This window comes from Bacillus sp. EB106-02-03-XG38, assembly GCF_058792175.1.
Window position 1 is genome coordinate 199,978 of record NZ_JBYTED010000004.1, and the last position, 115,343, is coordinate 315,320.

Sequence of the window (115,343 nt, forward strand, 5' to 3'; positions counted from 1 at the left end):
TTGTAGACGTTAAGTTTGATGGCGGAAAGCTACCAGAAATCTACAACGCCCTTACGGTAAAACAAAGCAACGAAAACGGAGCAAGCATTAACTTAACATTTGAAGTTGCACTTCATTTAGGTGATGATACAGTTCGTACAGTTGCGATGTCTTCCACAGATGGACTTGTTCGTGGCACAGAAGTAGAAGATACTGGTAAACCAATCTCTGTACCAGTTGGTGATGCAACACTTGGTCGCGTATTTAACGTATTAGGTGATGCAATTGACTTAGATGGTGAGGTTCCTGCAGATGTACATCGTGATCCAATTCACCGTCAAGCACCTGCATTCGAAGAATTATCTACTAAAGTAGAAATTCTTGAAACTGGTATTAAAGTAGTAGACTTACTTGCTCCTTATATTAAGGGTGGTAAGATCGGTCTATTCGGTGGTGCCGGTGTAGGTAAAACGGTATTAATTCAGGAATTAATTAATAACATCGCACAAGAACACGGTGGTATCTCTGTATTCGCTGGTGTAGGTGAGCGTACTCGTGAGGGTAATGACTTATACCACGAAATGAGCGATTCTGGCGTAATTAAGAAAACTGCGATGGTATTCGGACAAATGAACGAGCCACCTGGAGCACGTCAACGTGTTGCGTTAACAGGTTTAACAATGGCTGAGCATTTCCGTGATGAGCAAGGACAAGACGTACTTCTGTTCATCGATAACATCTTCCGTTTCACGCAAGCAGGTTCTGAAGTATCTGCCCTTCTTGGTCGTATGCCATCTGCGGTAGGTTACCAACCAACACTTGCAACAGAAATGGGTCAATTACAAGAGCGTATCACATCTACAAATAAAGGATCTATCACGTCTATCCAAGCGGTATATGTACCAGCCGATGACTATACGGATCCAGCACCAGCTACAACGTTCGCTCACTTAGATGCAACAACAAACTTAGAGCGTCGTTTAACACAAATGGGTATTTACCCAGCCGTAGATCCATTAGCATCTACATCTCGTGCACTTTCTCCAGAAATCGTAGGAGAAGAGCATTATGAAGTAGCTCGTCAAGTACAGCAAACTTTACAACGTTATAAAGAGCTTCAAGATATCATCGCTATCTTAGGTATGGATGAGTTATCTGAAGAAGATAAGTTAGTTGTACATCGTGCTCGTCGTATTCAATTCTTCTTATCTCAAAACTTCCACGTAGCTGAGCAGTTTACAGGTCAAAAGGGTTCTTATGTACCTGTAAAGAATACAGTTAGCGGATTTAAAGAAATTCTAGAAGGAAAATATGATGACCTTCCAGAAGATGCATTCCGCTTAGTAGGTGGCATTGAAGAAGTTATTGAAAACGCGAAGAAAATGATGGCGTAAGGCCTTAGGAGGGACGAAGTATGAAGACATTTCCAGTCAGTATTGTAACTCCTGATGGACCGGTTTACGAAAAAGAAGTAGAAATGGTAAGTGTAAAAGCAGAGAGTGGGGAAATGGGGATCTTACCAGGTCACATTCCAACTGTTGCACCATTAAAAATTAGTGCAGTTCGTCTGAAAAATGGTGGACACACTGATTATGTAGCAGTAAGTGGTGGCTTTATCGAAGTTCGTCCAGATAAAGTAACTGTATTATCATCATCTGCTGAAGAAGCAAACCATATCGATATCCATCGTGCAAATGAAGCGAAGCGTCGCGCTGAGCAACGTATGCAAGATAAACAAGCACATGTTGACTTTAGACGTGCAGAAATGGCACTACAACGTGCTGTGAACCGTTTAAACGTTTCCGATATGAAATAAAAAATCCGTAAGGGCTCTTGCCTTTACGGATTTTTTTTATGTAGTTTATGGATAATTTTACAAAACTGGTATAATTATATTGATGCTTGTATAAGTAGAGAATGTACAACAATTTATAAAGGGGATGAATAAATGATCGGTGAAATGAAACGAGAAGCGTTGCACTCTTTAAAAGGAAAATGGGGACTAGGTGTTGGATCAACGATTTTATATCATATTATAAGTTACGTTGTTTCAATGGCTGTAATGCTTATACTATTAATCCCAGGGGTTATAATAGTTCTTTTATTGTCTATTTCAACTGTTTCAATTGAAGAAGACGCGATGGCAGTTGGAGCTGCTATTACGTTTGGGATTTTTTACTGCCTTATGATAGTTTTGAGTTATGCGGCTTATGGCATTACCACATATGGTCATACGAATCTGTTTCTACAAATAAGCAAACGAGAAGATGCTAGAGTGGATTATTTATTTGAAGGATTTCGTGGCTTTAAAAGAATGATGAAAACAATGTGGGCTATGCTTGCAATTTTGTTATATACAGGTACATGGGTTCCGATGTTAGGAACGATTGTATTTGGGCTATTAGGTTTTCTTGATGAGAATGCAAATCCATCATTTATAATTGTTTTCTTTATTTTATTAGCTATTTCGCTTATTGTAATGGCTATTCTGTATTTTTCATATTCGATGACATATTATGTGATGGTTGAAAAACCAGAATACAGTGTTTCGCAAGCAATGAAAGAAAGTAAGAATCTTATGAAGGGGCACAAATTAGATCTATTTCTTTTATGGCTCAGTTTTATAGGATGGGCCATTTTAGCAATTTTTACACTAGGAATAGGGTTTCTTTGGCTTAGCCCGTATATGAGTACAACGACAGCGCATTTTTATCGCTATCTTTCAAAAGATGAATTGTAGTAGGAACATGCTATACTAATAGAGTTATTACGTATAGGAGGCAAAGTATGATTAGTGATTTAAAAGGAGAAGCGTTAGATTCATTAGAAGGAAAATGGGGCTTAGCTGTTGGGGCAACATTACTGATTTCTATTCTTATTTCAGCTTTTAGTTTTAGTATTGATTTCATTTTCTCCCAGGTATGGGATTGGAAAGAAGTAAATAGCTCACTTTCAGTGGACGTTATTTCAATATTGATGATAGGTCCATTAACGTTAGGTGGTTATTGTTTAGCGCTGCATATCATTCGTGAAAAAGAAGCGGGTATCGGGCATATATTCAGATGGTTTACAGAAGGAAGTAAGTTTATAAAGTCATTTTTATTATATATAGTAGTGAACATTTATATTTTCTTATGGTTTTTACTACTTATTATTCCAGGCATCATTAAATCATTTTCTTATGCGATGACGTATTTTATAATAAATGACCATCCTGAGTATTCTATAAATCAAGCTATTACAGAAAGCCGTCGTATGATGGATGGACATAAGATGGAGTATTTCATTTTATGTTTAAGCTTTATAGGTTGGTTTATATTAAGTTGTATTACACTCGGGATTGGATTCCTATGGCTAATTCCATATTTTTATACGACGTCAGCAGCTTTTTATGAAGAGATTGCAGAGGAATATTACGAGAAACAAACTCCGACATTTTAAAGTAAATGGCACAATAAAAACACCCAGTATGAGCTATTGGTTCATACTGGGTGTTTTTTGTAGGAACTTTATAAATTGATGACTCGTAAGTGGTTTACTGAAATAGTAACCTTGCATATACTTACAGTTGTTTTTTTGTAGAAATTTAAGTTGTTTTTCTGTTTCAATTCCTTCAGCAACGACAGAAAGGTTTAACGTATTTGCAAGGGAAAGGATAGTGGAGACGATAGCTCTTTCCTCAGGACGGTGATCGGCTAGTTGCGTGAATTCTCTCGGTACTTTTAATGTATCGATAGGGAAAATTGATAAATAAGCGAGAGAAGAATAGCCGGTACCGAAGTCATCAATGGACGTTTGAATACCGTATTCTTTCAATTGTTTTAGTCTAGATAATGTTTCTTTTTCATCAATCATTGCAATTCGTTCTGTTAACTCAAGTGTTACATACCTTGGATCGACTTTAACGTCTGTTATTATTTGTGAAATGTTCTCAATTAAATTATCTTGCTGGAACTCTCTTGCTGATAAGTTCACGCTTATTTTTAAATCTTTGTAGCCAAAAGTATGCCATATTTTTAACTGGCGACAAGATTCTTTTAATACCCAATGACCGAGTGGAACGACTTGTGGCGTTTCTTCTACAATTGGAATGAACTCACAGGGCGGAATGTCACCTAGGAGTGGGTGTTTCCAGCGTATTAATGCTTCAGCACCAATAATCTTTTTTGTCGTAATATCAATTTGAGGTTGATAGACGAGATAAAATTCTTCACTTACTAAAGCGAGTGGTAAATCTTTTTCAATTCGAGCTTTTCGTTCCATTTTTTTATACAATTCTTTCGTGTACAGAGAACTACCATTTTTCCCCCTATTTTTTGCCTCGTACATGGCCATATCAGCATGCTGTAAAATTGACAATGGATCTTCACCTGCTTCAGGATATATTGCAATCCCAATGCTTGGTGAGATTTGTAGATGTTGATTTTCAATTTCGAATGGTTCGTTCATAGCCGCTACAATCGTATCGGCTATTTTTTTTACATCTGGCCTTTTTTTATAATTTTCGATAAGGATTGTGAACTCATCCCCGGCTAGCCGGGCAAGCTTCATATTTGGTGTCGCCATTTCTTCGAGTCTTTTGGCTACTGCAATTAATAGAAGGTCTCCTACCCTATGACCGAGGGTATCATTAATAACTTTAAAGCGGTCTAGGTCGAGAAACATAACAGCAAAAGGCCTTTTGGATATTTCAGATCGAGCAATTGCTTGTTCTACGTATTGATGAAATGCGCGGCGATTAGCAAGCTCTGTTAAAGTATCATGATAGGCTAGAAAGTTAATTTGCGCTTGTTGTTGTTTACTTTCCGTAATATCTTTAATCATTAAATAAACACCAGAAATATGATTCTTTAAAAAGATAGGAACAGCTGTAACATGCAAGTAGTAAATATCTCTATTTTTATGATATGCCCGTATTTCTAAAGAAATAGATTTCCCCTTTTTTACGCGATGAAAGGCACTAATGATTTCTTCCAAATCTTCTTCATACATAAGGGAATAGTAAGGCTGATTTAATAATTCATTCGTTTGATAACCGAGTAAAGTAGTACCAGCGTTATTCACTTTAAGAAAGTTACCGTATAAATCTAATGTGAAGATTGGATCTGGATGATGTTCATATAAAGATTTAAACATTTGTTGGTTATGATATAGTTCATTTTTTTGTTCTACTAAATCTTCTGTACGTAGTTCAATCTGTTTTTCGAGTTCTGAGTTGAATTGCATTTGGGCTAGTAATAATATTTTATTTTGTCTTCGGACTAAACTGTGGCGTATGAGAACGAAGGAGAAAGTTATCATAAGTCCGATTACTACAATAGGTGCAAAAACGTATTCAACTAATATAAAAACAATAAGCATGACTACAGAAATATAAGGTAATGATAATCTGATCGATTCCCCAAGCTTAGGGGTTAATAGTACTTGCTCTTGTCTTTCGGGTTCTTTTGTATGCAGAATACAGGCGATTGCTACTAGTACTAAAGTTACTTGATAGAGAGGAGTAACTGTAAACATAGAATACTCGGGTGTGAAGTATTTGATATAAGCATAAATCGCATCTGTAGTAGCATATAAAATTAAAGCACTGCCAAGAAGCGCACCAATTTTTTTTGATAATAAGGATAATGGTCTGAATAATAGATTGATTCCTATGAGAAAAAAGAGTAAATCGGCCATTGGATAGGTAAGTTGAACAAATATGTCGATATAGGATGTTGAAGAAACATGAATGGTGCGTTCAATAAGTAAGTAGTAACTTAAAGTGAATTGTGCTGTAACAATAATGCAAATATCGCATATCATAAAAAGCTTTTCTAATACATCGCGGTTATAGATGATTTCATATAGAAAGGCAAATGCAAAGCTAATTAAAAAAAGCAGATAAAAAAAATCGGACGAATCAACGAATGTATAGTAGTCCTTTAAAATTAAACGTTGATAGGCAACGACGATATCGCCAATGAAATAAGAGAGGGCTCCAACACATAAAATGGTCCAAAATAAACGGGGTAACCCTTCTTTCATGTTTGAAAAATAAAGGATATAACTACAAGCGATAATATCAACGAATAAAGTACTCATTCCAATTAAGATTTGAAAAGGAAATGAGTATTCATATAGAAAAGGCATTGTCACGTAATGAATCACTATAGACAACAATGTAATGCTTATAAGAATACTTACATGTGTTTGTTTTTTCATTTATCTCACCCACGGTATATACATATAAATTCCTCTTTTATTTTTTATAGTTTCTTGAAAAATATATATAATTTTTATATTTATTTTGCACAGGTATGGCGCGAGTTATAAAAACGGATTTTAATAATTCTCGTTTCTGTCCTCAACATATCGACATAGGAATTTGAATTTTGCTATAATGATTAAAATAGTTGCATTATTTAGAAAAATTTAAAAATAATAATTGCTGCAACTAGGACATATTGTTTACTAAGTGAACTTGTTCTTAATTTAGGGGGGAGGGTTTCACAATGGCAAGTGTATATGAAAATAGTTATATGATCGTTTTGATATTCTTGCTATTAGGCATATTGCTGCCGGTAGTGGCTCTTACATTAGGAAGGATGCTGCGCCCAAACAAACCAAGTGCAGCGAAAGCGACGACGTATGAGAGTGGGATTGAGCCTTTTCATGATGCAAATATTCGGTTTCATGCTCGTTATTATATTTTTGCTTTATTGTTTGTCATTTTTGATGTAGAAACATTATTTTTATATCCATGGGCTGTTGCATATGACAAGCTCGGTTTATTTGCACTGATTGAAATGCTCATCTTTGTTGTAATGTTGCTAGTTGGATTAGCGTATGCTTGGAAAAAGAAGGTGTTACAATGGTTATAAATTTTGAGGAGTTACATCCAAATGAGCGAGCGGAATTAGAACGAAATATCTTTTTTTCTACATTGGAGCAGTTGAAAGGATGGGCACGGAGCAATTCTTTATGGCCGATGACATTCGGACTAGCATGCTGTGCAATTGAAATGATGGGAGTAGGTTCATCACATTACGATTTAGATCGATTTGGGTCATTTTTTCGGACATCACCAAGGCAATCGGACGTTATGATTGTGTCGGGAACGGTAACGAAGAAGATGGCTCCTATTGTTCGGCGTTTATATGATCAAATGCCTGAACCGAAATGGGTTATTGCAATGGGATCTTGTGCGACAGCAGGTGGTCCATATGTAAATTCATATGCTGTTGTGAAAGGTGTAGATCAAATTGTGCCAGTTGATGTGTATATTCCTGGTTGCCCGCCAAATCCTGCTGCTTTAATTTATGGAATTAATAAATTGAAAGAAAAAATTCGTTACGAGGCAAAGACAGGAAAGCAGGTGACGAATAAATGAGTGATCTAAATAAAGACCTAGAGGATTTGAAAAGAGAAGCGGCTAGGCGTGCGAAAGAAGAGGCGAGAAAGCGGCTTGTTGCGAAACATGGTGCAGAAATAAGTAAACTTGAGGAAGAAAATCAGGAAAAAGAGAAAGCGCTACCAAAAAATAATGGTATGACTGTAGAAGAAGCAAAACGACGCGCAGCTGCGGTCGCAAAAGCAAAAGCGGCAGCATTAGCAAAGCAAAAAAGAGAAGGAACCGAGGAAGTAACAGAAGAGGAAAAGGCCAAAGCGAAAGCAGCGGCATTAGCGAAGCAAAAAAGAGAAGGAACCGAAGAGGTAACGGAAGAGGAAAAGGCCAAAGCGAAGGCAGCAGCTGCAGCGAAAGCAAAAGCGGCAGCATTAGCAAAGCAAAAAAGAGAAGGAACCGAAGAGGTAACGGAAGAGGAAAAGGCCAAAGCGAAGGCAGCCGCGGCGGCGAAAGCAAAAGCAGCGGCATTAGCAAAGCAAAAAAGAGAAGGAACCGAAGAGGTAACGGAAGAGGAAAAGGCCAAAGCGAAGGCAGCAGCTGCAGCGAAAGCAAAAGCAGCGGCATTAGCGAAGCAAAAAAGAGAAGGAACCGAGGGGGTAACGGAAGAGGAAAAGGCCAAAGCGAAGGCAGCAGCTGCAGCGAAAGCAAAAGCGGCAGCATTAGCAAAGCAAAAAAGAGAAGGAACCGAAGAGGTAACGGAAGAGGAAAAAGTCAAAGCGAAGGCAGCAGCTGCAGCGAAAGTAAAAGCAGCGGCATTAGCGAAGCAAAAAAGAGAAGGAACCGAGGAGGTAACGGAAGAGGAAAAGGCAAAAGCGAAAGCCGTGGCGGCAGCAAAAGCAAAAGCAGCGGCGCTAGCGAAGCAAAAGGCCTCGCAAGGTGATGGGGATTCGGGAGATGAAAAGGCGAAGGCAATTGCAGCAGCGAAGGCAAAGGCGGCGGCAGCTGCAAGAGCGAAGACAAAGGGTGCTGAAGGTAAGAAGGAAGAGGAATCGAAGCCGGAAGAGCCATCCGTGAATCAACCGTATTTAAATCAGTATGTTGAAGTTATTAAGGGAAAAGTAGGAGAGGATACATTAGTAGATTCCTACATTAATAAACTTTCAAAAGATGTGCCAACGCTTGTGGTCGAGCTATCCAAATATTATGAAGTAATGGAGTTACTGCGATCCCATGAGGAACTTGCTTTTGATTATATGTCAGAGCTACACGCGACGGATTTTGTAACACATATGGAAGTGTATGTTCATTTATTTTCATATGGAAAGAAACAGTCAGTAGCGGTGAAGGTGAAGCTGGATAGGGAAGAGCCGCAAGTAGAATCGGTGACAGCGCTTTGGAAAGGGGCGGACTGGCCAGAGCGGGAAGCGTATGATTTGCTTGGCATTGTATTTAAGGGGCATCCGAATTTATCGCGTATTTTAATGCCTGATGATTGGATAGGACATCCGCTTAGAAAAGATTATGAACCGTATGATGTGGAGGTGTAGCTAAATGATCCGTACGGAAGAAATGCTTTTGAATGTAGGTCCTCAACATCCGAGTACGCACGGTGTGTTCAGGCTTGTTATTAAGATTGACGGGGAAATTATTAAAGAAGCTACACCGGTTATTGGATATTTGCATCGCGGGACCGAAAAGATTGCGGAGAGCTTACAGTATACGCAAATTATCCCTTATACAGATCGAATGGACTATTTATCGGCTATGACGAATAATTACGTCATTTGCCATGCTGTAGAGACGATGATGGGGCTTGAAATCCCAGAGCGAGCCGAATACTTGCGAGTGCTTGCAATGGAGCTTGGAAGGATTGCGAGCCACCTTGTTTGGTGGGGGACAAATCTTCTTGATATAGGAGCGGTCAGCCCGTTTTTGTACGCATTTCGTGAACGAGAGATGATTATTAATTTATTAAATGAGTTATGCGGCGCCCGGCTTACTTTTAACTATATGAGAGTCGGCGGTGTAAAGTGGGATGCGCCGGACGGTTGGATTGAAAAAGTGGAAGAGTTTGTTCCGTATATGAGAGAGCAATTGGCAGGTTACCATGATCTTGTTAGTGGTAATGAGATCTTCGTAAATCGCGTAAAAGGCGTTGGTATATATAGCGAGGAAGATGCGATTTCGTATTCTTTAAGTGGAGCGAATTTACGATGCACCGGAGTAAACTGGGATCTTCGCAAAGATGAGCCGTATTCGATTTATGACCGTTTTGATTTCGATATTCCTGTTGGAAGCGTGGGGGATGCTTGGGATCGCTACGTTTGCCGCATGCAAGAGATTGAGGAGTCATTAAAAATTGTTGAGCAAGCTGTCCAGCAGTTCCCGAAAGAGGGAGCAGTACTTGCGAAAGTGCCGAAAATTATTAAGGCGCCTAAAGGGGAAGCCTTCGTTCGTATAGAGTCGCCGCGCGGAGAGATTGGTTGCTATATTGCTAGTGACGGAAAGAAAGAGCCGTACCGCTTGAAGTTTCGCAGGCCGTCTTTTTACAATTTGCAAATTTTACCGAAGTTATTGAAAGGTGAAAACATCGCCAATTTAATTACGATTTTAGGTGGAGTTGATATTGTACTTGGGGAGGTTGATGGCTGATGATTGAAACGCTCTTACAATCACCTTCAAGCTGGACGAATTTCTTCATTTTTTTCGGGTTAGCGGTGCTTCTACTATTTGCGGTCCTTGGCTTCGTTACATATGGTATTTTGGCAGAGCGGAAAGTGATGGGTTTTATGCAAGGGCGGATTGGGCCAAACCAAGTCGGGGGCCGGTTCGGTTTACTGCAAACGGTAGCTGATGTTTTAAAACTACTACTGAAAGAAGATAGTATTCCGAAAGCGGCAGATAAACCGTTGTTCATATTGGCGCCTGTCATTGCATTCGCACCGGCATTTATGGTGCTTGCAGTCATCCCGTTTACTGATAAATTTCAGTTTGCAGACATTGGCGTAGGCTTACTGTATTACATTGCTGTTTCTGGCATTACGACGATTGGTGTCGTGACCGGAGGATGGGCATCGAATAATAAATATTCCCTTTTAGGAGGGATGCGTGCGGCGGCGCAAATGATTTCTTATGAAATTCCGCTCGTAATGAGTGTAATTGGCGTCGTTTTGTTAGCTGGTAGCCTAAATTTAAATGAAATTGTAGCAGCGCAGGAGAATGTTTGGTACATTTTCGTGCAGCCAATCGGATTCGTCGTTTTCTTAATCGCAGCGGTAGCAGAGTTAAATAGGACGCCGTTTGATTTACCAGAAGCCGAGTCGGAGCTTGTTTCTGGATATCATACGGAATACTCAGGGTTTCGCTGGGCGTTTTTCATGCTTTCAGAGTACGTATATTTCTTCGGAATGGCATCTTTAATTACAGTGCTCTTTTTAGGCGGATGGAATCCAGTCATGTTCCTTGGATTTATCCCCGGAGCTGTATGGTTTGCTTTGAAATTTAGCAGTGTAGTCTTTCTATTAATTTGGTTCCGCGTTACGTTCCCGCGTATAAGAGGTGATCAGTTAATGGAGTTTGGCTGGAAAGTATTATTGCCAATTGCACTTGCGAATATTTTCTTAACGGCATTGATTAAGGAGTTATTCTTCTAATCTATGAGGGGGGTGCCAGTAAGAGATGAAAGGACTATTTAAAGGATTAAAATATACATTAAGCAATTTGAGTAAGAAGAAGGTGACGTACGATTATCCAAATCAACCGTTGCCGTTGCCAGATCGCTTTCGAGGTATTCAAAAGTTTTATCCCGAAAAGTGTATTGTTTGTAATCAGTGCTCTAACATTTGTCCGACAGACTGTATTCAGTTAACGGGGAAAAAACATCCGGATCCTACGAAAAAAGGAAAAATTATCGATACGTATGATATAAATTTTGAAATTTGTATTCTTTGTGATTTATGTACAGAAGTTTGTCCGACAGAGGCGATTGTTATGACAAATAACTTTGAACTCGCGGAATATTCACGTGATGATTTATTTAAAAATTTGCAGTGGCTTGACGAAAACGACGAAAACGTCAGGAAGGAGAATAAAGCATGAATGGCGAGTTTGTAGCATTCTTCATACTATCCTTGTCTGCAATTATCGGCGGCGTTCTTATGTTGAACTTAACGAAAGTTATGCATATGATGCTAGCTCTCGTTCTGACCTTTCTCAGCATTGCAGGTTTGTACTTTCTTTTATCAGCCGAATTTATCGGAGTTGCACAAATTTTACTTTACTCTGGTGCGATCACAATTATTATGATTTTTGGCATTATGTTAACGAAACATAATGCGGAAAATGAATCGCGTCTTACTCTTCGAAAATGGATTATCTTCTTTGCGGTTGTAGCATTTGGGGCAGTTATGTATTTCGCTGTTAACAATATTGATTTTGCAAATGAAAGCACACAAGGAAGTTTACCTCTCCATGAAAAAAACACACTTCAAATCGGTACGCTTCTCTATTCAGAATATATTATTCCATTTGAGTTAACATCAGTTATTTTACTTGTAGCACTTGTTGGCGCGATTATTCTTGCGAAGAAGGATGAGAAAGAGGAGGATTCCAATGAGTAGCGTTCCTGCTTCTGCATATTTAACACTTGCGATTATTTTATTTTGCATCGGTTTGTTTGGAGCTTTAACGAAGCGAAATACAGTGATTGTATTAGTTTGTATAGAATTAATGCTGAACGCAGCTAATTTAAATTTAGTAGCGTTTAGTAAATTAGGTTTGTTCCCAAATTTAACAGGGCAAATTTTCTCTCTGTTTACGATGGCTGTAGCGGCAGCGGAGGCGGCGGTAGGACTCGCCATTTTAATTGCTTTGTATCGTAATCGTACGACGGTTCATGTAGATGAAATGGATACGCTCAAAGGATAACATTGTGACCGAAAAGGGGGAAGGAAACAATGATCGATTATGCATGGCTCATACCGCTTTTCCCGCTTGTTTCGTTTTTTTTATTACTTATATTCGGGAAGAAAATTAGAGAAGGAAGCAGTGTACTTAGTATTTTCCTCGTCTTTCTCTCCTTTATAGTTGCGGTACTTGTATTAATAGAACGGTTTTCGAAAGTAGGATTAAAGCATAAGTGGGTATGGCTTAGAACGGGAGATATTGATATATCATTTGGCTTTGAAGTGACAGCATTAGGGGCTTTAATGCTGTTTATCGTTACACTTGTGAGTTTACTTGTACATGTGTATTCGAAAGGTTATATGAAAGGTGACGAAAGATTACCAACCTTTTATGCCTATTTAGGACTCTTTACATTTGCGATGCTCGGGCTCGTTATATCACCGAATTTATTACAGCTTTATATATTTTGGGAGTTAGTGGGCCTTGGTTCATTTTTACTCATCGGTTTTTATTTCTTTAAAGAAGAAGCGAAGGCTGCTGCGAAAAAGGCTTTTATTATGACTCGTATTGGAGATGTCGGTTTATTTATAGGGATGATTTTACTTTTTTGGCACGCGGGTAGTTTTGAATATGACGCAATATTTAGGGCGATTCATACGGGTGATCTTACTCCTACGATGATTACAATAACGGCGATCTTAATTTTTATCGGGGCGATGGGGAAATCAGGTCAGTTCCCACTTCATACGTGGTTACCAGATGCAATGGAAGGGCCGACGCCTGTTTCGGCACTTATTCATGCGGCGACAATGGTCGCAGCTGGTGTATATTTAGTGGCGACGATGTTCCCACTATTTTCAGCAAGTGCGGTGGCAATGCAGACGGTGGCAATCATTGGAGCCTTCACTGCAATATTTGCGGCTTCCATCGGTCTTGTACAAACGGATATAAAGAGAGTGCTCGCTTATTCTACAGTTAGCCAGCTTGGGTATATGATGCTCGCGCTAGGATCTGCTGGTTATGTAGCTGGAGTTTTCCATTTAACGACACACGCCTTTTTTAAAGCACTACTATTTTTGGCGGCAGGAAGTGTCATTCATGCAGTGCATACGCAAAACATTAATAAAATGGGCGGCTTGCAGAAGAAGATGAAAGTAACGGGTGTACTATTTTTAATCGGTACGCTTGCAATTAGTGGTGTACCACTCCTTTCGGGTTTCTTTAGTAAAGATGAAATTTTAGCGGCGACTTGGATGAACGGCAATTACGTTTTATTCATCTTAGCAGTAATTGCAGCATTCCTAACAGCATTCTACATGTTCCGGTTATACTTCCTTGTCTTCACGGGGGAAGTGAAGACGAAGGAAGAGGTGCATGAATCACCCCGCGTTATGACGTATCCGATGATTGTCCTTGGCGTTCTTGCGGTAGTGGCTGGTTATATAAATACACCGTGGTTTGGGACATTTCTCGGGGATTGGCTTACGAAAGATGTGGCATTTAAAGCGAGAGAAGTACACGGACCAGTTTGGATTATGATTGTTGCGACGCTCGTTTCATTTGCAGGGATTGCTCTCGCATACTTCATTTATGGTAAGAAATCTATTTCTAGAGATTGGGCTGGGAGTGAGGAAGCGCCTCACTATAACCTTTTGAAAGAAAAATATTATGTGGATGAACTATACAATATGACGGTGCTTCCTATTACGAAAGGAATCGCTCATATGCTTCGCTTATTTGAGGTGTATGTAGTCGAAGGAATTGCCGTTTTAATAGGGAGTGTAGTTAAAGGGATAAGCGGACTTGGGTCTAGACTTCAAAACGGAAATGTACAAGTGTACGGGACTGTAACAGCTGTTTCACTTGCAGTACTCGTCATTATTTTGCTCTATACGGGAGGGGATTTACGATGAATGATTTGTTATTAACGTTCTTCATTTTTTCCCCGCTTTTAGGAATTCTCTTACTTGCATTAACGCCGAAAAAAGAATCGCGTACAGTGCGAGCGCTCGGTTTATTTGGAACGGCGCTTCCATTTGGAATCGCTATTGTCCTCGCTTGTACATATGCTTCTGGAAAAAGCTTGTCGCTATTTGATGAAAAAGTAAAATGGATTAAATTTGGGGATTTTGCAGCGGTGGATAAAAGATGGTTCTCCATTTACTACGAGCTTGGTATTGATGGTTTATCGCTCGTTATGATGGTGTTGACGGCCCTTCTAGCGATGCTTGCAGCAATTGCCGCATTTACGATTAAAAGGAATTTGAAAGCATTTTATATGCTGTTACTCATGTTAGAAATAGGGATGCTCGGCGTCTTCGCTGCTCAAAATTTAATGTTGTTCTTTATCTTCTTTGAAATTACATTACCACCAATGTTTTTATTAATTGGGAAGTGGGGCAAATTGTCGAGTGAAAAGGCTGCTTATAGTTATTTAATATATAACGGTATTGGCTCCGCTATTTTGCTCATTGTTTTCTCGGTTTTATTTGCGAAAACAGGTACAACGAATATGACAGAGCTGAAAGAAATATTAACGAGTGTAGGTGCTGGGGGAGGAACGGCTGTCTCAAGTAGCTTACAGTTCGGTTTGTTTCTTAGCATAATGATCGCTTTTGCGATTAAATTACCTGTTTTCCCGTTACATCGCTGGATGGTCAATGTACATATTGAAGCACATCCGGCTGTAGTTATGCTTCATGCAGGTGTTTTACTGAAGATTGGAGCATACGGTATGATTCGCTTCGGACAGGGGTTATTCCCGGAATACTTTCGAGAGTTTGCAACGCTCATTGCGATTTTAGGAGTCATTAATTTATTGTACGGAGCCTTCTTAGCGCTCATCCAAACGGACTTCAGGAAGGTACTTGCTTACTCTAGTATTTCGCATATGGGCATTGTATTAATGGGGCTTGCGGCGTTAAATGCACCGGGTACACAAGGGGCACTATTCCAAGTTGTGTCGCACGGTTTAATTGCAGCCTTACTCTTCTTCTTACTCGGCGTTATAGAACAGCGTTTTGGAACGTCGGATATTACAGCGCTTGGCGGACTCGCAAAAAGTGTACCAATACTTAGCGGATTCTTCTTAGCAGGAGGAATGGCATCGCTTGGATTGCCGGGTATGTCTGGATTTGTAAGTGAGTTTCTTGCTTTTCTCGGTTTATTCCAAGGGGAGCCGGTCATTGCTGCAGTCGGTGTACTTGGCATCATTTTAACCGCTGTATACGTATTAAGAGCAACACTGCAAGTAACATTCGGTAAGAAAGAGTGGGAAGCGAAAGCTGATATACATGGATGGGAGTACGTCCCTATATTGCTGCTTATTTTCTGCATTATTGCAATTGGAGTAATGCCAGAAATATTAGGGGATCCGCTTCAAAATACATTAAAAACATTGGGGGTGAAGTAGGATGGATATGAATACGTTACTTAGCCTATCGTGGCATCTCATGGTGCCAGAATTCATTATTCTCGGAGCTGCCATCCTTCTTTCCATATGTGATTTGTTTTTTAAGCTGAACCATAAATATGTAGCGCTTAGCGCAATTGCAGCAATCGTATTAGCAATCGTCTCATTAATTACGCTATACAGTGAACCAGCGGGAGATATTTTAAACGGATCGTTTGTGTTAGACGGGTTTTCAAAAGGGTTTAAAACGTTGTTATTAGGCGGAGCTGCTCTCATTTTATGCACTGCAATGAGCGATGATAAGAAGAATCCAATTGAAGATAAGGGAGAGTATTATTACTTATTTTTAATGGCACTTCTTGGAGCTATGTTTATGGCTTCTAGCGTTGATTTCATTACACTTTTCGTCGGCTTAGAATTGCTTTCACTTTCTTCGTATATTTTAGTAGGAATACGAAAAAAGAACCGTGCATCAAATGAGGCGGCCATGAAATATGTCATTAATGGAGGAATCGGAACGGCCATTACACTCTTTGGAATGAGTTATTTGTACGGTATTACAGGGTCAACCAACATCGTGGATATGCAAAAAGTATTCGCAGGAGAGCTTGCTGATGGTATTCAATTATTGTTAGCTCTCGCATTTCTACTATTACTCGTTGGACTTTCGTTTAAAATTGCGACAGTACCGTTTCATATGTGGGCACCAGATGTGTATGAGGGAGCGGCTACACCTGTTACTGCATTTCTAGGGACGATTTCTAAAATGGCAGGTTTCCTACTCATTATTCGTCTGTTCCTCATGGTTTTCGCAACTGTATCGGTGCAAGGAGACATGCAATCTTTATACGGACGTATGAGCATATACGTTGCAGTACTAGCGAGTATTACGATGATTATCGGAAATGTAGTCGCATTAAAGCAATATAACGTAAAACGCCTATTTGCCTATTCGGGAATTGCGCATGCGGGCTATTTACTCGTTCCGCTTGTAGCATTATCACCATTTACGATGGATAGCATGTGGTTTTACATGCTTGCGTATATGCTGATGAATATCGGCACGTTTGCAATTATTCACGGCTTAATCTTACAAAGCGACAAAGAAAACATCACCATTTTCACTGGATTATATAAAAGGTCGCCATTCACAGCGATTGTGATGACGATTTTTATTTTATCGTTAGCCGGGATACCAGGAACAGCTGGCTTTATCGGGAAAATTAACATCTTTTTAGGAGCGCTTCATGTAGAGCCAGCTCATTACGTACTAGCTTCTATTATGATGGGAACGACAGTCATTTCATTCGTATATTATTTCCGTATTTTACAGCAAATGTTTTTCAGGACGGGAGAAGTAGAAGAGAAGATTCGTTTGCCATTCAATATAAAGGTTGTAATGAGCCTTTGCGCAATTTCGATTGTAATACTAGGGATTATGCCGATGATTGGATACAATTTCTTTTATGAATATTTTCCATTAATGAAAGATTTCTTCTTTCTAGGGAACATGGTACAATAGTGAAAATAAAAGGTGTGGAGTCGTTACTCTGCGCTTTTTATTTTGTGTGAACTACAGCTGAAAATGCATATAGGTATATGTTTTTTTAGAGAAAATTATGATGTGAAATGTAAGATGCTTATTTGTATTTGAAAAAGTGTGGCTCCTACTTATTATGGTATCGTTTTTATAGTATTTCATAAGTAGTAGCTAGGTAAAAAGGGGTCGATTTTTTGGCACATCTTTTAGGGCAACAAGCACTGATTGCCATCGTTTCGCATTTATTGTTTATTACTATTACATGGTGGGCCTTACAAGGTATTCACATTGAGCGTTTAATGAAGCCTGGAAAGGTAATGCAGACACGAGTATTACTCATCTTAATTACAATTGCAATTGGGACATCTGTAAGTAACTTTTTTCTTGATTATTTAGGCTATTCAAAGAGTTTAACGTATTTAGTAAAGTAAGTGTATAGAACCTCATATCTCCGTTAACAATGGGGATAGGAGGGGATGAAATTGAAGCTTAAAGCCATTCTTATTGTTGCACTTAGTGTTGTTTTATTTTTGGTTGGATATAGAGAGATGAAACCAGTCAGCGATGAACAGAAAATGGAGAGCATGATCGCATCCTTAGAGAAAAATGATGCTAAAGTAGAGAAATGGTCATGGTTAGCGCGAGAAACAAAAACAATTTCTAATATACATACGTTTCAAAAGTTGTTAAACGATGTGAAGGACAAGGCGAATATTCAAAAGTGGGAATTAGAGCAATCTCCAGATGGATATAAAGCTACATCCTATAAAAAATTTTCTTCTTATGAAGAACGAGTAGTAGTAACTTGGAGTAAGGAAAATACTAAAGAAAACACTTTCATTATTTTTGAAGTGAGCGGGGCGAAATGGGACCCGAAGTACATTCAGAAAACAAATAAAATTTTTAGTGAAAAACCTATAATTTACACTTGTGTTCAAGGTGTACTGAATGATAAGATTGAAGGTGTTTTGCAAAATAAAACCAATCAGGTTTTGAAAGATCTTTCAGCAAGAGCGATCGAACAGATAGAAGAAAGAGCATTTGTGTCAGTCTCCGCATACAATAAAAAGTGGGATGACGCTCTTTCAACAAATAGAGAGAAAATAAATGTGCAAATAGCAATACGTTCTACAAACAACAAAGATACAATTGTGGTTGGCACACCGATCATAACTTCTGAGTATTGAGTGAATAGATACTGAAAAAAGGACACGGAGGGGAATAATTTGGAAAAGATCATCGTCCGTGGCGGAAAGCGGTTAAACGGCACAGTGCGTGTTGAGGGCGCAAAAAATGCTGTATTACCTATAATCGCTGCAGCCCTATTAGCGAGTGATGGAAAGAATGTACTATCTGAAGTACCAGTTTTGTCTGATGTATACACAATTAATGAGGTATTACGTCATTTAAATGCTGAAGTCGTATTTGAAAATAATCAAGTAACAATTGATTCTTCTAATGAACTAAACATTGAAGCACCATTTGAATATGTACGTAAAATGCGTGCATCTGTTCAAGTAATGGGACCATTATTAGCACGTAACGGTCGTGCTCGTATTGCACTTCCTGGTGGATGTGCAATTGGTTCACGTCCAATTGACCAACATTTAAAAGGCTTCGAAGCAATGGGAGCAAAAGTACAGGTTGGTAATGGCTTTGTTGAGGCATACGTTGAGGGAGAACTAAAAGGAGCTAAAATTTATTTAGACTTCCCAAGCGTGGGCGCGACAGAAAACATTATGTCTGCAGCTACATTAGCAAAAGGGACAACAATCCTTGAAAACGCAGCGAAAGAACCAGAAATCGTTGACTTAGCTAACTTCTTAAATGCGATGGGAGCGAAAGTACGCGGAGCTGGAACTGGAACGATTCGTATCGAAGGCGTTGATAAATTATATGGTGCAAACCACTCTATTATTCCTGACCGTATTGAAGCGGGAACATTCATGGTTGCAGCGGCAATTACTGGTGGAGACATCTTAATTGAAAATGCTGTGCCTGAACATTTACGCTCAATTACAGCGAAAATGGAAGAAATGGGTGTTAAAATTATTGAGGAAAACGAAGGTGTACGTGTTATCGGCCCAGATAAGTTAAAAGCGGTTGATATTAAAACTATGCCTCATCCAGGTTTCCCAACAGACATGCAATCACAAATGATGGCATTATTACTACAAGCTGATGGAACAAGTATGATTACAGAAACGGTATTCGAAAACCGCTTTATGCACGTTGAAGAATTCCGTCGTATGAATGCTGATATTAAAATCGAAGGTCGTTCTGTTATTATGAACGGTCCAAACAGCTTACAAGGTGCTGAAGTAGGCGCAACTGACTTACGTGCTGCTGCTGCGTTAATCTTAGCTGGTTTAGTATCAGAAGGTTACACTCGTGTAACTGAATTAAAGCATCTTGACCGTGGTTATGTAGATTTCCATAAGAAATTAGCTGCATTAGGTGCAACTATTGAACGTGTAAACGAAAAAGTAGAAGAAGTGAAAGAACAAGAAGTTTCTGATCTTCACGCTTAATTGAAATAGTCTCTACGTCTTTTGACGTAGGGGCTATTTTTTTGGGTTATTACTGTTATAGTCAAGAAATTCTATACTTATGCACGTACCATTAAAAATATTTAGAAAATTTTCGTTTTATCCAGGTCCCCTTAAGTATGTTCTAAAAGAACGAGTTGTTCCATAAGAATGAATGGAGTAAAGCTTTTTCATATTGGGGGAAATAAGATGAAATTTTCAAAGCCACTTTGTATTACAGTAGCGCTTCTCATAGCGCTCGTTATCATTGTACCTGCTGCTCTTGTTATTCCATTTGCGAAAGCAAAAGTAGGGGAAGAGGCAGCTTCTAAAACTCCTCCAGCGATAGAAAGTATACCAGCTCCAGGAAAAGTGGATACAGCGGTTCAAGTTGCTGTATATCGTGAGAAACAAAAAAAGGTAGAGTCATTACCTATGGAGGAGTATGTAACCGGTGTAGTAGCTTCAGAGATGAATGCCAGCTTTGAAATAGAGGCGCTAAAGGCGCAGGCATTAGCAGCGAGAACATTTGTGGTACAGCGTATGCTAAGCGGAGGAAAGAAAAACAATGCGGACGTGACAGATACGGTGAAAGATCAAGTGTACAAAAGTAAAGAAGAATTGAAGAAACAATGGGGCAATAACTACGAAAATAATTTGAAGAAAATCGAAGAAGCTGTTTCGAAAACCGCAGGACAAGTTTTAACGTATGATGGAAAACCAATCTCAGCATCCTTCTTCTCAACGAGTAATGGCCGGACAGAAAATGCGGCTGATTATTGGGGAAATGATTATCCGTACTTAAAGAGCGTAGATAGTCCGTGGGATCAAGCTTCTCCGAAATTTACGAGCGAGCAAACCTTTACAGTAGCTGACTTTCAAAAACGTCTCGGTGTGAAAGTGCTAGCAGACGGCAAGGTTGGAAATATTAAAAATCTTACGGAAGGAAAGCGTGTAAAGGATGTAGCATTTCAAGGGAAAACATTAACAGGAAAAGAAGTTCGTGAAAAGTTAGACTTACGCTCTTCTGACTTCACTTGGAAACAAGAGGGAGATAAAATCGTCGTTACAACGAAAGGCTTCGGCCACGGCGTCGGCATGAGTCAATACGGAGCGAACGGCATGGCAGCGGAAGGTAAGAAATATACAGATATCGTCGCTCATTACTACAAAGGCGTTGAAATAAAGACGATGAATGATTATGAAGGAAAGTTAATGGTGAAGAAGTAAGGTGCAGGATAGGCCGTCCCAAGAGGTATATTGGGACGGTTTTTCTTTTGTTGATAGATAGGTTATTTTTGTCGAATCGTAGATATTTTTAAAGTATGATAAGTATATTTGAAAAAACCTCAATGTTTAGCGATGAGAAGATAGTAATTGACGCCTCTTTTTGTCATTATTTGTAGAAATAAATGGAAGGTATGCTGCATGTTGCGTGTTATAATACAGTTATGTGAATATATAAAACATAATAACAGGGGGTAATGGAAAATGATGATGGATGTACCACTGCTCATTCCGTCAATGATGGAACGAGCAGAGAAATATTTTTCGAAAAAGGAAGTTGTTTCACGGACTGCATCACGTATTCATACATTAACATACGGAGAAATTGCAAAGCGGACACGCAGACTTGCTAGCGTGTTAACGAAAATGGGAATTGAACAAGGGGATAAAGTAGGTACAATTGCATGGAATCACCATAGACATTTGGAAGCATACTTTGCGATTCCGGGAATCGGAGCGGTGTTACATACAATTAACTTAAGACTTTCCGCTGATCATATTTCATATATTATTAACCATGCAGAAGATAAGATTATTCTTGTAGATGAAGATATGGTACCTATATTAGAAAGTATTCAACACGAAATCCCACATATAAAAGCCTTTATCATTATGACAGACAATCATAAACTACCTCAAACAACACTATCACCAGCATACCATTACGACCAACTAATCGAAGAAGGCGATGAGACATTTCCATTTATAAAAGATTTAGATGAAAAAGAACCAGCCGGAATGTGCTATACATCGGCTACGACAGGAAAACCAAAGGGTGTAGTTTACACACACCGTAGTATTGCACTCCACAGCTATACACTGGGACTTGCAGATGGCGGGAATATATCGGAAGTAGACACTTGTATGCCTGTCGTTCCAATGTTCCATGTGAATGCATGGGGATTACCGTTTGCGAGTACGTGGTTTGGGACAAAACTCGTATTGCCAGGACCACATTTCACACCGAAGATTTTAGCAGAACTAATTGATAGGGAAAAAGTAACCATTACGGCTGGCGTGCCAACGATTTGGATTGGCTTACTGCAAGAACTAGAAAAACACCCATATGATATTAGCAGTATAAAAACGATATGGTCAGGAGGATCGGCTGCTCCATTAAGCATGATTCGTACGTATGAAGAACGATATGAAATTGCATTTAGACAAATATATGGAATGACAGAAACGAGTCCCGCTGTTGTCATTAACTGCCCGAAATCATATCAACGAGAGTTACCGAAAGAAGAGTATTATAATTTACGTTCGCGCCAAGGTTATTTATTCCCTGGACTAGAAATGAAAGTGATTGGGCAAGACGGTGAAATTAAGTGGGATGGAGAAGAGATGGGAGAACTTTGTTTAAGGGGGCCATGGATCGCTGGTAGCTATTATAAGGATGAGCGTACAGAAGAATCAATGAAAGATGGTTGGCTCCATACAGGAGATATTGTCACGGTTGATTCGGAAGGATTTATTAAAATTGCTGATCGGACGAAAGATTTAATTAAGAGCGGAGGCGAATGGATTTCCTCTGTAGATTTAGAAAATGCTTTAATGTCTCACGATAAAGTGTTAGAAGCATCTGTTGTGGCGGTGCCGCATGAAAAATGGCAGGAACGCCCTATTGCTTGCGTCGTATTAAAAGGAGGGCAAGCAGTAGAAAGGGAAGAACTGTATGCTTTACTAGAAGCTGAATTTCCGAAATGGTGGATGCCAGATGATATTTTATTTGTAAATGAAATTCCGAAAACATCTGTAGGGAAGTTTCTAAAACGAGCACTGCGTGATCAGCTCAAGACGTATATGGTAGAGCAAAACTAGAGAAGAAGGCTATCCTTTCGTTTGGGTAGCCTTCTTTTTATGGTGGTTACATAATATATCTAAATTTTCCATTAATTGTTTGGTATAATAAGATAAAAACATTTGGGGGAGACAGAATGGCGTTACTTGAGTTGAGACAATTAGGGAAAACCAACCAGTTACCAGCAGTTGAGCTAGAGGTTGAGCAAGGACAATGTGTTGTTTTGCAATGTAATAACCATACAGCTAAAGTGTTGCATCGCATTATTATTGGTGAGGAAGAAGCTTCAACTGGCAGTGTGTTATTTGAGGGAGAATCGATTGGAAAGAGAAATTATTCTCGCATCGGCTTTTGTTTTTTGAAAGATGAGGCATATGACCGTTTGAAGGTGAAGGAATACTTCAAGTTCTTAATAGGTCTTTATGAATCGAATATGAGTACGGAAGAAGTCGTACAATATGTAGGCCTCTTAGATAAGTTAAACGTTAAAATAGAAAAACTATCATTTTCAGAGAAACGTCGCCTTCATATTGGGCGTGTTATGATTCATAATCCAGACTTAGTTATTTTGGAAGAGCCGGAGCAAAATGTAGATACAGAGAGCACGATTATTATTCGGAAATCAATTATGAAAATGAAAGAACAAGGAAAAGCGATTTTTATTACGTCATCGTTTCTATCGGACGCCCTTTCGTTAACAGAAGATGTATACATACTAAACAATGATGGTGTGAAAAAAATAGAAATCGAACAAGAGGAAGTTGAAGAGGTGGATGAAGAAAAGGTTGTTCAATTGATTCCGCAAATGAAACTTGAAAGAATTCCAGCGAAAGTGAACGATAAAATCATTTTACTTGATCCGATGGAAATTCATTTCATTGAAACGCAAAATGGAGTGACACATATTCATGTGCGCGAAGGTGATTTCGTATGTGCATTAACGTTAAGCGAACTAGAAGTGAGATTAACAGGATTTGGTTTCTTTAGATGTCACCGCTCGTACCTTGTGAATTTACAAAGAGTACGAGAAGTAATTACGTGGACTCGTAATAGTTTTAGTTTAATTTTGGATGACGAAAGAAAAAGTTCAATCCCGCTTTCAAAAGGACGAATGGATGAATTAAAAGGTGTGATTGGGCTATAAAAATTGCTCCAATAAGTTCAAAATACGATTCATTCACCGGTAAAAATACTCCTTTTACCGGTATTTTACTGCGTAACCTCTTTGTTTTTCATATGATTGAGTCAAGAAAAGCGAAACAAACAAACGAAAAGCGCTAAAGCGACTTTCATCTATAAAAGAAAAAACAAAGGGGATGACGAGATGACATTGGCAATTGAAATGAAAGATGTAATGAAAAGTTTCAACGAAAAAACAGCACTTCGAAATGTAAATATTGAAGTGAAGCAAGGAGAAATTTTTGGATTCCTCGGACCGAGTGGATCTGGAAAAACGACAACAGTAAAGATTTTAACTTCTCAATTACTTCATAGCGTTGGAACGGTAAGGGTACTAGGAAAAGATATTACAGGACCAAGTAGCATTGATTACAAACGAATTGGTATTTTAACAGACAATAGTGGTTTATATGAGAGACTTAGCATTTATGATAACTTACTATTATTTTGTGACTTATACGATTGCAAAAAAGAGCGAATCGATGAAGTGTTAGCACAAGTGAACTTAATAGATGATAAGAAAACATTAGTAAAGAAACTATCAAAAGGAATGAGGCAGCGTGTCACACTAGCAAGAGCAATCCTTCATAAACCAGATATCCTCTTCTTAGACGAACCAACATCTGCACTAGATCCAGTTAACGTACAAAACATTCATAAAGTCTTAAAAGATTTAAATAAAGAAGGAACGACGATTTTCTTAACGACTCACAATATGGAAGAAGCGGAGACGCTTTGTAACCGCATTGCCTTTCTATGCGGTGGAGAAATTGTAGCGCTTGATACACCAGAAAACCTTCGCTTACAATACGCGAAAGATCAAATACAAGTCGTATTAAAAGATAAGCAAAAAGAAATCGTACAAAAAGATGAATTAGGTGCAAAACGTATTTCAGAATGGATGAAAAAAGGTGAATTACTATCGATTCATTCACATGAACCAACGCTAGGCGATATCTTTATTGAAGTTACTGGGAGGGGATTATAATGATATTTTCAATGAGACGATTTTCAGCTATTTTTCGGAAAGAGGTACAGGATATTAAAGCAAATGCATCTGTGCTCGTAATGGCGGCAATGCCACTTGTATTTTCTTTTGTTTATCAACAGATGGATGGACCGAAAGAACAAATAGCTAATATGGTAACTTTAATGGCTTTAACAATGGTAGGAAGTTTTGTTCAAGCAGCTTTAATTGCGGAAGAAAAAGAAAAGCACACGCTACGTGTAATGATGCTATCACCAGCATCATCGTTAGAAGTGTTACTAGGAAAAAGTACATTAACAGCTCTTATCACATTTGTAATTTGTATTAGTAACTTTGCTATTTTAGGTGTAATAAAGGGCAATATGGTTTTAATCGCTCTATTTTTACTTGTCAGTATATTTTTCTTCCTTATGTTAGGTACGGCGATTGGATTAATAGCTAAAACAACGGCGTCAACATCAGTAGTAGGTATGCCGATTCTATTTGTTTTTCTTCTAGCTCCAATGTTAGGCGGATTTATTAAAAGTGAGTTTGTAAAAAAGGCAATCGATTTTCTTCCAACAAAGCATCTTGCGGATGCCATGCCGAAATTGCTGGCTGGAAAAGGATTTTCAACTGTTAGTGGTGATTTAATCAATATTATAATTTGGTGTGTGCTTTCAATTATTCTTTGTATTGTAGTTTACAAAAAGAAACAAATGGACTAAAAACTGAGCTGAAACGCTCAGTTTTTTCTTTTTTCAATCATTTCCTCGGAAATTTTACAATTCCTATACATATTTTTACAGATTTTGTCGAAAATTAATTAGTTATACGTTGTATAGGATACGTGAATATTGTTCAAAATGATTGCTGAGGTGATGATGGAATGAGAGGAAGAAATAATAAAAAATCGCAAAAGGTAGTACATTTATTTCAAAAAAGATGGGTATTTCCGGCACTATACATTGCTTGTGCAGCGGTAATTTTAATGGTTGCGCTATGGTTCCAAGGAGCTAATCCGAAGAAGACTCCGAACCAAGATCAAGCAACACCGTATACACAATCGGAAGATCCAGCAGTACCAGTAACGAAATCTTCAGAAGTAGTGAAAATGCCAGCTCCTGCTAATGCGGAAGTAGTCGTACAGAAGAAGTTCTATGAAGATGCAGCAACTGAGGCGGAACAAGAAAAAGCACTTGTCTTTTATAACAACACATATTCCCCAAACAAAGGAATTGACATTGCTGCGAAGAATGGAAAAGAATTCAATGTTACAGCTGCTTTAAGTGGTACAGTAACGAAAGCTGAAAAAGATTCACTTCTTGGTTATGTTGTAACAGTTGATAGCGGAAATGGTGTAGCAGCTTCTTATCAAAGCTTAGGCAGTGTAAAAGTAGAAAAAGGTGCACGAGTTGTACAAGGTGAAGTATTAGGAAAATCCGGTCTAAGTGCAATGAATAAAGAAGCAGGTTCTCACGTTCACTTTGAAGTACGTAAAGACAATGTGGCTGTGAACCCTGAACGCTACTTAAATAAATCAGTAGCAGAAATTAAAGCTGATGCAGGTGCTGCAAAAGCAACGAATGCTTCTGGTAAAAAAGCTGATGACAAATCTCAAAAAGAAGAAAAGTCAACGAGCACGAAACCAGAAAGTAAAACAGAAGATAAGTCTCAAAAAGAAGAGAAATCAACAAGTGGTTCGACTAGTGACAAAAAAGAAGAACCGAAGAAAGAAGAAAAATCAACAAATGGTTCTACAGAATCATCTAACAGTTCTTCTTCACAAGAATAAGAAAGTGCAAAAATCAGCTCCCACTAGGGGAGCTGATTTTTTTATTTTCACCCCGCATTAACGGGCAGTAAGACCCCTACTTCAAAATTCAGTGAAAGCTAAGAAGTTAGGCCTGGGGTCAACTGCCCGTAAAAGCCCGATTGGTTCAACTAATAATCAGTGGGAAATGGCGCCCACTGATTAAAGTTTCACTTTATATAAAAATACTCAATTTCGAGAAAAAAGTTGCAATAACAAGGAAAAATGACGAGATTCTCGAATATATATTACAAAAGGGAGGGGATACTGTGTCATTTTTGTTTGTTCTGTCGACCGCTATTATTTTATTGTTTGTTTTATTTACCTTATATTATTATATTTCCAGTAAGAAAGAGGTTCCCCACCATCAATTGTTAGAAGAAGAATTGGAACGAGAAGAATGACACTCTAAGAAAGAGTGTCTTTTTCTTCTTGTACACCTATTGGAATTTTTAGAGCTAGCCCGTATAATACTAATTGTGATTTTTTTACATAGGAAAACGATATTTAAATACAGTAGGACTTTAAATACTGTGTTTTTTTGTTGTGGTTGAGGGGGAAGTTTTAAATTGAAAGCTAGAGGAAGCAAAAGTTCGAAAAAATTATTTATTTTAATAGCGGTTGTAGTAGCACTAATTGCTGGGATTGGATTTTTTATTTTTAATAAAATGAGCGCTGCAGGTAAGCAGGAGAAAGTGCCAGTTTTATTATATCATCATTTACTAAAGGAAACTGAAAAAGGAAATAGTGAAGCTTTTAAAAATAAAGGAACAGTTTTAGCGGTGGAGCAATTTGAGAAACAAATAAAATATTTAGCGGATAATAATTATAGAGCAATTACTGCAAAAGAATTAGAGGAATTTATAAAAAATAAAAAGAATCTTCCAGAAAAAAGTGTTTTAATTACTTTTGATGATGCATCAAAGTCAAATTATATTTATGCATATCCTATCTTAAAAAAATATAAAATGCATGCGATTTCCTTTGTTGTTACATCAAGAATTAACAATCAAGAAGAGAAATTTGATCCTAAGAAAATCCAAGCTCTAAGTAAATCTGAAATGGATAAAATGCGAGATGTTTTTGAATTTGGTAGCCATACTGATTCTCTGCATAAATTAGAAAAAGGAGAAGCTGTGGTATTTAATAAGAATAATGCGGAAATTAAAAATGACATTTTAAAGAGTAAAGATGCTTTAAAGACAGATTACCTTTCTTATCCGTTTGGAAAATACAATGATAAAATTGTTAAAGAATTAAAGGATTCTAAATTCCAGATGGCATTTGTAAACACATCTGATTATGCTACTAAAGAAAGTGATATATTAAAAGTTAATCGTTTTGTTATTAAGGCGGATTTAGATATAAAAGCATTCGCTGAAATAGTAAAAGGGAATTATGATAAACAAGATAAATAATCGAGATAAAGAGTATGTGGTATTTGATTTCAATTGAATACCACATACTCTTATTTTTTTATCTTAAGGTGTTTTGTGCTGATATTGGGTTATGTATAGATAAAATACTAAATTTGTAGCATCTTCTCTGTAAAAATATTGAACATGTAGCATATATCAGTAGCACAGGCAATACAATGGTATAAACCAAAGCAAAGAGAGTGTTTGAGGTGAGAAATCGTGAATCATTTCATTATAAATCCAAGAATGTTTAACGCTTACAAACAGCACTCACACTTACTTCTTAGTCATATGCAGCGAGGCTCATTTCACCCTTCTCACATCCAATTTAGGGAGGCGAGTGGTGTGCACGATTACATCAAAGAGAGAACTATCAAGATTGGTAAGTATATCGTGGAGACAAGAAAGACAGTGCGTGTCATTGCAAAAGAATTTGGGGTATCAAAGAGTACAGTCCATAAAGATTTAACAGAACGTCTACCAGAAATTAATCCAGAGCTCGCAAATGAAGTGAAAGAAATTCTTGATTATCATAAGTCTATTCGTCATTTAAGAGGCGGAGAAGCAACGAAACAAAAGTATAGAAAAGAAGATGTAGAAAAGCCGGTACGTCAATAAAGGTACAATCGTGAACATTCCGTTTCAATTCGGTAATATTTTTCAGAAGAATTCTTTTTGCGAATATTACGTTTCTGTTAAATTTATGATAAAATCAGAAATTAGGTGTAAAAGAATTCGGGTGTAACCTGATTTTGAATATCGAGGAGGAAAAAACGGGAATGTTTGCGCGAGATATCGGAATTGACCTAGGTACGGCTAACGTATTAATCCATGTTAAAGGTAAGGGTATTGTATTAAATGAGCCATCTGTTGTTGCTATTGATCGTAACACAGGTAAAGTATTAGCAGTAGGTGAAGAAGCAAGAAGTATGGTGGGACGTACGCCTGGTAATATTGTAGCAATTCGTCCACTAAAAGATGGTGTAATCGCAGATTTCGAAATTACAGAAGCAATGTTAAAGTATTTCATTAACAAATTGGACGTAAAGAGCTTCTTTTCAAAACCTCGCATTTTAATTTGTTGTCCAACAAATATCACATCAGTAGAACAAAAAGCAATTCGTGAGGCTGCTGAACGTTCAGGTGGTAAAACAGTATTTTTAGAAGAAGAACCAAAAGTAGCCGCAGTTGGTGCTGGTATGGAAATCTTCCAACCAAGCGGTAACATGGTTGTTGATATTGGTGGAGGTACAACAGATATCGCTGTACTATCTATGGGTGATATTGTTACCTCTTCCTCTATCAAAATGGCTGGCGATAAGTTTGATATGGAGATCTTAAACTACATTAAACGTAAGTATAAGCTATTAATCGGAGAACGTACTTCAGAAGATATTAAAATTAAAGTTGGTACAGTATTCCCAGGTGCACGTAGTGAAGAACTTGAAATTCGCGGACGTGACATGGTAACAGGTTTACCACGTACAATTACAGTATGCTCTGAAGAAATTACAGAAGCGTTAAAAGAAAATGCCGCTGTTATTGTACAAGCTGCAAAAGGCGTACTAGAGCGCACACCACCAGAATTATCGGCGGACATTATCGACCGCGGTGTTATTCTAACAGGCGGTGGAGCTTTACTACACGGTATCGACATGCTTCTAGCAGAAGAACTAAAAGTACCAGTATTAATTGCTGAAAACCCAATGCACTGTGTTGCGGTTGGTACAGGTATTATGTTAGAGAATATCGATAAATTACCACGTCGTGCTTTACGATAAATATTGAATTAATATTATTTGAAATACTGTAAACCTTGAACAGTTGACTTTATTATCTACTGTTTAAGGTTTATTTGTATTGGATCACTTTATAGTAAATGTTGAGATTTAAATACTATTTATTTGTATATATATCTTTATTCATGTTAGGTATAAAAAGCTAAATTATTAGTTAGAAAGGTTCAATTTTGTCAGATTTAGTGATATCCTTGTATTTGTAAATTTAAAGCGAACTTTGTAAATTTAAAGCGAACTTTGTTAAAAAATAGTAAAAATAGTAAGTGATTAGGTGAAATAGAATGGGGTATTATTTGATATGGGAGGAAGAAGGGACATAGATAAATGAAAAAGGTGTTAGTAATAGCACAAAATTTTTATCCGGAAATTGGAAGTGCGGCAAATAGAATAAAGAATATTTATTTGGAATTAAGTGAAAGAGGATACGATGTTACAATCTTGACTACTGATCCAAGGTATCCAAATGAGAATTTATATAAGAAGAAGGAATTTTGGGATGAAGAATCGATAAATAGTGAAGATGTTATAAGAGTAAAACCAAGAGTGAAAAAATACACAAATAATATGCTAAGGAGATTATTTTTGTATTTAGAAATCACAATGCTTTTTATTATGGCTATATTCCGTATGGATAAAAAATATGATTATGTATTCGTTTCAACTCCGCCTATTTTTATTGGTATAGCTGGCCTTTTTGCTAAAAAAAAGTTGAAAGCTGAATTATTATTAGATGTACGAGATTTATGGCCGGAATCATTGTTAGGAGTTGGAGTTTTTGCAAATCGGTTTGTATTATCGATAGCATATGCCTTAGAAAAGATGTTATATCGTGTAGCTGATCAAATTATTGTAAATAGCGCAGGATTTATTCCATACCTGGAGTTAAAAGGGGTTAGACGTGAAAAAGTATCATTTATGCCCAACTCTTTAACAGAAGAAGAATTACATATGATAGAAACTAAAAAAGCTATAACTGATTCGAGTGCTAAAATAGTTGAAGTAATTTATACAGGAAATATCGGGTTGGCCCAAGATGTACTAAAGTTGATTGAGGTGGCTGAATATCTACGAGAAAAGGAAAATATTAAATTTAAAATAATTGGCTATGGGTTTAAAAGTTATCAAGTGGCTGAAGTTATTAAAGAAAAAAAACTTTCTAATATAGAAATTATTAAAGCGAAAAGTCGTAATAAAACCCTAAAAGAAGTTGCAAAGGCACATATTGCATATGTTAGTTTAGTAGATGAAAAAGTATTTCAAACTGTTTTGCCAGGAAAAATTATTGATTATATGTGTATGAAAAAGCCTATTATTGGAGATGTGTCTGGATATGCCGAAAAAGTTATTAATGAAGCTCAATGTGGTTTGATTTCAAATGATCGAACAGCTAAAGAATTAGGAGAACACATTATCAAACTAGCTGAAAATGAGATATTACGTAGAAAAATGGGAAACAATGGGCATGAATTTGCTTTCCAATATTTGAGGTGGAAAAATAATATTAAAGTATTAACAAGTTTAATGGAGGAAAATGATGCCACAGAAGAAAGTATGTATGTTCGTATGGAACCACTTCACAAATGATGCTCGTGTATTAAGGGAATGCACGGCTTTAGCTGAAGAGGATTATGAAGTAGACCTGATATGTATTCATGATTGGAAACAAAATGATTTACCTAAGTGGGAGATGCGAAAAGAAGGATTTACAGTAACACGTGTAAATAATCGACTATCTCTTTTACAAAAAGGATTGGGCGCAGCAAAAAGAGTAAAGCAGTTGATAACGAAAAATATAGTTACAATGTTTTTATTTGGAGTAATTGCAGCACTTTGTTTATGGAAATTCCCAATGATAACATGTTTGATATTGTTATTTGGTGCATTATTTTCTATGGGAAAGCTACGGACATTAATTGTACGCTCTTATATACTGATTCAAATGGTTAAGGTTGGTTTGAAGAAGGAATATGATTTCTATCATTCTAATGATTTAAATACACTACCACAAGGATGGCTTTGTGCAAAAGTATTTAGAAAAAAGAAATTAATCTATGATTCACATGAGGTACAGACCAGCCGTACCGGATACAATAGTAAAATTTATGGAATTATGGAGAAATTCTTTCTGAAATATACAGATGTCATGATTATGGAAAATCATACTCGTGCAAAATATGCGGAAGATTTATATGGCTTCTACCCTAAGGTCATTCATAACTATCCCTTTGTAACACAACCAGAAGACAGTAATTCAATTAATTTGCATGAAGTGTTAGAGATTCCGCAGGAAGAGCCTATCTTATTGTATCAAGGCGGAATTCAAGTGGGTAGAGGTCTAGAAAAGCTAGTACAAGCAGTTCCAATGTTTAAAAAGGGCATACTTGTATTTATTGGCGATGGACGTATTAAACCTGAGTTACAGAAGATGGTATTGGATTTAGGTTTGGAAAATAAAGTGAAATTCATTCCGAAAGTACCTGTGAATGAATTATTACACTATACGAAGAACGCTTATTTAGGTTTTCAAGTTTTAAATAACGTTTGTTTTAATCATTATTCAGCTTCATCTAATAAACTATTTGAGTATATGATGAGCGGAGTTCCAGTTGTTGCTTGTAGTTTTCCAGAGATACAACGTGTGGTGGAAAATGAATATGTTGGGGTTTGTATAGATTCTCACAATCCTGCTTCCATTGCTGAAGGAGTAAACTACATACTAGAACATCCAGAAGAAAGAGAAAAAATGAGAGAAAATAGCTTCATTGCCCGTAATAATTATAATTGGGAAAATGAAAAAGAACTCTTTATAAATATATATAAGGATTTGGAATGATATAGGAGAAAAGATTTTTGATTTCTACGTTACCATAGGAACTAAAAGATGGGAATGAGGGTTTCTTGAAGAAAGTAAAGCTAAGTGTAGTAATTACAAATTATAATAAAGAACAATATTTAGCTCAGTGTTTACAATCTGTTGTTGAACAGACATTAAAGGGAATTGAAATTATTGTTGTTGATGATGGCTCAACAGATAATAGTATGACAGTATTGGGGCAGTATGAAAAACAACATAATAATTTGAAAGTTTATAGACAACAGAATTCGGGTGTAAGTGCTGCTCGTAATGCCGGATTACAAAAAGCAAACGGGGAATATGTTACATTTTTAGATGCGGATGATTATGTACATTTAGCTGGATATGAGAAAATGTATGAGGTTGCGAGCGGAAATAATGCAGATATGGTTATTGCCAATATTATTTGTTTTAATGAATATAAAAATTGGCCACTTTCATATATGAAAAAATTATTTAATAAGAAATTCCCACTAATTAGAAACGTTGCGGAAAACTTAGAATTACATTTCACTCCATCCACGAGCAATAAGATATTTAAAAGAGAAATGTGCGTCCTTAATGGTATTCATTTTGATGAAGATCTTTGGGTAGGAGAAGACTTGCTATTTACCCAACAATGTTTGTTGGTTTCAGAAAGTGTAATCGTACGCGAGATACCCTTGCTCTATTATAGAATAGTAGATAACGGTAATAATAACCTATCTAAAAATACAACGATTACATTTTTTAATCAGTTAGTTATATTACAAATGAAATTAACGGCCATGTATAGAGAGAGAAAAAGGCTTGCATTAATCCATACAATAGAGGCAAGACAGTGGAAATTCTTTGTGGATTCCATTGTTTTAAAGGGAAAAGATTTTTCAAATGAAAAGCTTTTAGAAGTCATTCACCTAGGAAATGAGTTTCTATCAAGCTTAATTAGCTTTAAGCATGTAGAAGGTTTTAATGTGCGGGACCAATTAATAACTGAAATGATAAAAGAAAATGATTATAAAGGTTTAGAGAAATTATTAAATATCTTTCAGAATGAATTAATTACAAAAGAACATGTATATGATAATGGAAAATATTATTATTTTTATTATCGATTTTTCCCTCGATATAAAGAATTATTACAAGTTAATAATTTAACTGTAGTTCATAAAATTGAAGGAATAAAACTTCGTAAAGAGATTCTTACAATTAGTGGATATGCATTTGTTGAAAATGTATCAACTAAAAAAATAAAAAAAGAATTAGTATTTTATAAAGATGGAGCCACTAAAACAATTCAACTAAAAAACTCCTTACGTACTGATATATCATATTTATTTTCTAATAATACCATTGACTATAATGATGCGGGATTTAAAACAATAGAAGTCAATGTAAGAGATTTGTTAGAAGAGGGAGAATGGAAAATATCAATACGCCTCAGCATAGGGAAAACTGTTATTGAAGAACCGCTAAGGGTTCTGTTAGCGCAGTTACGCAATAATACAAAGTATCAAAATGAAAATTCATTGGATATTAAGATACTATATAAAAATAGTGAAGCTACAATTCAAATCCACAAGTCTAACTATATGAAGAGAATGATGAATACATATAGTGAAGTTAAGCGATCACTTCGCTATGATTTAGGATTATTTAAAAGAAAAAATTATAAAGCATTACTTGCAATTATATTCTATAAATTATTTGGATCATATTTTCGTAGAAAGAATATATGGTTAATTGGTGAAAGAGAAGATACAGCACAAGATAATTCCTATCACTTATTTAAGTATATTCGGAAGAAACACCCTGATATTCCAGTTTTTTATATTATTAATAAGGAAAGTAATGATTATAAAAATATCGAGGGATTAGGAAATATAATTCAATACGGAAGTTTTAAACATACATTCTATTTATTAATTTGTAATAAAACAATTAATAGTTATTCAGAAACAGCCAATATGTATACGGACGATTATAAGCACATTTTAAAGTACTATCCCGAATGGCAGCAAAATAAGAAGTTTTTTATTCAACATGGGGTTATAGGTGTAAGTCGTGTAAATCATGTGTTAAATAAAAATCGAATGGGCTATTCTCTATTTGTTGTGTCCTCACAGTTTGAGAAGGAGCATATCGTCAAAGAATTTGGATATGAGGAAAATGAAGTAATCGTAACAGGGCTTGCACGTTGGGATGCCCTAAAGGATGAAAGTAAAGGAAATGAGATTTTACTCATGCCAACTTGGAGAAGTTGGATTAAAACGAAAGACCAATTAATGAAATCTAAGTACTGGCAGACATATATGTCATTTTTAAAAAGTAAAGAGCTCCATAAGATGTTAGAAGAGAAAGACATGACATTGACTTTCTTTCCTCATTATCAGACTCAAAAATTAGGTGCTGAAACGCCTGTATTTCATGAACGAATCAAGATCATGAAACAAGGTGAAGAAACAGTGCAAAGTCTATTAAAGCGACATCGTTTACTAATTACAGATTATTCTACAGTTTCATTTGATTTTGCTTATATGAATAAGCCTGTGATTTTTTTTCAGTTTGATTATGATGAATTTTATTCTAAACACTATAACGAAGGTCCGATTAATCATAGGACCGAGTTGTTTGGAAAAAGAGTAGAAAGTGAAAAAGATATATATATTTTATTAAATGATTTTGAAAGTTCATTGCAAAGTCTTAATTTGGAGCAAGTAAATAAGTACGTTATTAAGCCAAAAGAGTTACATTGTCAAATGTTATTCGAAAATATAAAGGGAGTGTAGAGATTTGAAAAAGCCACTAATTTCGGTGATTTTGCCTATATACAATGTAGAGATGTATATAGAGGAGTGTTTAAGTTCTTTAGTGCATCAAACAATTGGTGTAGAAAATTTAGAAGTTATTATGGTGAATGATTGTTCTACAGATAATACGGGAAAAGTTTTAGATCAATATGCTGAGAACTATAATAATTTTAAAGCTATACACTTGGAAAAAAATTGTGGCGCACCTGGTAAACCAAGAAATATTGGTATTGATATTGCGAAAGGAAAATATCTAATATTTATGGATCCAGATGATTATATACCAGCGGATGCATATGAAACTTTATTCAATATCGCCGAGGAGTATAAATCAGACTTTGTTATGGGGAAAATGGAAAGTTTTAATGATAGTGATGGATCAACATTCCAACATTCAACTTTTAAACACTATCTTTTACAAAAACCATATATGAATACTAACATAGAGGTATCACCATTCTTTTTACAGGTGAAAACAGCTATTACTTTAAAGTTAGTAAGGACAGCATTTGTTAGACAACATAAAATTTCTTTCATCGAGGGAATGAGAAATGGGGAAGATAAATTTTATGATGTTCAGTTATTTACAAAAGCTAAAAAGTTTAGTTATATTCCTCAAAATGTTTATAAATATAGGGCACGTGATGATGATCGTAATCTATCGTTGACGCAGCAAGATATTCTTTCTTCTGTTGAGAATGATGTACAGTCTGTAAATGCAATTAAACCAAAATTAAATGATAAAGAATATAGTTATTTTCAGGTAAATGCGTTAAGGTCAATTCTTTGGAAAATTTGTGATCCGGATTTTAATAAACTATCAATCGAAGAGAAGAAGAGATTAATTAATTTAGTGAAAAGAGTAGTAGATGGTTATGATATTGAAATAGTGAAGAAATATTTAGTTTGGGAAGAACCCTTCTTAAGTCTAATTGAAAAAAATTATATAAATGAAGCATTGGCATATAATAGCATGTTAATTTCAAGAAGATGGTGGTTAAAACAAGGAACCGAATTACAACAAAGATATAGGAAACAAACAGCTATCCGTAATAGCTTTTCTTGGAGGATTACTAAATTTCTTAGAAACAGGAATTTTAAATTAAAAGATATTATCAAAGGGAGATTTTTGAATGAAACTAAGCGTAGTAACACAATTACGGGCTCATGATGAAGGTTTAATTAAACAGGCCTTTGAATTGTTACAAAAACAGACTATCGATGCTAATGAGTTTGAATTGCTTATTTTTTATAATTATAAAAATATTTCTTTAGAAATGGTTAGATTTGTAGAAAAATTAAAAGAAAGCTGTAAGCTGAATATAGTATTAAAAGAAGGAAAGATTGATGTAGAAGGATTAAGAGGAGAGTATATTACTTTCTTTGATTTTTATACAAAGTTTAGACCAAATGTATACGAACGTTTATATAATGCTGCACAAAAGAATGATTTAGATTTTATATCTGCTTGTTTAGAGGGAAAAAATGAGAAAAAAATTATAAATAAAAAAAATATAATGCAGAGTAATTTTGCTACAATTACAGCATTAAAAATAATAAAGAAAGAAGTTCTGTTAACGAAGGAATTTAATTTTATCTCTCAATTAAATGAATCAAACATTAAATATTTGGATATTAAGTTATATTTGTCAGGCCTTAATTATGATTTTGCAACTGATATAAAATATAAAAACAAAACACCATTTAATGAAGAGTATATAATAAATTCAATAAAAGATATTCAGTATATTTTTGATTCTTTGATAAGTGATTATGGAGAAGGGTTTAATCAAGATTTAAAAATTATACTTTTTAAACAAATATTAAATTTAGTGGATAAAAATACCTTTTTAAATGAAGTAGAAAAAGGTTATCAAGAGACATTATTGAATGTGTTGAAGGATCTCTTATCTATCTCAGATGAACGTATTTATAAGGGGAATGAAGGGTATAAGGGATTTTTAAATCTTATAATTTTAGGTTTATATGATGAAGCAATGAAATACATGGTGATATTTAGGAGTAAGAGGTACTGGTATAATCAATCACAAAAGTATGAAACATATTTTGAAAAAAATCCATATCTCTTAGAAGAATCTTTATCTTGGAAAATTACAAAACCAATCCGAGGAATTCAAAGGATATTTGGATATATTAAAAATTCATTGTATAAAGTACTTATTCTTTTATTGAGTTTATTTGTAAAGATGCGCTTTGCAGGAAAAGAAATTTGGTTAGTTGGGGAGCGTGAGGATCAGGCTGAAGATAATGGGTTCTTCTTCTTCAAGTATTGTCGCGAAAAATATCCATCAGAAAGAATATATTATGTAATTAATGAAGATTCACCTCATTTAGATAAAGTTGAGCAATATGGTAATGTTATATATCATTCTTCTTTTAAGCATAAGGTTTATATGCTGGCAGCAAGTACATATATAAGTGCTTGGGTATTTGAAGAATGTTCATATCCTAGGCCGAAACAACAATTTATTAAATGGTTTGGAAATATAGTTTCTAAAAAAAATCATATTTGTTTGCAACATGGTGTAATCATTCATAATATTGCTCCGTATCTAAGTAAGGAGAGATATAAACAAGATTTAATTATTTCAAGTTCAGAGTATGAAAAGCAGATTATTATGAAGACATTAGGGTATCCTGACAAGGATGTGGCTGTAACTGGATTAGCTAGGTTTGATAATCTTCACGAGAGAAAAACGAAAAAACAAATTCTCATTATGCCCACATGGCGTAGACACTTATTAAATGTAAATAAAGCACAATTTTTACAGTCCGATTATTATAAAGTGTATAAAAGTTTAATTGAGAACAAAGACTTTCTAAATTTAATAGAAAAGAAAAACATAGAAGTTAAATTTTATATACATAGTCAAATGCAAAAATTTATGGATGAATTTGTAGTAAAGCATCCTAAAATAGAATTTCTTGTAAAAAGTAATGCGACTGTATCGGAATTATTAAAAGAAAGTGCACTATTAATCACTGATTATTCATCAGTGTCATCAGACTTCTTATACATGGAAAAACCAGTTATAATGTATCAGTTTGATCCGCATAATAATCATCATGCTCCTTGCGAAGAAATTAGATATAGTGACTTAGGTTATATTGTGTCTAAAGAGCAAGCGTTAATTAAGCAAATAAATAAAGTTATGGATGATAATTTAAAAATTAGTAAGAGATATTTAGCGAATTCTAAAAGGATTTTTAAATATAAAGATATTAAGAATGCTGAGAGAATATATAAAGTAATTAAAGAAAAGACTTCTCGCATATAGAAATGCAAATGAATGTAATTGTAAAAGATATTTATCAGATAATTAAAGAAAGAGTTTTTTGAGGTAAATTATGTATAAGCTAAATAATATGAGGGTTGATAATACAATCTTCTCTATTGAAGTAATTCAGGATGGAATGATTAATAGAGCGAACAATATTGAAGTAGGGGTATTTGTTCATAATGTGAATAATATATCAGATATACATGAATACAATCAAAAGATGGTTATAAAAGAGAAAAGACTACATTGTAACATAGACCTTAAAGCTATGTTACAATGTAACTTTTTATTTCAACATGGGTGTATAATAGATTTTTATATCAAATCAAATGGAAGATATTACCCTATTCAAATGGATGTATCAGAATTTGAAAAAAAGAAAGATAGAATACCCATTATGGATATTTTGTATTTAGAGGTAAGAAGAAATAATACCCTTTCTTTTATAGGTCATCAATTACAAAAGAGTATTAAATTATCAAAGTTAAAAATAGAAGATTCTGGAGTGGAAATTTTATTTCCTATGTTTCATAATAACTCAATCATAGATAAGGAATATTGGTTAGTATTCAAAAAAAGAAATGATCAGGGATACGATGAAGTATTAAAGTATAAGATTTATGCCAAAGAAGGCCTATGCAGTTTCACTGGTAGTGTTAAAGAAATTTTCACTCAATTTACTTTAATAAATGAAACCATTATAGATATTTTTGTTGGAATTGAACAATATAATTCGTATGCAGAAGTTCATATAGATTTTCCTTTTGCTAAGTATAATTATACTCAAGTTAATAATATTAATTTCGTTAAGCCATATGCAAATAATAAAGGGTATTTGAGTATTTATACGAGAGCAAGTGATGAGAAGCCGCTGACTATGAATAGTGTATTTTCAAAGAAAGAAGAATCAAAATTAATTAAAGTAGCAGTCTTAGGTTCATGTGTGACGAGAGATAATTTTAATAGTAAATTCAATTATGATTATAAACGCTACTATGAATGTGTTTTGCTACAAAATCAAACTTCTATTATTAGCTTAATGGGAAAACCAGTGCAACTTCCATTAAATAAGATTACTGAGTTAAATCAATGGGACGCTAATGATGTAAGATCAGATTTTGAAAAATCATTTTTGATTCAATTAAAAGAAAAGCAACCAGACTATCTTATAATGGACCTTTTTGGGGATGTGTTTTTTGGATGTATAAGGTTGGCAGATACTTATGTTACAAATAATTATTGGAAATTAGGTAAAACAGAATTCTTTAAAGAAATAAAGCAACCAACGTATCTCAATATTATGACGCAACCGGAAGAGTATTTATTATTATGGAAAAATGCTATAAATGATTTATTTGAAATCTTAAGAGAAGAATTACCTCATTGTAAGATAATCTTACATAAAGCTAGATTTACAGATATTTATTACGATAAAAATAATCAATTGAATAAGATGAATCCTAGTATAGATGTAAAAGAATTAAATAAATATTGGGATACATTAGATAGATATGTATTAGAAAATTTTAATGTACAATTTATTGATTTAAATGAAAAGAAATATTTTTCGTATGAACAACACCCTTGGGGAGTATTTGGTGTTCATTATGAAATGAATTATTATGTTGATTTTTTGAAGAGTTTACACAATCTAGTGTTAGTGAACTATCTTTCTACGGGTAAGGAAGTTTATAGAAAAATTTTTAACGTAATAAAATAATATAGTGTATTTTGAGGTAATGAAAAGTTTAGAGAGGACACAATTTATGAAGATTTGCGTAGTAGGTTTAGGCTATATTGGGCTTCCTACCTCCGCCATGTTTGCAAAGAATGGCGTTGAAGTGGTTGGGGTAGATGTAAGAACAGAAGTGATAGATAAGATAAACCGAGGAAAAGTGCACATTGAAGAGCCAGGATTAGGAGAAGTTGTAAAAGAGGTAGTGAATGAAGGGTTATTTCGGGCATCACTTGAGCCTGAAGCTGCAGATGCTTTTATTATTTCTGTTCCAACGCCAAATAATGAAGATCAATATAAATCCTGTGATTTATCTTATGTTTTAGAAGCGATAGAGCAGGTACTTCCACATGTAAAAAAAGGTAATGTAATTATCGTTGAATCTACAATTGCTCCGCGTAGTATGAATGATTTTGTGAAACCATTAATAGAAAGTAAAAGTTTCATAGTTGGAGAAGATGTGTATGTGGTTCATTGTCCAGAGCGTGTTCTTCCAGGGAGCATTTTGAGAGAACTGGTTCATAATAATCGAATTATAGGTGGAGTTACACCACAGTGCGCCGAAATAGGGGCACAAATATATAATACATTTGTACAAGGGGAAATTATTAAAACGGATGCAAAAACAGCTGAAATGTCTAAGTTAATGGAAAATACATTTCGAGATGTAAACATCGCCCTTTCAAATGAATTAACAAAGATTTGTAATTCGTTAGAAATTAATGTATTGGATGTAATTAAAATGGCCAATAAGCATCCACGTGTAAACTTACACCAACCAGGTCCTGGTGTAGGAGGGCATTGCTTAGCGGTCGATCCGTATTTTATTGTAGCAAAAACGCCGGAAATAGCGAATATTATTCAGATGTCTCGTGATGTGAATGTTTCTATGCCATTGTACGTTTACGAGAATATTGAACAATTGCTTAGAGGAATTGATTCTCCTAAAATTGCTGTATTTGGGATTACTTATAAAGGAAATACAGATGATATAAGAGAAAGTCCAGCTTTAGAGATCATTAATCAGTTATATCAAAAAGGATATAATGTGACAATTCATGATCCTTATGTTAAGAGTGAGTTATTTAATTTGAAGACGGCAGAAGAAGCTGTAGAAGGTGCAGATTTAATATTAGTATTGGCTGATCATAACGAGTTTCAAACTATAGATTACAGCCAATTTGTTTCTAAAATGCGCCAACCAATTTTATTCGATGCTCGAAATTGTATACCTTTAAATAAACAGGGTAAAATGAAAGTCGTTAATTTTGGGAATATTCATGAAATGTTGAAATCAGATGAGGTTTGTGTATGAAAGCTATAAAAAGTGTTATTAAGGAACAATTAGATAACTTATATTTAATGGGAAGGCTTTCTATATATGAAATTAAACAACAATACGCTGCTAGTACATTAGGGATTATATGGGTGTTTTTAAACCCTTTAATTCAAATTTTTGTATATTGGCTAGTATTTGGTTTAGGAATTCGAGGTGGGGCCCCTGTAGAAGGGGTTCCGTTCTTCGTTTGGATGATCTGTGGTATTATTCCATGGTTTTTTATAAATGGATCAATTATTCAAGGATCAAATTCCATTTATGCTAAACTAAATACAGTTTCTAAAATGAATTTCCCGTTGAGTGTAATACCTACTTATATTATTTTATCGCAATTATATACACATTTAGTGTTACTGACAGTTTTAATACTTATTGTTATATGTATTAAAGGCATAAGTATTCTTAGTATAGTTGGATTGATTTATTGTATATTTTCGACATTTAGTTTTTTAATTGCTTTAGCCTTTATTACCTCTACTATCTCTACAATTTCAAGAGATGTACATTTATTTATTCAATCGATTACAAGAATGTTATTTTATTTGACACCAGTTTTGTGGAAACCGAGTGAGCATATGAATAGTATATTTGCATTTTTAATGAAGATAAATCCTTTTTACTATGTAGTTGAGGGATATAGATCTTCATTATTACACGGAAGTATTAGTTTTATAGGTTCATTGTATACATTATATTTTTGGGGAGTAACAATTATTTTGTTTGTGATTGGGGCAATGTTCCACATTAGATTCCGCAAACAGTTTGTTGATTACTTATAAAAGGTGAATAATCCAATGAGTTATAAAGTGAAGTTTGAACATGTTACAAAAAAGTATAAAATGTATAGTAAATCTTCAGATAAACTAAAGGATTTATTTATTAGAAATGATAATGGTGATTATCATTATGCTTTAAATAATGTTAGTTTTGAAGTGCCAGAAGGAGAAATAGTTGGAATTGTTGGCTTAAATGGTTCAGGGAAGAGTACATTATCAAATTTAATTGCAGGTGTTACTATTCCAAATAAGGGGAAAGTTACAATTAATGGTTCTGCATCTTTGATTGCAATTTCTTCTGGGCTAAATAACCAATTAACCGGAATTGAAAACATTGAGTTAAAAGCCTTAATGATGGGGCTTACGAAAGAACAAATTAAAGAGATTACACCAAAAGTTATTGAGTTTGCTGATATAGGAAAATTTATGTATCAACCAGTGAAGACTTATTCAAGTGGAATGAAGTCTAGAATTGGATTTGCGATTTCAGTTCATATTAATCCCGATATTTTGGTAATTGATGAAGCTTTATCTGTTGGAGATCAAACGTTTACTAAAAAATGTTTAGATAAAATGAATGAGTTTAAGGAACAAGGGAAAACTATCTTTTTTATTAGTCATTCACTTTCTCAAGTGAAAAACTTCTGTACAAAAGCTCTTTGGCTACATTATGGTCAATTTAAAGAGTATGGGGATGTACATGAAGTAGTTGGGCATTATGAAGGATTTTTAAAGAGATATAATCAAATGACAGTAGAAGAACGAGAAAAACAAAAAGAAGAAGAGTTATCGAATTGTCAACATGGATTATTACAAGCAACTTCTACAAGTATTAAAAGAAAGCCTTACCGCAAAGTCAAAGTAAAGAGAAAAAAATTTGTTATACCTGCTATTGTTTTAACAATGATAGTAGCAGGAATTACTGCAGGAATTTATTATAAGGATATGTTGTTAGCTTCTAATAAGGCAGAAACTAATGCAGAAAAAATTGTTTCAAGTAAGACTGTATCTGAAAATAAGATAAGCGAAAAAGAAAAGATACAGAAGTACGTTGTAATGAGTAATGGGATTAGTATCCGTAAAGAAGCGAAGATAAATAGTGATAAAATAGGTATAGCAAATTTTGGTGAGATTTTTAGTGTAGATAATAAGGATAAGAGCGTAGAAAAAAATGAAGAATGGCTAGAAGTTAAGCTATTAAATGGTGAAAGTGGATGGATCAATACAAAGTATATGAAACCATTTAAATTAGGAACTGAAATAGCTGAAGATATAAAATTAACAAATTTAACCGATTTATTGAAGCGTGTATACGGTGCGAATGTTGCAACCGCTTCAGGATATTTAGGGAAAGCAATTGATGAACTAAAAGTAGAATACCCTAGCCCTTTGATTACATTGCCGAATCAAGTTGGGAAAAAAGTTGTTAAAGATGGAAATATTCAATTTATTATTTCGCAAGATAAGGTTGTTGAAGTTGTGTTTCAAGATATTTCAATGTCATTTGCAAAATTACATGAAGTATTAGGTACCGAAATGATGAACAATGATAATGAAAAAAATTATTTCTATGAAACTAAAAGTTATTATATTTCCGCACGTTCCGATGAAACGCATAAAGAAGTACAATCAATATCGATAGTGAAAAAGTAATAATAGTAGGCTTTGTTGGAGGTTTATCTTTTTTACAAAGATAAACCTTATTTTAAACAATTAAGCAGTTGATAAAAATTATGAAACTTAAAACTGAATATATATTGAGACTTTTAAATGTGAATAGGTAAAAGGTAGTTTGTAACTTGCAAAAATTTGATTAAAACTAAAAGTAATTAAGTAAGGATGGAGTAGGAATGAAAACAGTAAAAAAAGCTATTATACCAGCAGCTGGATTAGGAACTCGTTTTCTACCAGCAACTAAAGCAATGCCAAAGGAAATGTTACCAATTGTTGATAAACCAACAATTCAATACATTGTAGAAGAAGCGATTCAATCTGGAATTGAGGATATTATTATTGTAACTGGAAAAGGAAAGCGTGCTATCGAAGATCACTTTGATCATTCTTTTGAGCTGGAACAGAACTTACTAGAAAAGGGTAAGCATGAAATCCTTAAGAAGGTACAAGAGTCTTCTAAAATTAATATCCACTATATTCGTCAAAAAGAACCGAAAGGCTTAGGTCATGCTGTATGGTGTGCTCGTAAGTTTATTGGTAATGAGCCATTCGCTGTTTTACTTGGTGATGATATTGTACAAGCTGAGACGCCATGTTTACGCCAATTAATGGATCAATATGAGGCAACACAATCATCGGTAATTGGTGTTCAAACTGTTCCGGAAACGGAGACACATCGCTATGGTATTATTGATCCACTATTACAAAAAGGTCGTAGTTATCAGGTTAGTAAGTTTGTAGAGAAACCAGATCAAGGAACAGCACCATCTAACTTAGCAATTATGGGGCGCTATGTATTAACACCTGAGATTTTTACGTTCTTAGAGAATCAGCAAACAGGAGCAGGTGGCGAGATTCAATTGACGGATGCTATTCAGCGCTTAAATGAGATACAAAGAGTATTTGCTTATGATTTCGAAGGAAAGCGATACGACGTTGGAGAGAAGCTTGGATTCATTCAAACAACAATTGAAATGGCATTACAGCATGATGAGTTAAAGAATGAATTATTAAGCTATATGGAGAAATTATTAAAAAAAGAAATGGTTAATAATTAGCTTTCATAAAAAAACCATCCCGGAAATTTATTGTAAAATAAATTTCTGAGATGGTTTTTTATAACTGTTTCATTAATTTATCTGCCACTTTTTTAGAAAGTTGCTTTGTCATTTTAGGGACAAATGGTTTTATTGCGCTGTTAAAAACAAAGGCTCCCTTACCAGTTGTTCGCAATTCTAACTGACTTGTTACTTTTGTAGTAGAAGGAGAGGTTGATTCAGCAAGAAAAAAGCCGCTACCAACTAATTTTTTTGTTGGAGAATTCATCGTAAAGCTAATTTTATCAGGCGTTTGCCATTCAATAATTTCAACATTGAGATTAACGTCGCGTTTAATAAATCCTAAATCACCGTGCAAACGCCAAGTTGAATGTTTGTCATCAATAATTTTATGTTTAACATAGCCTGCGACTAGTGGAGCCCAATTGTTTATATCGCTAATAAATTTCCAAATTTGATTTGGTGAAGCATTTAACTCGATAGTATGTATACCTTTTGCCATTTTGGGATTCCCTTCTAAAAATAAAGATATTTGAACGATCAGGTTAAAATTCTATATTCATTTTATTATAATATAAGTATGTAAATTCTATTACAAGCGTTTTTTTCTATTATTTTAATGATTTTTTATTAAAATTCATATTTCTAAATATCACATTTAAGAGAATGTAAGGAAAATAGAGAAATCCTGAGTAATATTAGGAAATTAATACGAAAAAGGTCGAAAATTAGGTTTTAATTTCTTATTTTTGTCATATATAATGAATCTTGAATACGACATTAAGGCTTAATATATTTAATATAATTTGCCTTTCCCTAACTTGGGTATACACTCTTTTCAACCTCCGTGTCAGAGATAATATATATTGAAAAGAGTGTATACATTTTTTTATTTTAGAAGTGAAATTCTAAAATCTTTTTTATAATGACAAATGAGAGTTAAAATGGGATAATGATAGTATAACTTCTGGTGGTATGACCAATCTTGTTTAAGGAGAGAAGTGTATGCTAGATATTCAACAAATTAAAGAAATAATTCCTCATCGCTATCCATTTCTACTAGTGGATAAAGTTTTAGAAGTAGAAGAAGGAAAGCGTGCTATTGGAATAAAGAATGTTACAGCTAATGAAGAATTTTTTAATGGACATTTTCCAGATTATCCTGTAATGCCAGGTGTTTTAATTGTAGAGGCTTTAGCACAAGTTGGTGCTGTTGCTATGTTGAAGAAAGAAGAGAATCGTGGTCGCTTAGCATTCTTCGCAGGCATCGATAATTGCCGCTTTAAACGACAAGTCCTTCCAGGTGATCAGCTGCGTTTAGAAGTTGAAATGACGCGTGTACGTGGGTCAATTGGAAAAGGAAAAGCCGTTGCTACTGTAGATGGTGAAATTGCTTGTGAGACAGAAATAACGTTCGCTCTTGGAGAGAAAAAAGAATAGTAAACGTAAAATCTTTTTTTATACAGATAGGTGGATACTGGGCTGAGTTTGCAGCCTTGTGTCCACCTATTTTATTTGTGTAGTAATATGTGATTTGTTTAGCAAAGAAATTTAGTAGTAGTAACACTTTAGAATATTAGTAAGAGTTTTTATTAAAGAAGTTAGGGGGGAATTGGAATAATAAGAAGGGAATTTATATAAATTTGCAGGTATTTATAGCATGATGAAAGAATAAAGCTAAGGTAGAAATTTATAAATTAAATTGTTAAGTGTATAAGGGTAGGATTTTTAAAAAATTACAAAAGTTCGCAGCGATTTCATAAGAAAAACACAACTTTTTAGTAAAAGGAATATAAAATGATTTTATCACAATAGAGAAAAAGAGATGATGAATGTGAAGCTATACGAGGTTTTACATGATTATGAGAATGGAAAGTTTAAAGATGGCGATATGTTTTTATATCAAAATAACCCAAGGATGATTGCAATTTTTAAATCAGGTAATTTTGTTTGGAGCGATGACTATGTAGCTGTTAGTTGCAAAGATATTTCAAAAGATATTTGGTATATCAGAGAAAAATAGTGAAAAAGGTACGATGTATAGGGATTATTATCTGAATGTTAAATCATTTTTAATTGGTATGCATGGAACAAGGGATTTCTATAATTATAGAAGAAATCTATATTAATGCGAGAGTATGGCCGAACTGCAAAATAATTAGAAGTAAGAAGATTGAATCTTATTATTTTATAAAGAAGTTACATTCATATGAATATAGAAGCTAATAAAAACTTCATCATTTAATTGATGGAGTTTTTCTTGTTTTGAAGGCAAATACTAACTGCTCTTTTTAATTTATCTTTTATTTTTAATCGAGAATAATGTAATATAGTGGGGAGTATAAAAATGGATATATTATTTTAAAATTTTGATAAAGAGGGTAAAGGTATGAAAAAGAAAATTTTATTTTGGGTACTCGGTATTCTTGGGGTACTAATCATAGGCGGGGGAGTTTATGCTTATAATGTATATTCTTCTGTATCTAATACATTAAAGGAAGTTCATCAACCTTTAAAACGTGATCAAAACAACAATAAAGTTGGAGAAAAAGTTAGTAAGAGTGAACCAGTGTCAATTTTATTACTAGGAGCAGATGAGCGTGGTGAGGATAAAGGGCGTTCAGACTCTTTAATGGTGATTACATTAAATCCTAAAAATAACTCTATGAAAACAGTAAGTATTCCTCGTGATACTTATACAGAAATTGTTGGAAAAGGTAAAAGCGATAAAATCAATCATGCTTATGCATTCGGTGGAGTAGATATGTCTGTAGCGACCGTAGAAAACTTCTTGAATGTTCCTATTAATTATTATATTGAAGTGAACATGGAAGGCTTTAAAGATATCGTTGATGCAGTTGGTGGAGTAGATGTAACTAATGATTTAGAATTTACGCAGGATGGACATCATTTTGCGAAAGGAAATATTCATTTAACAGGTGATCAGGCTCTAGCATTCACACGTATGCGTAAACAAGATCCACGTGGTGACTTTGGGCGTCAGATGCGCCAACGTCAAGTGATGCAAGGTGTTATCAAAAAAGGTGCAAGCTTCTCTTCTTTAACAGGTTATGGGGATGTATTAACAGCAATTCAAAAGAATGTGAAGACAAACTTAACGCAAGATCAAATGTTTGATATGCAAAAGAACTATAAAGATTGCTTGAAAAATAGTGAGGATATCCAAATCCCAGGTGACGGTCACAAGGCTGCTGATGGCATTTGGTACTACTATGTTCCAGATGCAGCAAAACAAGATTTAACAAATAAATTAAGAGCGCATCTTGAAGTAACTAAGTAATAAGTAATGATTCAAATTCTTTAGACGGAATTCGGTTTCCCAAGTGCTAAAGGGCATGAAATTTGGGCACAATATATAACGGATTATTTCGTTGCTAAGTAATAAAGGTACACAAAAGGTATACGAGCAATCGTATACCTTTTATAATAAGAGAGTGAATAAAAATCCTAATATATGTAGGAGGAAGACAATGAATTCAATTCTAATCTGCGGCGGAGCTGGTTATATCGGTTCTCACGCTGTGAAAAAATTAGTAGACGAAGGTTTATCTGTTGTAGTAGTAGATAACTTACAAACGGGTCATGAGGATGCAATTACGGAAGGCGCGAAGTTTTATAATGGAGACCTTCGTGATAAAGCATTTTTAAGAGATGTTTTTACACAAGAAAATATTGAGGCTGTTATGCATTTTGCAGCTGATTCTTTAGTTGGAGTTAGTATGGAGAAGCCTCTTCAATATTATAATAACAATGTGTATGGTGCACTTTGTTTATTAGAGGTAATGGATGAGTTTAAGGTAGATAAGTTTATTTTCTCTTCTACTGCGGCAACGTATGGTGAGGTAGATGTAGATCTTATTACTGAGGAAACGATGACAAATCCAACGAATACATATGGAGAAACGAAGTTAGCAATCGAGAAGATGCTTCATTGGTATAGCCAAGCTTCTAATTTACGTTATAAGATTTTCAGATACTTTAACGTGGCTGGTGCAACGCCAAATGGTATTATTGGAGAAGATCACCGTCCAGAGACGCATTTAATTCCTCTTGTGTTGCAAGTGGCTTTAGGTCAACGTGAGAAGATTATGATGTTTGGTGATGACTATAATACACCAGATGGTACTTGTATCCGTGATTATATTCATGTTGAAGATTTAGTAGCAGCTCACTTCTTAGGGCTTAAAGACCTACAGAACGGCGGAGAGAGTGATTTCTATAACTTAGGAAATGGTAATGGTTTCAGCGTTAAAGAAATCGTTGATGCAGTTCGCGAAGTTACAAATCATGAAATTCCTGCTGAGGTAGCACCGCGCCGTGCGGGAGATCCAGCACGTTTAGTTGCTTCTTCTCAGAAAGCGAAAGAGAAGCTAGGATGGGATCCTCAGTATGTAAATGTGAAGACAATCATTGAGCATGCTTGGAATTGGCATCAGAAGAAACCTAATGGGTATGATAAATAAAATATAATAAGTGAAAGAGGGGTATTGTCGTTCAACATATGTTCGACAATACCCTCTCTTTTTTTATAAGATTTTTGCTATACTAAACTGTACTATAATCTCGGATGGAAGGAGGAGAATCATGAAAATACTTGTAGTTGATGATGAATCGAGTATTCGTAATTTGATTCGGATGCAGCTTGAGATGGAAGGGTATGAAGTGCTCACGGCGGCTGATGGAAGAGAAGCTTTAGAGAGATGGAATGAAGAGCCAGATGTATTAATTTTGGATGTTATGCTTCCAGATACAGATGGGTATGAGTTGCTTCGTTTGTTCCGCGAGAAGAATAGAGATATTCCAGTACTCATGTTAACTGCAAAGAGTCAGATGAATGATAAATTGCTTGGCTTGCAACTTGGCGCAGATGATTATGTGACGAAGCCGTTTAATTATGCGGAGCTTATTCTTCGGGTTAAGAATATGACGCGGCGTGTGAAGAAGACAGAGGTAACGATAAGTCATGAAGTGATTAGGGCGGGGGAGATAACGATCTGTCCTAAGGAAAGAAAAGTGCATGTTAGTGGAGAAGAAATTCAGTTAACGTACCGAGAGTTTAATTTATGTCAGTTGTTTGTTTCAAATCCGCAGCGTGTATTTATGAGAGATGAGTTACTTGAGAAAGTATGGGGGTTTGAGTATATCGGAAATACGAGAGCGGTTGATATTATGGTGCAAAGACTGCGGAAGAAGTTAGGGAATAGCGGGGAATATATTAAGACGATTTATGGCGTTGGCTATAAATTGGATTGTTAAGTGGTGATGGTATGTCTTTAAAAAGAAATATGGTGTTTGGAATAGTTGGACTGTTAATCCCAATTTTTGTTCTGTTGTACGCAGTTGTTTATATTACGTTAGAAAAGAATATGTATTATAATGCGGCAAATTCTTTAGAGAAGTTAAGTGTAGAAGCACAGATTTATACGATGAATTATTTAGAGAAGGAAGCAGAGGTTGAGACGCTCGGTCCAAATTCACTTTTAATTGCTTCGTATTTAGCGAAGCGCATGGATGTCCGTGTACAGATGATCGGGAAGAATGGAGATGTTGTTGCGGATACGCAAAAGGGAGCGCTTCTTCACCGGAATATTGATATTGAGAGTTCCTTGAAGGGGAAGAAATCTTATGTTTTTGAAGAGGGAGACCCAGCCCCAATTCTTTTGTTTTCAAGCCCAGTTTATTATGGAAACGATGTCATTGGTAGTGTTCGCTTTATAAATGAGTTAACGGGTGAGAAGGAAGTTTTAACAAATGTTGGTTGGACGTTCTTAATGACGTCTCTTTGCTTAGTAGCTGCGGGTATTTTCTTTGCAATTCGTTTGGCAAAGTCTCTTCATAAGCCGATTGATCAGTTAAGGCAAATGGCGCAAAGGCTTGCGAATGGTGATTATAAAAGTAAGATTGAGCTAAATGAATATGTAGAAATTGCTCAGCTTTCAGCATCTTTTAATGCGATGGCCGATGGAATTGAGCTGCATATTAAGCAATTGAAAGAGGAGAAAGAGAAGCAGAAAGATTTCTTAGACCGTATTACGCATGAGCTAAAAACACCGCTAACAGCGATTATTGGTTATGTGGATTTAATTCCGAAGTTAAAGGCGAAGGAAGATGTACAGGAGAGCCTACGTTATGTAGCTGTAGAGAGTGAGCGTTTATTGTCACTTGTAGAAGAATTACTTAAGTCTTCAAAGTACGGGACGAGTACGTTTGAAGTGTCACCTACAGTTGTGAATATAAAGGAATTAGCTGAAGAAGCAGTTTCAATTGTGAAACCTCGCCTGCAAAAATTTGAGATTGAAGTGATCAATGAGTTAACAGATGTACACGTTGTTGCGGATTTTGATAAGACGAAGCAGATTTTCTTAAACGTTCTCGATAATGCGATAAAATATAGCGATGCTACTCAAATTCGTATGAATGTAATTGTAAATGAACGTGAGGCGAAGGTTTTTGTTCATGATGATGGCATTGGTATAGATGAAGGTGTGCTTGCAGAGTGGAATGAATCGCCAGAAGGGAAGGTACTTCCTTCTAGTTACGGCAATGGTTACGGTTTGTATATTTGTCAGGAGATTATGAATAAGCAGGGCGGAAGTATGCGAATTGAGAGTAGTGAAGAGATTGGTACTACAATATTTATTACATTTTTGCTTCCGAGACGGATGGAAGACATAAAAAACTTGAAAGCGGTTAAATGATACATTTATGAAACAATTATGCGGTATTTTCGAAACAACGTTTTTTTATCTTGGAGGTAGGCAGAAATGAAAAGGCTATCATTTCAAATTCTTATGTTTGTCCTTTGTATAATCTTTTCTCTTATTTTGTTTTATGTGATGGAGAAGCAAATATACAACCGAATCACAATAGTGGATGACAAACAAACTGTTTTACAAAGAGTGAATGAATCCCTGCCTACTGAAATGAAGGTTAGGCATGAAAAGTGGGGAGAAATTGTTATAACGGATGAAGTTCGTTTGCATACGATTGTTTCATTCTTTGACCGAATTCAAATAGAACCGAGAGAAGCTAAGAATCAAGAACAAGTATTTACTGGAGAAGTAACGTACTTGAATGGACATAAACGTACTTTTGCAGTAGGTGACTTGTTCCAGTACGGGGCTGATATGTACGGAAAGAATGGTACGGATCCAATGATTTCAGCATTCCAAACGTATTTGTTAAGCCTGTATTACACACCAGAACGTATTAGTGACTTTTTTGCATCAGCACAGGATGTTATAGTACGCCAAGGTGATGTAGAACGTGCGATGAATGTTACGCACATACTCGATTCGATTCGGTATGCAAAGCAAATTACAGATTACGGAGAGATACAGAAATTATTACAATCACAGAATGAACCAATTGCTTATATTACCGCTTATAAAACAGGAAAGCGTATAAAGAATGAGCGAGAAGACATTCTTACTATTGCTGTGTATCCGTCGTACTTTGTTGTGCAGTATCTCGGTGATAACAATGGGAATGTCATGTATATGAAAAGCTCCCTCGCAAATTTATTTGTAAAGGAGAATGTGTCATGAGAAAGATAGCCTTTTTCTTCTTTTTGCTAGTAATTGGAGGAGCGATGTCTAGTTGCTCTCGAGATACAACCTCTATTAAATATAATAAAAGTGGTCTCCCTATTTTGGATGATCGTCATCTTGTTGCGTATGTAGCAGCTCGTGAGGAAGTTGGTGAAGCTTTGCTCTCATCATTTTGTAAACCACGCGGCTGTACGTATGAATTTATTCGTCTTTCGACAGAGGAGCTTCTTCGGAGAGTAGAAGAGGAAGCTGGAAATCCGAAAGCGGATATTATTATTGGTGGTACGGTAGACGCGCATCAAATGATGAAACAAAAAAACCTATCTATTCCTGTTACGAGTCAGCACGCGAACCGTATTCCAAAAACTGTTACAGATAAAGACGGTTATTGGTACGGTTATGAAGTGGAGAAGCTAGCAATTGCAATTAATAAAGAGCGGTGGAATGAAGAAATAGCACCACTCGGACTTCCTTATCCATCAAGGTGGCAAGATTTATTAAATCCAGTATATAAGGGAAAGGTTGTTATGCCAGATCCAAATGTATCAGGAACAGCATATACGTTTTTTCAATCACTTATTGATACTGTAGGTGAAGAGGAAGCGAAGGAATATGTGAAGAACCTCGCAGGACAAGTTGGTGAAGTAACGGTGAATGGTTACATACCAGTAGAACTCGTTGCGAGCGGTAAGTATATGATAGGCATCAATTTCATGGGAGACCAGAGAATGCTTCAAAAACAAGGCTTTCCAATTGTAAGTATTGTACCTGAGCAAACAGGGTTATCTGTTAATGCGATTTCGAAACTAAAACGTGCACCGAATGGTATTATTGCGGATTTATTTATTGATTATTGTTTATCAGAAGAAGCGGGGCACATTTTAGAAAAAGTTTCGTTTGGCGTACCAACGATGTTTGCGAAGAATGAGAAAGAAATAGAAGGACAGCCAGTTAGAAGAACAAACCAAAATATATCAAATAGCGGAATAATCGAGATATGGAATGGACAGCGTCTCTCTCAGAAGTGAGAAAAGGAGACGAAAGAATATGTTTAAATGGCTCAAGCCAGCACCTGCAATTGAAAGATTGCCAGCGGATATGATTGATCGTGTATATAAATTACTACGTATTCGTGTGTTAATCGGGATTTCAGTTGGATATGCTGCTTATTATTTAGTTCGTAGTAACTTTACGTTATCAAGTACGTATTTAGTAGAAGAATTTGGATTTAGTACAGCTCAAATTGGTCTGCTAGGTTCAATCATGGCAATTGTTTATGGATTTAGTAAGTTCTTTATGGGGAATTTATCAGATAAAGCTTTCGCCCAGCGCTTTATCGCAGTCGGTTTATTCTTATCAGGGCTTGTAAATATTTGTTTCGGTTTTGCATCGTCATTTGGGATGATTGTTACATTACTTGTCCTAAATGGTATTGTACAAGGTATGGGAGCACCACCTTGTAGTATCGTTATGACGAAATGGTTCTCGAAGAAAGAACGTGGTACGAAAACAGGTCTTTGGAATATTTCACATAACGTTGGTGGAATGCTTGTGCCACCACTTGTCGGAATTGGTGTAGGTATTTTCGGTGAAAATCATTGGCAAGGCGGCGTGTTTATTTTCCCTGCGATTATCGCAATGGTAATTGCAGTTCTTGTTTGGATTAATGCGAAGGATACACCAGAATCAGAAGGTCTTCCTCCAATTGATGAGTATCGTAATGACTATGAAAATCTTGAAAAAGCAGATAATGCTAACAAGATGTCACCAAAAGAAATTTTAATGAAGTATGTAGTGAAAAATAAATTTGTATGGTTCTTATGTATTGCGAATGCATTTGTTTATTTAATTCGTTTCGGTGTTATTAACTGGGTTCCACTTTATTTAACGACAGTTAAAGGTTTCTCAAAAAATGAAGCGCACGCAGCGTACGCAATCTTTGAAGGTATGGCAATTCCGAGTTCATTAATCGTTGGTCTTTTAAGTGATAAATTATTTAAAGGAAAACGTATGCCATTATGTATCATTAGTATGGTCGGAGTTGTTATTGGTACGTTTGTATATTGGCAAGCAACTAGCATACTTGTTGTAAGTATTGCAGTTTCTATTATCGGTTGTTTAATTTACGTACCACAGTTCTTAATCGGTTTAAGTGCGATGGAATTAGTACCGAAATTTGCAGTAGGTACGACAGTTGGTATGTGTGGTCTGTTCGGTTACGTAGGCGGAAGTCTTGTAGCAAACGCAGCAATCGGTATTATTGTCGATCGTTCTGGCTGGGACGGTTGCTTTATCTTACTATTAACAGGTGCTATTTTATCAACAATCTTCTTGTTCATCGTTCAACGTGGACATGAGAGAAAAGCTCCTAAAGCAGCGTAATATTTTGTTTAAAAAGCTATCCAATTATCATTTTGGATAGCTTTTTTTATATGAATATAATTTTTCCTTAAATCTATCTTAAAAGACGATATGTCATATTTCTAATCATTGGAATTTTTGTTACAATATAAATGGATGTGTAAAACTTTGTAAAAAGAATGTAATAATATGTAATTTGTTTTCAGAAAGTTTTATACAATTTTTATATTAAACTATTAAGTTATAAAAGGAGAGAGAATATGGTACCAAATACGGTTCGTACTCCAAACAAGAAGAAGAAATGGATTATTATCGGGGTTATTGCACTAATTGTTATTGTAGCAGCAGTTAATATTTTTGTAATGCAAGGGAAGAAGAAAGGCGCAGCAACAACGGCTGATGCTGTGAGTTTTGAGAAGGTAACGGAGCGCAAGCTTAATAATACGAAGTTAATTTCCGGTCAGGTGAAGCCTGGAAATATTGAAAGTTTTTATGCGGATCCAACTAAAGGAAAAGTGAAAGATATTGAAGTAAAAGAAGGACAAGAGGTAGAGAAAGGTACGAAGTTATTCTCTTATGATAATGAAGAGATTAATTTGCAAATGAAGCAAGCTGAGCTTGATCAGAAGATGGCTGATATGCGTTATGATCAAGGGAAAAAGAAGATTGATTCGCTGAAGAAAGAAATTAAGAAAGCGAAAGATAGCGGAGCTGGGAAAGAAGTAACAGATCCGATGGAAGAGCAAGTAAGTGAGCTGGAGATAGCTCAAAAGACAACTGATCTTGAGAAAGAAAAAGGGAAGTTGCAGAAAGAGGAGTTAAGTAAAAAGCAAAAAGAGCTTACGATTTATAGTAATTTTGCTGGTGTCATTCAAAAGTTAGATAAAGATGCGGCGCAAAGTTCATCTCAAGCTTTAGGTGGTCAAGGGAAAGCATTTTTACAAGTGGCTTCTAAAGATCCGTTCCAAATTCAAGGGACGTTAACTGAACTTCAAAAGTCACAAATTCAAAAGGATCAAACATTCACTGTAACTGCGAAAGCAAATAATAAGAAGAAGTGGACAGGTAAGATTACAGAGGTAAGTGAATTCCCAACGAGTGCAGAGATGGCTCAAGCTGGTGGTATGGGTGAAGCGACTCAAAACATGTCTCAATATACATATAAAGCAAGTCTCGATAGTCAAGATGGTTTATCTCCAGGTTATCACGTTTCTCTGCAAGTAAATTTAGAGAATAAGACGATGGTTGCCGTTCCGACTAAGAGCATTGTAGAAAAAGATGATGATGCATTTGTTTATGTTGAGGATAAAGGAAAACTTCATAAACAAAATGTGAAAAAAGGTTCTACTGATGGAGACTGGACAGAGGTTGTAGAAGGCGTAACAGTGGGGCAAAAGGTGGTTAAAAATCCTTCCGACAACGTGTATGACGGAATGGAAGTGAAAGAGAAATGATTACGTTAAATCATATTGCTAAAACGTATTATCAAGGAAAATTGGCAGTGCCGATTTTGCACGGTATTAGTTTAAAGATTCAGGGCGGTGAATTCGTTTCGATTATGGGACCGTCTGGTTCTGGTAAATCAACGCTTATGAATATTATCGGTTGTTTAGATCGTCCAACAGAAGGCGAATATATGCTGAATGATGTGAATATCTTAACAGCAGATGAGTCAAAGCTTGCTTTAATTCGTAATGAATATATTGGTTTTGTGTTTCAGCATTTTAATTTGCTGCCGCGTCTTTCAGCAGTGGAAAATGTTGAGCTTCCGCTCGTATACGGCGGCGTGAAGAAGGCAGAGCGTCGTAAGCGTGCGTTAGAGGCGTTAGGTAAAGTTGGATTAGCGGATCGCGTGCATCATTTACCGAATGAATTATCAGGTGGACAGAAGCAGCGTGTAGCAATTGCAAGAGCGATTGCGAACAATCCAACGTTCATTATGGCCGATGAGCCGACTGGTGCGCTTGATACGAAGTCTGGTGAGCAAGTTATGGATATTTTCACGAAGCTTAATGCAGAAGGTACAACGATTGTTATGGTTACACATGAAGAGGAAGTAGCAGCGTATTCTTCCCGCCGCATTGTACTGCGAGATGGGAAAATTACAGAAGATAGAAGGTGTGCGGTATGAGTTTACTAGATAGTATAAAAATTGCCCTATCTTCTATTTTAGCTCATAAACTGCGTTCAGCTCTTACGATGCTCGGTATTATTATCGGGGTAGGTTCTATTATTACTGTCGTTGCGATTGGGCAAGGCGGGGAAGCGATGCTGAAGTCGAAATTCGCAGGTTCTGGTGGTAATAACCTGATGCCAATTCAATTTAAGCCAGATATGAATGATGAGTTTGCTATAGGCGGATTTGAAGTACCAAAATTAACGGAAGAAGATATTATGGAAGTAAAACAAGTGAAAGATGTTTCACATGTTATTACGACAAATTCGACGACAGAGATACTGGATGTAAATGATAAAAAAGCAAATCTGAATGTTATTGGTCTTGATAATGAATATTTTGCAGTTAATAAAGTAAAGGTCGTAAAGGGACGTACTTTAGGTGAATCAGATATTTCTCATGCAAATAATGTTGTGATGATTAGTACAAAAACAGAGGAGACGCTATTTAAGGACGTAAACCCAGTTGGACAAATTATTGAGATGAAGGGGCAGCCAATGCAAATTATTGGTGTGTATACATCTGATAATGAGTTTATGGGATTTGAAATGGAAGAAGCGTTAATCCCCCTTACATTATGGCCTGTTTTATTCGGAACAGATGATATTCAAAATATCGCAATTCAAGCTAAAAATGTAGACGATTTAGAAGCAGCTGGGAAACAAGCTGTTGATGTATTAAATAGTCGTAAGCCAAGTGAAATTCCAGGTAAATATGAACTGGTGAACTTAAAAGAATTCCAAGAAAATGTTTCTAAAGTTACAGGCATTATGACAATGATTATCGGTGGTATCGCTGGTATTTCATTAGTCGTTGGTGGTATTGGTGTTATGAACATTATGCTCGTATCTGTAACAGAACGTACGCGTGAAATTGGAGTACGTAAAGCACTTGGAGCAACACGTAGTAAAATTTTATTACAGTTTTTAATTGAAGCAGTTATGTTAACACTGCTAGGTGGTTTAATCGGAATAGGTCTTGGATATGGCGGGGCTTATATCGTTTCCACATTTGCGAAATGGCCACCACTCGTTTCGTGGGAAGTTGTCGTTGGAGGCGTACTATTCTCTATGACACTCGGTATTATTTTCGGATTAATTCCAGCGAATAAAGCTGCGAAGTTAGATCCAATTGAAGCATTACGTTATGAGTAATTAATAGTGTAGTAGAACTACACATTACCGTTCTAGTGGGCGGTTCGTAGCCTCTATGCGAGGAAGTGAACCGCCCGTTAGAACGGGTGATATAAATAGAAGGAGGCGTTATAATGGAAGCAAATGTGAATACACAAAAAGCTGGTGGAGAGAAGCCATCATTGTTTGGAATGATTACTTCTCCTGGCTTACAGTTTGAGAGAATGAAGACGACTGAGAAGGTTTGGGGCATGTTCTTCATAGTGGCGCTATTACAAGGACTTGTAGGTGGTTTAAATTCGTATATTACGTATACATCACCTGAGATGATTGAAATGCAAAAGAAATTAGGAGGCGAATTTGCAAATCAGGATTCGCTTGTATCAGATGTAATTTCTGGTACGATATGGGGAATAGTAGGTGTTATGATTGCAACACTTGTTATTGCAGCTATTTATAAGGTGTTTATGATGTTCTATGGGAATGATACTTCTTATAAAAAAATAGTTATGATTATTGTATACGCGGATATTGTTGTTGTTATTGGTGGACTTATTAATGGTGTTATAGCTTTAATTTTAGGTGCTGGACCAACTGCGTATACAAGTTTAGGACCACTATTCGATCAAGGTTCACTTGCATATGGAATTGGTAATACAATTGAATTGTTCTATTTATGGAATTTAGTTTTAATTTGGTTAGGATTACAAGTTACAGCAGGATTAAGTAAAGTGAAAGCAGCTATTCCAATTATTGTTTTATTCATTATTAAAGCGGGATTCCTAGCTGCGATTGTTGTATTGATTGCAAAGTTCTTACCTGGTTTGCCTGTATAATCTGATTGAATTAAAGGGTGACTCTTCAAGGGAGTCACCTTTTTTATTTTTACCCTTATTTCAAATACGACCAGCAGAATTTCAAATTCTACTTCATGTAATTTCAAATTTTGGCGGTCGTATTTGAAATTACTCACAGTGAAATCGCTTCTTTATTTTTATATTGTGGAGGTACCGGCGGAATAACAAAGAGGTATACCTTTTAGAAGTGGGTACTGTGTGAAACCAGCAACTTTTAAAGAGGCAGTTGTTTTGTATGAAGGTATGATTGTGAATCAAATCAAGAAGTTAGGTATTTATCAAGATCATGAAGAGTATTATCAATGTGGTTTAATTGGTCTTTGGTATGCATATGAAAGGTATGATGCGGAGAAAGGAAGTTTTCCTGCATATGCAATTATAACGGTGCGTGGTTATATATTAGAAAGATTGAAGAAAGAGTTTGCAGTGCAAGAAAAGTGTGTATATGTAGGAGAGTATGAGGATATCTTTCATTTTGAAGATATTGAAATGAGAGCGAAGGATTTTATGAGTGTGTTAGATGAGAAGGAGAAGTATATTATTTTTGAACGCTTTTTTGTAGGTAAGACGATGGGAGAGATCGCTAGTGAGATGGAACTGACTTATTATCAAGTGAGGTGGATGTATCGGCAAGCACTTGAGAAAATGCGAAATAGCTTAAGAGGATAAATAGTATCATAAGAATGGAAGGCAAGGGATATTGCTTTCCATTCTACTTATTCTGTTAAGGTAGTAAATGTAGTAAGAGGTTTTTGAATTGTAGTGAATCTTGCATGTTCATACGTGATAATACGTATCCAGACTTTAATAATTGTTGTTTTAACTTATGAGGACTGATATGTATTGTTGTAGTTGTGCCATTTGAAAAATAAATGGTAGCTTTTTTACTCTTTTTGAAAAACTCTATGTCATGTATATGGTTATAAAACAGCCATATACAGTTTGGAGAAGAAGGAGATTCTGTCGGGAAAGCACAAATATATTCTCGATGATTAATTGGAATTGGGACATTTTGTTTGAAATGAAAGTTTGTCTGAACTGCTTTACGCCTGCCTTGATAAGTAGAGTGAACATTAGCTAGACAAGATTGTTTGATGAGCTGGAGAGCAGTTTGACAGGAGTAAAGATGGTTCCCACTACTTTCTATTATTTTTGTTTGGTAATAAGGGTGCTTGTAAGGCTCTAACATCATTGTTGCATTAGAAATAAAAATATCATTTTCATTGTTCATAACTTCGAGTCCTCTCCTTTAAAATAATATTATTAATATTATTATATACAAATTAAGTAAAGTAATTGTTAATATTCCGTTTCATATTGTAAATTTTGGCTATTCGTTTACAATCAATAGATGTTAGTCTTTCTAATTTGCATCGCTTGTACATATATATGAAAATAGAAAAGAGTAGGCGGTGAGATAGTATGAAGAAAAAGTATATTATTATGGCTCTAGTTGTTGTTCTTCTAGTATATTTAGCGAATAGTAATCCGAGTAAAGGAGAATATACAGACTGGGCAGCAAAGCAGTTTATGAAACGTAATGATGTAAGTAAGAAGCTAGACGAAGTTCAAAAAGAAAATGAAGAGGGCATCCTTGGCGATCTAGCATCGGCTGGTAAGAAGTTGGCGAAAAAATATGTTGAGCCACAAGTTGGATTATTAATTGAGAATTATACAAAGCGAAATGATTATATTTTCTTCTCAACATATACGACCGAGTTTGATATAGGCGGAGAACACTATAAATATGTATGCGTCGGATTTTCAAACATCTTTATTCCAATTGAAATGCCGAAGAAAAAAGACGAATCTGCAAAATGATGCAGATTCGTCTTTTTGTTTATAAAGTAATGGGAACTTCAGATACATTCTTTTCTACGAGACGTGCTCCTTTTTTTCGAGTATTTTCATTAATTGATGAAAATACAGATGAGACAAGGATGGTATCCATTACTTGATTTACGACTTGTGCATCGACAGGCGTGATCGGTTTCTCGATAGAAAAAACAACTGTTTTTCCATCTTCTTTCGCGAAAATTAATTCTAATACTTGCATACGTTATTTCCTCCTTTATATTGATTCCGCTATATGCGGGTAATGAACACTCCACTGATTAAAGTTTCACCTTATAGACTAGAAAGATCGGATGTGCTAACAAGTTGTACAGCGTGAAGTGGTGATGCTTGTAAGGAAGCAAGAGCACGTGCTACGTTTTGTACTTGCTCTAAGTTTGCGTTTGTTTTAACGCGCTTAAATTGTTTGTTCTTGAAAACTGTTTTTCCGTTCTTATCCAATCCATTGTTTAAGACAAGACGTAAAGTTAAATCCATTATGATTGTTTCGATTGCCATGTTTATCACCCCCTTTCACTATATAAATAGGGTTCAAATGTCATGTTTTGGCGTGAAATTTATTCTTTTTTTTGGTACTCTTAAAAGACTAAGAGAGGGGTTTCGGAAGAATGAATCGTAAATGGTTATTTTGGATTCCTGTTTTACTATGGATGGGATTGATTTTCTATTCCTCAGCACAACCGTATAAAAAACAGGATATGCGTTCAGATATTGAACAATATGTAAATGTTGAGTTTGTGAAAGAGCATTTTTCATGGGTATCTATCGATTACGGTGGTGGTACACCTGTTAGCATTGCAAATAAAGGTGTAGGCGGATTTATTGAGTTTTTCCTTCGTAAAGGTGCTCATTTTATGGTGTTCTTTATGCTCGGTTCATTGATATATTACGCTTTTTATCGATCGGGTTATTCAAGAAAAAGGTGTTTCCTATACGCTCTTCTTTTCATTGCGGGATATGCAACATTTGATGAAATTCATCAATGGACTACGGGAGATCGTACACCGATGTGGCAAGATTCATTATTAGATACGTGCGGCGGATTAACAGGGATTATAATAAGCAATTGGTTTTGGAATAGAAAAAGGAGCTAATCTTTTGAGATTAGCTCCTTTTGTTTATCCCGCGTTAACGGACAGTAAAACTTCCACCTCAAAATTCAGTTGGAGCAAAGAAGTTAGGTGGGAGTCGGGCTGTCCGTTAACGTCCGATTGATGAGGGCTAATAATCAGTGGGGGATGAACAAAACCCCCACTGATTAAAGTTTCACTTTATACACCAAGTAATTCTTTTAGCTCATCTGTAGATAGTTCGGTCATCCAACTATCGCTTGTAATGACGGCATTGTTTAATGATTGTTTTCTTTCTAACATTTCATCAATTTTTTCTTCGAGTGTCCCCGTTGTAATCAGTTTATGAACGTGAACGAAGCGTTTTTGACCAATACGATATGCGCGGTCTGTTGCTTGATTTTCTACAGCTGGATTCCACCAACGGTCGTAGTGAATGACATGGTTGGCAGCGGTTAAGTTTAAGCCAGTGCCGCCCGCTTTTAACGATAAGATGAAAATGTCATACGTTCCGTTTTGGAACTGCTCGATCATTTTGTCACGTTCTTTCTTCGGTACACTACCGTTTAAGAAGAGGACGCGCTGACCGAAATGTTCTTCTAACACATTTTTTAGCATGTTCCCCATACCGATGTATTGTGTGAAGATTAAACAACTTTCGTTTTGATCTTTTATATTTTCAATGAGTTCCATTAACGTGCTCGTTTTCATGGAGCGTTCTATAATGTCTTTTGGTTCTGTTTCTTTTAAATAAAGAGCAGGATGATTACAAATTTGCTTAAGCTTGTTCAGCATGAGCAATATAAATCCGCGTCTTTCAATCCCGCTTAATCCTTCTACATTTTGCAACGTATCTTGAACAAGTTGTTCATATAAGGAAGCTTGTTCACCAGTAAGTGGACAGTACGCTTTCTGTTCTTGTTTATCTGGTAAGTTTAATGCGACTGTTTGGTCTTTCTTCGTACGACGCAGTAAAAACGGCGAGATAAAACGTTGAACTTGTTGGATTTTTCCTTCGTCACGGTCTTTTTCAATTGGTGAGACGAAGCGGCGCTGGAATTGTCCTAAGCTCCCGAGATATCCATGATTAATAAAGTCGAAAATAGACCAAAGCTCGGCAAGGCGGTTTTCCATAGGTGTACCGGTTAAAGCAATTTTGTGATTTGCTTGCAAGTTTCGCACTGCTTTTGACTGTTTCGTATGTGGGTTTTTAATATTTTGTGCTTCATCCAAAATAACAGCATCCCAGCATAACGTACTAAGTTCTTCTTCATCAAGCTGAGCTAATGCATAAGATGTTAATACAACATCTGCTGATTGAAGGAACTCTTTAAATGATTCGCCTTTCGCCCTATTACTTCCATAATGTAACTGAACACGTAAATTTGGTGCGAAACGTTCAAATTCTTTTTGCCAATTTCCAAGAACAGATGTCGGTGCCACAATTAGGGCAGGGCCGGTTTTGAGATTGTTCTCTGTTATATATAGTAAGTAAGTGATCGTTTGAATACTTTTTCCAAGTCCCATGTCGTCAGCTAATAGTGCACCGAATCCAAGCTTTCTTAAATATAATAACCACTCAATGCCATGTTGTTGATACGGGCGGAGTGTTGCATTTAGTGAAGAAGGGACATCTACTTTTGGAATATCTCCAATGTGTAAGAGTTTTTGGAATAGCTCTTCATAATATCCATCTAGTTCAATTTCAATATCGGTAAACGGACTATCTTCTTCTACAATCTCTGTTTCAGCCGTGTTGGATAAATGTTGCTGAAGGACATCTTTCATTTCGAGTCCATATTTATCAGCACGATTCATGAGTTTTCGTACTTCTTCAATAAAGGCTGGGTCAAGTCTCATCCATTGACCATTTATATTGAATAATCGTTTGTTTTGTTCAACGAGTTCGAAAAATTCGCTTTCTGATAAATCAATGCCGTTCGTTGAAATGCGCCAGTCAAAATTAACGAGTGTATTCATACCGAAGAAAGATTGTGTTTGCGTAGCATTTTGCTTCAGTTGCACACGTAATTTTGGTTTTGTCGCTTTTAAATTTTGCCACCATGATGGTAGTAAAATCGTAATACCTGCAGCGAGTAATTCGTTACTTGCTTCTGTTAAGAAGTTCCACGCTTCTGTTTCAAAGAGTTCACTTCGGAATGTATCGCCTTCTTTTAACCACGGTACAAGCTTACTAAAGCCTTCTTGTGTTTCAAGAATACGCTCTTCATAATCGTGCCATCGTTTTGGTAAAGAATCGATGTTTTCATATACATATATGCGATGTGCGCCGCGCTTTGGCGTAACAATTGTTTCAAGCTTCCACATTTCGAATTCTTCTTGCGGCTCTTGTAGCCGTAGTCCGATTGTAAAGGGAAGGTCATCTTCAATGTATCCAATTTTTCGAAGCCAATCTTCTTCATGTAGTGCTGCATCCAATTGTCTTTTCGTAAAGTCATAATGTTCATAAAGTCTCTTTGCATCTTCCCATCCGTCGTTTGAACGGTTATCTTGTAATATGCTTTCATTTACTGCAGATGAGAAAAGAGATGCTAATGTGTCATCTTCGATTGGTGTATGCTGTACTTTCCAAGATGGTTGCTGAGACCAACGCTCCATATCTGGTACGAAGCTACCGCTTGTGAAGGCGTCCCATAATTCGTTCGCATCTTCTGTAAGTGCTGTAATAGGGCCGTTCATTTGAATATGGGCAAAGGAGTTCATCGGTTTATTAGCGATGTATTCAAATGCTTGTGCGTTTGTTAGCATAACACCTTGTTTTCCTTCAAAGGTTGCTTCTTTTAGAAACGTACCGTAGAAGGAAGTAGAGTGCCATGTAAATGCATTTCGTTTCCAACTTGTTACGGATAATGGAGTACCGCTGTCATCTTCTCCCCAAAGGAACCAACCCTGACTAACATGCTGGAGCCTAATTGTTACTTCAGTTTGATTGATCATCGATTAATTTTCCTTTCCGTAATTCCTCTTGTAGTGCACGTAGACGTGAATGTAAGTTTGCGATGTGAATAATGAATGCATCAAATTCATCGGTGCGCTTTAATCGTTTATACAATGTACGTAATTTTTTTAAGTAACGAACTGCACGTCTATATGATTTGCGATTTCTCTCTTCAATGGCCTCGGTAGCAGCAAGGTGATACAGAGGAAGTGCCGCTTCTGGTGCTTCCTTTTCAATATCTTTCAGCGGCTCTTTCAAAAGTTCAATTGCTTCAAATCCATGTAAGAGCTGAAGTTCTGCCCATGTTCGATACTGCTTTTTCGCGAGTACGTATTGCTCATAGTTTGCGAAACTATATGGTAGTAGCTCTTGCAAAATCATTTCGAGTCCGGCTTGTTCATTTGTATGAGTTGCATACGTTTCATACATGATGACGAATAAGCGAACGATATCTTTTATGAACATCGCATTTTCGTGCTCATGTATCGTTATCTTCACTTGTTTATACGTAAAGGAAAGCCAGCTTTTCGCACGATCCCACTTCATTGCATTTAACAACTCTTCTAGCCAATAGAAGTATAGACTTACAACAGAAGCAGGTTGTTTCTTAAGTAAATCCATCGCTAATAAATCTTCGTCATTTAAAAAGAGTAGATGAGAAGATGCTAATGCTTTGGAAAGTGGATTGATTTTCGTATCGATTCGTTTTTCTTCTTCATGTAGTCGCTCTTTATTGTGTAACAGTTCACTCCATATGTGACGGTAAATAAAGAATCTTTCTTGCGTATAGGCATCGGTGGAGAAGAATACTTCGTGAACGAGACGAGCTGTTTCTTGCAAAATTGCTTCAGACTCTGAAGGAATCGCTTCTGATTGTAAGTCCCGAACGATGGATTCCACTTTATCTACAAATAGGCGAACGACGTTAACAGGCTGATGATAAGAATACGTTTTATTTGCTTCGAAGTCTTGAATTTCTTCTAATAATTTTTGAAAGCAATAAAGCGCTGCATGTAACCTGAATAATTCATGTATCACAACAATACGGGGAGCTTTCCGCTCGAGTTTCGTATAGAAGTCCGTAAAAATACTCATAAGAAAATACATTTGTTTATAAGTAAGACGAGCTTGTTCTTTTTTAAATGATTCGTATTCGTTATCAAAATATGATTGCCAACTTTTATAATCCGTATCTTCAAAAGCTGATGATTGCAATACTTGTCTCGCAGTTCGAATAGGAGGAAGGGAAGGTTTCGTATTATTTTTGAATAAAGTTAATACATCTCCTACTTGCCCGAAACTAGACGCTGCAGATAGTAACACAGCGAGCATATGCTCACATTGCGTTGGTGCGAAGCAATCGCAATAACTTTCAGCGACGTTACGAATCGGGATATGGACGCTATATACGCTGCCTTCAGCGTCTACAGTTCCTGATAGCGTATAACCATCAAAGTCAACATTGTAGACAACACCACTACGATATAGGTGCCGAGCTGTAGCGACATGTTCCTGATCAGCTGTTTGCTGTGGATCTAGTCCTTGAACGAACTCATTCGCAATCATCATAATTTCATCTTTCGTAATTGAGTGTTGCAGCATAATATTCCTCCGTACACATATTTCTTTCCTCTACCATTATAAACAAAAAATGCTCAAAACAGAAAAAATGAAATTTGGATTACATAAATTGAAAATCATGGTAATATATATAATGTTAATTTTGTATATTACTATATGTGTATAGGGGGAGAAATAGTTTGTCAGATTTACAGACGAAGTTAGGCAGTGGAATGAATAAGTTACAAGAAGGAATTGAGCAAGGGAAGATGAAGTTACAAGTTGCACAAGAGATCGCTCAACTGAAAAAAGAAATGCAAGTGCAAATGCAGAAAAAGGCAGAGGTTCTATTAGAGATTGGACAAAGAGTCTATGTTCAATTAAGAGGAAACGGAGTAGATGAAGCGAGCCTAAAAGAGATGATTGCTCCAGTTCAAGAATTTGATGTAGTTATTTATCAAGCAAGAAAACGCATTGTTGAACTGCAAAAGCAACAAGGCGAGAAAGCTACATGTGAATGTGGTGGACCTTTATCAATAAATGATAAGTTTTGTGGTTCGTGTGGGAAGCCGAATCCAATGTTAGCGATAGAAAATGAAGGTGAAACGACAAATTGTATTTCATGTAATGAACATATCGATCAAAACTCTACTTACTGTCCGGTTTGTGGAATTAAGCAAAGTGGGGAGTGAATTAGATGTATTGTCGCACATGTGGAAATCAACATGGTGAAGAGGTAAACTATTGCCCTAACGAAGGAAGTATGGAGATTGCAGGAGCTATAGATGCAGTAACGTTAGAACAAGATACTGCAAAATACTGCAAAGGTTGTGGCGGTGAAAATGCTCAGCAAAATTTATATTGCCAAAAGTGTGGGCATTCTTTATTTATTGTGAAGAAAAAAGAACAATCTATTAAATTGCCTACAATGGAAGGTACTCCTGAGGTTAAATTTACAGCAGATAAAGCCGTTTTAAAAACAGGTTTTATTGGTGGGGGTGTTGCAAGTATTCTCATGTTAATTGCTGGTTGGATTGGTAGTGTATTATTTGCTTCTATATTAAGTGAGATGTTTAGTAAATTTGCGAAAGAATTAGAAATGTTGCCAAGCTTTTATTCGAGTGCAACTTCTACGATGTTAAGTTACCATTTACTCGGTTTTACAGCTAGCGACGATAGTGGATTGATATTTTCTTTATCTTGGCATACTCCATTTACATTACTATTAATCATTCCATTTATGATTTTCGCTGGTACAGGAATTTGGTTAGGAAAGCAGCGTGTTGCAAAAACGATTAAGGATCAAATCTTTATAGCGGCAACAGTTGGTATTATTTACGGTGTCTTTTTATTCATTATAAGTTTTATAGCATCACAATCTTTCGCAATTCCATTCTCAGAAGCAGGTAAGATTACGGTTGGCTATTCAGCGATTAAGAGTTTATTGAGTGGTTTTGTATGTGGAACGTTATTTACTTTAGTAGGGTTTATTGCTCATACAAGCAAAAATAATATGGCAGCAGCATTTCAAGAGTTAATGCCATATGGAGCGTCTGTTTATTACGGTATTTCAGCCATGATAAAAGGACTTTTAATAACAGCAGTAGTGGTTTGTATTATGGCGTTAGTAAATAAGGAAGACAGTATTGAACCATTAAAAGAAATAACAACTTTAAAATCTGAAAGTGGATTATTAGCATTAGAGTTAACACCTCAATTATGGAGTATGGCTCATTTTGCTCCGTTAGAAGTATCAAGTCCAGCACTTAGTAAGGAGTTTACTGGAATTGGTAAGAAATCAAAATCATCTGAGAGCACATTATCATTTTCATTTATATCAGGCATCTCTGTAAATGGCGTAGTGGTTAGAGATATAATGATTTCAAAAGGAGCAAGTCAGGAAAGCCTTGCTGAATTTGATGAAGTGAATAACGTATTCCATTACGGTTTATTACTGCTTATTATTCCGTTGTTCCTTATGTTTAGAGCGGGAAGAAAATTAGCTGAATTATCGACTGCCAATATATATATTACATTAGCAGTATGCAGTGGTTCTTACACGATTATGATGATTGTAATGAATATGATTTCTAAGTTCCAAATAGATGTTTCAGGGACTGTAACAAGTTTGTTTGGAACAAGTGGAACGGTATTATCTATGCAAAATTCATTTGTATATTTAACTATGTGTAGTTTTATTGTGACATATGTAGCAGCATTTGTTGGAATGAAGTTAGCCAAAAAATAGGAGGAGAGCACATTGAAGTTTTGTGGAACATGTAAAAAGAACGTTGCAGACCATTTGAACTTTTGTCCTGAGTGTGGGAGTAAAGTGGAAGTAATCGTCGATAACACTGCCGCTTCATATACAGAAGTACAAAGCGAGACACGACCAGTGAAAAGTAAGAAAAATTTATTTTTAATTATTGGTTTCGCCATTATTATTATTTTATTATTTGGGGCATATAAATTTGGAGCATACAAGTTTTCAAAAGAAAAGCAAATAAATGTAATGATTGAAGCATTCCAAAAGAAAGATATTACTGCAATTGATGAGTTTGTGAAAGCAAATGATTCAAGCTTAAAGATTAAGACAGAGGATATTAAAGCGTACATGCGTTACTTAAAAGAGAACCCTTCTTACAATAAACAATTATTGTCTTATTTACAGAAAGAGACAGTAGATCAAAAGTTAACAGAGGATAAAAATTCGTTTAAAGATGGGGAAATTGTAGAAGAGGGAAAAGAGTGGTTCTTATATCCAAAGTATAAGTTTAGCATGAAATCTTATTATATGAGTGTTAGTACAACTGCAAAGAATGCGGAAATATATGTGAATGATAAAAAAGAAACAGAACTTTCTAATGATAAAACTTCGAAAGAGTTGGGGCCATACTTCCCAGGTACGTATGTTGTCAAGGCAACAGCGAAGACAGAACTTACTGAATTAGAAACAGAGAAAGAAGTAGATTTAGCAGATGAACAGAGCGAGAAAGTGAATGTAGATTTATCGCTTGAAGGAAAGTATGTAAGCATTTCTTCTGATGAAAATGATGCAACCGTATTTGTAAATGGTAAAAAACGTGGGAAATTAAGTTATGGTAATTATAAACTGGGTCCTGTATCCACAGATGAAACAGTAGAAGTACATTTAGAGAAAACTACTGATTTTGGTGTAATAAAATCTGAAAGTGTTAAAATTGGGGACCAAAGCACGTATTACTTAAAATTCCCGAAAGAAACATCAAGCTCAGCAGTGGGTGATTTTGTACGAAATCATATTTATGATAATGTACGTGCGATTTCATTAAATGATTTTAGTCTGATTGAAAATAATTATGATAAGAGCGGGAAATCGTATAAGGAAGACCGTGATTATATACAATATCTACATAAAAAAGGAATTACTGAAGATTTATTAACAATCGAAATTCGTAATGTAGAGCGTCAAAGTGATACGAAATATAAAGTAACGACATATGAAGAGTACCATATTCGTTACGGTGATGGATCTGTGAAGTTCAAAAGTTTTAATAATGACCATATCGTTACTGTTAATGGAAATGGAAAGGTATTGTACCATTCTCTTGGAGCGAATAATACGCTTAAGTCAGAGGAAGTATCTGGTCCGAACCGTTAATAAAAAGACTATCTCATCTAATTGAGATAGTCTTTTTTCAATTATGAGCGCGTTTCCTTTAATATCGCTTGTACATACGGATCATGTAATATTTGTTCTATAATGGGTAACATGTTTTGCTCAAATGGAATGTCGATAGGAAATGGCTTTTGTGAGCCTGGTTTAATTCCATATTGGGCAAGTTTGTAATGTGTATTTTCTTCAAAGCTGAGCACAATTAATTTATATCGATTGTCATCACCAGCGAGTGAAAAGTCAATGGAAGTAGCGTCGTATGTTACTTCATCTTTATATATATACGGTTTTGGTGTACCGATCCAGTCTACCTTTGCTTGTACATTCATGGGCATAGTCTCCTTTATAGCTATTATAAAAAAATAAAAGCCAGCTCTCAACAAAGAGAACTGGCTTTAGCAGTCATTGGTTATTTTAAAATTTTCACTTTAACAGTTTTGCGTCCCCATTTTTGAGCAGCGCTATCTGATCCAAGTAGGATGTCGATACGGTTACCTTTAATTGCACCACCAGTATCTCCAGCGATAGCTTCTCCGTAACCTTCTACCCATACTTTAGATCCTAATGGGATTACTTTCGGGTCAACAGCGATCATTTTCATGTTTGGGTTCGCTGTTAAGTCATGACCCATTGCAGTTAATACACGGCCACCGTATGTGCCACCGTTTTCGCTCGGGTGAGCTGTATATGCTGTAGCTACAACTGTTAACTCACGACCGTTAGAAGGTGCGCTAGTGTTAGCAGCTTTCACAGCAGGCTTAGCAGCTGGTTTTGCTTGAGCTGCAGGTGCTTTAGCTGGTGCTACAGTTTTAGCAGGAGCAGGTTGTTCTTGTTTCTCAATAACAGGTGCTGTACCTGTTAAGAAAGGAACGTGAACATAAGCTGTTTTCCCGTTATATTCGAATTGTAACCACTCATTTTGTACTTGGTTCGTTGTTTCAATCATATCGTCTTTCTTAAGCGTCCCAAGAATTTCTGAGTTTGTGTTCGCTTCAGCACGTACGTTTAATACGTTAGCTGTTACGTAGTAGATGCTTTTTGTGAACTCTGCACTTACGAATGCGTCTTTACCATCTAAAGTGATTTTTGACCATCCGTTCTCTGTATTTTGTACATCTATTTTATTACCGTTTAGTAATTTACCGACAACTTTTGATTCAGTAGTAGGGTTTTCGCGTACATTTAGTACGTCTGTTGTTACAACAGTTTCTGCATTAGCAGATGATGTGAAAATCCCAAGACCAAAAACTGCTGCTGTTGCTATTCCAATTAATTTTTTCATGATAGCCTCCATTGCGTTTGTTTTCGTGTCCTCATTATAGCAACAGATTTTTTCGGATTTCGGGAAAACACACAATTACAAACCATTCGTAATAAGTCGTTAACATCCTGTAATATAACAAAAAATGTAGGAAAGCGTTTTTCATTCTATATGATTAGTAGGTTTCTACTTATATTCAAAATATTTAATACAACATATTGTTTTCGGCGTAAATAAAAGTATTACAGTAGTGTTACATGATGTTTACTAAACGATTACATTCCTTGAGTATTTTACCGTTTTATGGGTAATATAGTTATATAAACATAAACATTTCGTTTGTGAAACTATAAACACGTGCTATATACTAGCAAAAAAACCGCATAATTGTTACAAAAAGAAAAGGTTGCAAGGAAGAAATTTGCCCTTTTTTACATCTGTAACACATCCTTTTTTGGGAAAACACATTCCCATCCGCACTTTTCTCGCACAATTTGACAGCAGTATTTCGATCTTATAGCTCTTGCAGAGTGAAAAGGTTATACGGAAGGTAAGGCTGTCCATAAGAATTCTAGTTGGTGAAGGTGAAAGTAAGAAAATCACCGTAAAATTATAGTTTTCTATCCGATTTTACATATCGGAATTTATGTTATTTACAAAAGTGAAACCTACGAAGGGGGATTTGATGAGGAAACTGACAAAAACATTCATCGTTTCATTAACATTATGTATTGCATTTACAATTTGGGGGATTATTCCCGAATCTATTATTGGAAAAGGTAGCTTAGGAAATGTAACAACCGCAATTCAAACTGCATTAGTTAGTAAGTTTGGCTGGTTCTATATTATTTCTGTTTCTATTATATTAGGCGTGTCTATCTTTTTAATTGTTTCGAAATACGGTTCTATTCGTTTAGGTAAAGATGATGACGAGCCTGATTATAGTTATATGACATGGTTTGCTATGTTATTTAGTGCTGGTATGGGTATTGGTTTAGTTTTCTGGGGCGTTGCCGAACCATTAAACCATTTATACGCACCTCCGTTTGGAGAAGGGGCAACTGAGGAAAGTGCGCGTCTTGCACTACGTTTTTCATTTTTCCATTGGGGATTACATCCGTGGGGACTGTATGCATTTGTAGCGCTTTGTATTGCTTACTTTACTTTTAGAAAAGGAAAAGCTAGTACGATTAGTGCGACAGTAGGACCGTTATTTAAAGGTGGGGACCATGGGCGTATTGCTCATTTATTTGATGTGTTAGCTGTTTTCGCAACTGTATTCGGTGTTGCGACATCTTTAGGTCTTGGTGCGAAACAAATAGCCGGTGGTGTTAGTTATTTAACATCTATCCCGAACTCATTAACGACTCAGCTAGTTATTATTGCAATCGTAACAGTATTATTTATGTTATCTGCGCAAACAGGTCTTGATAAAGGAATTAAATATTTAAGTAATACGAACATTATTTTTGCATTTGCACTTATGATCATTGTATTATTTGCGGGTCCAACAAACTTTATTATGAATTACTTCACGTCGACAATCGGTTCTTATATTCAGGAATTGCCAAGCATGAGCTTCCGTTTAAGTCCATTAGATGAAGGCGGAAATCAATGGATTCAATCGTGGACAATTTTCTACTGGGCATGGTGGATCGCATGGTCACCATTCGTAGGTACATTTATTGCTCGTGTTTCACGAGGGCGTACCATTCGTGAATTTGTTATCGGTGTGTTACTCGTACCGACAATAATTGGTGCCCTTTGGTTCTCTGTTTTCGGCGGTACTGGTATTCATATGGAGCTGTTCGGTGATGCACATATCTTTGAAAAAATTAAAGAGATGGGAACAGAAGTAGGATTGTTCGTTATGTTTGATCAAATGGGAAGCTTTGGATCAGCTTTATCTGTTCTAGCTATTCTTCTTATTTCTACATTCTTTATTACATCTGCAGACTCTGCGACATTTGTTTTAGGAATGTTAACGACACATGGTAGTTTAAATCCGCCAAACCGTATTAAAATGATTTGGGGTATCGTTCTAGCAGCGTTAGCTTCTATCTTATTATATGTAGGTGGATTAGAAGCCTTACAAACGGCAGCTATCATAGCGGCATTCCCATTCGTCTTTGTTATTTTCTTTATGATGGCAGCATTATTTAAAGAGTTACAAAAAGAAGGTCGTATGAAGCGTCATAAATAATAGAAGGAAAAAGAGCTGATTATGTATCAGCTCTTTTTTATATAGAAGGAACTTTAACCACAAGTCAGGGAAATAAAATACTTTACTCTATAAAGTAGTATGCCTTTTATATAAAGGAAAATCGATTCATTTCGACAATATTCGATGTCTTTCATATTCTATTCATATTTTTGACAAAAAATTGTCGGAAATGTGTTGTCACGTTTATGTATATGTGCTATATTATTTCCTGTAAGCGATTTCAAATAGTTTTAAAGCGCATTCAAGGGGGACATCAAGAATAATGAAACGTTACGAAAGAAAGTGGAAGCATATTTGTTTGAAACGTGTGGCACATCGTAGTGTCCAAGAAAGCACGGAACCTAAGACTGAAACGCGCAAAGAACAGCAAGAGAAGCAATTGGTTCTACAAAAATAGCAATCACTTTTTCGTATATAAATGAAGGTCGATCGTTCGTTGGGGGATGGACGTGAAATTACTTTCAGCTAAGGGGTATTGTCTGATATATAATTTATACGGCAATAAATAAGCACAGAGCATACGGCGCTCTGTGCTTATTTTTATTTGTCTTTTTTAAATCGAACTGTTTTATCCCAGCCAATGACTTGTTTCTTGCTCTTTGCACGTAAGTATAAAATTAAGCTACGAATGAATAAGTACGTAAAGAGCTGTGCGTACGTAAAGTACATGATCACACTAATAAAAATATTAGTTGGTGTAAAGGTTCGTTCCACACTCTGGGCACTAAATAATTGAGAAACATATGTAATATATGCGACATACCACATAAATAGTAGCGGAATGCTATATTGAATTTGGAATATCCCGAGTAACCCAATTACAAACCAAACGTTTGAAATGATTAAGAATAACCAAAATACAACATACACTAAAACTTGTTGTAAGGAATGAACGAGAAGTTTTCCTTTAAAGAAACTTAATGAAGAAAACATTTTTTCTAAAATGTACAAGTTCCCTTGGAGCCAACGTGTACGCTGCTTAATAAGGATTTTTAAATGCTCAGGTTCTTGTTCCCATGTAATCGATTCTGGAACGATTGGTAAGAGATAACCTTTTTGTGTAATTCGTAATGTTAATTCAGCGTCTTCTGCAATTGCATAAGGGTCATAGCCGCCAAGCTCTTCTAATGCAGAACGACGAAGAAGCATGTTTGTTCCTGTTAGTGAACCTGTTTGGAAGAGTAACCAGCGTCCGGATTGCATAAGGAGCTGGAAGATTTGAAATTCTAATGAAATCATTCGTGTTAGCCAGTTTCTGTTTTCGTTTACAGTACGAACGTGACCAACAGCTCCAACAGCATCCTCGGTTGTTTCAGCGTGTTCTACAAGCATTCGCAGTGCATGTGGTTCAGGCTGATTATCAGCATCATACACACAGAAGTATTCGCCATCTGAAATACTAAGACCATAGTTTAATACACGTGATTTCCCTTTTGGTTTACCAGGCGGAACACGAATGTGACGAATGTGAGCATAAGCTTTGTCAAAATCGTCACCAATTTCAGGTGTTTCATCTTGTGAGTTATCGTTTAATAAATAAACAGTTAGTTTACCTGGATATTCAATCTTCGCCATCGCCTCTAAAGTATCTTTAATAACGACCCCTTCATTGTGGGCAGGTATTAAAATGTCGACGCTTGGATAATGTTCTAGCGTACGATCTTTGCGTTTACTATTTCGGTGAACTAAACCTGCGAGTGTTAAGAATGAATAGTAAACGAGTAAGCCAGAGAATAGAAAGGCTGTAAAAATAAGTACATACTTAATCGAAAATGTGATGCTAATCCAAAACACGAGTACACAAAATAGAAGGAATAAAAGAAGTATAACGAGTGTCATCATAATAACGTCTGTCCTTTGTTTCCAATTTGCTCGCGTGAAATTTTTATATCTTGGATTGCTTCAGCAGCAAGCCATTGCTCCATTTTTGGTTTTAGGCGGTTCATTACAATGTCAGCACCGGCTTCATTTGTATTTTGTAATAAAATAACGAGCGTATTATTATCGTATTCAGCAGCAAGGTCAAAGTCATTCCTTATCGTTTCAACTAATAATGAAGCCACGCGGTCCATAACACTTTCCTTCGTATATTTACTAAAGGAAGTGAAGTCGAAGTGAATCATAACGCCTGTTTCATTACGACGATTCATTGCATTTATTAATAATGCTTGTCGTCTTTCAAATTCTTGTCTTGTTAATAATTTTGATTCGCCAATGTATTGTTCTAATGTTCTCACACGTTCGATTAATTCTTTATTTTCATGAATAACCTTCTTTAATAAATGTGTTGAGATATATACAATGAAGAAGTTTGCTGCCATTAGGAAGTGGGTAATAATGTATTCCCATTGTTCTGATGTACTCCATAAGTAAAGCCACGCTTGGTAGAACAGGTAGAATACCGAAATAGTGGTTCCTAATATAAAGAAAACAAATGCAGTTTTATCAGGCAATAATAGAAATAGTACATTAACAATTACATATATAATTGTAAAAATGAGAGCATGCTCATATTGTGTTACATGTACAGTTGTAAAATAAAATAAAATTTGTAAAATCCACATAGAGAGGACTTTATAGAAGTTATCTTTCACAAAACTTTCCTCCTTAAAGGTAATTCATGCAAGGATACTTGTAGTATGCGCAATTATTAAGAAATAGACCATTTAGCTAAATTCTTTTGAAGTGAGTAACATACATTAGTATCCTTTTTATAAAAAAATAAACAGAACCACTAATTATTGTATCATAATGTAATTATATTTAGACATAGGATATTTCGCATATAAATAAAAGATACCATACAATAAAAACCCTCCTCTTTAGAAAGAGGAGGGTTTGCATAAATTTATAGGAACATCATACCTGCAACTGCTGCATTTAAGAAGTTCGCTAATGTACCAGCGATAACTGCTTTAATCCCTAATTGTGCAATTTGTTTACGGCGAGTAGGAGCTAATGTTCCTGTTACACCTAACTGAATTGCGATAGAAGAGAAGTTTGCGAATCCACAGATTGCGAATGTTAAAATTAAGTTTGTTTTGTCAGAGAACTCTGCCATGTGTGGTCCTAAGTTTGCGTATGCAACGAATTCGTTGATTGCAAGTTTTTGACCGATAAAGCTTGCTGCTTGTATAGCTTCACCAGGAGAAACCCCGATTAAGATTGCAAATGGTGATAGTAAGTAACCGAAGATTAAATCAAGGCTAAGTTTAATATCGAACCAAGAACCAACCCATCCTAATAATCCATTTAGTAGAGCGATTAATGCGATGAAAGCCATTAACATTGCTGCTACGTTAATAACAAGTTGCATACCTTCAGATGCACCACGTGCCGCTGCGTCAATAACGTTTGCATCTTCACGTTCTGTAGAAAGTTCAACGTTATTATCTACTTTTTCTGTTTCTGGCATAATTAGTTTCGCAATTAATAGACTTGATGGAGCTGCCATAATTGCTGCTGCTAATAAGTGTTCTAGCGGAATACCCATTGCTGCATAGCCGACAAGGACTGATCCGGCAACTGCTGTCATACCGCTTACCATAATAGTGAAGAATTCACTATTTGTTAAACGTGCTAAGTAAGGTTTAATTAAGATTGGAGCTTCAGTTTGTCCTAAAAATACGGTTGTTACTGAGTTTAAACTTTCTGCTTTAGAAGTTCCAAGAAGTTTGCTTAATGCGCCACCAACGACACTAACAAATCTTTGCATAATACCGAAATGATATAAGATTGCTACTAATGAACTAATAAATACAATTGGAAGTAGTGCTTGAATGAAGAAAACAAATCCCCAAGGGCCTTTTGCGTTGACTAAATCCCCAGCAACGAACTTAATTCCCTCGTAAGAAAAATTAATTAATCCTTGAACGCCATCTGCAGCGTATTTTAAACCTGCTTTTCCGGCATCCCAGCGTAATACGATAAATGAAAATGACATTTGTAATGCTAGCGCGATTAAAATTGTGCGCCAATTAATAGCTTTGCGGTTGGAAGATAATAAGAAAGCGATTGCTAATACTCCAATCACGCCGCCAATTCCCCATAAAAGATTCATGCAGTGTATGCTCCTTCCTCATAGTAAAAAAAGTGTATAAACCAGTTGTCTATACTTTTGCGAATATAACATCTTAAGTAACTTATCATAATGGACATCAGAGGTCAAACGTCTAACGAAAAGTTTAAATAAAAAGAAAATTCTTTAAAAAAACACATATAAAATGAATGGACATGAAATATGTTATGTTTTTTAGGTGAAAATATACATTATGATAACGTTATGGGTCATTATTGTAGAATATAGTGTATAAAATAGGGAAATGGATACATTATTTTTTCAGGGAAATAGGTTATACACATTAAAAAGAGCCTTCTAGTAATCTAGAAGGCTCTAAAAATATAACTTAAGGTGCTTTTGTGTATCCTAAGAAATGACTCTTCCAATAAGAGTTACTTAATGAAGCGATTGCTACACCTTTATCTCCAGCTTGGATAAATGATCCGCCCCCAAGATAAATACCCATATGAGAAGGACCCGATTTATAAGTATTTTGGAAATAAATTAAGTCGCCTGGTTGTGGATTTGAAGTTTGTGGTAGGCTACCCCAATATCCCGCAACACTTTGACGGCTAATGTTATGACCAAATTTCTTAAATACGTGGTAAATGTAGCCACTACAGTCAACACCGTTAGCAGAAGTGCCGCCCCAAACGTACGGTACACCTTGCATTGATTTTGCATATGCAAGGATGGAAGAACTGTCACCGCTATTATTACCTGTATTATTGTTGTTATTATTTTGGTTGTTGTTAGGCTTATTATCTACTGCGCCACCAACTGGTGTTTTAGAAAGGTAACGTGTTCCAATGTAACCATTTTGGCCGTTGTAGTTAATTTTACTCCATCCAGAGTTTTCAGAGATTACTTGAACCTTCTGTCCTTGTGGAAGTGCGCCTATGATTCTATAATTTGTACCTTCGCCGCTACGCACGTTTAATGCAGAAGCATTAATGTAGTAGTCACCAATTGCCCCTTGATTAGGTTGTTCAGGTTGTTTTGGTTGCTCAGGAGTAGTAGTAGTACCACCTTTAACGAATTTCATGAATTCGCTACTAACGTAGCCTGTTTTTCCTTGATAGTTAACTTTAAACCAGCTACCTTCAGATCCAATTACGTTTAATGTCGTACCATTTAATACGCCACCAATTACGCTATGGTAAGTAGCAGGGCCAGTACGAACGCGTAGAGATGTTGCGTTAACAACGTAAGTACCACCAGTTTGAACAGTTACATTATTGTTTTGATTATTATTTTGGTTGTTTCCTTGTGTAACGTTATCGCTAGAACCGCCTTTAGTTACGTAGTCTTTGCTTACGTAAGCAGTTTGGCCTGCATAATTGATTTTGAACCAATCTTGAACTTCGCCAACAACTTGTACAACTTGTCCTTTTGTAACAGAACCTACAGTTGTGTGAGAAGTGCTAGGACCTGTACGAACACGAAGGGAAGATACATTTACTGTATAGTTTCCGCTTGCTGGTTTTACAGATTCTTGGTTGTTATTATTCGTATTGTTGTTTGAAGAACCTGCATTAGAAGAAACGCCAGATACGAATTCGCCACTTACATAACCAATTTGTCCATTATGATTGATTTTCACCCAACCATTTTCTTGGCCAATTACGTTTAATGTTTGTCCTTCATATACACGTCCTGAAACAGAACTAGAAGTGTTCGGAGCTGTACGTACACGTAATACATCAGCAGTAACTGTATTCTTTCCACCTGTTGTACTTACATTAGAATTGCTCGCTCCATTTTTTGATACAAATTCGCCGCTAACAAAGCCGGTTTGTCCATTAATGTTAATTTTGAACCAACCATTTTCTTCGCCAATCACGTTTAGTGATTGACCGTTATAAACGCGAGAGATGATGTCGTGAGAAGTGCTTGATCCTGCACGAACATGTAATACGCTAGCGTTTACCGTATAAGATGAGCTGTTTGATGCAGAAGCTTGGACAGTTGTAGCAGCTTTTTGTGTATTTTGTTCCGGGGCAGCTTGAACACTATCAAGTGTAGGTGCTGCTCCTCCTGCTACAGACACTGCCGCAAGACCGGCAAGGTATTTTTTCATAATTTGTCGATTCCTTTCTGTCTGTAATGTAGTGAAGAAATATTTACCAACTGTTAAAAATTCTAAAGAGCATGTCGATTACTGTCAAGACTTATGCGGTAATCTGAATATGACAAAAAGATTACAAAAAAAAATCAAGGCATAAATCTATACCTTGATTTCCATTTAAATACATATATTGAATGTAGAAAGGATAGAAATTATACGTGTTTAAGAAGATGACATATTGGATTGTAACAAGCTTTGAGAAAATGACCTTTGCAGCATTTTTGTAATAGGTCCAACTTGGCCATCTTGAATTGCGGTTCCATCAAGATGAGTCATCGGCAAAATTTCAATCGTTGTTCCTGTAAAGAAACATTCATCCGCTTGATAAACATCACGAATACTGAAAAGTTCTTCTTGTACTGGAATACGAAGGGTTTTCGCTAAAGAAAGGACATATTGACGAATAATACCATTTAAAATAAGGTGATTAGCTGGATGTGTGTAAAGAGTTCCGTTTTTGATTAGAAAGAAGTTCGAACAGCTTCCCTCTGTTACAGTACCATTTCGTACGAAAAGAGCCTCTTTACAACCTTTGCGTTCCGCTTTCGTAGCAGCTAATACATTGGGTAATAAATTTAACGATTTAATATCACAGCGTAGCCAGCGCGTATCCGGTTCCGATATAGCACGTACACCATATTCAATCCATAACGCGGGTCTTTCTTTTTTTGTAATATAGGCGTAGATTGTCGGAGGGACGTCATATGAGAATGTATGGGTACGAGCTTGTACACCACGAGATACTTGTAAATAAATCGTTCCATCTTCGTGGAAATTATTATTTTCGATTAGTTTATAAAGTAGGATAATCAGTTCTGCTTTTGAGAAAGGAAGTGATAATTCTATTTCTTCCATAGAGCGGTATAATCTTGTGATATGCGGATCTAATAAGTGAAAGTTTCCTTTATATAGGCGAATAACCTCGTAGACACCATCTCCAAACTGCAATCCTCTTTCTTCAAGTTCTATGCACGTTTTTTGTTTCGTTGTATCAATAACTGCATCATTCCAAAGTACAAATCTTTCATATGCCAATTTTCGTCCCATCCTTTCGTAAGTGCATAAGTAAAGTGAAACTTTCATTCGGAATAAAAATCACTATAGTAATTTTTATGTGAGTACTTCTTTACATATGACGTATATGTATTTGTAAATGGTAGAGAAGTAGTGGTGATTTACTGCATTTTGTATATACAAATTCGAAAATAAGAAATAAGAATCCTGCTTTTAGATAAAAAAAAGCAACATTCTTATGGAATGCTGCACAAGGAGGGTAGCTATCTTTCATAGGGACATCGTCTTATTGAATGCTTTGTGTATGGAAACAAAACATATTGAAAGACAATTATAAGAAAGTAGAAATAAACGATTCATATATTTCTTTAAGGGATCTTATTAAAGATGAGAGATAAGAAATATATAGAACCGCGCTTACATATTTTATTATAGAGATGTTTCATTAATCTTATGTGAATATTTGGTAAAGGTTATGTAATGTTAAAGTTAATGAATATAAGTGATTGTATGGAGAAATATAAAAAAAGAGGCTGAGGTTACTCAGCGCTCTTCTTTTCTTCTTTAATAGCTGTCTTTACTTCACCAGTTTTGGTCTTGTTACTTTCAGAGAAGCGAAGTAAGTCACCTTCAATGATTTTGTCAGACATGTTCAATTCATTTTGAGCACGATCAATGAGTGGTTGAGACTCTTCTTTTGGTAATTGTACAACTTCGCCAGTAGCGCGGTCGTAGAATGTACTGTTCGTGTACATGTACTTATCTGTAACGAAGCTACCGTCACGAAGAACAACGAATCCTTTATTATCAGGTGAGAATACATCGTGACCAAATTGAATTTGATTCGTAGAATCTACACCAAGTAAGTTTAGAATTGTTGGTTTAATGTCAATTTCACCAGTTGGTTTTGAAATTGTTTTACCTTCTTTTTGACCTGGAACGTGAATAAACATCGGTGTTTTTTGTAAGTTCATATGGTCAAATGCAGTGATTTCTTCTTTTCCTAAGAACTGTGCCATTGCACGATTATGATTTTCAGAAATACCATAGTGATCACCGTAGAATACGATAACTGAGTTGTCGTAAATGCCTTCTGCTTTTAGACGCTCAATAAAGTGTTTCATTGCTTCGTCTAAATAACGTGCAGTTACCATGTAACGGTCAAATACGCCATCACCAGAATTGTATTCATCGATTAATTTCGTGTTTTCATCATAAGTGAATGGGTAATGGTTTGTTAAAGTAAGGAAGCGAGTATAGAACGGTTGCTTCACTTCTTTTAACATATCAATAGATTGATCGAAGTATTCGATATCTTTTAATCCCCAATTTAATTTCGTTTCTGGCGTAATCTTATAGTCAAGCTCGTTGTAGTAACGATCATAACCAAGTGCCGGATACATAATGTTACGGTTCCAGAATGTTGCGTTGTTCGCGTGGAATACTGATGTGTGGTATCCTTGCTCACGTAAAATTTCTGGAGTTGCTGTATATTCGTTATTACCGTGTGTGAAGAATACAGCACCACGGTCTAGTGGATACATTGAAGTATCTACTAAGAATTCAGCATCAGATGTTTTTCCTTGCCCAGTTTGATGGAAAAAGTTATCAAAGTAATAACTTTCTTTCGTAAATTGGTTTAAGAACGGTGTAACTTCTTGTCCGTTAACTGTTGCACCAATTAAGAATGTTTGTAATGACTCAAGAGAGACAACAATGACGTTTTTCCCTTTTGCAGTACCAAACATATTTGGATCTGGTTTGCTTTGTGTTGTTTTTACGTAATTTTCTGTTTCCTGTAATTTACTACCATCTGCAAAGGCTTTTTGTGAACTTGATTTTGCTTGTAAGCCAAGATCATACACTTGGTGTACATATAAACCTAAGTTTTTAACAAGCATAACGCGGTCGAATGAACGTGTTAATAGTTCAGGACGCTCAGCTTCTGCCAGTCCTAAGTTTGCGAAGAAAATAGCAATTGTTGACACGAAGTATAGGGAACGCATTGGGCGTGCTACACGTTCTGTCGGTGCAAAGTTTTTCATCTTCTTCAATAAAATGAAGAAGACAATAATATCAGCAAATGCAAGGATGATTTTGTAGTTAAATAATTCTTTGACACTAGAACCTAAACTTCCAAAGTTAGATGTTTGTCCTAGTACAGGTAAAGTAACGAAGTCATTGTAGAATCCGTAGAACATTACGTTACCAACAAGAATGATTGTTAAAACAAAATTAATTCCAAGTGCTATATAGTTACGTTTTTTCCCTTTTGCAAATAATGCAAGACCAACAAGCAGTAATGATGCTGCTAATGGGCTAAGGAATAAAATGAATTCTTGCATGAAAGATTCAAGTTTTAAATCAAAGCTTGTGCGAGTAATAAGATATGTCTTTAACCATACGGCTAAAGCTACGAATACAGTGAAACGCACATTTTGAAATTGTGATTTCAAGGTTTCTTTCATTCATTTCCACCCTTTCTCTATCAGGCTTGGTCGATTTTGGAGCGAAAAATGCTAAAATAAAAAATACATAGTTTTCTTGGCCATAATTAGAGGTTCTATATTCACCCATATACGACTATAACTATGCATACCCTTTTAGTTTCTTGTGTTGCTCATAAGCATAACGTCATTTCTGTATTATACAACAAAATTCATTTCTGAGAAACACTATAACATTTTACATTTTTTGTATAAGATTTGTCACTACCAGAGAAAACTTTAACATTGGTTTATATGTCCGTCAACTAGAAAATATAACAAAGGTAGAGCAGAATGTTAAGTGAAAGTGAAAATTTTCTTGTTGAGAAATAAGAAATGACAATGGGTAAGTGGTTATCTAGAAACCTATTATATGAAGGGAATTGTGTGAAAATTAACGAACACTTGTTCTTTTTTCGTTAGTTTGTTACAATGAAAGTTCATTGATAGATTATGTGTAATTTTGATGAACTTTTACTGATAACATATTGTAGCTTATTTCTTTTAAAAAATAGGGAGGCTTTTACATGGAACAAAAATTTTCAGTTGAAGCGTTTTGGAAGAAAGTAAAACATGTTGCAAAGCAAGCAGGGCAGTCGGTCATTTATGCAAGTTTATTATTGTTTTACGTTTTGCAGAAACCAGATGTTCCAAAACGAGTGAAAATTATTGTAATTGGAGCACTTGCTTATTTTATTGCACCGATTGATGCGATTCCAGATTTCGTTGCTGGAATTGGTTATACGGATGATTTAGGGGCATTAATGGCTGCACTATTACAAGCGTCGTTATACGTCAATGGTGATGTGAAAGATAAGGCACGAGTAAAGTTGGCAGAATGGTTTGGTTCGGATATAGACACATCCTTTATCGATCAGAAATTAGATCAATAGGTGAGAACTGTCATATAGTGACAGGGCGAACGTAAGCGAGGAAGTGCATTATGCCATCAGGAAGAACGCATACGAAAATAAACTTAATATCCCTTCCGGTTGTTTTGTTTATGCTCTTTTCGTATGGATTAACAAATTTTGATTTTTTATTAACTTTTGCAATTGGCTTTTTAGTAGGTACTACATTTTTAACGCCCGATTTAGATACGTATAGTAATGCGTATAATAAATGGGGATTCCTGCGTATATTTTGGTATCCGTATAAGAAGGTCATGCCGCATCGTTCCTTCTTTACACATACAATTATACTTGGTGATGCGATTCGTATTGCATACATGTTAATTGTGTTTTCTCCGTTTTTATTCCTATTAAATATAATCGCGCTTGACGGGAATTTAATAGAAATTGCGAAGAAGCATGAAGTTGAAATTGTAACGTTTGTAATGGGAATTGTTGTCGCAAGCACGCTTCACATTATAGCGGATAAAGTGAACACGCGACGTAAGAAAATGATGAGAAAAAAGAAGAAGCGTAGAAGATAAAAAAACGTCCCAAAAGGTATTTTGGGACGTTTTTTCTTATTAAAAGGTTTTTTCCTTTGCCATTATACGTGCTGTTTTAATCAAACGTTTGTTTAAACTTAAGATTTCAGTATTTTAATACCTTTGACGATGTTCCAAATGAAGTAGTATAAGCTAATAATGCCGCAAATACATAAGACAATCATTGCTCCAATACCAAGTGTTACGTCTGGTTGATTCGATCCAATCCCCATAATTCCTAGAATAATAAATCCAATGAATGACGCGATGCTTGGAATGATGTGTGTCCATAGAGCGCGTTTTGCGTGTGGTTTCGTTTCGGAATCGCCCACAATCCACACAATGATTGGGAATAAGATAGGGGCAAATAATACGCTAAAGTATGATAAAGCTGCTAATATTTTGTTTCCATTCATATATATCACCTCATAAATAATGTCCGTTGTTATACTTTTATTATGCAGGAAATGTGTCGAGCTTCCTATCGATGAACATTACAAGAACGTGACGCTTTTGTAAGATTTCTAGATTAAAAATGAAATTTTCAAAAAAATATTCCGTAATGGAAATTGTTGTGATAGAATTAATGAAAACGTTTTCTTAAACGTTTTTTATTTTAGACTTAAAGGTATGATGACCTGATAGTCTATTGATGAGGTTATTCTATTTAAAAGGGGATTCTTTAGGGGGAGAGAACAATGAACACATGGACACAAGTTTATGATCCGTTCGGAAACATTTGGATTTCGGCAGCGGTCGCACTTATTCCGATTATCTTTTTTTTCTTAGCTTTAGCAGTTTTCCGCATGAAGGGGTATGTGGCAGGGTTTATTACAGTTGTACTTACAATTTTAGTGGCGTTATTCGCTTATAAGATGCCGTTCACAATGGCGATGGCAGCGACCGGATATGGTTTTTTATACGGGCTATGGCCAATTGCTTGGATTATCATTATGTCGGTATTTTTATATAAAATCTCTGTGAAAACAGGTCAATTTGATGTCATTCGTGCATCTGTATTATCCATTACGAATGATCATCGTTTACTCGTTATTTTAATCGGTTTTTCATTCGGAGCATTTTTAGAAGGAGCAGCAGGATTTGGTGCACCAGTAGCGATTACAGCAGCGCTTCTTGCAGGTCTTGGGTTAAATCCTTTATATGCGGCTGGTCTTTGTTTAATCGCAAATACGGCGCCGGTAGCGTTCGGAGCGATGGGGATTCCCATTACAGTTGCTGGACAAGTAACAGGTATTGATCCACATAAAATTGGACAAATGGCTGGACATCAATTACCGTTCTTATCATTATTTGTTCCATTCTTTATCGTATTTTTAATGGATGGGTTTAAAGGGGTAAGACAAACATGGCCTGCTCTATTTGTAGCGGGTAGCTCATTTGCAATTACGCAGTTCATTACAGCGACATTCTTAGGACCAGAACTTCCGGATATTACGTCAGCGCTTGTAAGTTTAGTGAGTTTATCGCTATTCTTAAAAGTTTGGCAGCCGAAAGAAATTTATCAGTCTAAACAAGCAAACAGTGAAGTAGCTGCGACAACGACAGCAACATCTATGCCGAAACTAACGGTAGGAAAAGTCGTAAAAGCATGGTCTCCATTCATTATTTTAACTGTGATGGTAGTCATTTGGAGCCAAAGCTTCTTTAAGGCGTTATTTGCTCCAGGTGGCGCACTAGAGAGCCTCGTGTTTAAGTTTGAAATTCCCGGCTTACACAATTTGGTGATGAAAGCAGAGCCAATTGTAAATAAACCGACGCCTTACGAGGCAATTTTGAAATTGGATGTATTATCAGCAACAGGAACAGCAATCTTAATTGCTTGTATCATTTCTATCTTTATTTTGAAAATGAGTGCAAAAGATGCAGTAGCGACATTTAAAGAAACGTTAAATGAACTTAAAATGCCAATTCTATCGATCGGATTCGTACTAGGATTCGCATTTATCGCAAACTATTCGGGCTTATCTTCTACATTAGCGTTAGCACTTGCAGGAACTGGCGGACTATTCCCGTTCTTCTCACCATTCCTGGGCTGGATTGGGGTATTCTTAACAGGGTCTGATACGTCAGCGAATGCACTGTTCTCGAATTTACAAGCGATTACAGCACAGCAAGTCGGTGTATCTGAAGTGCTTCTTGTTGCAGCAAATACAACGGGCGGTGTAACAGGAAAAATGATTTCTCCGCAATCGATTGCGATTGCTTGTGCGGCAGTTGGACTTGCTGGAAAAGAATCTGATTTATTCCGCTTTACGGTGAAGCATAGTTTATTCTTCGTAATTATTGTTGGTATTATGACGTATGTACAGGCATATTATTTAACGTGGATGATTCCATAAATAACAAAAGAAATAAACTTTGCATTTTTCAGATTATCGTGTATGATGGGAAAGTATTGAAAATTAAATCAGTGATAAACTAGGGGTGCCTAACGTATGCGTAGGCTGAGAGAGAAGCGCGTGAACTTCTTAACCCTTTGGACCTGATCTGGCTCGTACCAGCGTAGGGAAGTTAACGGCTTTACATAATGATGTCTTTATGAGCCAGGTCCTTATTTTTTTATGGACCTGGCTCTTTTTATTTTGGCATACGCTGGCCATATCTTGTCCTTGTCACGTGCAGGGGGGCAACAAAGGTTATGAAACAATCTGTTTCAGCTGAGCAAATTGAATTGAAATCGAGTTTACCAGGAAGTAAGAAAGTGTATGTGGATGGACCACGCGCTGGTATGAAAGTACCGATGCGTGAGATTGAACAAAGTGAAACGAACGGCGTTCCGAATCCTCCAATTCGAGTATATGATACGAGCGGTCCTTATACAGATCCTGCGTATAAGGTGGAGTTGGAAAAGGGGATCCCAACGCCGCGCCACTCTTGGATTATGGAGCGCGAGGATGTAGAAGCATACGAAGGGCGCGAAGTGAAACCAGAGGATGACGGTGTGAAGGTGGCTTCAAAACATACACCTGTTTTTCCGCAAATGGATCGCCAGCCGCTTAGAGCGAAGGAAGGGGCCAACGTTACACAAATGCATTATGCGCGTAATGGCATCATTACATCTGAGATGGAATATGTTGCGATTCGCGAAGGAGTAGAGCCTGAGTTTGTTCGCAAGGAAATCGCGGAAGGCCGTGCTATTTTACCAGCGAATATTAACCATCCGGAAGCAGAGCCGATGATTATCGGACGTAATTTCCACGTGAAGGTTAATGCAAATATTGGAAACTCCGCTGTATCTTCTTCTATCGCAGAAGAAGTAGAAAAGATGACGTGGGCAACGCGCTGGGGTGCAGATACGATTATGGATTTATCTACAGGTAAAAATATTCATACGACGCGTGAGTGGATTATTCGTAACGCGCCTGTACCAGTCGGAACTGTACCGATTTATCAAGCGCTGGAGAAAGTAAATGGAATTGCAGAAGATTTAACGTGGGAAGTGTATCGTGATACGTTAATTGAGCAAGCGGAGCAAGGCGTTGATTACTTTACAATTCACGCTGGTGTATTACTTCGCTACATTCCGATTACTGCAAAGCGTACGACAGGTATCGTTTCGCGCGGTGGTTCGATTATGGCACAGTGGTGTTTATTCCATCATAAAGAAAACTTCCTGTATACTCATTTTGAAGAAATTTGTGAAATTATGAAGCAGTACGATGTTTCGTTCTCTCTTGGAGATGGACTACGTCCAGGTTCGATTGCAGATGCAAATGATGAAGCACAATTCTCTGAGCTTGAAACACTTGGTGAATTAACAAAGATTGCTTGGAAACATGATGTGCAAGTGATGATTGAAGGACCTGGGCATGTACCGATGCATTTGATTAAAGAGAATATGGAGAAAGAACTTGATATTTGTCAGGGGGCGCCATTCTATACACTTGGGCCGTTAACGACAGATATTGCACCAGGTTATGACCATATTACCTCAGCAATTGGAGCTGCTATGATTGGTTGGTTTGGGACGGCGATGCTTTGTTATGTAACGCCGAAAGAACATTTAGGTTTGCCGAATAAAGATGATGTTCGCGAGGGTGTTATTACGTACAAAATCGCTGCACATGCGGCTGATCTGGCGAAAGGGCACAAAACGGCTCATCAGCGTGATGATGCACTTTCAAAAGCTCGCTTTGAATTCCGTTGGCGCGATCAATTTAATTTATCTTTAGATCCTGAACGTGCGATGGAATATCACGATGAAACATTGCCAGCAGAAGGCGCGAAAACGGCTCATTTCTGCTCAATGTGTGGACCGAAGTTTTGTAGTATGAGAATTTCACATGATATTCGTGAATACGCAAAAGAAAATGATTTAGAAACGACAGAAGCAATTGAAAAAGGAATGAAAGAGAAAGCGAAAGAATTTAAAGACACTGGTAGTCATTTATACCAATAATACGTTACACCTCTTTACTTGATTGATCACACTGTAGTACCTAACTTAAATATAGAAGAAGCCCGATTTGCTAAGACGGTAGCAAATCGGGCTTCTGTCGTTTATAAGGCGAAGAAGAGGTGTACCCAGTAGTATAAGAGGAATAATGTGACGACTGTTGTGAGAGGAATAACGATAAGGGATACACTTAAATAGTCTTTCCACTTTATTTTAATTTTGTTTTGTTTCAGGATATACATCCAAATGAGGGAAGCTAGCGTACCGATTGGTAATAATAGTGAACCGATGTCACTACCAATAATGTTTGCGAGATAGATAGTTTTTAATGTGACTGGGTCTAGTCCCATTTCGGTTAATGTGATTGTCCCAATCATAAGTGCAGGATGGTTGTTGAAGACGTTAGAGAGGAGGGAGACGAGTCCACCCATTGCAAAGCTAGCATAGAGTAGATGTTGACTTACCAATGGCTCAAGCCAATTTACAAGCGCTGCTGTTAATCCTGCGTTGTGGAGCCCGTAAATAATGACATACATAGAGAAAGCGAAAATTAAAATGTGCCAAGGTGTCTTTTTCAAAATATCGACTGGGTTTGTTCGTAAGTAGTACCATCTCCAGATGAGAAGAACGAGTGAACCGAGTACAGCAACAATTTCAATTGGAATTGATAAGAAGGATGCAACGAATAGAAGGCAGCGCATAAGGAAGACGAAGCCTAATACTTTTAACATGAATTTTGTACGTTTTTGTTTCGTATCAACTGAATTTTTTCCTTTTAACGGATGGAAGTTTTTCGTGAAGAAAATTTCTTCGATATCATATGAAGAAACAGGTAATCTTTCTGGTAGCTTTTTCTTTAACACTGTATACATAAGCCATGACATAAACAATAGTCCTAATGTTGCAGGTACAAACATCATAGCTGTGTGCATATAAAGAGTCATATTCACAATATTTAATGCGATTAAGTTTACGATATTACTTACACCAATTGGTGCACTAGAAGCAGTAGCGATTAAGGCACCGCTTAATAAATAAGGAATTTGTTGATGCGGTTTTAATTGAAGGTTTTTTAGAAGAAGAATTAAAATTGGAGTTGTAATTAAAATACTACCGTCGTTATTAAATAAAAGAGTCATAAGAAAACATAATAACTGAATATACCAGTATAAACGGCGACCAGAGCCTTTTGCTAAGTTTGCAAGTTTCGCCGCGGACCAGTGGAAGAAACCGAAGCTTTCTAATATAACTGCCATAACGATGGTCGCTAATATTGTTATAGAGGCACCGCCAATTTTACTAATAATATCCATGACGTCTGGTTTTGATACAAGTCCAGTAATCAAGATAATGCCAGCGCCAATTGCTGCTGGCCATGCCTCATTTAAACCACGAGGTCGCCAAAAGATAACAATCATCGTAAAGAAGAATACAATAATAGTAATCCATATTTCAATGCTCATATTTAACCTACCTTTCTACTTTACCTTGAACCAATGTAGCTTGTCTCAAGTTTGTATTGATAGTATATTCAGCAAAAAATAGGAAGAACTAGACGTATGATGGAATAAAGTGAATATGTGTTTTTCAAGTGAAAGGACAAGTGTCACAAATGGTGAAATAACTATTGTGAGAGTAGTCTATAAATTAGTGGGACGGTAAGATAGTAAATGAAAAATATATGGGCAATTATGGGAGATATACTAGCGCAGCTCAAAATATATCAGCGATTTTTAAAATATATCGACTTATCGACAAAACATGACAAAAGGAGCCTATCCCAAAATATCTTTTGGAACAGACTCCAAGACTATATTATTTTTCCTTCAAAAAAGTTCGATCCTTCAAGAATAAATTCCAGAAGAAAATAAATCCTGGTAATAAAATTGCAATCCCAATTGCGTATAGAATAAGTAATGCATAGAATGTTTCGACCGTTGTAAAGCTTGTAAATACAGTTACATCAGGATAAATAATATACGGTAAATGAGCGACACCGTAAGCGTAACTGGCAAATGCATATTGAGCGACAACTGCTAAAACAGCAATGCGTGGGTATCCTAGTGTGCCATACTTCTTGTTTGTCCACCAAAGAGATGAATATCCGATCACGAATAAAACGATAGAAACTGTAAACCATGGGAATTGCTTTATGAGTCCTTGCATAAGCCAGTGTGTTTCTGGATCCATTACAACGAGGGCGATAATCGCCGTAACGAGTGTTGCAGGACCAAGGATGATGGCGTTTCTTCGATAAACTCTATACGAATCTTCTGAACCTTGCTCTCTCGCAAAATCAGCAAGAAAGAGAGAAGAGAGAAATAGTTCCGAAGTTAGCCCGAAGAGCATATAGCAATAGATAACCGGGCTAGAAAGAAGTTTTCCATACAGTAATACTTCTTTTCCTTCAGACATTGTAATATAAGCTCCCTCTGTAACAGGTAAAACGGTAATTAATAAGGCTGGAATTAAGAGCCCGGTAATACCTGAAATAACCCGAAGAAGGTACTGATATTTTGGCACAGAGTAAGCAAATACCATGAATGTACTGCGAATTGCAATGAGTATTAAAATTAACATAACTGGTACGAACATCACTGTTGCAAGGGTGAAAGCGGCTTTTGGAAAGAAACCGAGAAAAGCGACAACGACAAAGACGAGAAATGTATTTGTTACTTCCCAAGTCGGTGATAAGTATCGGTTGGCAAGCTTGGCAGCGAGCGTTGGATGTTTTGCGTATACCATGCCCCAAAAACCTGCTCCAAAATCGATAGACCCTAATATACTGTATACGAAAATAAGAGCCCACAAGATGATAATTGCAATACTTTCCTCATGCACGAGAATCGCCTCCTTCGTGATGTAAATCATTTGTAAGCGGATGTTTCTTAAAGAATGTCCGCAGTACAAAAACAGTTAAAATACCGAGTCCAATATATAAAATGATGAATAGAATAAATAAAGGACCGACAAAGTCAGCGCGTGTAGAAGCGTCGACTGTACGTTGCATACCATAAATAGTCCACGGTTGACGACCACTACAGCTGAAAATCCATCCAAATTCAATACCGAGCATCATAATTGGTCCACATGCGGCAGCTCCCCAAAGAAGCCACTTCGGTAATTCTGTTCTTTTTTTTCGGTAAACAAAGTACCAATATAAGAGGGCAATTGCTGCAACTGCAAAGGTGAAGGCAGCGGTGCCGACCATTAAGTTGAATAATGTATGTGTGTAAAATGGTGGCCATGTTTCTTGTGGGAATTCATTTAGTCCTTTTACGACGGTGCTAGGGTCTAGTCCCACTAGTAGGCTAAGCATGTTCGGAATTTCTAGTGCATAGTTTAGTTCAAGTGTGTTAGGATCCACAACGCCGCCAATTGATAACGGTGCATGTGATGTCGTTTCAAATAAAGCTTCAGCAGATGCAAGTTTTTCAGGAGAATGCTTATGTAAAGCAATTGCCGATTCGTGTCCCGAAAGCCACATCGTAGCACCTGTAATAAATGTCACGACGAGTCCTAACAGTAGTCCTTTTTTATGATACGCCACTTCACGTTTACTTAAATTTTTCTTTAATAATTTAAATCCAGCGATAGAGGCAATGACAGCAGCTCCAGTTGCATAGGCTGTAATCACAACGTGGAATGCACTTGTGCCAAAACTCGGATTAAAGAAAGCCTTCCACGGATCAACGTTAAAAACGGATCCATCTGGCCCCATTGAAAAGCCTGCGGGTGTATTCATCCATGTATTTGCTGATGTAATAAGCACGGCAGATGCAGTGGCACCAATCATGACGAAGAATAGCGAGATTAATCTCATGAATGGAGGTAGTTTGTCAGCAGCATATACATAAATGGACATGAACAAAGCCTCTAAAAAGAAGGCGAAAATCTCAATTTGAAAGGGAACAGAGATAACCTGCCCAACAATTTTGGCAAAACCAGGCCAAAGAAGTGAGATTTGGACACCAACGATTGTTCCAGTGGGGATGGCTACACCGAGAAGGATAGCAAATGCTTTCGTCCATCTTTTCGCCATAATAGCGTAGTCGGAATCTTTCTTCCAGTGATAGAGTATTTCACTTATAAAAATCATCAATGAAAGTCCCACGCCAAGTGTTGCAAAGATAATGTGGAATGCTAATGAAGAACCGAAAAACGCTCTTGCTAATGTTACCGTATCCATATGTAAACTCCTCTTCTTTTTTGCCATTATTTTCTGATTGAATTGGAAGATTTATTCAAAAAAACTACCAAAAATATATATGTATTTAAAAAGTGGATATGGTAATATAATGTTTGAATATTCTGAAAAGAAAGAAGTTAATTTTTAATAATATTTTGTTTGTTTTTTAGTAAGGAATATTTTATAATCTTTTATGCGAACATAAGTTCTGTTTTCCGGGGTGAAGAAGTTTATGTGAAATGGAGAGGATGTTTTATGTATCCTGAAGTCATTAAAAAGATGGCATTTTCAAAAGAGCATAGAGATTTATTATTGAAGCTGTATAATAAAGAGATTACGCGTCGTGAATATGATCGACTTGTGGCATCGCTATATAGACCTTCTAAAGAGGCTTGTGAAGGATAAGGAGGGAGACAATCTAATGGATTGTCTTTTTTAATTTTACGTATGTTCTGGTAAAATTAAGGCTAGCCTTATTAGGGAGGTGAATAGATTGCGGAAACGTTTATATATAGGGATTGGAGTTATTCTCTTAATCGCTTTAGGTGGAATTGTATTTTGGTCAGCTATACAAGGAAACCGTACAGAACATTTTATTTTGAGGCATATGGTGAATGAAAATGGGACGCTTGCTACATATCGTTTAGGGGATACGAAGGCAGGTGCGGGTGAAGCGAAAGGCCGTGAAGCTTTATCAGAATCAGCAGGATTATGGCTACAATATACACTCGATAAAGACGATCAAGCGTTATTCGATGAACAAGTTAAGGTTATTCAAAATAACTTTGTACATAAGGATCAAATCGTTGTATGGAAAATCTCTGAAAAGGGAGACATGCAGTCGGCTACCAATGCACTTATAGATGATCTTCGTATGATAGAGCAATTATATCGTGCTTATGAAATGTATAAGGAAGAGCGTTATAAAAACTTGGCAGATCAATTGAGTGATGCTGTAATGCGTTATAATAAGAAAGATAATTATTATGTTGATTATTATGATGCAGATGCAGGAAAACAAAATAATTTTGCAACGACATCATACTTAAATCCGCACGCATTCTCTTATATGAAGAAGTACGGCAAAGTTTCTGATCAGCAATATCAGGAAGTCGTTCAATTTTTAGCGGATTATCCGAGACATGGCTGGGCATTCCCGAAAGAGTATAAAGAAGATGGTACATTTACGTACGACAAAGAAGTGAATATAATCGACCAATCATACGTTGCCTATCACAGGAGTTTAGGTGGTCTTTCATCAGATGCTTATTTGGAATTTATAAAGAAGAAATTCCAGGAGGATGGAAAGCTATACGGTCGTTACAATTTAGAAACGGGAAAACAAACTGTAAACTATGAATCGCCAGCCGCTTACGGACTAACGATTATGTACGTACTACAAACAGGTGATACAAAGTTTGCAAAGGAATTATATGATCATATGGTCACATTCCGAAATGATAATGTATTTAGTAGATATTACGGTGGGTACGTAACAGGCGAAAATAATAATACGCATATTTTTGATAACGTATTGCCACTTTTAGCGGAAATGGAATTGGAGAAGAGTAAGAAATAGAAGGTGCCATCCTTTTCGGGTGGCACCTTCTATTTTTGTCGTTATTTGATGATAAGCCGATATAATTTTACGTCCTAATATTAGAGAAGTAGTCAATCACGAATTTGCGGAATTGCTGAGCAGTTTTCGATAAATAGCGTTTTTTCGACCAACTTAAGCCGATAGTTCGCTCGCAATTCGGTTCAATAATACGTAACTTATTTAATGCTAAAGCAGAGTTTTTTAATAAAGTTAAACTTGGGACGAAAGCGATGCCGAGACCTTGCTTAATAAGGTCGCTAATTACGGTTGGTTCATCTACTTCAAAAGCGATATGCGGAGTGAAGCCAGCTTTCTTGCAAAATTCATCTGTTAAGTGCCGAAATCCGTAACCAGTGTTCATACTAATAAACGGTTCGTCTTTTACTTCATGCAGATGGATACTGTCGCGTCCTGATAAACGATGACCTGAAGGGACGACTAAGAAAATTTCTTCTGTAATAAGTGGTTCCCACATAATTTCCTCGCCTTCAATTGGCACAGAAGAAATGCAAAAGTCAATTTCTATATTATCTAGTTGTCGTTTCATAGAAGGAGTAGATGCGAGAAACTGTTGGAATCGAACGTTAGGATGTTCTAGTAAAAAAGAACCGAGTAGTTCTGGTAATATTCTCGGAATAGAAACTGCCAGTGTAATAGAGCTTTGTTGTAATTCAGCTAAATCTTTAATTTCTCGTTCCCCTTCACTTAATTCATGAAAAATGCGCTCTACTCGTTTTAAAAATACTTTCCCAAAAGAGTTTAATGTAATCTGTCGACCTTGGCGATCAAATAGCGGGACGCCTAAGTCTTTTTCTAATCTAGCAATTGTTTTGCTGAGCGAAGGTTGTGCGATATGCAATTCCTCAGCCGCTTTTGTCATATGTTCTAATCGTGCGACTGTCTGAAAGTATTTTAGTTGCAGAAGTTCCATTTTGACTCTCCTTTCTATAGACCAAAAGGAATGAATTAATAATTAAAGATGTATTATACAGTATGGAAAGTGGCGTGTATAGTAAATCTGTTAAACCATTGTAATGTTGTGAAATTAGGAGAAGGAGTATGTTTCATGAAGGGAATTCAACTTATATTTAAAGATTGGAAAGCGATGTGGCACCATAAACATGGACGTATCGCTTTAATTTTTTTATTAATCGTTCCTTTAATTTATTCAGGATTCTTTTTAGCTGGATATTGGGATCCATATGGGAAATTAGATAAATTACCTGTTGCGATTGTGAATTTAGATAAAGGTGCTGCAATGGATGAAAAAACAATTCATGCAGGAAACGATTTTGTAGAAAATTTAAAAGAGAATAAGGAACTAGCTTTTCATTTCGTATCAGAAAAACATGCTGATGAAGGATTAAAAGAAGATAAGTATTATATGGTTGTTACAATTCCAGAGGATTTCTCTAAAAAGGTAAGTACACTTATGGATGAGAAACCAGAACCAGCGCAGCTGCAGTACAAAGTGAATCCAGGTAAAAACTTTGTAGCAGCGCAAATTGGAACGACAGCTGTTGAAAATATGAAAATAAAAATTTCAAATGGTATTACGAAATCTTATACAGAAGGTGTCTTTTCAAAGTTTCAAGACTTAGCACAAGGATTGAGCGATGCAAGTAGTGGTGCTGAGAAGTTACATGAAGGAACGACATCTGCAAAAAATGGGGCAAATCAGCTTGCAGATGGTATTCATCGTTTAAATGAAGGGACATCAAAAGTGAAAGACGGAAGTGAAAAACTTGCCGCTAGCAAATCAGCCTTAACTGGCGGAGCAAATGAGCTGAGCCAAGGAGCGACATCACTTCATAGTGGGATGGAGTTATTGACGCAAGGTGAAAAAACTTTACAATCAGGGATTAGTGAATTAAGTGCTGGTACAAATGAATGGGTGAACGGAAATGAGAAACTTGCTGAAGGGCAAGTGAAAGCGGACAATGCAGCAAATAGTATAAAACAACAATTAGAAGAGTACGTGAAAAGTCATCCGGAAATGCAGCAAGATCCTGCTTTTCAAAAGATCATTGCTACTTCTAACGGATTAGCTAAAGCAACAAACACTTTAAATAATAGCCAACAACAATTGACACAAGGTGTGCAGAAGATTGCGGATGGTCAGCATAAGGTTGAAGAGGGCATGAATACATTTGGAGTTAAGTTAAATGAGGCTACTAATGGAACGAAAAAGATTGCAGATGGTGCAGCGAATTTAGCTAATGGATTTACGAAGTGGGGAAGTGGATTTACATCATTACAAGAAGGTGTAAATCAGCTTGCGAGTGGCGGAACAGAGCTAAATCATGGTGCTGATCAGTTAACGAACGGACTAGTTAAACTTGAAGATGGCGCAAAAGAACTTTCTACGAAATTGGGAGAGGGTGCAGAGAAGATAGCGGATGTTCGCAATGATGATGCACGCAATACGATGTTCTCAGAGCCGGTTCAATTAGTGAAGTCGACAGTTTCTGATGTGCCGAATTACGGTTCAGGTATTGCACCATACTTCTTATCACTTGCATTTTATGTTGGCGGAATTATGGCATCGAATATTTTACCTCTTGGCCGCAGACAAAATATGAAGGTAAGTGGAACCGTACATTTTATTAATAAACTAGGATTGGTATATGTAATTGGACTGATTCAAGCATTACTTGTAGATGTAGTTGTATTAGGAGTTATGAAATTAGAAGTTGCAAGTGTGCCACTCTTTGTTTTATCAAGTATCGTTATTTCCTTTACATTCATGACATTTATTCTCATGTTAGTAACGGTATTTGGTCTCGTTGGAAAGTTCTTAGCAGTAACGCTTCTTGTCTTGCAATTAGCGACGAGTGGGGGGACTTTCCCAGGAGAATTAAATATAGCTATTCTTAGCAAGATTGGACAATTTCTCCCAATGTCTCATTCTCTTAGAGGGCTACAAGATGTGATTTCTTTAGGAGATTGGTCGCAATTACAAATGCAAATTTTAATATTATTATGCTATCTCGTTGTTGCCGGCGGAATTGCTTGGATCACGAGTCATATACAACATAGGGAAACGAACGCAGAACAAGTTTCTTAAAATGAAAGAAGCTATCCGTTTTTTTGGATAGCTTTTTTTTTATTTGCGTTCCATTACCGCAAAGTAATTGTTTTCATTATCAGCAAAGTTAAATGCTCTGCCAGTAGGTAAATCGACAACTTGTCCAACTGTAACGTTTTTCTCAGAAAGATCTTTATATAGTTGATCTAAGTTATTAGAGAAGAACATAAGTGAAGGTGTATGTAAGTTTAATTCAGGTTGCATCTTCGCAATTAAGGCTTTATCGTGAAGGACGATACTTGTGCCTGCATCTTTTGTTGGAGCGATTTCAATCCAGCGAAATCCTTTTCCGTTATTTTCTTCCGCGATGATTTGGAACCCTACTTTTTTTGTCCAAAATTGTACTGTTTCGTCTTGGTTATTTACATATAACATAATTTGTCCAATTTGATTAATCATAGGTGTGTCCTACTTTCTTTTCTTGTATGGAATTCTATTATATCAAAGATATGGTTTGAATACTTTTTCGTGATTTTTTCGAAGTACAATCTTCGCCCATTTCATATTTGCCCTCGGAGAAGGACCCGTAATCCACGTATGAAATGGTAGTGTCCTACAAATGACCATTGCTGAAATTGAGATTGTGGCCGTTATTGTAAATAATAATAGGCTGTATAATATGGTGTTTTCTTGCAGTGTGAATAAAGAAAGAAATTTTGTACATAGTTGCAAGAAGAAAAAGTGAGCTAAATAAGCACCGTACGTGTAATTACCGATAAAGCGTAAAGCTTTATATAAGAAACCGCGTCGCTGTACGATTGTAATAGACAGCACGTAAAGTATAATAATTTCGCATACGATATATAAAAACATAGACGGTTTTAAATAGGTTGAAACGGTTAAATGAATAGAGTTTGCTCCGTAAAAACTAAATAACTCATAATTGATGAATAAAAATAAGATGAAAAATAATATTGTAATAAGTGGTATATGTTTCATGACAAATGTACGCCATGTTTTTAGTGCGACAGCAGCGATTCCCCCCATGACGAAATAGAATGAGTAGAAGAAAAAGGAACGGTCTGTATAATGTAAAATGGTTGAGCTAGTCAATTTCTCTCCATTAAAAATGTAGTGAGAAGAATACCACATTAAGAGGAAATATAGAGAAGCAAAGATGGTCATATATTTATATATGTCTTTTTTATTTTCTGTTCGTTTTTGAAACCAATAAAAAAGTGTGCATAGTAAAGGGAACAATAAGTGAATTTGGAACATCATAATCACGTACCAAAGATGGGGTGCAGCTGTTCCGAGTAATAAACTTTTGATACCACTTTGTAGTGTAATCATATCGTTTGTTGTTAATAAGTAAAGAATAGACCAGAAGAAATAAGGAATGAGTAAATGTGCGGCTTTTTCATAAATATATTCTGTGTAGGCTAGTTGCTTCGTATATTGCCGAATTAAGTGAAAGCCGACGATAAATATGAATGCAGGTGCTGAGAATTTTGCAAGGTTAAATAGCATGCCCATAATGAGGGATTGCTCAAGTAAGACATTTCCTTGATGCATTGTATATAATAAGGAACTTTGCAAAACGACAGCAAGGAATGCAATGCTTTGCAAAACTTTAAATTCTGGTGCGCTTTGTGTCATTATGTCCATCTCCTTTTCCATACATGATTATAGTACGGAGAATGGATGATAGGTGTGGAATATTTGTGAAGATTATAACAAATTTGTGGCGGAATGGATTAACAACAAAAAAAGAGGATGCTCGGTTGGAGCATCCTCTTTCTATTTATTAAGCAAATTTGTTTTTGATCCAGTTCTTACCTTCTACAAGGCGAGCTGTCATTACGGCACAAGCGTTATCAGCTGTTACGTTTAACATCGTTGCAGGAGGATCAATGATTGTACTGATTGCTGCGATAATTGGTAATGCTTCTGGCGGGAAGCCGTATAGAGAAACGATTAACATCTCACCAATCATACCGCCGCCTGGAATAGCACCCATTACTGTTCCTACTAATAGAGAAACAACAAGTGCGATTGCTAATGTTTTTGGTCCTTCGAATTCCATGTTGAAAATACCGAATAAGAAAGCAATTTTTAATACGCCACCTAAAACAGAGCCGTCTTTATGAAGTGTAGATCCAAGAAGGACAACTGTTTCACGAACGTCAGACGAGATACCCATTTTCTTCGTTGCTTCCAAGTTCGCTGGAATACTAGCAGCACTACTACAAGTTGCAAGAGATGTAACTGTAGGAGAGACCATGTTCTTCCAAAATACTTGTACACCTTGTTTGCGACCTGCAAGGTATGCATAGAACGTGAAGAATACAAAGAAGTAAATGAGAGAAGCTGGATAGTATACCATTGCTGCTCGGAAGTAAGTTCCAAGAAGCTGTGGTCCGAATTCACCAACTAATGCTGCGAAGTAAGCAGCAAGTCCGATTGGAGCGTAGTACATGATGAAAGATACAACTTTCATTGAAATTTCTGCACCAGCTTGTAAGAATGTAGCGAATGGTTTACCTTTTTCACCAACTGCTGAAGTTGCAACCCCCATTAAAATAGAGAAGAAAATAAGAGCTAACATATTTTCACGAGATAGTAACTTCGAGAAATCAGATACTGTTAGAATACCAACAATTTGATCTGCAACACTAACTGCTTTTTCAGCTTTATCAGGCTGCGTTAGTTCTAATACAACACCTTGTGCTGGCGGGAATACTTTCACGACAATAATCATAAAAATAGCAGCTAAAATACTTGTAAATAAGAAAGTTCCAGCCATACTAGACATAATTTTACCAAAACGTTTTAATCCATCCATATTAGCAATAGATGAAGCGATGCTAAAGAACACTAACGGTACAACAATCGTAAACATTAAGTTTAAGAAAATGTCACCAAGCGGCTTTAAAGCAACAGCATCGGCACCCATGAAATAACCAATGAAACCACCAATTAGGATAGAAGATAATAAAATAAGTGGAAAGCGATATGCCTTCATAAATATATCCTCCTATCAATTAAAAAAATCATACTGAATTATTATAGCGAGTTAGAGCCCTCTTTACTAGGAAAATACGGATAGATGGAATAGCGTGAAAACCGAGAAATTTTTGTTTTTAAGCTCGGCATACAGCAGGAAATCTAGACATATATATTTGTAACCTAGTGGTGGCAAAGGATACGCCGTAACTTAGGTTTGGAAAAAGGGGGAGGGAAATGGAATGAATATTTTACTTTGCTGTGCAGCGGGAATGTCTTCCAGTTTAATTGTTACGAAAATGGAGAAAGCAGCAGAGGCAAGAGGGATAGAGGTAAAGATTTGGGCAGTATCAGGTTCTGAAGTAAATAGTCATATAGATGAAGCTGATGTACTTTTACTTGGACCGCAAGTACGTTATTTATTACCGAAAATGAAAGAGTTATGTAAGGAGAAGGGAGTACCTGTTGATGTCATTCAATCCGTCCATTACGGACTTTGTAATGGAGAAGCTATCTTGCAAGCAGCTTTGTCAATGAAACCATGAGGAGAGTGGGATAGATGATACGGTTTTTAGAGAAATATGTAATGCCAGTAGCAGGGAAGGTTGCGGAGCAGAGGCACTTGCTAGCGATTCGTGATGGACTTGTATTGACAATGCCTTTCTTAATTATAGGATCATTTTTCCTCATCATTAGTGCTTTACCAATACCAGGTTATAATGATTTTATGGCAGGCTTGTTTGGGGAGAATTGGCAGAGGGCTTTGGGGTATCCAGTTAGTGCAACTTTTAATATAATGGCTTTAATAGCTGTTTTTGGAATCGCTTACAGACTTGGAGAATATTATAAAGTGGACGCTTTAGCATCCGGGGCATTGTCGCTTGTGACGTTTTTACTTGCGACGCCATTTCAAGTTGCATATATTATACCAAGTACAAAAGAGAGTGTACTTGTAGAAGGTGCTATCCCAGCTGCATTAATGGGGAGCCAAGGGTTATTTGTAGCAATGATTATTGCACTTATATCTACTGAGCTTTATCGGTTTATTGTACAAAAAAAGATAATTATAAAGATGCCAGAGACAGTTCCACCAGCTGTGACACGTTCATTTGCCGCACTTGTTCCAGGATTTATTGTTGTAACGGTTATTTGGATTTTACGTTTAATTATAGAAAATACTTCTTTTGGCAGTATCCATAATATTGTGGGGCAAATTTTACAGGAACCACTTAGTGTACTTGGTGCTAGTCTTTGGGGCGCAATAATAGCTGTTATTCTCGTTCATGTTCTTTGGTCATGTGGAATTCATGGAGCTACTATTGTTGGTGGTGTAATGAGTCCCGTTTGGTTGTCGTTAATGGATCAAAACCGAGTTGCTTACCAAGCAGGGCAAGATATACCAAATACGATTACTGCACAGTTTTTTGATTTATGGATTTATATGGGCGGTTCCGGTGCAACACTTGCTTTAGTTGTAGGAATGTTATTATTTGCCCGAAGTCAGCAATTAAAAAGTATAGGTAGATTGTCAATTGCGCCTGGTATATTTAATATTAATGAGATGGTAACTTTTGGGATGCCAATTGTCATGAATCCAATTTTATTAATTCCATTTATTTTGGTTCCAGTTGTGTTAACAATTGTTTCTTACTTTGCAATGGAATGGGGATTAGTTGCTCGTCCGAGTGGAGCGGCTGTACCTTGGACGACACCGATTCTTTTTAGTGGATATTTAGGATCGGGCGGGAAACTTTCAGGTGTTGTTTTACAACTTGTTAACTTTGCGCTTGCATTCTTCATTTATTTACCGTTCTTAAAAATATGGGATAAACAAAAAGTGGCGGAAGAAAAGGGGGAGTAGAGAACTAAAATGGATACGATAGAAACGAAGGCTTTTCATTTAATTTTGCATGGGGGAAATGCGCGAAGTTGTTCAATGGAAGCAATTGATTGTGCGAAGCGTGGAGAGTTTACAGAAGCAGAAGCTAAATTACAAGAAGCGTTAGAGGAATTAAAAGAGGCGCACCGTGTACAAACGGATCTCATACAGAAAGAAGCTGGTGGTGAAAAGACTGAAGTTACCCTTCTGATGGTCCACGCGCAAGATCATTTAATGAATGCGATTACGGTGAAGGAGTTAGCGAGTGAATTTGTAGAATTGTATAGGAAGATGTCGGTGAATGAATGAACCTTGCGTATGCAAGGTTTTTTTATGTATGTTTCTGTACCATCAGTGGAATGTTCGATCCACTGATGGTATTTACAATCCTCCTTTTTACAAATGAGTAAGGTTGATATTTAATCGGTAGTCACAATCTCCCCTATACCACGAATTAGTTTTTTTATATTCATCTCATTTGGTTTTAATATACTCACGATATAATCGATCGCTATTTGCGGTTCAACGGTCGTACCGCACGTGTAACAGTCAATGGCTGCAAAGTTTTTTTCTGGATAAGTGTGAATAGAAAGGTGGCTTTCAGATAGTAAAACTAAAACAGTAACACCATGCGGATCGAATTCTTTTGCACTTACGTTTAAAACATGGGCACCAGAACAATTTGCAGCGGTAACTAAATGATATTCTAAAAAGCGAACATCATCTAATAGAGAAAAGTCCACTCCCCATAAATCTACTATTATATGTTTACCGAAAGTAGAGTATTCCATAAGGTAGCACTCCTCACTATAATATCGTTAAAATTCCATTTCCTTTTTGTAACATTCGTGTAGGATAAGATTCGATTCGGAATTTAAAAGGGCAAGATTGCGCTGTTCAAGATGCTCTTCTTTAAATTGAAATAAAGGAGAGAGAAGAGAAGGTAATGTTCGAGGAGTTGGTACAACATATAATTGCTCAATTTGATCGAGTACATAGGCAGAATTAGCAGCAATATGAAACCCCCAGTCAGTTCCGAAAGAAGGAACGATTGTATGATAACTTTTCACAGTTAATCCAGCATGTTCAATTGTGTTACCGATGCTCCAGTATACTAGAGGTGCATCAGCAGGTGAATTAGATTGGCAGACGAACGCGCCATCTTCTGTTAAAAACGTAGCTATACGAGCAAAAAGTTCGCTTGTATATAAAGTACTTAACAACTCTGTCGCTGGGTCTGGAAAATCAATAATGATTACATCGTATAAAGAGGAAGGAGAATTCAGAAATTCTTTTGCATCACATACGTGTGCGTTCACACGATTATCAAAAAATGCGCTTTTGTTCAAAGAAACTAATTCAGGAACGTTACGAGCCATATCAATCATCGATCCGTCTAAATCAACAAGGTCTACATGTAGCACAGTTTCATATTTCAAAACTTCTCGTAAAGCAAGACCATCGCCACCACCTAATATAAGAACACGCTTTGGATCAATTACTTTTGACATAATTGGATGAACAAGTGCTTCATGATAAATTTGCTCATCGACGGAACTAAATTGTAGTTGCTTGTCCAAATATAAACGAACATCGCTTACTTGTAACAAATTAATATTTTGGTAATTACTTTGTTCTGTAAATAAACTTGTATGTTCACCAGCTTGTATTTCTTTTAGCGAAATTTCATCCCATATATCTAAGTTATATGAGTTTGTTTCTATTGTAGGTTCTGAGTGTTCTTGTTTGTCCTGTTTATCGTATTTGTCCTGTTTATCGTATTTGTCCTGTTTATCGTGTTTGTCTTGTTTATCTTGTTTATCGTGTTTGTCTTGTTTGTCCTGCTTAGTTTCTATTTCCTCTTGTTCTAGTTCAAATTTGTCATAGTCTAATTCAGAGCGCTTGTCTTTTTTATAGCTAGTTATTCTATAAATCTTTATTTTGTTCTGTTTTCTATGTTTTGGCATAGGAATCCCCTTTCGAATTGTGTTATTTTATTCTATTCTATGTAATCTAGTAGAGTTTGCTTGGACAATAGATAGAAGAGTGTGTTCAAGAGAGGTTTATTTTTTACTAGATTTTCACGTTGAAAAAAATTTTTTAGTGTTTTTTTATTTTAAATACAACTAGACAACTAAAAACTAATCTATTTTTATACAGTTATGTGTTAAAAGCGTGTTGTTTTATAACACACTGTGTGTTTTTTGGGTGACACACTAATTGAAAGCGTTAACACACAAAGAAAACAGTCGAAAAAGTGCTGATTTTAGTGGTTTTAAAAAGTTGGCACGCTAATTGCATTAATAAATAGCGTAAAGAAAAATAAATAAAACATAAATTTTTTATACTACACAAGGGGGATTTTCAAATGAATATTTTATTATGTTGCTCAGCAGGGATGTCTACAAGTTTACTAGTTACAAAAATGGAAGCGGCTGCAAAAGCTCGCGGTCTAGAAGGAAAGATTTGGGCTGTATCTGGGGATGCAGTAAAAACAAATATCGATCAAGCAGATGTATTATTACTAGGACCACAAGTTCGTTACATGCTGTCTTCAATGAAAACGCTTGCTGATGAGAGAAATGTTGGAATCGATGTTATTAATCCAATGCACTACGGCATGATGAATGGAGAAGCAGTTTTAGATCACGCATTAACACTTAAAAAATAATTAGGGGGGAAGCGAAATGCAAAAGTTTATTGCATTCATGGAGAAATATATTGTTCCTGTCGCTGGTAAAATCGGATCGCAACGTCACTTAGCTGCGATCCGTGATGGATTTATTGCAGTTATGCCACTTATTTTAGTTGGTGCACTGGCATCACTAATTAATGGTTTTCCATCTGAAGCTTTCCAAGATTTCATGAAAGGTTTGTTTGGTGAAACTTGGAAACAAGTTGGCGGTGGAATGTGGACTGGTTCTTTTGCGATTCTAGCACTAATCATAGCATTTACAACAAGTTATAACTTAGCAAAATCTTACGGCGTTGATGGTTTGTCAGCAGGTATTATTTCATTTGGTGCGTTAATTATTCTTACGCCAACAACACCGAAAGAAGGCGGATTGAACTTAGCTTGGACAGGTGCACAAGGGTTATTCGTAGCAATTATTGTGGCACTCCTTGTTACTGAAGTATTCCGTTTCTTTGTACAAAGAAACATTACTTTTAAAATGCCTGATGGAGTACCACCAGCAGTTTTAAGATCTTTCGCAGCTATAGTTCCAGCATTTGTTATCTTAACAGTAGTTGCAGGTATTCAATTAGCAGTGAAATTAGCTGGTACAAGTGTTCATGAATTTATCTTTAATACGATTCAATCACCACTGCAAAGTTTAGCAGGGACATTACCAAGTGCAATTGTCATTGTACTCCTTGTTCATCTTCTTTGGTTCTTCGGTTTACATGGTCCAAATATCGTTGGTGGTATTATTGAGCCATTATACTTACCGGCATTAGAGAAAAACATGAATTTATTCAAAGGTGGTACATCTGCATTTGATGTTCCAAACATTGTTACAAAACCATTCTTTGATACTTTCGTATATCTTGGTGGTTCTGGTGCAACATTAGCGTTCTTAGTCGTTGTATTACTTGTAGCGAAAAGTGCGCAATTACGCGGTGTATCTCGTTTATCAATTGGTCCTGGTGCATTCAACATTAACGAACCAGTAATCTTTGGTACACCAATTATTTTAAATCCAATTTTATTCTTACCGTTTATCATAACACCAATTGTATTAGTAATTACTTCTTATACAGCTATATCTATTGGCTGGGTACCAAAAACAGTTGTGATGATTCCATGGGCAACACCACCAATTATTAGTGGTTATCTTGTAACAGGTGGACATCTTTCAGGTGCAATTCTACAGTTATTCAACTTTGTAATTGCGATGGCAATCTACTATCCATTCGTAGTATTATGCGACCGTTCTGTTGTTCGTACTGAAAAAGCAGCAGCACAAGGAAATAACAACTCTGTACCTATGTAACATAGTAATTGTTCTCACAGGTAACATTATCTGTGAGAACAATCACCTTTATACCATGTTCAGAAAGATGAGACCCATCTACAAGAACACCAAACTATCATTTATAAAATAATAATTTAATAGAAATGTTCAAACTGAAGGGGTATGTAAATCGGTTGAACCATAATAGAGAGGGCGGTAATAATGATGACTACAGCAGAACAAATTCCATTCCAATTAATTTTAAATAGTGGTAATGCACGAAGCTTTGCGATGGAGGCACTTCAATTTGCCAAACAGGGGAAAATGGCAGAGGCTGATGAAGCAATGGTAAAGGCGAAAGAAGCAATTAATGAAGCGCATCATTTCCAAACAGAGCTCATACAATCAGAAGCAAGAGGAGAAAAAACAGAGATTAGTGTTCTTTTAATTCACGCACAAGATCATTTAATGAATGCGATTACAGTGAAAGAATTAGCAACAGAATTTATTGACCTTTATAAAAAGTTAGAAGCGAAAGGGGAATAAAGCATGACTGGAATTAAAATTGCTACAATCGGCGGTGGATCTAGTTATACACCAGAGTTAATTGAAGGATTTATTAAGCGTTATGATGAGCTTCCTGTTCGTGAAATTTGGTTAGTAGATATTGAGGCAGGAAAAGAAAAGTTAGAAATCGTTGGTAACTTAGCGAAACGTATGGTGAAAAAATCTGGTTTACCAATCGAGGTACATTTAACACTTGATCGTCGTGAAGCGTTAAAAGGTGCTGACTTCGTAACAACGCAGCTTCGCGTAGGTTTATTAGAAGCTCGTGCAAAAGATGAAGCAATCCCATTAAAATATGATGTAATCGGTCAGGAAACGAATGGTCCTGGTGGTTTATTCAAAGCGTTGAGAACGATTCCTGTTATTTTAGATATTTGTAAGGATATGGAGGAGCTTTGTCCGAATGCGTGGTTAATTAACTTCGCGAACCCAGCTGGTATGGTAACAGAAGCTGTCCTTCGCTATACAAATATTCAAAGAGTAGTTGGTCTATGTAACGTTCCAATCGGAATCCGCATGGGTCTTGCAAGATTACTTGAAGTAGATGCAAGTCGTGTCCACGTTGATTTTGCAGGTTTAAATCACATGGTATACGGATTAGACGTATATTTAGATGGCGTAAGTGTAATGGATCGTGTGTTAGAGCTTGTAACAGATCCAGAAAAGCAAATTACGATGGAAAATATTGCAGCGCTTAACTGGGAGCCAGACTTTATTCGAGGCCTTCGTGCAATTCCATGTCCATACCATCGTTACTACTACAAAACACGTGAAATGTTAGAAGAAGAGAAAGAAGCTTCAGTTGAAAAAGGTACACGTGCAGAAGTAGTAAAACAATTAGAAGATGATTTATTCGAGTTATATAAAGACCCGAACTTAGATATTAAACCACCACAATTAGAAAAACGTGGCGGCGCTTATTATAGTGACGCAGCATGTAGCTTAATTACGTCTATTTACAATAATAAAGGTGATATCCAGCCTGTTAATACACGAAACAACGGAACGATTGCAAGCTTACCACATGATTCGGCTGTTGAAGTGAACTGTATTATTACGAAAGAAGGTCCAAAACCAATTGCAGTTGGAGATCTTCCAGTACCAGTTCGCGGTTTAGTACAGCAAATTAAATCATTTGAGCGCACAACAATTGAAGCTGCTGTTACAGGGGATTATCATAAAGCACTGCTTGCTATGACAATTAATCCACTTGTACCATCAGATAAAGTGGCAAAACAAATTTTAGATGAAATGTTGGAAGCGCATAAAGAACATCTTCCGCAATTCTTCAAAAAGGTAGAGAAATAAAAGCGGCGCTATTTAGCCCGCTTTTTTTATTCTATCCCACTTTATTAGGAGGTATTATGATGATTAAGTTAATTGTAAACGCAGATGATTTCGGTCTTACAGAAGGTACAAATTACGGCATTATTGATGGGCATATAAATGGACTTGTAAATTCAACGACGATGATGATGAATATGCCAGGAACAGAGCATGCGGTACACTTAGCGAAAGAGCATAACACGCTAGGAGTAGGCGTACATCTCGTATTAACAGCAGGGAAACCGCTTCTTGGAGACGTACCATCACTTGTAAGTAGCGATGGGTTGTTTCATAAACAAAGCGTCGTATGGGAAGGGAAGGTAACCCCAGAAGAAGTCGAGCGAGAATGGACTGCTCAAATTGAGAAATTCTTATCTTACGGATTAACACCAACTCATTTAGATAGTCACCATCATGTGCACAGCTTACCAATTTTGCACGATGTTCTGGAGAGATTAGCAGCTACATATAATGTTCCGATTCGTCGTTGTGAGAAAGAGCGAGCAGTACGCCCGTTTTCTGACGTATTTTACAGTGACTTTTATGCGGATGGTGTGACGGAAGATTACTTTGTGAAGTTAAAAGAAAGAGTACAAGATGAACAAACGGTAGAAATTATGGTTCATCCAGCGTATATTGATCCAGAGCTTGTGAAGCGTTCTTCTTACGTAATGGATCGCGTGAAAGAATTGCGTATTTTAACAGAGAACGAGTTGCCTGAAGGAATAGAGCTTGTGAAGTTTTAATAGAAAAACGACGGCTATACCATGCCGTCGTTTTTTATTTATAAAATGGATAGAACATATCCGCCAAAGGCTCCGAGTATAACGATAACCCAAGGTGGTGTTTTCCAAAAAGCGAGCAAGCAAAATAGAAGAGACGCAAAAACGAAATCTCCAGCGTTCATAATTGTGCTTGTCCAAATAGGATCATAAAAAGCCGCTAATAAAATACCGACAACAGCTGCATTGACCCCGAGTAGTGCCCCTTGTATGAAAGATATTTTTCTTACACTGTCCCAAAATGGTAAAACACCAATAACGAGTAAGAAAGCTGGAAGAAAAATCGCAATTGTTGCGAGTATGGCCCCAAGCGTCCCGTTTAACACTGTGCCTATATAAGAAGCGAATGTAAATAGTGGGCCTGGTACGGCTTGTGTTAATCCGTATCCAGCTAGAAACTGTTCTTTCGTCATCATTCCGTTTTGTACGAACTCACCTTCAAGAAGGGGAAGCACGACGTGTCCGCCTCCAAATACAAGTGCCCCAGAGCGATAGAAACTATCAAATAAAGCGATGTAATAGGAGAACGGTCTTAATATTGGTAGCAGCAGTAATAGTCCAAAGAATAAGACTAGACAAGAAACTGCTATCTTTTTTGAAATAGGTACTTTTATATGTTGAGATTGGCTAATTGGTTGGTTGCGATATAAAAACCAGCCGATAAAGCCAGATATTATAATAAGGGTGACTTGTGTCCAGCTACTTGGCCATAATAAGGCGATTGCGGCAGTTACAATGGCGATCGTCGCACGATTTCGGTCTGGCGTTAATTTTTGTGCCATTCCCCATATGGCATGAGCAACAATAGCGACGGCTACAAGTTTTAGTCCATGAATCCAGCCAGCATTTCCAAGGTCAAACTGATTAAGGAATGAGGCGAAGAAAACTAAAGCAAGCACAGACGGTAAAGTGAATCCAATCCATGAAATAATAGATCCTAATACCCCGCCTCTTAATAATCCAACCCCCATACCGACTTGGCTGCTAGCAGGACCAGGAAGGAATTGACATAATGCTACTAAATCTCCATAGCTTCGTTCATCCATCCATTTTCTTTTTTGTACATATTCGTGGTGGAAATAGCCGAGATGGGCGACAGGGCCACCAAACGAAGTAAGTCCTAATTTAAATGAGACGAGAAAGATCTCTAATAATGTGCGAAAAGTGTATTTGTTATTTTCCAAAATGCCCTCCTAGAATGTTTTTCTAAGTGCATTATACAAGAGGGAGTGAAGCAAAAGGAACGATTCTAATGTAAAGATTGTGTGAATCTTTTCTTCGTAATTAAAACTTGAAAAAGTCATAAATGAATATGTATAAACCATAAAGTAGTAGAAGTAGTGCTGGGAAATTTATATGAGGAGAATGCCCGTATGACAACACATTTCTTTGCGAGGTTAACAGGCAAGAGGGAAATACCTCCTGTAAATACAGAAGCTTTTGGTGTAGCAGAGTTTATATTTAGTGGTGATTTAAAGAAATTACAATATCGGGTCATATTGAAAAACATCGAAAAAGTTACATCATGCCAAATTCATTTAGGGAAAGCGGATCAAATTGGCCCAGTTGTTTTAAGTTTATTTGGTCCGTTAAAGCAAGGAATTAGTGTAAATGAAGGAGTCGTTACTGGTGTAGCTAATGTGGAAGATTTTGAAGGGCCGTTACAGGGGAGAGCGTTTGATAGCTTACTGCAAGAAATCATGCAGGCGAATGTATATGTAAATGTGTATACGAAGTCCAATAAGAAGGGCGAAATTAGGGGAAGAATCAGGAAAGTAAAGAAGTAGAAAAAAGGCTGTCCATATTTTGGAACAGCCTTTTCTGCTATAAGGTGCAAATTTTATCGGTTATTGTCGGTAAATCGATATATATTGGAAATCGCTGACATAATCTGAGTTACGCCGATATATTCGAAAAATCGCTGATATAATCCAAGTTACAGTCAATATACTAAAGAACTGCCTCGATTAATTTTTTACAGGCTGATTTTTAATGAAGAAGTCCATAACATAAAACACTTCGTCATCAGGTATTTGTATTTCAAATGTATTTTCAATTGGCTGCAACGCTTTTTTCACTTTCATATACATCCAGTATTCATCTTGTCTGCGTTTCTCTTTATCTGGATGAGGGAGAAGGCTTTCTCCTTTTTGAAGACGGTCAACCATACAGCTCATATGAAGAATAACACCCATTAAACTGTCAGGAGTTAGCTGTAAGGAAATTAATTCTTGAATTGTATTTAATGCGTAACGAATTGTTTTAATAAGTAGGGCTCCGTCGTTACGCTGCATTTGTTGTTCAAGAATATCAGCCATCTTTGCATATGTTTCTTCATACGTAATTAATTCTTGAATTGGTTGTATTGCTGTGTAGTTTACAATGTCTTGGAAATGATATGTTAAGCATGGCACCTGCACATCGAAATTCGTGACAATACAAATAATATTCCGCTCTTTTTTTATGTTCTCAATCATTTTTGTTAAATCTTTTTCATGGACGATACTAATCGGAATGATTTCAATTAAGTCTTTGTCAAATCGCAAATAGTTCTCCAACATTTTTTGAATAGCTAAAGCACTGCCTTCCCCAGTTAAACAAGCTGTCAAAATAACAGATTTCATTGGTGATAGTGGCTTTTTCTTTTCTTCTTGTACGTTTAAGTAAAACGGTGTTAAATTCTTCACTGTTTCATATAATGCATCTAACGAGTAGCCAAGCTGAGCTTTTCGAGCTGCTTCTAATGCGTGTGGGGTGCTTGTCATGGAAAGAACACGCACCGGAATTTTGAACTCAGTTTCTAATATATCACCAATATAAGCGAGCGATCCCATATCAACGAGTAAGAGGAGCCCGTTTACATTTTGGAGTGTTTTCATATACACTTTCACACGTTCTAAGAAATCTTTCGGCGATTCATGTAACGGCATATCGATACCGGTTACTTCATCAATGCCGAGCAGTTCGTTTGCGACATTTGCCATCTCGGTTGCGATGCCGTTACCGTGCGCTAATATTAATACTTTTACTTCTGTTTGTGAGGCAGGAATTGGATCAACAACGAAGAACATTGTTAAAAAGCCGGCTTCATCGATAGGCATTGTTATTTGTAATTCATCCTCCAGTAGTTGAATGCATTGCATAGCTACGGAAAAAGCTTCTTTATATTTCGTACGAATTTGATTTAATTGTGGATGATGAATTTGTTTTCCAGCTTGCAAACGTTGTAGAGTTGTCTGTACATGTAAACTTAAAGCGAGAAATACCTTTTCATCAAACGTCTTAGATAAATGCTTTTCAGCAAGTTCAGCAATTCTTTCACAAACGGAAACGATATTACGATCCACAATTTTAAAAACATTTTCATGACTTGTTTTTTTGGACATTTGGTTAAAATATTGTACGAAAAAGCTTTGAATATCATTTTCGATTAGTAATTCTAATTCTTCCTCTTCGATACCGCGAGCTTGAAGTTCTTCATATTTATAATCAATATAATCGTAAATAGAAGACTGTTTTTCATTTTCTATTTTATGATTACTCCAACCTTCATCAACTGTAAATATAAATGTTTCATTCGGTATTTGGTATAGATGACGGCTCTTTCTTTCAATGAATAGCCCTTCTTTCATATACCAAGGTAAATCTGTACTTGAAACATAGACAGAATCACGTTTCTTTGTCACGAAGTCAGAATAGGCTTTGGCACAGGCAATTTGTACATCCGTTTTTAATTGACCAATGTTATTAGGACAATTGTAAAAGACGAAAGCACGCATTGCATTCGGACTGACGTGAATTTCTTTTCGCAGGCGGATTGCTTCATTTGTGAAAAATAGTTGTAGTAAAGCAAAGCGTTCTTTATGTGTACGCTCACGAAGTGGTGGCAGCGTAACCGTCATCGGGATACGTCTTGTAAATGTTTTTAATAAAAATGAATTTGGTTCTTCTGTTGTTGCAGTAATGATTAATACTTGTGCTTTACGTTCGTTTTCTGTTTCTCCAAGGCGACGGTATACTCCGCGGTCAATAAAGGTGAAAAGCATTTCTTGTCCCTCTGGAGGAAGACGATGTACTTCATCTAAGAAAAGGATCCCTTCATGTGCTTTTTCAATTAACCCTTTTTGATCACTTGCCCCTGTATAAGCTCCTTTTTTAATCCCAAATAACTGCCCGAGTAGTAGCTGTGGATTATTTGCGTAATCAGCACAGTTAAAGACGATAAATGGTGCATTTTTAGGAAGTTGTTCAACTTCAATTGCATATTCGTGCATTAAAGAAGCGAACATAGACTTTCCGACTCCTGTTTCTCCGAGCAGTAAAGTATGCATACCGTTTGGAGGATAGAGAATAGAAGCTTTCGCTTTTTCAATTGCGATTTTAAGGCTCGTATTTTCAATTGCAAATGTATCTAATGAAGTCACTTCTTTTGAATGCGTTTCCAATGAAGCGTTCGTTTCTATATAAAAACGAACAGGACGCGTATTTGTTTTTAATAAACGTTTATCTTTTACAAGTTTGTTTAAGTCGCTACTTACATTGGCTCGATCTAGTTGCAACAGGGTAGCTAGTTCTGATGCGGTTACACCTTCTGTATAATTGCCTTTTTGTATTGCGTTAAAAATGAGATCTATTCGTTTCATTTCTATTCACCTCGAAACTTCATCACTATTTAAAAGTTTACACAAAAATGGGAAAGGTGGGAAGAGAAAAATAAAACAGCTTTAGTATATAAGCACTAAAGCTGTTACAATCTTGTGTCTTTCCAAAAGTTCACTTTCAGGTGGGAAGATGGATTATAAGGAAGAAGTTTGTACCCTTGTGACTGTAAGTAATCAATTACTTGTGGCAGTATTTGTACAGTTACACTCGAGTCATGCATTAAAATTACTTCAACTTGTTCATCGCTCTGATTACGTACTCTTTCAAGTATGGCAGATGGATTGTCATAGCTTTTCCAGTCATATGTATCGATTGTCCAATCCCACATTTTATACTGAGCTGATACAAGTGCATCACGGTAATTCTTTTTCAAGTATGGCATGCTACCGTACGGGACACGAACGAGATGTGTATTTAATTTTGTAACTTGCTGAACGATGTTTTGTGTTTGTTCCATTTCTGTAATTAAAGCAGATGGATCACCAGTATAAAGGCGTTTTACATCGTGTGACATACTGTGAAGTCCGATATAATGTCCGTCTTTAATTAATCGTTGCATTGTTTTTTTATAATGTGGTACTTTACCACCAATAACAAAGAAAGTTGCTTTTCCGTTCTTTTCTTTTAAGATGTTTAAAATTTGCG

102 protein-coding genes and 1 riboswitch (2 of these 103 only partly in view) are annotated in these 115,343 nt (G+C 36.3%); of the genes, 74 read left to right on the forward strand and 28 right to left on the reverse strand.

From position 1 onward, the window contains the following. The 4 genes from atpD to AC3WTI_RS19765 form a co-directional block, all read left to right on the forward strand. Positions 1–1,373, forward strand: the 3' portion of a protein-coding gene (gene atpD / locus AC3WTI_RS19750) for a F0F1 ATP synthase subunit beta (RefSeq protein ID WP_087959178.1). The gene continues 37 nt to the left of window position 1, outside the view; 1,373 of the gene's 1,410 nt are visible here — the last part of the coding sequence; its start codon lies off the left edge, out of view; the stop codon is at positions 1,371–1,373. A 20-nt stretch (positions 1,374–1,393) separates the two neighbouring features. Then, positions 1,394–1,795 (forward strand): F0F1 ATP synthase subunit epsilon, encoded by a 402-nt coding sequence (gene atpC, locus AC3WTI_RS19755; RefSeq protein ID WP_000847215.1) that lies wholly within the window; start codon positions 1,394–1,396, stop codon positions 1,793–1,795. 132 nt (positions 1,796–1,927) lie between these two features. Further along, on the forward strand, positions 1,928–2,719 hold the full coding sequence (locus AC3WTI_RS19760; RefSeq protein ID WP_087959179.1) for a DUF975 family protein: 792 nt from the start codon (positions 1,928–1,930) through the stop codon (positions 2,717–2,719). Positions 2,720–2,766: 47 nt separating this feature from the next. After that, positions 2,767–3,420 carry a DUF975 family protein gene (locus AC3WTI_RS19765; protein WP_087959180.1) on the forward strand — a complete coding sequence of 218 codons (654 nt, stop codon included), beginning with the start codon at positions 2,767–2,769 and terminating at the stop codon, positions 3,418–3,420. A gap of 33 nt (positions 3,421–3,453) precedes the next feature. On the opposite strand, the gene AC3WTI_RS19770 is transcribed toward AC3WTI_RS19765, so the two are convergent. After that, complete coding sequence (locus AC3WTI_RS19770; protein ID WP_144488442.1) at positions 3,454–6,183, reverse strand: EAL domain-containing protein; 2,730 nt, start codon at positions 6,181–6,183, stop codon at positions 3,454–3,456. Positions 6,184–6,473: 290 nt separating this feature from the next. Here AC3WTI_RS19770 and nuoA point away from each other — a divergent pair, with 290 nt between their 5' ends. From nuoA to galU, 34 genes are all read left to right on the forward strand, one after another. Next, positions 6,474–6,842, forward strand: a complete 369-nt coding sequence (nuoA, locus tag AC3WTI_RS19775) for an NADH-quinone oxidoreductase subunit NuoA (protein WP_000179273.1) — start codon at positions 6,474–6,476, stop codon at positions 6,840–6,842. Further along, entirely contained in the window at positions 6,833–7,351 is a 519-nt protein-coding gene (gene nuoB / locus AC3WTI_RS19780; protein ID WP_000236331.1) for an NADH-quinone oxidoreductase subunit NuoB, read from the forward strand. Before nuoA ends, nuoB begins: the two co-directional genes overlap by 10 nt. Then, a complete protein-coding gene (locus tag AC3WTI_RS19785) occupies positions 7,348–8,853 on the forward strand; it encodes an NADH-quinone oxidoreductase subunit C (protein ID WP_144488441.1) in 1,506 nt (501 codons plus the stop codon). The genes nuoB and AC3WTI_RS19785 overlap by 4 nt, the downstream gene beginning before the upstream one ends. A gap of 4 nt (positions 8,854–8,857) precedes the next feature. Further along, entirely contained in the window at positions 8,858–9,958 is a 1,101-nt protein-coding gene (gene nuoD, locus AC3WTI_RS19790; RefSeq protein WP_098903508.1) for an NADH-quinone oxidoreductase subunit NuoD, read from the forward strand. Further along, positions 9,958–10,959, forward strand: a complete 1,002-nt coding sequence (nuoH, locus tag AC3WTI_RS19795) for an NADH-quinone oxidoreductase subunit NuoH (RefSeq protein WP_000573437.1) — start codon at positions 9,958–9,960, stop codon at positions 10,957–10,959. The genes nuoD and nuoH overlap by 1 nt, the downstream gene beginning before the upstream one ends. Positions 10,960–10,984: 25 nt before the next feature. Next, positions 10,985–11,404 (forward strand): NADH-quinone oxidoreductase subunit NuoI, encoded by a 420-nt coding sequence (nuoI, locus tag AC3WTI_RS19800; protein WP_000677191.1) that lies wholly within the window; start codon positions 10,985–10,987, stop codon positions 11,402–11,404. Next, the gene (locus AC3WTI_RS19805) at positions 11,401–11,925 is read left to right on the forward strand and encodes an NADH-quinone oxidoreductase subunit J (protein ID WP_048528054.1); all 525 of its coding nucleotides are present in this window, start codon (positions 11,401–11,403) and stop codon (positions 11,923–11,925) included. The genes nuoI and AC3WTI_RS19805 overlap by 4 nt, the downstream gene beginning before the upstream one ends. Then, the gene (gene nuoK, locus AC3WTI_RS19810) at positions 11,918–12,232 is read left to right on the forward strand and encodes an NADH-quinone oxidoreductase subunit NuoK (RefSeq protein ID WP_000100078.1); all 315 of its coding nucleotides are present in this window, start codon (positions 11,918–11,920) and stop codon (positions 12,230–12,232) included. Before AC3WTI_RS19805 ends, nuoK begins: the two co-directional genes overlap by 8 nt. 29 nt (positions 12,233–12,261) lie before the next feature. Then, the gene (gene nuoL, locus AC3WTI_RS19815; protein ID WP_098903506.1) at positions 12,262–14,124 is read left to right on the forward strand and encodes an NADH-quinone oxidoreductase subunit L; all 1,863 of its coding nucleotides are present in this window, start codon (positions 12,262–12,264) and stop codon (positions 14,122–14,124) included. Beyond that, entirely contained in the window at positions 14,121–15,623 is a 1,503-nt protein-coding gene (locus tag AC3WTI_RS19820; protein WP_087959186.1) for an NADH-quinone oxidoreductase subunit M, read from the forward strand. The genes nuoL and AC3WTI_RS19820 overlap by 4 nt, the downstream gene beginning before the upstream one ends. A 7-nt stretch (positions 15,624–15,630) precedes the next feature. Continuing rightward, on the forward strand, positions 15,631–17,145 hold the full coding sequence (gene nuoN, locus AC3WTI_RS19825; RefSeq protein ID WP_370452649.1) for an NADH-quinone oxidoreductase subunit NuoN: 1,515 nt from the start codon (positions 15,631–15,633) through the stop codon (positions 17,143–17,145). A 212-nt stretch (positions 17,146–17,357) separates the two neighbouring features. Then, a complete protein-coding gene (locus tag AC3WTI_RS19830) occupies positions 17,358–17,594 on the forward strand; it encodes a DUF1146 family protein (RefSeq protein WP_000940742.1) in 237 nt (78 codons plus the stop codon). A gap of 51 nt (positions 17,595–17,645) precedes the next feature. After that, positions 17,646–18,350: a YwmB family TATA-box binding protein gene (locus AC3WTI_RS19835; RefSeq protein ID WP_370452648.1), complete on the forward strand. Its 705-nt coding sequence runs from the start codon at positions 17,646–17,648 to the stop codon at positions 18,348–18,350. Positions 18,351–18,389: 39 nt separating this feature from the next. Continuing rightward, positions 18,390–19,694, forward strand: coding sequence for a UDP-N-acetylglucosamine 1-carboxyvinyltransferase (gene murA, locus AC3WTI_RS19840; protein ID WP_048528058.1), 1,305 nt, complete (start codon positions 18,390–18,392; stop codon positions 19,692–19,694). Positions 19,695–19,901: 207 nt separating this feature from the next. Further along, positions 19,902–20,921 carry a stage II sporulation protein D gene (spoIID, locus tag AC3WTI_RS19845; protein ID WP_087959189.1) on the forward strand — a complete coding sequence of 340 codons (1,020 nt, stop codon included), beginning with the start codon at positions 19,902–19,904 and terminating at the stop codon, positions 20,919–20,921. Positions 20,922–21,182: 261 nt separating this feature from the next. Next, on the forward strand, positions 21,183–22,799 hold the full coding sequence (locus AC3WTI_RS19850) for a long-chain fatty acid--CoA ligase (RefSeq protein WP_098903504.1): 1,617 nt from the start codon (positions 21,183–21,185) through the stop codon (positions 22,797–22,799). A 116-nt stretch (positions 22,800–22,915) separates the two neighbouring features. After that, entirely contained in the window at positions 22,916–23,923 is a 1,008-nt protein-coding gene (locus tag AC3WTI_RS19855) for a LytTR family transcriptional regulator DNA-binding domain-containing protein (RefSeq protein WP_253621697.1), read from the forward strand. 180 nt (positions 23,924–24,103) lie between these two features. After that, entirely contained in the window at positions 24,104–24,946 is an 843-nt protein-coding gene (locus tag AC3WTI_RS19860) for an ABC transporter ATP-binding protein (RefSeq protein WP_087959192.1), read from the forward strand. After that, positions 24,946–25,653 carry an ABC transporter permease gene (locus tag AC3WTI_RS19865; RefSeq protein ID WP_087959193.1) on the forward strand — a complete coding sequence of 236 codons (708 nt, stop codon included), beginning with the start codon at positions 24,946–24,948 and terminating at the stop codon, positions 25,651–25,653. The genes AC3WTI_RS19860 and AC3WTI_RS19865 overlap by 1 nt, the downstream gene beginning before the upstream one ends. 161 nt (positions 25,654–25,814) lie before the next feature. After that, the gene (gene spoIIQ, locus AC3WTI_RS19870; RefSeq protein ID WP_087959194.1) at positions 25,815–26,720 is read left to right on the forward strand and encodes a stage II sporulation protein SpoIIQ; all 906 of its coding nucleotides are present in this window, start codon (positions 25,815–25,817) and stop codon (positions 26,718–26,720) included. Positions 26,721–27,007: 287 nt separating this feature from the next. Further along, entirely contained in the window at positions 27,008–27,142 is a 135-nt protein-coding gene (locus tag AC3WTI_RS19875; RefSeq protein WP_131931192.1) for an ABC transporter ATP-binding protein, read from the forward strand. Between the two features lie 165 nt (positions 27,143–27,307). Continuing rightward, positions 27,308–28,156, forward strand: coding sequence for a polysaccharide deacetylase family protein (locus tag AC3WTI_RS19880; RefSeq protein WP_253621695.1), 849 nt, complete (start codon positions 27,308–27,310; stop codon positions 28,154–28,156). 345 nt (positions 28,157–28,501) lie between these two features. Next, positions 28,502–28,774, forward strand: a complete 273-nt coding sequence (spoIIID, locus tag AC3WTI_RS19885; protein ID WP_000544012.1) for a sporulation transcriptional regulator SpoIIID — start codon at positions 28,502–28,504, stop codon at positions 28,772–28,774. Positions 28,775–28,935: 161 nt separating this feature from the next. Next, positions 28,936–29,937, forward strand: coding sequence for a rod shape-determining protein (locus tag AC3WTI_RS19890; protein ID WP_000457986.1), 1,002 nt, complete (start codon positions 28,936–28,938; stop codon positions 29,935–29,937). 342 nt (positions 29,938–30,279) lie between these two features. Next, positions 30,280–31,539 (forward strand): glycosyltransferase family 4 protein, encoded by a 1,260-nt coding sequence (locus AC3WTI_RS19895; RefSeq protein WP_087959196.1) that lies wholly within the window; start codon positions 30,280–30,282, stop codon positions 31,537–31,539. Next, positions 31,490–32,788 (forward strand): glycosyltransferase, encoded by a 1,299-nt coding sequence (locus AC3WTI_RS19900; RefSeq protein WP_253621694.1) that lies wholly within the window; start codon positions 31,490–31,492, stop codon positions 32,786–32,788. Before AC3WTI_RS19895 ends, AC3WTI_RS19900 begins: the two co-directional genes overlap by 50 nt. Before the next feature lie 65 nt (positions 32,789–32,853). Beyond that, on the forward strand, positions 32,854–35,577 hold the full coding sequence (locus AC3WTI_RS19905) for a bifunctional glycosyltransferase/CDP-glycerol:glycerophosphate glycerophosphotransferase (RefSeq protein WP_253621693.1): 2,724 nt from the start codon (positions 32,854–32,856) through the stop codon (positions 35,575–35,577). Positions 35,578–35,581: 4 nt separating this feature from the next. Next, a complete protein-coding gene (locus tag AC3WTI_RS19910) occupies positions 35,582–36,769 on the forward strand; it encodes a glycosyltransferase family 2 protein (protein ID WP_253621692.1) in 1,188 nt (395 codons plus the stop codon). Continuing rightward, positions 36,732–38,897, forward strand: a complete 2,166-nt coding sequence (locus AC3WTI_RS19915; protein ID WP_253621691.1) for a CDP-glycerol glycerophosphotransferase family protein — start codon at positions 36,732–36,734, stop codon at positions 38,895–38,897. Before AC3WTI_RS19910 ends, AC3WTI_RS19915 begins: the two co-directional genes overlap by 38 nt. Positions 38,898–38,967: 70 nt before the next feature. Beyond that, on the forward strand, positions 38,968–40,620 hold the full coding sequence (locus AC3WTI_RS19920; protein WP_253621690.1) for a DUF6270 domain-containing protein: 1,653 nt from the start codon (positions 38,968–38,970) through the stop codon (positions 40,618–40,620). Positions 40,621–40,666: 46 nt separating this feature from the next. Beyond that, the gene (locus tag AC3WTI_RS19925) at positions 40,667–41,950 is read left to right on the forward strand and encodes a nucleotide sugar dehydrogenase (RefSeq protein WP_253621689.1); all 1,284 of its coding nucleotides are present in this window, start codon (positions 40,667–40,669) and stop codon (positions 41,948–41,950) included. Further along, positions 41,947–42,753 (forward strand): ABC transporter permease, encoded by an 807-nt coding sequence (locus tag AC3WTI_RS19930; RefSeq protein ID WP_253621688.1) that lies wholly within the window; start codon positions 41,947–41,949, stop codon positions 42,751–42,753. The genes AC3WTI_RS19925 and AC3WTI_RS19930 overlap by 4 nt, the downstream gene beginning before the upstream one ends. Positions 42,754–42,768: 15 nt before the next feature. Further along, entirely contained in the window at positions 42,769–44,403 is a 1,635-nt protein-coding gene (tagH, locus tag AC3WTI_RS19935) for a teichoic acids export ABC transporter ATP-binding subunit TagH (RefSeq protein ID WP_253621687.1), read from the forward strand. A 197-nt stretch (positions 44,404–44,600) separates the two neighbouring features. Continuing rightward, the gene (gene galU, locus AC3WTI_RS19940) at positions 44,601–45,482 is read left to right on the forward strand and encodes a UTP--glucose-1-phosphate uridylyltransferase GalU (protein WP_253621686.1); all 882 of its coding nucleotides are present in this window, start codon (positions 44,601–44,603) and stop codon (positions 45,480–45,482) included. A 58-nt stretch (positions 45,483–45,540) separates the two neighbouring features. On the opposite strand, the gene AC3WTI_RS19945 is transcribed toward galU, so the two are convergent. Then, on the reverse strand, positions 45,541–45,984 hold the full coding sequence (locus tag AC3WTI_RS19945) for an SRPBCC family protein (RefSeq protein ID WP_253621685.1): 444 nt from the start codon (positions 45,982–45,984) through the stop codon (positions 45,541–45,543). A gap of 503 nt (positions 45,985–46,487) precedes the next feature. On the opposite strand from AC3WTI_RS19945, the gene fabZ reads away from it, so the two are divergent. The 14 genes from fabZ (at position 46,488) to AC3WTI_RS20015 (ending at position 60,249) form a co-directional block, all read left to right on the forward strand. Continuing rightward, entirely contained in the window at positions 46,488–46,922 is a 435-nt protein-coding gene (fabZ, locus tag AC3WTI_RS19950) for a 3-hydroxyacyl-ACP dehydratase FabZ (RefSeq protein WP_253621684.1), read from the forward strand. Between the two features lie 385 nt (positions 46,923–47,307). Beyond that, complete coding sequence (locus AC3WTI_RS19955; protein WP_000982278.1) at positions 47,308–47,505, forward strand: hypothetical protein; 198 nt, start codon at positions 47,308–47,310, stop codon at positions 47,503–47,505. A gap of 366 nt (positions 47,506–47,871) precedes the next feature. Next, the gene (gene tagU / locus AC3WTI_RS19960; protein ID WP_087959206.1) at positions 47,872–48,783 is read left to right on the forward strand and encodes a polyisoprenyl-teichoic acid--peptidoglycan teichoic acid transferase TagU; all 912 of its coding nucleotides are present in this window, start codon (positions 47,872–47,874) and stop codon (positions 48,781–48,783) included. 190 nt (positions 48,784–48,973) lie between these two features. Further along, positions 48,974–49,966, forward strand: a complete 993-nt coding sequence (gene galE / locus AC3WTI_RS19965; protein ID WP_001084646.1) for a UDP-glucose 4-epimerase GalE — start codon at positions 48,974–48,976, stop codon at positions 49,964–49,966. Positions 49,967–50,087: 121 nt separating this feature from the next. After that, complete coding sequence (locus AC3WTI_RS19970) at positions 50,088–50,759, forward strand: response regulator transcription factor (RefSeq protein ID WP_098904173.1); 672 nt, start codon at positions 50,088–50,090, stop codon at positions 50,757–50,759. Positions 50,760–50,770: 11 nt separating this feature from the next. Then, positions 50,771–52,201: a HAMP domain-containing sensor histidine kinase gene (locus tag AC3WTI_RS19975; RefSeq protein WP_253621683.1), complete on the forward strand. Its 1,431-nt coding sequence runs from the start codon at positions 50,771–50,773 to the stop codon at positions 52,199–52,201. A gap of 66 nt (positions 52,202–52,267) precedes the next feature. Further along, the gene (locus AC3WTI_RS19980) at positions 52,268–53,050 is read left to right on the forward strand and encodes a DUF3919 family protein (RefSeq protein ID WP_253621682.1); all 783 of its coding nucleotides are present in this window, start codon (positions 52,268–52,270) and stop codon (positions 53,048–53,050) included. Continuing rightward, positions 53,047–54,081, forward strand: a complete 1,035-nt coding sequence (locus tag AC3WTI_RS19985; RefSeq protein ID WP_087959210.1) for an ABC transporter substrate-binding protein — start codon at positions 53,047–53,049, stop codon at positions 54,079–54,081. Before AC3WTI_RS19980 ends, AC3WTI_RS19985 begins: the two co-directional genes overlap by 4 nt. A gap of 19 nt (positions 54,082–54,100) precedes the next feature. Further along, positions 54,101–55,435: an MFS transporter gene (locus AC3WTI_RS19990; protein ID WP_087959211.1), complete on the forward strand. Its 1,335-nt coding sequence runs from the start codon at positions 54,101–54,103 to the stop codon at positions 55,433–55,435. A 239-nt stretch (positions 55,436–55,674) separates the two neighbouring features. Then, the gene (locus tag AC3WTI_RS19995; RefSeq protein WP_253621681.1) at positions 55,675–56,868 is read left to right on the forward strand and encodes an efflux RND transporter periplasmic adaptor subunit; all 1,194 of its coding nucleotides are present in this window, start codon (positions 55,675–55,677) and stop codon (positions 56,866–56,868) included. Further along, on the forward strand, positions 56,865–57,545 hold the full coding sequence (locus AC3WTI_RS20000) for an ABC transporter ATP-binding protein (protein ID WP_087959213.1): 681 nt from the start codon (positions 56,865–56,867) through the stop codon (positions 57,543–57,545). The genes AC3WTI_RS19995 and AC3WTI_RS20000 overlap by 4 nt, the downstream gene beginning before the upstream one ends. Further along, positions 57,542–58,744 carry an ABC transporter permease gene (locus AC3WTI_RS20005; protein ID WP_071758495.1) on the forward strand — a complete coding sequence of 401 codons (1,203 nt, stop codon included), beginning with the start codon at positions 57,542–57,544 and terminating at the stop codon, positions 58,742–58,744. The genes AC3WTI_RS20000 and AC3WTI_RS20005 overlap by 4 nt, the downstream gene beginning before the upstream one ends. A 113-nt stretch (positions 58,745–58,857) precedes the next feature. Next, on the forward strand, positions 58,858–59,559 hold the full coding sequence (gene yknW / locus AC3WTI_RS20010) for a YknW family membrane protein (protein ID WP_097840474.1): 702 nt from the start codon (positions 58,858–58,860) through the stop codon (positions 59,557–59,559). Between the two features lie 219 nt (positions 59,560–59,778). Next, entirely contained in the window at positions 59,779–60,249 is a 471-nt protein-coding gene (locus AC3WTI_RS20015) for a sigma-70 family RNA polymerase sigma factor (protein WP_087959215.1), read from the forward strand. Between the two features lie 55 nt (positions 60,250–60,304). On the opposite strand, the gene AC3WTI_RS20020 is transcribed toward AC3WTI_RS20015, so the two are convergent. Beyond that, the gene (locus AC3WTI_RS20020; protein ID WP_048528094.1) at positions 60,305–60,811 is read right to left on the reverse strand and encodes a competence protein ComK; all 507 of its coding nucleotides are present in this window, start codon (positions 60,809–60,811) and stop codon (positions 60,305–60,307) included. A 191-nt stretch (positions 60,812–61,002) separates the two neighbouring features. Between AC3WTI_RS20020 and AC3WTI_RS20025 the strand changes: the two genes are divergently transcribed. Continuing rightward, on the forward strand, positions 61,003–61,401 hold the full coding sequence (locus AC3WTI_RS20025; protein ID WP_048528095.1) for a DUF4359 domain-containing protein: 399 nt from the start codon (positions 61,003–61,005) through the stop codon (positions 61,399–61,401). 19 nt (positions 61,402–61,420) lie between these two features. Here AC3WTI_RS20025 and AC3WTI_RS20030 read toward each other — a convergent pair whose 3' ends face one another. Together AC3WTI_RS20030 and AC3WTI_RS20035 are read right to left on the reverse strand one after the other, a co-directional pair. Next, positions 61,421–61,636 carry a DUF2922 domain-containing protein gene (locus AC3WTI_RS20030; RefSeq protein ID WP_087959217.1) on the reverse strand — a complete coding sequence of 72 codons (216 nt, stop codon included), beginning with the start codon at positions 61,634–61,636 and terminating at the stop codon, positions 61,421–61,423. A gap of 71 nt (positions 61,637–61,707) precedes the next feature. Continuing rightward, complete coding sequence (locus AC3WTI_RS20035; RefSeq protein WP_087959219.1) at positions 61,708–61,932, reverse strand: DUF1659 domain-containing protein; 225 nt, start codon at positions 61,930–61,932, stop codon at positions 61,708–61,710. A gap of 110 nt (positions 61,933–62,042) precedes the next feature. Here AC3WTI_RS20035 and AC3WTI_RS20040 point away from each other — a divergent pair, with 110 nt between their 5' ends. Beyond that, entirely contained in the window at positions 62,043–62,528 is a 486-nt protein-coding gene (locus AC3WTI_RS20040; RefSeq protein ID WP_097840476.1) for a VanZ family protein, read from the forward strand. A 177-nt stretch (positions 62,529–62,705) separates the two neighbouring features. Here the strand turns inward: AC3WTI_RS20040 and AC3WTI_RS20045 are convergent, their stop codons facing one another. Then, positions 62,706–65,462 (reverse strand): DEAD/DEAH box helicase, encoded by a 2,757-nt coding sequence (locus AC3WTI_RS20045; RefSeq protein ID WP_087959222.1) that lies wholly within the window; start codon positions 65,460–65,462, stop codon positions 62,706–62,708. Then, positions 65,446–67,065 (reverse strand): SWIM zinc finger family protein, encoded by a 1,620-nt coding sequence (locus tag AC3WTI_RS20050; protein WP_087959223.1) that lies wholly within the window; start codon positions 67,063–67,065, stop codon positions 65,446–65,448. Before AC3WTI_RS20050 ends, AC3WTI_RS20045 begins: the two co-directional genes overlap by 17 nt. A gap of 158 nt (positions 67,066–67,223) precedes the next feature. On the opposite strand from AC3WTI_RS20050, the gene AC3WTI_RS20055 reads away from it, so the two are divergent. Genes AC3WTI_RS20055 through AC3WTI_RS20065 form a run of 3 tightly spaced genes read left to right on the forward strand, consistent with a single transcriptional unit; the run spans position 67,224 to position 70,663 of the window. Beyond that, on the forward strand, positions 67,224–67,715 hold the full coding sequence (locus AC3WTI_RS20055; RefSeq protein ID WP_097840479.1) for a zinc ribbon domain-containing protein: 492 nt from the start codon (positions 67,224–67,226) through the stop codon (positions 67,713–67,715). Positions 67,716–67,720: 5 nt separating this feature from the next. After that, on the forward strand, positions 67,721–69,271 hold the full coding sequence (locus tag AC3WTI_RS20060; RefSeq protein WP_087959227.1) for a hypothetical protein: 1,551 nt from the start codon (positions 67,721–67,723) through the stop codon (positions 69,269–69,271). Positions 69,272–69,283: 12 nt separating this feature from the next. Continuing rightward, positions 69,284–70,663, forward strand: coding sequence for a zinc ribbon domain-containing protein (locus tag AC3WTI_RS20065; RefSeq protein ID WP_087959228.1), 1,380 nt, complete (start codon positions 69,284–69,286; stop codon positions 70,661–70,663). A gap of 41 nt (positions 70,664–70,704) precedes the next feature. Here AC3WTI_RS20065 and AC3WTI_RS20070 read toward each other — a convergent pair whose 3' ends face one another. Continuing rightward, positions 70,705–71,007, reverse strand: coding sequence for a DUF3910 family protein (locus AC3WTI_RS20070; protein ID WP_253621679.1), 303 nt, complete (start codon positions 71,005–71,007; stop codon positions 70,705–70,707). A gap of 80 nt (positions 71,008–71,087) precedes the next feature. Then, complete coding sequence (locus AC3WTI_RS20075) at positions 71,088–71,960, reverse strand: cell wall-binding protein EntA (RefSeq protein WP_087959231.1); 873 nt, start codon at positions 71,958–71,960, stop codon at positions 71,088–71,090. Between the two features lie 664 nt (positions 71,961–72,624). Between AC3WTI_RS20075 and opuD the strand changes: the two genes are divergently transcribed. After that, positions 72,625–74,142 carry a glycine betaine transporter OpuD gene (gene opuD / locus AC3WTI_RS20080; protein ID WP_087959234.1) on the forward strand — a complete coding sequence of 506 codons (1,518 nt, stop codon included), beginning with the start codon at positions 72,625–72,627 and terminating at the stop codon, positions 74,140–74,142. A gap of 561 nt (positions 74,143–74,703) precedes the next feature. Here the strand turns inward: opuD and AC3WTI_RS20085 are convergent. The 6 genes from AC3WTI_RS20085 to AC3WTI_RS20110 all read right to left on the reverse strand — a co-directional run bounded on the left by AC3WTI_RS20085 (position 74,704) and on the right by AC3WTI_RS20110 (position 83,833). Beyond that, a complete protein-coding gene (locus AC3WTI_RS20085; protein ID WP_253621678.1) occupies positions 74,704–76,005 on the reverse strand; it encodes a glycosyltransferase family 2 protein in 1,302 nt (433 codons plus the stop codon). Continuing rightward, positions 76,002–76,757, reverse strand: coding sequence for a nucleotidyl cyclase domain-containing protein (locus AC3WTI_RS20090; protein ID WP_087959237.1), 756 nt, complete (start codon positions 76,755–76,757; stop codon positions 76,002–76,004). The genes AC3WTI_RS20085 and AC3WTI_RS20090 overlap by 4 nt, the downstream gene beginning before the upstream one ends. A gap of 254 nt (positions 76,758–77,011) precedes the next feature. Beyond that, positions 77,012–78,223, reverse strand: a complete 1,212-nt coding sequence (locus tag AC3WTI_RS20095) for a NupC/NupG family nucleoside CNT transporter (RefSeq protein WP_063221834.1) — start codon at positions 78,221–78,223, stop codon at positions 77,012–77,014. Positions 78,224–78,569: 346 nt separating this feature from the next. After that, entirely contained in the window at positions 78,570–80,303 is a 1,734-nt protein-coding gene (locus tag AC3WTI_RS20100; RefSeq protein ID WP_087959238.1) for a C40 family peptidase, read from the reverse strand. A 210-nt stretch (positions 80,304–80,513) separates the two neighbouring features. After that, on the reverse strand, positions 80,514–81,398 hold the full coding sequence (locus tag AC3WTI_RS20105) for a D-amino-acid transaminase (RefSeq protein WP_087959240.1): 885 nt from the start codon (positions 81,396–81,398) through the stop codon (positions 80,514–80,516). Positions 81,399–81,904: 506 nt separating this feature from the next. Continuing rightward, positions 81,905–83,833, reverse strand: a complete 1,929-nt coding sequence (locus AC3WTI_RS20110; RefSeq protein ID WP_087959243.1) for an LTA synthase family protein — start codon at positions 83,831–83,833, stop codon at positions 81,905–81,907. Between the two features lie 545 nt (positions 83,834–84,378). On the opposite strand from AC3WTI_RS20110, the gene AC3WTI_RS20115 reads away from it, so the two are divergent. Both AC3WTI_RS20115 and AC3WTI_RS20120 read left to right on the forward strand, forming a co-directional pair. After that, entirely contained in the window at positions 84,379–84,744 is a 366-nt protein-coding gene (locus AC3WTI_RS20115) for a YkvA family protein (protein ID WP_087959246.1), read from the forward strand. A 50-nt stretch (positions 84,745–84,794) separates the two neighbouring features. After that, positions 84,795–85,286 (forward strand): metal-binding protein, encoded by a 492-nt coding sequence (locus AC3WTI_RS20120; protein WP_087959247.1) that lies wholly within the window; start codon positions 84,795–84,797, stop codon positions 85,284–85,286. 98 nt (positions 85,287–85,384) lie between these two features. Here the strand turns inward: AC3WTI_RS20120 and AC3WTI_RS20125 are convergent, their stop codons facing one another. Further along, on the reverse strand, positions 85,385–85,702 hold the full coding sequence (locus tag AC3WTI_RS20125; RefSeq protein WP_087959249.1) for a magnetosome magnetite crystal formation protein family: 318 nt from the start codon (positions 85,700–85,702) through the stop codon (positions 85,385–85,387). A gap of 282 nt (positions 85,703–85,984) precedes the next feature. On the opposite strand from AC3WTI_RS20125, the gene lldP reads away from it, so the two are divergent. Together lldP and thiC are read left to right on the forward strand one after the other, a co-directional pair. Continuing rightward, positions 85,985–87,646, forward strand: a complete 1,662-nt coding sequence (gene lldP / locus AC3WTI_RS20130; RefSeq protein ID WP_098904181.1) for an L-lactate permease — start codon at positions 85,985–85,987, stop codon at positions 87,644–87,646. A 71-nt stretch (positions 87,647–87,717) separates the two neighbouring features. Next, positions 87,718–87,833: riboswitch (TPP riboswitch) on the forward strand. A 112-nt stretch (positions 87,834–87,945) separates the two neighbouring features. Then, entirely contained in the window at positions 87,946–89,706 is a 1,761-nt protein-coding gene (gene thiC / locus AC3WTI_RS20135) for a phosphomethylpyrimidine synthase ThiC (protein ID WP_087959252.1), read from the forward strand. 101 nt (positions 89,707–89,807) lie between these two features. Here the strand turns inward: thiC and AC3WTI_RS20140 are convergent, their stop codons facing one another. The 3 genes from AC3WTI_RS20140 to cydA form a co-directional block, all read right to left on the reverse strand. Next, positions 89,808–91,166: an arsenic transporter gene (locus AC3WTI_RS20140; RefSeq protein WP_087959254.1), complete on the reverse strand. Its 1,359-nt coding sequence runs from the start codon at positions 91,164–91,166 to the stop codon at positions 89,808–89,810. A 352-nt stretch (positions 91,167–91,518) separates the two neighbouring features. Beyond that, on the reverse strand, positions 91,519–92,544 hold the full coding sequence (locus AC3WTI_RS20145; protein ID WP_087959256.1) for a cytochrome d ubiquinol oxidase subunit II: 1,026 nt from the start codon (positions 92,542–92,544) through the stop codon (positions 91,519–91,521). After that, entirely contained in the window at positions 92,537–93,892 is a 1,356-nt protein-coding gene (gene cydA / locus AC3WTI_RS20150; protein WP_087959257.1) for a cytochrome ubiquinol oxidase subunit I, read from the reverse strand. The genes AC3WTI_RS20145 and cydA overlap by 8 nt, the downstream gene beginning before the upstream one ends. Before the next feature lie 255 nt (positions 93,893–94,147). On the opposite strand from cydA, the gene AC3WTI_RS20155 reads away from it, so the two are divergent. Together AC3WTI_RS20155 and AC3WTI_RS20160 are read left to right on the forward strand one after the other, a co-directional pair. Further along, complete coding sequence (locus tag AC3WTI_RS20155) at positions 94,148–94,297, forward strand: hypothetical protein (protein WP_000283173.1); 150 nt, start codon at positions 94,148–94,150, stop codon at positions 94,295–94,297. Between the two features lie 88 nt (positions 94,298–94,385). After that, on the forward strand, positions 94,386–95,471 hold the full coding sequence (locus AC3WTI_RS20160) for a transcriptional regulator (protein WP_142286719.1): 1,086 nt from the start codon (positions 94,386–94,388) through the stop codon (positions 95,469–95,471). A gap of 67 nt (positions 95,472–95,538) precedes the next feature. On the opposite strand, the gene AC3WTI_RS20165 is transcribed toward AC3WTI_RS20160, so the two are convergent. Continuing rightward, complete coding sequence (locus AC3WTI_RS20165) at positions 95,539–96,423, reverse strand: LysR family transcriptional regulator (RefSeq protein WP_253621677.1); 885 nt, start codon at positions 96,421–96,423, stop codon at positions 95,539–95,541. Between the two features lie 135 nt (positions 96,424–96,558). Between AC3WTI_RS20165 and AC3WTI_RS20170 the strand changes: the two genes are divergently transcribed. Then, a complete protein-coding gene (locus tag AC3WTI_RS20170; protein WP_253621676.1) occupies positions 96,559–98,559 on the forward strand; it encodes a YhgE/Pip family protein in 2,001 nt (666 codons plus the stop codon). A 39-nt stretch (positions 98,560–98,598) separates the two neighbouring features. Here AC3WTI_RS20170 and AC3WTI_RS20175 read toward each other — a convergent pair whose 3' ends face one another. The 3 genes from AC3WTI_RS20175 to AC3WTI_RS20185 all read right to left on the reverse strand — a co-directional run bounded on the left by AC3WTI_RS20175 (position 98,599) and on the right by AC3WTI_RS20185 (position 101,545). Continuing rightward, the gene (locus AC3WTI_RS20175; RefSeq protein WP_253621675.1) at positions 98,599–98,979 is read right to left on the reverse strand and encodes a VOC family protein; all 381 of its coding nucleotides are present in this window, start codon (positions 98,977–98,979) and stop codon (positions 98,599–98,601) included. Between the two features lie 42 nt (positions 98,980–99,021). After that, positions 99,022–100,179, reverse strand: a complete 1,158-nt coding sequence (locus AC3WTI_RS20180) for an acyltransferase (protein WP_253621674.1) — start codon at positions 100,177–100,179, stop codon at positions 99,022–99,024. A 148-nt stretch (positions 100,180–100,327) separates the two neighbouring features. Beyond that, complete coding sequence (locus AC3WTI_RS20185) at positions 100,328–101,545, reverse strand: dicarboxylate/amino acid:cation symporter (RefSeq protein ID WP_000649373.1); 1,218 nt, start codon at positions 101,543–101,545, stop codon at positions 100,328–100,330. Between the two features lie 223 nt (positions 101,546–101,768). Here AC3WTI_RS20185 and AC3WTI_RS20190 point away from each other — a divergent pair, with 223 nt between their 5' ends. From AC3WTI_RS20190 to AC3WTI_RS20200, 3 genes are read left to right on the forward strand one after another with little or no spacing between them, the layout of a single operon-like run. Continuing rightward, a complete protein-coding gene (locus AC3WTI_RS20190) occupies positions 101,769–102,071 on the forward strand; it encodes a PTS sugar transporter subunit IIB (protein ID WP_001023539.1) in 303 nt (100 codons plus the stop codon). Between the two features lie 14 nt (positions 102,072–102,085). Beyond that, complete coding sequence (celB, locus tag AC3WTI_RS20195) at positions 102,086–103,387, forward strand: PTS cellobiose transporter subunit IIC (protein WP_048528124.1); 1,302 nt, start codon at positions 102,086–102,088, stop codon at positions 103,385–103,387. 9 nt (positions 103,388–103,396) lie between these two features. Continuing rightward, positions 103,397–103,714: a PTS sugar transporter subunit IIA gene (locus AC3WTI_RS20200; RefSeq protein ID WP_087959267.1), complete on the forward strand. Its 318-nt coding sequence runs from the start codon at positions 103,397–103,399 to the stop codon at positions 103,712–103,714. A 110-nt stretch (positions 103,715–103,824) separates the two neighbouring features. Here AC3WTI_RS20200 and speD read toward each other — a convergent pair whose 3' ends face one another. Both speD and AC3WTI_RS20210 read right to left on the reverse strand, forming a co-directional pair. Then, complete coding sequence (gene speD / locus AC3WTI_RS20205) at positions 103,825–104,196, reverse strand: adenosylmethionine decarboxylase (protein WP_087959268.1); 372 nt, start codon at positions 104,194–104,196, stop codon at positions 103,825–103,827. A 27-nt stretch (positions 104,197–104,223) separates the two neighbouring features. Further along, on the reverse strand, positions 104,224–105,372 hold the full coding sequence (locus tag AC3WTI_RS20210) for a polyamine aminopropyltransferase (RefSeq protein ID WP_492304390.1): 1,149 nt from the start codon (positions 105,370–105,372) through the stop codon (positions 104,224–104,226). Between the two features lie 401 nt (positions 105,373–105,773). Between AC3WTI_RS20210 and AC3WTI_RS20215 the strand changes: the two genes are divergently transcribed. From AC3WTI_RS20215 to chbG, 5 genes are all read left to right on the forward strand, one after another. Next, the gene (locus AC3WTI_RS20215; protein ID WP_001023569.1) at positions 105,774–106,076 is read left to right on the forward strand and encodes a PTS sugar transporter subunit IIB; all 303 of its coding nucleotides are present in this window, start codon (positions 105,774–105,776) and stop codon (positions 106,074–106,076) included. Between the two features lie 16 nt (positions 106,077–106,092). Then, the gene (celB, locus tag AC3WTI_RS20220) at positions 106,093–107,400 is read left to right on the forward strand and encodes a PTS cellobiose transporter subunit IIC (RefSeq protein ID WP_087959271.1); all 1,308 of its coding nucleotides are present in this window, start codon (positions 106,093–106,095) and stop codon (positions 107,398–107,400) included. 183 nt (positions 107,401–107,583) lie between these two features. Beyond that, positions 107,584–107,907 (forward strand): PTS lactose/cellobiose transporter subunit IIA, encoded by a 324-nt coding sequence (locus AC3WTI_RS20225; RefSeq protein ID WP_000989053.1) that lies wholly within the window; start codon positions 107,584–107,586, stop codon positions 107,905–107,907. 3 nt (positions 107,908–107,910) lie between these two features. After that, positions 107,911–109,236: a 6-phospho-beta-glucosidase gene (celF, locus tag AC3WTI_RS20230; protein ID WP_000145767.1), complete on the forward strand. Its 1,326-nt coding sequence runs from the start codon at positions 107,911–107,913 to the stop codon at positions 109,234–109,236. 59 nt (positions 109,237–109,295) lie between these two features. Then, positions 109,296–110,000 (forward strand): chitin disaccharide deacetylase, encoded by a 705-nt coding sequence (gene chbG / locus AC3WTI_RS20235; protein ID WP_144488549.1) that lies wholly within the window; start codon positions 109,296–109,298, stop codon positions 109,998–110,000. 38 nt (positions 110,001–110,038) lie between these two features. Here the strand turns inward: chbG and AC3WTI_RS20240 are convergent, their stop codons facing one another. Beyond that, the gene (locus AC3WTI_RS20240) at positions 110,039–111,220 is read right to left on the reverse strand and encodes a chromate transporter (protein ID WP_087959274.1); all 1,182 of its coding nucleotides are present in this window, start codon (positions 111,218–111,220) and stop codon (positions 110,039–110,041) included. Positions 111,221–111,409: 189 nt separating this feature from the next. Between AC3WTI_RS20240 and exsM the strand changes: the two genes are divergently transcribed. Next, on the forward strand, positions 111,410–111,823 hold the full coding sequence (gene exsM, locus AC3WTI_RS20245) for an exosporium regulatory protein ExsM (RefSeq protein ID WP_087959275.1): 414 nt from the start codon (positions 111,410–111,412) through the stop codon (positions 111,821–111,823). A 180-nt stretch (positions 111,824–112,003) separates the two neighbouring features. On the opposite strand, the gene AC3WTI_RS20250 is transcribed toward exsM, so the two are convergent. Then, positions 112,004–114,679 (reverse strand): sigma-54-dependent transcriptional regulator, encoded by a 2,676-nt coding sequence (locus AC3WTI_RS20250; RefSeq protein WP_087959276.1) that lies wholly within the window; start codon positions 114,677–114,679, stop codon positions 112,004–112,006. Between the two features lie 104 nt (positions 114,680–114,783). Continuing rightward, positions 114,784–115,343, reverse strand: the 3' portion of a protein-coding gene (locus tag AC3WTI_RS20255) for a polysaccharide deacetylase family protein (RefSeq protein WP_087959278.1). The gene runs 178 nt beyond the window's last position; 560 of the gene's 738 nt are visible here — the last part of the coding sequence; its start codon lies beyond the right edge, outside the window; it ends in the stop codon at positions 114,784–114,786.

Excerpts from the sequence above, each read along its gene's own strand:
- atpC (WP_000847215.1), top strand. The coding sequence starts at position 1,394 with ATGAAGACATTTCCAGTCAGTATTGTAACTCCTGATGGACCGGTTTAC.
- AC3WTI_RS19760 (WP_087959179.1), top strand. The coding sequence starts at position 1,928 with ATGATCGGTGAAATGAAACGAGAAGCGTTGCACTCTTTAAAAGGAAAA.
- AC3WTI_RS19765 (WP_087959180.1), top strand. The coding sequence starts at position 2,767 with ATGATTAGTGATTTAAAAGGAGAAGCGTTAGATTCATTAGAAGGAAAA.
- AC3WTI_RS19770 (WP_144488442.1), bottom strand. The coding sequence starts at position 6,183 with ATGAAAAAACAAACACATGTAAGTATTCTTATAAGCATTACATTGTTG.
- nuoA (WP_000179273.1), top strand. The coding sequence starts at position 6,474 with ATGGCAAGTGTATATGAAAATAGTTATATGATCGTTTTGATATTCTTG.
- nuoB (WP_000236331.1), top strand. The coding sequence starts at position 6,833 with ATGGTTATAAATTTTGAGGAGTTACATCCAAATGAGCGAGCGGAATTA.
- AC3WTI_RS19785 (WP_144488441.1), top strand. The coding sequence starts at position 7,348 with ATGAGTGATCTAAATAAAGACCTAGAGGATTTGAAAAGAGAAGCGGCT.
- nuoD (WP_098903508.1), top strand. The coding sequence starts at position 8,858 with ATGATCCGTACGGAAGAAATGCTTTTGAATGTAGGTCCTCAACATCCG.
- nuoH (WP_000573437.1), top strand. The coding sequence starts at position 9,958 with ATGATTGAAACGCTCTTACAATCACCTTCAAGCTGGACGAATTTCTTC.
- nuoI (WP_000677191.1), top strand. The coding sequence starts at position 10,985 with ATGAAAGGACTATTTAAAGGATTAAAATATACATTAAGCAATTTGAGT.
- AC3WTI_RS19805 (WP_048528054.1), top strand. The coding sequence starts at position 11,401 with ATGAATGGCGAGTTTGTAGCATTCTTCATACTATCCTTGTCTGCAATT.
- nuoK (WP_000100078.1), top strand. The coding sequence starts at position 11,918 with ATGAGTAGCGTTCCTGCTTCTGCATATTTAACACTTGCGATTATTTTA.
- nuoL (WP_098903506.1), top strand. The coding sequence starts at position 12,262 with ATGATCGATTATGCATGGCTCATACCGCTTTTCCCGCTTGTTTCGTTT.
- AC3WTI_RS19820 (WP_087959186.1), top strand. The coding sequence starts at position 14,121 with ATGAATGATTTGTTATTAACGTTCTTCATTTTTTCCCCGCTTTTAGGA.
- nuoN (WP_370452649.1), top strand. The coding sequence starts at position 15,631 with ATGAATACGTTACTTAGCCTATCGTGGCATCTCATGGTGCCAGAATTC.
- spoIID (WP_087959189.1), top strand. The coding sequence starts at position 19,902 with ATGAAATTTTCAAAGCCACTTTGTATTACAGTAGCGCTTCTCATAGCG.
- AC3WTI_RS19850 (WP_098903504.1), top strand. The coding sequence starts at position 21,183 with ATGATGATGGATGTACCACTGCTCATTCCGTCAATGATGGAACGAGCA.
- AC3WTI_RS19855 (WP_253621697.1), top strand. The coding sequence starts at position 22,916 with ATGGCGTTACTTGAGTTGAGACAATTAGGGAAAACCAACCAGTTACCA.
- AC3WTI_RS19860 (WP_087959192.1), top strand. The coding sequence starts at position 24,104 with ATGACATTGGCAATTGAAATGAAAGATGTAATGAAAAGTTTCAACGAA.
- AC3WTI_RS19865 (WP_087959193.1), top strand. The coding sequence starts at position 24,946 with ATGATATTTTCAATGAGACGATTTTCAGCTATTTTTCGGAAAGAGGTA.
- spoIIQ (WP_087959194.1), top strand. The coding sequence starts at position 25,815 with ATGAGAGGAAGAAATAATAAAAAATCGCAAAAGGTAGTACATTTATTT.
- AC3WTI_RS19890 (WP_000457986.1), top strand. The coding sequence starts at position 28,936 with ATGTTTGCGCGAGATATCGGAATTGACCTAGGTACGGCTAACGTATTA.
- AC3WTI_RS19895 (WP_087959196.1), top strand. The coding sequence starts at position 30,280 with ATGAAAAAGGTGTTAGTAATAGCACAAAATTTTTATCCGGAAATTGGA.
- AC3WTI_RS19900 (WP_253621694.1), top strand. The coding sequence starts at position 31,490 with ATGCCACAGAAGAAAGTATGTATGTTCGTATGGAACCACTTCACAAAT.
- AC3WTI_RS19915 (WP_253621691.1), top strand. The coding sequence starts at position 36,732 with ATGAAACTAAGCGTAGTAACACAATTACGGGCTCATGATGAAGGTTTA.
- AC3WTI_RS19920 (WP_253621690.1), top strand. The coding sequence starts at position 38,968 with ATGTATAAGCTAAATAATATGAGGGTTGATAATACAATCTTCTCTATT.
- AC3WTI_RS19925 (WP_253621689.1), top strand. The coding sequence starts at position 40,667 with ATGAAGATTTGCGTAGTAGGTTTAGGCTATATTGGGCTTCCTACCTCC.
- AC3WTI_RS19930 (WP_253621688.1), top strand. The coding sequence starts at position 41,947 with ATGAAAGCTATAAAAAGTGTTATTAAGGAACAATTAGATAACTTATAT.
- tagH (WP_253621687.1), top strand. The coding sequence starts at position 42,769 with ATGAGTTATAAAGTGAAGTTTGAACATGTTACAAAAAAGTATAAAATG.
- galU (WP_253621686.1), top strand. The coding sequence starts at position 44,601 with ATGAAAACAGTAAAAAAAGCTATTATACCAGCAGCTGGATTAGGAACT.
- AC3WTI_RS19945 (WP_253621685.1), bottom strand. The coding sequence starts at position 45,984 with ATGGCAAAAGGTATACATACTATCGAGTTAAATGCTTCACCAAATCAA.
- fabZ (WP_253621684.1), top strand. The coding sequence starts at position 46,488 with ATGCTAGATATTCAACAAATTAAAGAAATAATTCCTCATCGCTATCCA.
- AC3WTI_RS19955 (WP_000982278.1), top strand. The coding sequence starts at position 47,308 with ATGATGAATGTGAAGCTATACGAGGTTTTACATGATTATGAGAATGGA.
- tagU (WP_087959206.1), top strand. The coding sequence starts at position 47,872 with ATGAAAAAGAAAATTTTATTTTGGGTACTCGGTATTCTTGGGGTACTA.
- galE (WP_001084646.1), top strand. The coding sequence starts at position 48,974 with ATGAATTCAATTCTAATCTGCGGCGGAGCTGGTTATATCGGTTCTCAC.
- AC3WTI_RS19970 (WP_098904173.1), top strand. The coding sequence starts at position 50,088 with ATGAAAATACTTGTAGTTGATGATGAATCGAGTATTCGTAATTTGATT.
- AC3WTI_RS19975 (WP_253621683.1), top strand. The coding sequence starts at position 50,771 with ATGTCTTTAAAAAGAAATATGGTGTTTGGAATAGTTGGACTGTTAATC.
- AC3WTI_RS19980 (WP_253621682.1), top strand. The coding sequence starts at position 52,268 with ATGAAAAGGCTATCATTTCAAATTCTTATGTTTGTCCTTTGTATAATC.
- AC3WTI_RS19985 (WP_087959210.1), top strand. The coding sequence starts at position 53,047 with ATGAGAAAGATAGCCTTTTTCTTCTTTTTGCTAGTAATTGGAGGAGCG.
- AC3WTI_RS19990 (WP_087959211.1), top strand. The coding sequence starts at position 54,101 with ATGTTTAAATGGCTCAAGCCAGCACCTGCAATTGAAAGATTGCCAGCG.
- AC3WTI_RS19995 (WP_253621681.1), top strand. The coding sequence starts at position 55,675 with ATGGTACCAAATACGGTTCGTACTCCAAACAAGAAGAAGAAATGGATT.
- AC3WTI_RS20000 (WP_087959213.1), top strand. The coding sequence starts at position 56,865 with ATGATTACGTTAAATCATATTGCTAAAACGTATTATCAAGGAAAATTG.
- AC3WTI_RS20005 (WP_071758495.1), top strand. The coding sequence starts at position 57,542 with ATGAGTTTACTAGATAGTATAAAAATTGCCCTATCTTCTATTTTAGCT.
- yknW (WP_097840474.1), top strand. The coding sequence starts at position 58,858 with ATGGAAGCAAATGTGAATACACAAAAAGCTGGTGGAGAGAAGCCATCA.
- AC3WTI_RS20020 (WP_048528094.1), bottom strand. The coding sequence starts at position 60,811 with ATGAACAATGAAAATGATATTTTTATTTCTAATGCAACAATGATGTTA.
- AC3WTI_RS20025 (WP_048528095.1), top strand. The coding sequence starts at position 61,003 with ATGAAGAAAAAGTATATTATTATGGCTCTAGTTGTTGTTCTTCTAGTA.
- AC3WTI_RS20030 (WP_087959217.1), bottom strand. The coding sequence starts at position 61,636 with ATGCAAGTATTAGAATTAATTTTCGCGAAAGAAGATGGAAAAACAGTT.
- AC3WTI_RS20035 (WP_087959219.1), bottom strand. The coding sequence starts at position 61,932 with ATGGCAATCGAAACAATCATAATGGATTTAACTTTACGTCTTGTCTTA.
- AC3WTI_RS20040 (WP_097840476.1), top strand. The coding sequence starts at position 62,043 with ATGAATCGTAAATGGTTATTTTGGATTCCTGTTTTACTATGGATGGGA.
- AC3WTI_RS20045 (WP_087959222.1), bottom strand. The coding sequence starts at position 65,462 with ATGATCAATCAAACTGAAGTAACAATTAGGCTCCAGCATGTTAGTCAG.
- AC3WTI_RS20050 (WP_087959223.1), bottom strand. The coding sequence starts at position 67,065 with ATGCTGCAACACTCAATTACGAAAGATGAAATTATGATGATTGCGAAT.
- AC3WTI_RS20060 (WP_087959227.1), top strand. The coding sequence starts at position 67,721 with ATGTATTGTCGCACATGTGGAAATCAACATGGTGAAGAGGTAAACTAT.
- AC3WTI_RS20070 (WP_253621679.1), bottom strand. The coding sequence starts at position 71,007 with ATGAATGTACAAGCAAAGGTAGACTGGATCGGTACACCAAAACCGTAT.
- AC3WTI_RS20075 (WP_087959231.1), bottom strand. The coding sequence starts at position 71,960 with ATGAAAAAATTAATTGGAATAGCAACAGCAGCAGTTTTTGGTCTTGGG.
- opuD (WP_087959234.1), top strand. The coding sequence starts at position 72,625 with ATGAGGAAACTGACAAAAACATTCATCGTTTCATTAACATTATGTATT.
- AC3WTI_RS20085 (WP_253621678.1), bottom strand. The coding sequence starts at position 76,005 with ATGATGACACTCGTTATACTTCTTTTATTCCTTCTATTTTGTGTACTC.
- AC3WTI_RS20095 (WP_063221834.1), bottom strand. The coding sequence starts at position 78,223 with ATGAATCTTTTATGGGGAATTGGCGGCGTGATTGGAGTATTAGCAATC.
- AC3WTI_RS20100 (WP_087959238.1), bottom strand. The coding sequence starts at position 80,303 with ATGAAAAAATACCTTGCCGGTCTTGCGGCAGTGTCTGTAGCAGGAGGA.
- AC3WTI_RS20105 (WP_087959240.1), bottom strand. The coding sequence starts at position 81,398 with ATGGGACGAAAATTGGCATATGAAAGATTTGTACTTTGGAATGATGCA.
- AC3WTI_RS20110 (WP_087959243.1), bottom strand. The coding sequence starts at position 83,833 with ATGAAAGAAACCTTGAAATCACAATTTCAAAATGTGCGTTTCACTGTA.
- AC3WTI_RS20115 (WP_087959246.1), top strand. The coding sequence starts at position 84,379 with ATGGAACAAAAATTTTCAGTTGAAGCGTTTTGGAAGAAAGTAAAACAT.
- AC3WTI_RS20120 (WP_087959247.1), top strand. The coding sequence starts at position 84,795 with ATGCCATCAGGAAGAACGCATACGAAAATAAACTTAATATCCCTTCCG.
- AC3WTI_RS20125 (WP_087959249.1), bottom strand. The coding sequence starts at position 85,702 with ATGAATGGAAACAAAATATTAGCAGCTTTATCATACTTTAGCGTATTA.
- lldP (WP_098904181.1), top strand. The coding sequence starts at position 85,985 with ATGAACACATGGACACAAGTTTATGATCCGTTCGGAAACATTTGGATT.
- thiC (WP_087959252.1), top strand. The coding sequence starts at position 87,946 with ATGAAACAATCTGTTTCAGCTGAGCAAATTGAATTGAAATCGAGTTTA.
- AC3WTI_RS20140 (WP_087959254.1), bottom strand. The coding sequence starts at position 91,166 with ATGAGCATTGAAATATGGATTACTATTATTGTATTCTTCTTTACGATG.
- cydA (WP_087959257.1), bottom strand. The coding sequence starts at position 93,892 with ATGGATACGGTAACATTAGCAAGAGCGTTTTTCGGTTCTTCATTAGCA.
- AC3WTI_RS20155 (WP_000283173.1), top strand. The coding sequence starts at position 94,148 with ATGTATCCTGAAGTCATTAAAAAGATGGCATTTTCAAAAGAGCATAGA.
- AC3WTI_RS20165 (WP_253621677.1), bottom strand. The coding sequence starts at position 96,423 with ATGGAACTTCTGCAACTAAAATACTTTCAGACAGTCGCACGATTAGAA.
- AC3WTI_RS20170 (WP_253621676.1), top strand. The coding sequence starts at position 96,559 with ATGAAGGGAATTCAACTTATATTTAAAGATTGGAAAGCGATGTGGCAC.
- AC3WTI_RS20175 (WP_253621675.1), bottom strand. The coding sequence starts at position 98,979 with ATGATTAATCAAATTGGACAAATTATGTTATATGTAAATAACCAAGAC.
- AC3WTI_RS20180 (WP_253621674.1), bottom strand. The coding sequence starts at position 100,179 with ATGACACAAAGCGCACCAGAATTTAAAGTTTTGCAAAGCATTGCATTC.
- AC3WTI_RS20185 (WP_000649373.1), bottom strand. The coding sequence starts at position 101,545 with ATGAAGGCATATCGCTTTCCACTTATTTTATTATCTTCTATCCTAATT.
- AC3WTI_RS20190 (WP_001023539.1), top strand. The coding sequence starts at position 101,769 with ATGAATATTTTACTTTGCTGTGCAGCGGGAATGTCTTCCAGTTTAATT.
- celB (WP_048528124.1), top strand. The coding sequence starts at position 102,086 with ATGATACGGTTTTTAGAGAAATATGTAATGCCAGTAGCAGGGAAGGTT.
- AC3WTI_RS20200 (WP_087959267.1), top strand. The coding sequence starts at position 103,397 with ATGGATACGATAGAAACGAAGGCTTTTCATTTAATTTTGCATGGGGGA.
- speD (WP_087959268.1), bottom strand. The coding sequence starts at position 104,196 with ATGGAATACTCTACTTTCGGTAAACATATAATAGTAGATTTATGGGGA.
- AC3WTI_RS20210 (WP_492304390.1), bottom strand. The coding sequence starts at position 105,372 with ATGCCAAAACATAGAAAACAGAACAAAATAAAGATTTATAGAATAACT.
- AC3WTI_RS20215 (WP_001023569.1), top strand. The coding sequence starts at position 105,774 with ATGAATATTTTATTATGTTGCTCAGCAGGGATGTCTACAAGTTTACTA.
- celB (WP_087959271.1), top strand. The coding sequence starts at position 106,093 with ATGCAAAAGTTTATTGCATTCATGGAGAAATATATTGTTCCTGTCGCT.
- AC3WTI_RS20225 (WP_000989053.1), top strand. The coding sequence starts at position 107,584 with ATGATGACTACAGCAGAACAAATTCCATTCCAATTAATTTTAAATAGT.
- celF (WP_000145767.1), top strand. The coding sequence starts at position 107,911 with ATGACTGGAATTAAAATTGCTACAATCGGCGGTGGATCTAGTTATACA.
- chbG (WP_144488549.1), top strand. The coding sequence starts at position 109,296 with ATGATTAAGTTAATTGTAAACGCAGATGATTTCGGTCTTACAGAAGGT.
- exsM (WP_087959275.1), top strand. The coding sequence starts at position 111,410 with ATGACAACACATTTCTTTGCGAGGTTAACAGGCAAGAGGGAAATACCT.
- AC3WTI_RS20250 (WP_087959276.1), bottom strand. The coding sequence starts at position 114,679 with ATGAAACGAATAGATCTCATTTTTAACGCAATACAAAAAGGCAATTAT.